We start from the raw sequence: 99,165 nt of genomic DNA on the forward strand, positions 1-99,165 counted from the left end.
AACCGGGGAGCCCCGACCACGAAGGTCGGGGCTCCCCGCATTTAACAACCCTTCACACTCACTTGACTGCCAGTAGTGGCTAAGCCCACACCCGAACGCAGCTATTGCTATGTGGTACTTCAGGTGTTGGGCACTTGTGAGACTTGCCACGGGACGCCCCAGAGATGGCCTCGGCGTTCGGTCGCTGTGGCGGTGTCGAATAGAATTGAACAAGATATACGAGTCGGCAGACGAGTGCTGCCGGCGGCGTGACAACGAAATAAGGGTTATGAGCGACTACGCACGCGCCAGTGGTCGGCTCGCAACAGGAGGAATCCACCATGGCTGAGCACAACGGCGGCAATCGCGGCGGCAATCGCGGAAACTTCGGAGGGAACCGGGATGACCGCGGTTCGTACCGCGCCAACAACAATTCCGGCGGAGACCCCCGTGGCTTCCGTTCCAGAGAGAACAGGGATGGCAACGACCGTCCGGCTCGCGATGGTGAGCGTCGCCCCTTCAACAATGACCGTAGCGATCGTCCGGCTCGCGATGGTGAGCGTCGCCCCTTCAACAATGACCGTAGCGATCGTCCGGCTCGCGATGGTGAGCGTCGCTCCTTCAACAATGACCGTAGCGATCGTCCGGCTCGCGATGGTGAGCGTCGCTCCTTCAACAATGACCGTAGCGATCGTCCGGCTCGCGATGGTGAGCGTCGCTCCTTCGGTGGCGACCGTGACCGCAAGCCGTTCGGTGACCGTAACGATCGTCCGGCTCGCGACGGTGAGCGTCGCTCCTTCGGCGGCGACCGTGACCGCAAGCCGTTCGGTGACCGTAACGATCGTCCGGCACGAGACGGTGAGCGTCGCTCCTTCGGCGGCGACCGTGACCGCAAGCCGTTCGGTGATCGTCCCGAGCGCGGACCGCGTAATTTCGATGGCCCCCGCCGCGATAACGATGAGCGTCGCTCCTTCGGCGGCGACCGTGACCGCAAGCCGTTCGGTGACCGTAACGATCGTCCGGCACGAGACGGTGAGCGTCGTTCGTTCGGTGACCGTGGTGATCGTCCGGCACGCGATGGTGAGCGTCGCCCCTTCAACAACGATCGTGGTGACCGTAAGCCGTTCGGTGATCGTCCCGAGCGCGGACCGCGTAATTTCGATGGCCCCCGTCGCGATAACGATGACCGTCGCCCCTTCAACAACGACCGCGGTGACCGTAAGCCGTTCGGTGATCGTCCCGAGCGCGGACCGCGGAACTTCGGCGGTGACCGCAACGACCGTGGCGGTTCGTGGGAAGAGCGTCCGGCCCGGGTCCCCAATGCCAAGGACATCCGCAGCGCCAACCGTCCTGACCGCGAACGCTCTCCGGAGATTGACGAGGACGTCACGGGCAAGGAACTCGACCGCGCCACGGGTCACCAGATCAAGACCCTCGAGGAGCAAAGCGCGGGCTGGGTCGCGAAGCACTTGGTCATGGCTGGCCGCCTGATCGACATTGAGCCGGAGCTCGCATTCCAGCACGCCCTCGCCGCAAGCCGACGCGGCGGGCGCCTCTCGGCCGTGCGTGAAGCGGTTGGGCTGACTGCTTACGCTGCCGGCCACTACGGTGAGGCACTGCGCGAATTCCGTACGTACCGCCGCATCAGTGGCTCCAACGTGCATTTGCCGGTGATGGCTGACTGCGAGCGTGGCCTGGGACGTCCGGATCGCGCCCTTGACATGGTCCGTTCTCCCGAAGCCCAGGATCTTGACGCTCCGGGCAAGGTTGAGCTTGCCATCGTGGCCTCAGGTGCACGTGCGGACCTCAAGCAATTGGATGCTGCGGTTAGCGAGCTTGAGATCCCGCAGCTGGACATCAACCGGGCCTTTTCATATAGCCCCCGCCTCTTCCGCGCATACGCTGAAGCTCTGAGTGCTGTGGGTCGTACCGAAGAAGCGGACAAGTGGGCCCGGCAGGCGCTCGTGGCTGAGAACGCTTTGGGTGTGGGCGACTTCGCTGAACCCGAAATTCTGGACCTGGGCTGGGACGAGCAGGAAGAAGCAGCTGCGCGTAAGCCGCGCTTCGAGAAGCCGGCCCCGGACGCCGACGTCGTGAAGCCTGAAACGGAGACGGTCATCGTTGAGGCCGCAGCCGCTGATGTTGAGCATGATGACGTTGAGCTTGATGATGTCGAGTCTGATTACTTCGAATCCGATGACGCTGAATCTGACATCGATTCAGCGGACGAAGAAGCAGAAGCAAAAGACGAAGACACCGAGAACGAGGGCTCCGACTCCCAGCATGGCTGATTCACTGATCTCATCGTTTGATGCTGTCCTTTCGGATCTGGATGGAGTGGTTTATGCAGGACCGCACGCCATTCCGGGGGCTGTGGAGTCATTGCAGCGTCTCGAAACCGTAGGCGTCGGCCTGGGTTACGTGACAAACAATGCCTCCCGCACCCCTGCCCAGGTCGCGGCGCATCTGCGTGAGCTCGGTGCGCCGGCCGAGGACCATCAAGTGGTTAGTTCCTCCCAGGCGGCAGGGGAGCTTCTGGCTTCCATGCTGCCTGCGGGGGCGCATGTCCTCATCACTGGCAGCGCAGCATTGGCCCATGAGATCGAACTGGTGGGACTCAAACCGGTGCACAGCGCCGCCGAATCACCGGTTGCGGTCGTCCAGGGATTCAACCCGGAGATTGGGTGGAAGGATCTGGCGGAGGCATCATATGTCGTAGCCGGGGGTGCCATGTGGTTTGCCACCAACACGGACATGTCCATCCCGCAGGCCCGCGGCATGGCACCGGGTAATGGAACGCTGGTTGCCGCGGTGGCGGCTGCCACGGGCAAGACGCCGTTGGTGGCGGGCAAGCCCGAAGCACCCCTTTTCCACGCGGCAGCAAAACGGCTAAACGCCGATCGTCCGCTTGTTGTGGGCGACCGTTTGGACACAGACATCCTGGGTGGCAACCGCGCAGGATTTGCGACGGCGGCAGTCCTCACCGGTGTGGACACCACCCACACCATCATTGCGGCGCGGACTGACGAACGTCCGGATTACCTGCTGGCAGACCTGGAAGGCCTTTATGCGCCGTATCCGGAGGTTGTCAGCGACGCCGGCACGTTCCGCTGCGGTGCAGCCACCGCAGTTGCAGGGGACGGGACCGTCACTGTGACTGGCCTTGAGGGTGACCTCGATGCATGGCGCGCAGCGTGCGCGGCATGGTGGGCAGCGGTTCCCGACACGGACGTGGCGCAGGCGCCGCAGCTGGAATGGCGAAATCACTAGACTGGTGCGATGACCGAGCCCCAACACTCAGAGCCTCAACACCCAGAGGCGGAACATCCTGAACCGGAGCGACCCGCGGTCCAGTGGCCTGAGGCCGCAAACCCCACAGGTGATCCGCTGGTGGACAGGGCACTAGGCCCGCTGGAGGACGTGAATAAATTGCCCGTGCCGGACCATGGGGACCTGTACGCCGGCATCCATGACGGCTTGTTGGAAGCCTTGGATGCCGAACCCGGGCTTCCGGCAGTCCCGAAAAGCACCCCCAGCGATCCCCGCCCGGAAGGCGACAGCTAACGTATGCCAAGACTTGATCAGGAACTCGTCACCCGCGGGCTGGCGAGGTCCCGTACCCATGCCGCCAAGCTCATTAGTGACGGCAAGGTCAGCTCGGGCGGCAACGTCCTCGTCAAAGCCTCGCACCAAGTGGATGCTACGACCGGGTTGGATGTCGAGTCCCACCTGGAGGACATCTATGTCAGCCGCGCCGGGCATAAGCTGGCCGGCGCGCTGAAGGCGTTTCCCGCCGTCGTCGTTTCCGGGAAGAGGTGCCTCGACGCCGGTGCCTCCACGGGCGGTTTCACTGACGTCCTGCTGCGGCAAGGTGCCGCCGAAGTAGTGGCGGTGGACGTGGGGCACGGCCAGCTGGTCACGCACCTCCGGGAGGATCCCAAGGTGGAGGTCCACGAAGGCCTGAACGTCAGGTATATGACGGCGGAGCAGATCGGCGGTCCGGCACAGCTGACGGTGGCTGATTTGTCCTTTATCTCGTTGACGCTGGTCCTGTGGCCGCTTGCGCAGTGCACCGAGCCGGGCGGCGATCTAGTCCTTATGGTCAAACCGCAGTTTGAGGTTGGCAAGGAGCGCCTGAGCCGAACCGGCGTGGTGTCCTCAGAGAATGAACGACGGCGGGCGGTCGCCCAAGTGGCCCGCGCAGCAGTGGATGCCGGCCTTGAACTTCAGGACCTGGCAGCCAGTCCGCTTCCCGGGCAGGACGGAAATGTTGAATACTTCCTGTGGATGACGCGCAGGATGTCCTCGGTGTTGCCTAAGATCGAAGAGCGGGACGAGGACGTTGCTGCATTGATCAGGAAACTCTGGCCGAACCACTAGAAAGCAGATTCGATGAGCAGGCGTGTACTTGTCCTTGCCCACACCGGGCGGGAGGAATCGCTCCGCGCAGCGTGGGATGCCTGTACGCAACTGCATGCCTCTGGTCTGGTTCCCGTGCTGCAGAAGTCCGAACTTGCAGATATCGAACGGTTCTTCGGTGCCCTCGATACACCCATCGAGATCCTCAACGATCACGTCAATCTGGAGGACGTGGAACTCGTGATGGTCCTGGGCGGCGATGGCACCATACTCCGCGCGGCTGAGCTGGTCCGTGAAGTCGATGTCCCGCTGTTGGGCGTCAACCTGGGTCACGTGGGTTTCCTCGCGGAAAGTGAACGCGCCGATCTGGCCCAAACGGTGGAGTGGATAGCCAGCCGTCAATACACGGTGGAAGAACGCATGACCATCGATGTCCAAGTGTGGGTCAAGGGCCAGAAGATTTGGCACACGTGGGCTTTGAACGAGGCTGCCATTGAGAAGGCCAACCGTGAACGCATGTTGGAAGTTGTCACCGAAGTTGACGAGCGCCCTTTGACGTCATTCGGCTGTGATGGTGTTGTCCTCGCGACGCCCACGGGTTCCACGGCCTACGCTTTTTCTTCAGGTGGGCCCGTCGTGTGGCCTGAGGTTGAGGCTTTGGTCATCGTCCCGATCAGTGCACACGCACTTTTTGCCAAGCCGCTGGTGGTGTCGCCCCGTTCCAAGTTGGCGGTCGAAATCATGAACCGTACCGACGCCGTGGGGGTCCTCTGGTGCGACGGCCGTCGTTCGGTGGATCTCCCGCCTGGAGCACGCGTTGAAGTAACGCGTTCGGCGACCCCGGTGCGGCTGGCCCGGACGCACAAGACACCGTTCTCGGCCCGGCTTGTCCGGAAGTTCCAACTTCCCATCCATGGCTGGCGCGGCCCGGCGCCCCGGAGCGGCGAAGTGCACACCGGACCCATCCCTGTCATCCGCACACTGTCACCGGCACCGTTGCCCAGCCCCCGGGACTCCGGAACGTCCCCGGACCCTGGGCACGGTGAGCCATCAGACCCCACGAATGCGAAGTGAAACATGCTCGAAGAACTCCGAATCCGTGACCTCGGCGTCATAACCGACGCCGCCCTGCCGCTGGGCCCCGGCCTCAGCGTCGTCACCGGCGAAACCGGTGCAGGCAAGACCATGGTGGTGACCGCCGTCGGACTTCTTCTTGGTGCCCGTTCGGATGCCGGCGCCGTTCGAAGCGGCGCCAAATCCGCGTCGGCGGAAGCTGTGCTGAAGCTCGATCCAGCGCACAGTGCTGTGGAACGCGCCAAGGAGGCCGGCGGGGAGGCGGAAGAGTTCGACGGCGTTGCTGAGCTCCTGCTGGCCCGCACCGTGGGCGCCGACGGGCGTAGCCGGGCTTATGTTGGCGGACGTGCGGCACCGGTGGGTGTATTGGCTGAATTGGGCGTGAGCCTGGTGGTGGTCCACGGCCAGTCAGACCAGATCCGGCTCAAGAGCGCCACCGCACAGCGGCACGCCTTGGACAGGTTTGCCGGAGCACCCCTCGCCAAGACGCTGGGGGAGTACCAGGAACTGTTCAACCACTGGAGGGCCATCCAGTCCGAACTCGAAACACTGCGCAGCGAAGCCCGCGAGCGTTTGCGGGAGGCTGAATCCCTGGACGCGGCCCTCAAGGAAATCGACGAGGTGAATCCCCAGCCTGGCGAAGACGAAACCCTCAAGGCCGAGGCCGTAAAACTGGCCAATGTGGAAGAACTGCGTTTGGCGGCAGCTGCGGCCCATGAGTCCCTCATTGCCGAAGAATTCGGAGACGCCGGCGACGCAACAACCATGGTGGATGCCGCCAAACGGACACTGGAGCACGTGGCGGAGCACGACGAGGAACTTCGTTCCGCAGCAACGCGGCTGGCGGAGGTCGGCTTCCTCCTCAATGACATCGCCGCCGAGTTGTCCAGTTACCAGGCAGCGCTGGACACGGAAGGCCCCGAACGGCTCTCCGAAATCGAGGAACGCCGCGCTGCCCTCGCCAAGCTGATCCGAAAGTACGCCCCCAGCATTGACGAAGTGCTTGAGTGGGCTGCTGCGGCCAGGACACGCCTCGACGAGTTGCAGGATGACTCCAGCCGCATCGAGGCCTTGGACGCCGAAGTGGGTTCCGCGGAGGCAACCCTGCGCAAGCTGGCCGCGGGCATCACCAAAGCCCGCCTCAAAGCTGCCAAGGACCTCTCAGCGCGGGTCAGCGCCGAGCTGAAGGCCTTGGCCATGGCCGACGCCACGTTGGTCATCGAGGTTGATGGCAGCGGCGTGCTGGGGCCGTGGGGCACCGATGAGATCGCCTTCCTCCTCAGGCCTCACTCCGGTGCTCCGGCGAGGCCACTGGGCAAGGGTGCCTCCGGCGGTGAACTGTCCAGGGTCATGTTGGCAATCGAGGTAGTTCTTGCCGCAGTGGATCCCGTCCCCACGTTCGTCTTCGATGAAGTGGACGCCGGCGTGGGTGGGCGTGCCGCCGTCGAAATCGGCCGAAGGCTGGCCATGCTCGCCCGGCACGTCCAGGTCCTTGTGGTCACACACCTGCCACAGGTAGCGGCCTTCGCAGATCAACATATCCGCGTGACGAAAACTTCCGTGCGTGGCGCTGATGGGAAGACAACCACGGGGTTCACGTCCAGTGACGTTCAGCTTCTTAGCGACGACGAGCGGGTCAAGGAGCTTGCCCGCATGTTGGCCGGTCAAGAGGATTCCGAGAGCGCGCAGGCGCATGCCCAGGAATTGCTGGACGACGCGAAGCTCCTGCCGCAGCGCGCGTAGTGTTGCCGGGGTTAGCTGCCGCGGGCTAGTGCGAGCACAATCACATTGGTGCGCTTCTTCCCGCCCAGGTCTTGCTTGGAATGCGGTGGTGAGCAACTATTGACCATTTGGGGAATCCGAACAGACGCTTGGAAGGCGTAATTGATGATAAGCTCGAATTCCGTGGTGCAGCGATCAAATTCCCGTGTAAATTCCCGGTTCCCGGGCTCGTCCAAGACGACCAAACACATCTTCGTCACCGGTGGTGTGGCGTCCTCGCTCGGTAAGGGTCTGACGGCTTCAAGCCTCGGTCACCTGCTGCGGGCACGTGGTTTGTCTGTAACTATGCAGAAGCTCGATCCCTATCTGAACGTGGATCCGGGCACGATGAACCCCTTCCAGCACGGCGAAGTATTCGTGACGGACGACGGTGCCGAAACCGATCTCGACATCGGACACTACGAGCGCTTCCTCGATGAGAACCTTGAAGGTTCGGCCAACGTCACAACGGGCCAGATCTACTCCACCGTCATCGCCAAGGAACGTCGCGGCGAATACCTTGGAGACACCGTTCAGGTTATTCCCCACATCACGGATGAAATCAAGCGCCGTATGCGCCTGCCTGCCGAAGGCAAAAACGCTCCGGACGTCATCATCACCGAAATCGGTGGCACGGTGGGCGACATCGAGTCGCAGCCGTTCCTTGAGTCCGCACGCCAGGTCCGCCAGGATGTGGGCCGCAACAACGTCTTCTTCCTGCACGTATCATTGGTGCCGTACATTGGCCCTTCCCAGGAGCTGAAGACCAAGCCCACCCAGCACTCCGTGGCTGCCCTCCGCTCCATTGGCATCCAGCCTGAAGCTATCGTGATCCGCTCGGACCGCGAAGTGCCCGATGCCATGCGCGAAAAGATCGGCCGCATGTGCGACGTCGACATCGACGCCGTGGTTAACGCCGCTGACGCGCCCAGCATCTACGACATCCCCAAGACCCTTCACTCGCAGGGCTTGGACTCCTACATCGTCCGTGCATTGGATCTCCCGTTCAAGGATGTTGACTGGACCAAGTGGGACAAGCTGCTTGAAGCTGTCCACAACCCCAAGCACGAGGTCGAGGTTGCCCTTGTGGGCAAGTACATCGACCTCCCGGACGCCTACCTCTCGGTCACTGAGGCTCTCCGCGCCGGAGGTTTTGCCAACGAAGCCAAGGTCAAGATCCGCTGGGTCCCCTCGGACGAGTGCGAAACCCTGGCAGGTGCCACCAAGTCCTTGGCCGGTGTGGACGCCATTTGCGTTCCCGGCGGCTTCGGTATCCGTGGCCTCGAAGGCAAGCTTGGCGCTTTGAAGTTCGCCCGCGAGACCAAGCTCCCGGTCCTGGGCTTGTGCTTGGGCCTGCAGTGCATGGTGATCGAGTACGCCCGCAACGTGGTTGGCCTTGAAGGTGCTTCCTCCAGCGAGTTCGAGCCCGACTCGAAGTACCCGGTTATTGCCACCATGGAAGAGCAGTTGGACATCGTGGAAGGCAAGGGAGACCTCGGCGGCACCATGCGCCTGGGCCTGTACGAAGCCAAGCTGGACGAAGGCTCGGTCATTGCCGAGACCTACGGCACCACCACTGTCAGCGAACGGCACCGCCACCGCTACGAGGTCAACAACAAGTACCGCGATCAGATCGCTGCCGAGGGCCTGGTGTTCTCGGGTACTTCCCCTGACGGCAAGCTCGTGGAATATGTGGAGCTTCCCCGCGAAGTCCACCCGTACTACGTGGCAACGCAGGCGCACCCGGAACTCAGCTCCCGCCCCACGCGCCCCCACCCGCTGTTCGCAGGTTTGGTCAAGGCTGCCTTGGAGCGTCGTGAAGGTGCGCCCGTGGCCACCAAGACCGGCGCCCGCACGGTAGCTGCCAAGTAAACGCAAGTACTAACGAAGGACGGCGCGATGCCCGGTATTTCTGAAACCCCCCGCACATCAAGGCAGGTTTCGGACATGCCGAGCCCGCGCCGTCTTTTGTCTACCAGCAAGGTATATGAAGGCCGCATTTGGGACGTCGTCAGCGACTCGTTCCAACTCAGCGACGGCACGGACACCCTGGTTCGTGACTACATCGACCACCCCGGCGCAGTAGCGGTGCTGCCCATGAACGTGGACGGTGAGATTCTCTTGCTGAAGCAGTACCGGCATCCGGTCGCCATGGATCTGTGGGAGATCCCCGCCGGCCTGCTGGACGTTGAAGGCGAGGACTTCGTGGTGGGCGCGGCCCGGGAACTGGCGGAGGAAGCCGACCTGGTAGCGGCTACCTGGAACGTCCTTGTGGACTTCTTTAACTCGCCGGGTTCCTCCAGCGAGGCAGTCCGGATCTACCTGGCACGGGGCCTCAGCGACGTACCGTTGGCGGACCGGCATGTCCGCACCGATGAAGAAGCTGAAATTGAACTTCACTGGGTGCCGCTTGAGGACGCCGTGCAAGCAGTGCTGGAAGGCCGTCTGCATAATCCGTCGGCAGTGCTGGGGATCCTCGCTGCCGCTGCCGCGAAAGCTGATGGCTTCACCTGCCTTCGTCCAGCCAATGCGCCTTGGCCGGCTCACCCGAGCCAGCGCTGAGCATGGCCGAGGCCGCCACTCGAACCGTCAATGGCGTTGACCGTGCAGTAACCGACTATCTGCAGCACGTCGGGGTGGAGCGCGGCTTGGCGGCGAACACGCTGTCCGCGTACCGCAGGGACCTCGCCCGGTATTCGAACTTCCTTGCCGCGCAAGGCGTGGATCAGCCGGGAAACATCACTCGGCATCATGTGACCGCCTTCGTGCAGGCCTTGTCTGACGGTTCGGACGGCGCCGCCGCCCTGGGGGTGCGCTCTGCTGCACGCACAGTGGTAGCTGTGCGTGGCCTCCACAAGTTTTGGGCGCTGGAAGGAACCACGACGGCGGACCCAGCCAGCGATGTGCACCCACCAATGCCGGGTAAGCGGCTGCCAAAAGCCATCAGCGTTGGTGAAGTGACGCGCATCCTGGAAGCTGCCGGCTCAGACAGTGCTACCGGTCTGCGAGACCGCGCATTGCTTGAATTCCTTTACTCCACGGGAGCCCGCATAAGCGAGGCCGTGGGGTTGGACGTCGATGACGTCTCCCTCGAAGACACCGGCGATGACCCTGCCATCGTGCGGCTGTTCGGCAAAGGTTCCAAGGAACGCCTGGTGCCCCTGGGCTCTTACGGTGCCCGCGCCGTCGGGGCCTATGTTGTTCGCGGCAGGCCATTGCTGGCGTCCAAGGGCAAGGGCTGCCCGGCGCTGTTCCTCAACGCCCGGGGTGGCCGGATCAGCAGGCAGAGTGCGTGGACCATCCTTAAGGCCGCCGCCGAGAAGGCGAATATCACCAAAGATGTCTCTCCACACACGCTGCGCCATTCCTTCGCCACCCACCTCTTGGAGGGTGGGGCGGACGTCAGGGTGGTTCAAGAGCTGCTGGGACACGCGTCCGTGACCACCACCCAGGTCTATACGCTGGTCACCGCGGATACTTTGCGTGAGGTCTACGCAGCAGCGCATCCAAGGGCGCTCGGATAGCCAGGGCGCCGGGATAAATCCAGACACTAAGATAACGCCCGGGTTACTCGAGCACATTAAGCGTCAGCTCCACGGCGTCCACGAACAATGCCAGCAGCGAGGTCCCCAAGCCAGCTACCAGCAAGAGGCCGGGGTGTGCCAGCCCTACCACCACGCGCTTGAGTCGGGGGCGTCCGCGGAGGAACTTCTTCGGTACGCGTGTCTTCAGTGGTATCTGACGCCAGCCCCGCAGCCGCCGCAGAAACCACGCACAGCGGACGATGAACGCCATCCACAGGATGGAGAGCACCAGCGGAACTGCTGCCAGCATGAGATTGAAACCCAGAGCCGTGACTTCCTTCTCGGAATCGCCAATCACGGACTGGATGGTGGTGGAGATGGAAGCACTCATCACCACTGAGGCTGCCCACACCATGAAGGCTGCCACCAGTGCAAGGAATCGGACGAAGAAGTGGCCCAAGACGGTTGCGTCGACTGCCCTGAGGTGGCTTCGCGGCGTGGCATGCAGCACCACTAGCGTAGAGATCAATGTGGGTAGTGCGGCCACGAGGACCAGCAGGTACCAGGTCCATCCGGCCAGGTCCACCACTTCGTCCAAAACGATCAGTCCTGCCCAAACCACTGTCCAGGCCCACCCTGCATAGAGCGGGTGTGCCACGAGCCAGCCTGGCAACCAGGCGTCCCGTTCGGCTTTAGCCTTGGGGACTGTTTCTCCTGCACCCGAACCGTCGTTGGGCGGCGGTTCGCCAACGCTTTCGACGGCTGCCACCTGGGCTTGCCGGTTGCCCCCACCTTCAGTCATGGGCTCACTGTAGCAATGGCGGCAGCGGCAGGGGAGATCAGGTTAAGGTAGGCAGCATGACTGCAGCCCATGTGACTTTGTGCTTCCTCCTCCGCGACGGCGCGGACGGAGAACATGTCCTGCTCGGGACCAAGAAGACAGGTTTCGGTCGGGGCAAGGTGGTGGGCGTCGGCGGGCACGTTGAGTTGGGGGAGACCGCCTCACAGGCTGCGTGCCGTGAGGTCATGGAAGAGATCAACGTGGTGGTGCACGCGAAGGACCTGATTCCGGCGGGCACAGTTGATTTCGTTTTCCCTGCGAGGCCGGAGTGGAACATGGCCACCACCGTGTTCCTGACCCGCGCGTGGGAGGGGGAGCCATCGGAAAGCGACGAGATCGCCCCTGAATGGTTCCCCGTGGCGCAACTTCCAGTAGAGCGGATGTGGGCTGACGCGGAACACTGGCTGCCGGCCATGATTTCCGGCCAGCGCATCGCCGTGAGGGTGGCCTTGGCGGCAGACAACGAGAATGTGGCCGACGTCCACACCATTGATTGGGTGGATCCTCAGCGGTAGCAGTACCGAAGCAAGTACGACGACGGGCCGGTAACCTTTCGGTGACCGGCCCGTCGTCGTAGAGTTCGCCAAATTTCGGGACGCGTTAGGGGACGTGCCGCTCTTCCGGCCCGTTGTATTCACTCAGCGGACGGATCAGTGAGTTGGATGCTACCTGTTCCATGATGTGGGCGGTCCAGCCGGTGATGCGGCTGGCGACGAACAACGGGGTGAACGTCTGGGTGTCGAAGCCCATCAAGTGGTAGGTGGGCCCGGCCGGGTAGTCGAGGTTGGGCTTGATGGCTTTGGCCTCGTCCATGGCCTGCTCGAGTCCGTTATAGAGGCCCAGGAGCTCAGGCCTGCCGTAGTGGGCGATCATCTTGTCCAGGGCGGCTTTCATGGTGGGCACGCGGGAGTCGCCGTGTTTGTAGACGCGGTGTCCGAAGCCCATGACCTTCTTCTTCTGGGCCAGGGCGTCTTCCATCCAGGCCCGGGCCCGGGTGGCGGCTTCCTCGAGGGACTCTTCGCTGCGGATGCCGATTTCATCGAAGGTGTGCATCACGGCCTCGTTCGCTCCGCCGTGCAGTGGACCCTTGAGGGCGCCGATCGCGGCGGTAACCGCCGAGTGCAGGTCAGCGAGCGTGGAGGTGACGACGCGGGCGGTGAAGGTGGAGGCGTTGAAGGAGTGCTCGGCGTACAGGATCATGGAGACGTTGAACGCCTCCACCACCTCCGGAACCTGTTCTTCGCCGAACGTCATCCACAGGAAGTTGGCCGAGTAGTCCAGGTCCTCACGCGGTTCAACGGGTTCCTGTCCGCGACGGCGGCGCTGGTCATAGGCCACGACGGCGGGCATGGCGGCCCAGAGATCAATTGCCTTCTTCATGTTCGCTTCAGGTGAGGAATCCTCCGCCAGCTCGTGCCTGGCGCCCAGCACCGACGCTGCCGTGCGGCACACGTCCATAGGGTGCGCCGTGGTGGGCAGTGTATCCACCACTGACTTCACCACGGGGTCCAGAGCACGTCCTGCGCGCTCGCGGGCGGTGAATTCCGAGAGCTCTGTTTCGTTGGGCAGTTCGCCGTTCCACAGCAGGTAGGCGACTTCTTCGAAGCTGCATTTAGCGGCCAGTTCCTGGACCGGATACCCGCGGTACAGCAGCGAGTTGGTGTCCGGGTTGACCTTTGAGACCGCGGTGTAGTCCACCACGACGCCGGCAAGGCCTTTTTTGATGTCTTCAGCAGCCATGCTGAACTCCTTCGTTCATAGTGCAGGCGCTCCGAGTAGGCCAGAGTGCCTGCGTTCCCCTTGATGAATCCGGAACCTAGCGGACGCCAGGTACCTGGAAGTTGAAAACGCCGGTATCGAATTGGTTGTATGCCTCGTAGTCGACGAGTTCGTAGAGGCGCGCACGCGTGAGCATGTTTTCCACTTGCGCTTCTTGGGTCCCCGCAGCCCTAATCGATTCCAGAGTACGCTCTGCAGCGCCCATGGCAATGCGGAGGAGGGTGACGGGGTAGATGACCATGTTCACGCCGACACCTTGGAGCTGCTCGACGGTGAAGAGCTCGCTTTTGCCGAATTCGGTCATGTTGGCCAGGATGGGCACGTCCACGGCGTCGCGGATGGCTTGGAACTCGCTCAAGTCACGCATGGCTTCGGGGAAGATCGCGTCGGCGCCGGCGTCCACCAGGGCTTTGGCGCGGTCCTGCGCAGCTTGGATTCCATCTGTGGCGCGGATATCGGTGCGGGCCATGATGAGGAAGTTCGGGTCGCGGCGGGCGTCTGCCGCGGCACGGATGCGTTTGGTGGCGGTGTCGATGTCCACCACGTTTTTGCCGTCCAGGTGTCCGCAGCGTTTGGGGTTGAACTGGTCCTCGATGTGGCAGCCGGCCAGGCCCGCGTTTTCGAGTTCCTGGATGGTGCGGGCCACGTTCATGGGTTCACCGAAGCCGGTGTCTGCATCCACGAGGGAGGGCAGGTCCGTCATGCGGGCGATCTGCCCGGCCCGGGTGGCTACCTCAGTGAGGGTGGTCAGTCCGATGTCGGGCAGGCCGAGGTCGTTGGCCAGGACGGCACCGGAGATGTAGACCCCGGCGAAGCCCTTTTCCTCGATGAGGCGGGCTGAGAGCGGGTTGAACGCGCCGGGGAACTGGTGCACGGTCCCGGAGGCCAGCAGTTCCCGCAGCTTGACGCGTTTCTGTTCGGGGGTGACTTTGGAGTACAGCATTTAGAACAGTCCCTTGGGCGCGTTGCTGAGGTCGATCACGCCGGGTGCTGCGGTGATGTTCAGCTGGTCCAGTTCGCCGGCGCCGAGTTCGGTGACGCGTTCGACGGCGGTGAGGAACCTTTCGATTTCGGCTTCCTCCACGAGTCCTGCTGCGAGGGTGCGGAATTTGTTGATGTATTGCTCGCGGGCGAAGGGCCGGGCACCGAGCGGGTGGGCGTCGGCCACCGCGATCTCGTCCGTGACAACAGACCCATCCGTGAGGGTGATTTCAACAGTGCCGCCGAAGGCCTTCTCGGCGATGTCCAGTGAGTGGTAGCGGCGGGTCCATTCCGGGTCTTCGACGGTGGTGACCTTGTGCCAGAGTTCCACGGTGTCCGGACGGGCGGCGCGTTCGGGGGCGTAGGAGTCCACGTGGTGCCACGCACCGTCCTGCAAGGCGACGGTGAAGATGTACGGGATGGAGTGGTCCAGTGTTTCGCGGGACGCGGTGGGGGAGTACTTCTGGGGATCGTTCGCGCCGGAGCCGATCACGTAGTGGGTGTGGTGGCTGGTCTTGATCAGCACGGAGGCGACGTTGGCAGGATCGGTGGTTTCGGGGTGCTCTTTGTGGAGTTTGCGGGCGAGGTCGATCCACGCCTGGGCCTGGTACTCGGCGGAGTGTTCCTTGGTGTAGGTGTCCAGGATGGCGCGCTTGGCTTCACCGGGCAGCGGCAACGGGACCTCGTAGGAGGCGTCCGGGCCGTCCAGCATCCAGGCGATCACGCCGTCTTCGCCTTCGTAGATCGGCACGGGTGAGGTCTGGCCACGCATGGAGCGGTCCACGGCTTCGACGGCCATTTTGCCTGCGAAGGCCGGGGCGTGGGCCTTCCAGGTGGAGATTTCACCCTTGCGGGACTGCCGGGTGGCGGTGGTGGTGTGCAGGGCCTGACCCACGGACTGGAAGATCGTCTCAACATCCAGACCCAACAACGTGCCGATACCTGCCGCGGCGGACGGGCCGAGGTGGGCCACGTGGTCGATCTTGTGCTTGTGCAGGCAGATGGCCTTGACCAGGTTCACCTGGATCTCATAGCCGGTGGCGATGGCACGGACCAGATCCTTGCCATTGGAACCGACGTGCTGGGCGACGGCCAGGATCGGCGGGATGTTATCCCCGGGGTGGGAGTAGTCCGCGGCCAGGAACGTGTCGTGGTAGTCCAGTTCGCGGACGGCCACGCCGTTGGCCCATGCGGCCCACTCGGGGGAGACCTGCTCTTCGATGCCGAACACGCGGGCCCCCTTGCCGTTGGCTGACGGTGCGTGGGTCAGTGCCTGCGCACGGGCCGCGACAATCGGTGCCCGGTTCAACGAGGCGATGGCCACCGAGGCGTTATCGATGATCCGGTTGATCACCATGTCAGTGACCTCGGGGGTGACGTCGACGGGGTCGGCGGCGACCACGGCGATCTTGTGCGCCAACTGCTCCTCGCGGGGGAGGTTCTCTTCGGACTTGTAGACGCGGACGTGATGGTTCTTGACCATGGTGCTCCTTCTCGTGAGGCGTTTGGCTAGGCAGGGTGTTTCAAGGTAGGGGTGTGGGTGGCTTTGACGTGGGTGAGGCTGCGGTGCAGGTGGACGGTGGTGGCGGCCTCGGCCAGCCGGGGGTTGCCTGCGGCGATGGCCTCAGCAATCGCGGCGTGCTCGGCGGCCGCGGCATGGAGCCGGGCAGTGTCATCGGCGGCCAGGCGGCGGACCCGGACCAGGTGGACGCGCAGGCTCCGCATCGCCTGGGCCAGGTAGGAATTGGAGACCGCAGCGTCGATGGCGTCATCCAGCCGGCTCACCAGGGCGTAGTAATCGTGGCGTGCGGGGTCGTTTTCGCTGAGCAGTTCGGGGGCTTGCAGCAGCTGGGTATGCAACTCGGCGAAGATCCCGGGTTCCCCGCGCTGGGCAGCCAACGCCGCGGCCCTGACTTCAAGGGTTTCGCGCAACTCGAACAACTCGTCGATGCTCTCCAGCGAGATGTCGGTGACGACGACGCCGCGGCCACCTGCCGCCGTCGTCAATCCCTCCGCGGTGAGCCGGCCCAGCGCCTCCCGGACCGGCGTCCGGGACACCCCGAGCCGTTCGGACTGCTCCACTTCCGCGAGGACGGTACCCGGCCGAAGGCGCCATTCGATGATGTCTTCCCGTAGGGCCGAATAGGCCCGATCACTGGCGCGCATGCCTTCAGTGTATACATGAATCGGGAAAAATGGCACTAACTGGGGACAAGTCTCCCGCTATGTATACATTCAAACGCGAGCGATGAAGTACGCATTAAACGGATCCTGCTCCACTTCCTTCACCTCCACGGTCCGGAAACCTGCTTCACGAAGCATGTCCGTGGCCCGTTCCTTCCCCCATACCGTGCCCAGGCCATCGCCGCCTTGCCCCAAGGAAACAGCCATGCAGTGGAATGTGGAAATGGTGTACAGGAAGGCGGCCCACGGGAGGTCCAAGTTCTCCTCCAACCGGCTTGAAGCATTGATGTCCACCATCAGGAAGGTGCCGCCGGGCTTGAGCGCAGCATGGATGTTCTTGAGCACCTGAGCCGGGTGGGCTTGATCGTGGATGGCGTCAAACGCTGTCACCAAGTCGAACGCCTCGGAGATGTCCAGCCGGCTCACATCCTGAAGTTCGAATCGGACGTTGGAAAGTCCCAGGCCGGAGGCCTCGGCAGCGGCGGTTGCCAATGCTTCGGCGGAGAAGTCGTAGCCGGTAAAAGTGCTGGCAGGGAAGGTGGACCCCAACAGGTTCAAGGCATGGCCCTCGCCGCATCCGATGTCAGCGACGGAGATACCGCTGCGCAGCGCCTCCAGGCAATCTGTCAGGGGAAGGATGGTCTCCAGGAGTGATGCATCGTTCACTGCAGCGCTTTCAGAAGCCATGATGTGATGGAATCGCGGGTAATCCTCGTAGCTAGTTCCGCCGCCCGTCCGGAACGCGTGGACGATCTTCGGGGCCACCTCGCCCATGAGCGGCACGTACTGCAGTGTTCGCGCGAGATTTTCGGTACCTGCACCTGTTACGACAGGAACGAATTCCGGGCGCAGGAGATACGTTCCACTGTCCGGTTGGTAGTCCACGAAGCCAGCCGAGGTCATGCCGCCCAACCATTCCCTGACGTAGCGCTCATTGAGGCCCGACGCATCGGCAATAAGCCTGCAAGAGGCCGCAGGGAGGGCCGACAGTGTCTCGAAAAGGCCAGTTTGGTGGCCTACAACCACCAAGAGGGCGATGGAAGAATCGTTGAGGATTCCGATCAATCGTCCCGTGGCCTGCTGGACGGCTTCCGCCGCCGTGGAAGCTTCCCGTTGCCCGGCCTGGGTGCTGTTCATCGCGGGTCCTTAATAATGCGGGGGCCGGCCTGCCCGGCCCGTTATCCGTAGCTTCAAGGTAAGGCCGCGGAGCCTTGCAGCGCGTCCGCGAAAACCTGCATCTTTTGGCGCACCATGGGTCAAAACATGCAGGCTCAAGTCCGATGGTGCTCTGCTATTCCGTGACGACGCGCCCAAGCTGCCGCAGCGGTCCTGGAGTTAACGCCGATCTTGGTGAAGATGTTGGCCAGGTGACGGCTGGCTGTTTTCTCGGAGATGGTGAGGGTCTGAGCGATCTGCCTGTTGCTTGAGCCGGACAACACGCAGCCCAGTACTTCCATTTCCCTGGCCGTCAGCCCACCCAGGGCGTCATCAACATTTGGCAAGGAGAACGGTGCAGCTCCTAGCTGTGTACGGATGGCGGCAGCGGTGGCGCGTTCCGCGTCGGCCGCACCGGCCTCGCCCAGCGCCGCCCGGACTGACGATAGTCGCTCATGGATCCGTGCCAGCTCAAAACGTAAATGCTGGGAACGGTAGCCTAGTGCAGCCGCTTCAAACTCGGGCAGCGACTGGAGCCAGCGGCCTTGGGCCATCAACAAAGCGCCTCTGGCATGATGCGCCCACGCAATCAATCCTGTTGTCCCGTAAAAGGCAGCAGTTCCTTCCAGCTCGCTGCAAAACACCTCAGCACTGTCAGCGTCCCGGGGTGCAAGCAACTCCACGAGCGGCAGCAGCAACCAGGCCCGTCCAAGGCGCCCGCGGTCTGCCAACGCGGCGCGGAGATCCGTGAGCGCTTCCTCGTCCTTTCCGGCATCAGCAAGAAGCAAGGCCGAGCCGGGCTGGGCATCTACGCTGAGTCCACGCGCCATGGCATACGCGGCCGCGGCGCCGGATCTGTTTCCCTGCCGTCGGCGAATATCGCCCAGTTCGTTGAAACAGTCGGCCGCGATCCAAGCATGGGCATTCCGAAGACGCTCGCCGAGGTGCGCCAGTTCCGCCTCTGCCTGCTTCCAGCCCCCTTCGGCACTGATCAGCTGCAGTTCATGGACCCGGACGATCCCCGAGTACATGAAGGACGTGGAAAGGCTGGCGCACCATGCGGCCAAAGCGTCAGTCCACCACCTCATGCGCGAGTAGTCGGCCAGTTCGTAGCAGAGGTGGATGACGGAGCAGTAGATATCGCCACCCCACTCCGCCGGGACCTGGCCGGCCATGACGGGGAGCAGTGCTTGATCCAGGTCCTCGAAGCCGCGGGCTGCCTGGCCTCTCCGGACGGCGGCGAGACCCGACAACATGAGCGCGAAACTCTCCAGCTCGGGAGCTTTCTGCCTACGATTCATGGCGGTCAGCTGCAGGGAAGCAGCAAGGGCAGAGCCCGCGTCACCTTCGAGGTAGATTGCGTCGTTGCCCTCCAGATACAGCAAATATCCGTGTTCCGGAGACTCGGGAAGCCTGTCCAAGAGTCGTCGCGCCCGGTTCAGCCATGCCGATGACACAGCGATGTTCCCGCGGACACCCCACTGCAAGGACAAGGTCAGCGCAGCCTTAGCGGCGGCCTGGAACTGTGTACGGGCGACCAATCCGCGAAATACTTCCTCGGATAATGCCATGGAACCCTGAACGTCGCCGAGCCACCATTTGGAGCGCGCCAGGATTTCCAGGTCCTCCAGGCTCAGCGGAGATTCTTCACCGGCACTCTCCATGGTCCGAAGCGCAGCGTCCCACTCTCCACGGGCGTACGCCTCGCGGGCTTCCATCAGCTGCGGTAGCGCTGGCGATTCTGGTTGTCGGAGCGGCGGCTGTGCGGACATGGGCTCTCCATGGGTCGCCACCAGCTTACTGCGGAGGCACGGGTAACGGGAGGATCCCTAGGCCCGGTTCCAGCCGTACTCGTTCTCCGGCCGGCCAGGGGTGCCATACCTGGGCGCCCGGGTGACCGTTCCGGCGTCGGCAAGGTATTCCAGATAGCGGCGGGCGGTCACTCGGGACATCCCCAGTGCGTCCATGACCTCACTTGCGGACACCGGCCGCTGCCCCGCCCTCACCAGGTCCTTCACTGACTCCAGCGTTGACCCGGAGAGTCCCTTGGGCAGCGGCAGTTCCGTGGGTGCGCGAAGACTCGCGAAAGCCTGGTCAACGTCACTCTGCGAGGCCCCTGCTTTGGAAATGCCGGACATCGAGCCCGCCAACTGTTCGCGGAAGGTCCGGTAGCTGCTGAGTTTGTCGGCAAAGGTGGCGTACGTGAAGGGTTTGATGAGGTACTGCACGACGCCGATGGACACGGCGCTGCGGACGATGTTCAGTTCACGGACGGCAGTGATGGCGATGATGTCGGCAAAGACTCCCGCGGAACGCATCCGCCGGGCCACGTCCAGGCCGTGGAGGTCAGGGAGGTTCATGTCCAGCAGGACGAGGTCCACAGGGGAGCCGGACGCCGCAAATTCTCCGAGGATGCGCAAGGCCGACTGGCCATCGGGTGCCGTCCCCACCAAAGTGAAGCCGTCCAAGCGGCCAATGTAGACAGAGTGGGCGTCCGAGGCTATTGGCTCGTCCTCCACCACCAGGACACGGATCTCTGTCATGCCTTCTCTTCCTCGGGAACCGGCGCGGGGAGCATGACGTGGAACTGTGCTCCGCCGGGATTGCTGATGGTCATCGTACCGTTGAGCCGCTCCACTGCCTGACGGACCAAGGCCAGGCCAACGCCCCGACCGTGGGCACCTTGCGGGTTTCCTTCCGGAGACTTGGTGCTGAAGCCGTACTGCAGGACGTCATCGATGGAGCCCGGATTGATGCCGCTGCCGGAGTCACGCACCGTAAATTCGACGGCGGCAGGTCCGGCTTCCACGTCCAGCTCCACCTTCCGGGGAAAGTCGCCGGCAGCGGCAGCGTCAATCGCGTTGTCCAGCAGGTTCCCGAGAATGGTCACCAGGTCCTGGATCTCGAGGCCACGCACGCCGGAGCGCCCTGAGGTTCGGACCACCAATTCCACCCCGCGTTCGTGGGCTTCCGCCGCCTTGCCCATCACCAAGGCGCTCATGACGGGCTCGTCCACGGAGGCCACCATGTCATCGGTGAGTTGCTGGCTGAGTTCAAGATCCTTGGTGGCAAAGTCCAAAGCCTGGGGCGTGCGGCCCAACTCCAACAGGGAAACGATCATATGGAGCCGGTTTGCATGCTCATGTGTCTGGGCGCGCAGGGCATCGGAGAGGGTCTTCATCGTCTGGAGCTCCGTGCCCAGGGATTCGATTTCGGTACGGTCGCGGATAGTGGCCACCGTCCCGTAGACGGCGGGTTTCTGCCGGCTCCGCTCAGGCACCGGCCCTACCGCCGGGGCCTGGTTGACCACCAGGATCCGCGAACCAGTCAGATGGATTTCGTCATGTGCGGGCCTACCCGATTCGAAAAGAGCCCGCAGGCTGCCATCGAAGGGAAGATCGGCGAGTTTGGGGGCGTCGTCAGGGGACCGGTCGGCGTCGGACGGCTCAAGGCCCAGAAGCTCCGCGGCTTGGTCGTTGTACATCACCGCCTTGCCGTGGGTGTCAATCAGGATCACGCCTTCGCGGACGGAGTGGAGGACGGACTCGTAGTACGCGAACAGTTGTGCCAGCTGCTCTGGTCCCCATCCCCTTGTGACCGAGCGCAGATAGCCGCCCAAGAGCCAGGAGGCCACTGATCCGAAGAACAAGACCACCAACGCGATGACGCCAATCACTCCCAGCCTCTCGGCAACGTCGGTGTCCACTGTGCGGACCGTGATGCCGGCAGCGACCAAGGCTTTGACGCTTCCACCGGCGTCCTTGACGGGAGCGATGGTTCGGACCGAGGGGCCCAAGGTTCCTGCAGTAACTTCGGTGAAGGTTTCACCGCCGAGGGCCGGCTCAATCGTCCCGATATATGGCTTGCCCAGTTCCTCTGTGCGGGGGTGGGTCCAGCGTGTCCTGTCCGGAGCCATGATGGTGATGAAATCAGCATCGGCGTCGTCCATGACTTCCCGCGCGTAGGGCTGGAGGATGGCTGAAGGATCTGCCGTGGATGAGGCCTCCAGGACAAGGGGATTGTTGGCCAGGGACGTGGCGATCGCCTGCATCCTTCCGCCGGCTTCGTCGTAGGCCCTGTCCCTGGCCTCCACCACGGAGAACGCGCCGAAGACCGCCGTCAGGACCAGGACGAACAACAGGTTCGCCACGAACAAGCGGCGGGCGATGCTCCAGCTGTGAAACACGTGGGCCTCCCATGACCAATATGACCGCAACGGTGATGTGTGTCACCAACGGCTCAATGATGGATATCACACAAGGGCAGCGGATTGGACATCAGTGCAGGACCGCAGCGCCTTACACAGTATCCAGAAGGAGAATCCCATGACCTCTCAACGAGGAGAGTCGGCAGTAGCCGCCAAAGGTGGACGCAAGGGGCTCGACAAGTCGCACTACCTGTACATCGCGGTCATCCTGGCCGTAGTGCTCGGCGCCGTGGTCGGCCTGATGTTCCCCGAGGTTGGCAAGTCCCTCAAGCCGCTCGGTGACGGCTTCATCAAGCTCATCAAGATGATGATTGCCCCGGTCATCTTCTGCACCATCGTCCTGGGCATCGGCTCCATCGCCAAAGCGGCAACCGTTGGCAAGGTCGGGGGACTCGCCCTGGGCTACTTCGTGGCAATGTCCACGTTTGCCCTCGCCATCGGCTTGGTGGTGGGCAACCTGATCCACCCGGGCGAGGGGCTCAAGCTGACCCCGTACGATCCCACCAAGAAGGCCGATACCAACAGCACAGTGGACTTCCTCCTGGGAATCATCCCCGGCGACATCCCGGTCCTGCCCACCCTTCTGGCTGCCATCCTGGTCGGTTTCGCACTGCAGAAGATGGGAAAGCAGGGTGCACCCATCCTCACAGCCATCGGTCACGGACAGCGCCTCGTGTTCCGCATCCTCATCATGATCATGTGGCTGGCCCCGGTTGGAGCATTCGGTGCCATCGCCGCCGTCGTTGGTGCCACCGGCGCCCAGGCGATCCTCAGCATGTTCACCCTGATGCTTGCCTTCTACGTAACGTGCGCACTGTTCATCGTGGTCATCCTCGGTACGCTGCTCCGCGCAGTGGCCGGCGTGAACATCTTCAAGCTCATGAAGTACCTGGCCCGAGAGTACCTCCTGATCTTCTCCACCTCTTCCTCCGAGGCAGCCCTGCCCCGCCTGATCGCCAAGATGGAGCACTTGGGTGTCTCCAAGCCGGTTGTCGGCGTCACGGTTCCCACCGGCTACTCCTTCAACCTGGACGGCACGGCCATCTACCTGACCATGGCATCGCTGTTCGTAGCCAACGCCATGGGCACGCCGTTGGATCTCGGCGCGCAGATCTCCCTGCTGGTCTTCATGATCATCGCTTCCAAGGGTGCTGCAGGCGTCACGGGTGCCGGACTTGCCACCCTTGCGGCCGGCCTCCAGGCACACAAGCCTGAGCTCTTGGGCGGCGTGGGCATGATCGTTGGAATCGACCGCTTCATGTCCGAGGCACGTGCATTGACCAACTTCACCGGCAACGCAGTCGCCACAGTCCTCATCGGCACCTGGGTGAAGGAAATCGACAACGGCCAGGTAGAGCGTGTCCTCTCCGGCAGCGAGCCCTTCGATGAGCAGACCATGATCGCCCACGGCGGCGAAGAAGAGGCTGCACCCGAGGCTGAGAACCGCGAGAAGGCCACGGTCTAGCAGGATCAGCGTCAACGCAAGATAGTTCGGAGAAGGCCGGCACCCCACCAGGTGCCGGCCTTCGCTGTTCCCGCGGCAGCCCAGGCACGCGCCTCAACCTTCGACCTCAACCAGAGGGTCAAGGCTCAACAATCGGCCAAAGTCAAGTTCCCCAAATAACCGTGTCGGGCGCTGTAGCCTAAAGGGGTAGCAGCGCTGTCGTCCGGGGGCGCAGCGGCAGGGAAGATCGTCGTCGAAAGAGTGGTTAGATACGTGAGCATCGAACGGGGAACAGCTACGCTGGAAGGCACCGAGCTCGATCTGGAAGACGCCATCATGGGGCCCACGGGCCGCCCTTACCGCGAATTCCCGGAACCTGCTCCACTGGCCTCCCATGGTCCGGCGAGAGTCATCGCCATGGTCAATCAAAAGGGTGGCGTGGGTAAAACCACCTCCACCATCAACTTGGCGGCTGCGCTCGCTGAGTACGGCCGTCGCGTCCTGTTGGTGGATTTTGATCCGCAAGGCGCTCTGTCCGCCGGCCTTGGGGCCAACCCGCACGAGCTCGACCTCACCGTCTATAACGTCCTGATGGACCGCAAGGTGAACATCCGCGATGCCATCCAGCAGACCGGTGTTGAAGGCGTTGACCTCCTGCCCGCCAACATTGATCTCTCTGCTGCCGAAGTCCAGCTGGTCAACGAGGTTGCCCGTGAGCAAGTCCTGGACCGCGCACTCAAAAGCGTTGAGGATGACTACGACGTCGTATTGATCGACTGCCAGCCGTCGCTGGGCTTGCTGACAGTAAACGCGTTGACTGCAGCCCACGGCGTCATCATCCCTTTGATCTGTGAATTCTTCGCCTTGCGCGCCGTTGCGCTTCTGGTGGAGACCATCGAGAAGGTGCAGGACCGCCTCAACCCGCGCCTGCAGGTGGACGGTGTCCTGGCCACCATGTATGACGCCCGCACCCTGCACAGCCGCGAAGTCATCTCGCGCCTGGTGGAGGCATTCGGGGACAAGGTCTTTGAGACAGTCATCAAGCGTTCGATTAAGTTTGCAGATGCCACCGTGGCCGCCGAGCCCATCACCAGCTACGCCGGCAACCACATCGGAGCTGACGCTTATCGCCGCCTTGCCAAGGAACTGATCTCGCGCGGCGGCGCGCCCTAGCGGACGGTGGGACCGTCAATCGCCCCCACCGCCGTAGCGGAAACAGCCGCTGAAGCGGAAACGCCCGACGCCGGTGCCTCCGAAGCCCGTAAGGTCGGCTTTGAAGTACGCCTCGCTAACTTCACGGGCCCCTTTGACCTTTTGCTCGGCCTCATTTCCAAGCACAAGCTGGATATCACCGAGGTGGCGTTGGCCACGGTCACCGATGAATTCATCAAGTACATTAGGCGCCTCCAGGAGCTGGGGGAGGACTGGGCGCTGGATGAAGCCAGTGAGTTCCTGGTGATCGCTGCAACGCTGCTGGATTTGAAGGCGGCGCGCCTCTTGCCTGCCGGTGAGGTGGAGGACGCTGAGGACATCGCGCTCCTGGAGGCAAGGGACCTGCTGTTCGCCCGTCTGCTCCAGTACAAGGCCTTCAAGCAGATCGCCGGGATCCTGGGCGAGACACTGGAACAGGAAGGTCGGAGGTATCCGCGGCAGGTTGCCTTGGAAGGCCATTTCGCTGCGCTGCTTCCGGAACTGGTGTGGCGGCACACGCCGGAGCAGTTCGCGGAACTTGCCGCCAAAGCACTTAAACCCAAGGATTCCGCCCCTGCCGAGGTGGGCTTGGACCATCTTCATGCTCCGCCGGTAAGCGTCAAGGAACAGGCCGAAATCATGGGCTACCGCTTGAAGCTGGGCGCGCCGTTATCCTTCCAGTCGCTGATTGCCGACGCCGAGACTACTTTGGTGGTGGTGGCACGTTTCCTCGCGTTGCTGGAAATGTTCCGCGACCGCGTGGTTGCGTTTGAACAGCCCGGCCCGTTGGCTGAGCTGACGGTTCGGTGGACAGGTGATGATGCCGGCTGGGACGGTTCCAGCCTGAGCGAGGAGTACGAATCAGGAACAGAAGCGGATCGAAGCGGGGGTGGCATCAGTGAGTGAGCAGGAAGCAGTCGAGGATGGCTTGGCTGAACTGGAGGCCCTGCCCGGCGGTGCGCGGGCGGCATTGGAGGCGGTCCTTATGGTCATTGATGAGCCGGCCACCTCGGAGGAGCTGGCCGCCGGACTCAACGTGACGGTCGCCGTCGTCGAGGATTTGCTGCAGGACCTGCAGCGGGAGTATAGCGGCTATACTGTTAAAGCCCCGGACGTGGATGCTGTCGGCTTTGCTGCTGCCAGTACTGCACCCCGGGGTTTTGAATTGCGGAACGTCGCCGGTGGGTGGCGGATCTATTCACGGTCGGAATTTGCCGACATCGTGGGCAGGTTCGTCCTTGAGGGCCAGACCACCAGGCTTACTCAGGCAGCCCTTGAGACCCTGGCGGTGATTGCTTACCGGCAGCCGGTCTCCAGGGCCCGGGTGTCTGCCATTCGCGGCGTCAACGTCGATTCCGTAGTCCGGACGCTTACCCAAAGGGGTTTGATCGAGGACTCCGGAAACGATCCCGAATCGGGAGCTGTCCTTTACCGGACAACCTCGTACTTCCTGGAACGGATGGGCATCGGTTCAGTGGCTGAACTGCCACAGCTCTCGCCGCACCTTCCGGGTTTGGAAGGGATCGACGAGTACTACGACGCAAGCCGGATGTAGCCACGGCCCACACCGGCACTGCAGGACAACTTCATACTGATTCACGGCACCTGACCAAGGTGCACAGCGACAAGGGGCAGACGATGTCTGCCCGGCTGGCTAGTGTTGATTCCAACACCAATTGCCGGCCATTACTACACAAGGACGGGTCATGACACAGGCGGGACGCCAGAGTTCACCACGTAACAGTTCGGGACGCAACAGCTCCGGACGCAATGAGGCCAAGGGCGGCACCGGCCGCTCCAACGCCGGCGGCTTCTCGGGCCGCGGCGGTAGCGCCGGCGCTGGAAAGCGCAACTTCACCCAGGGCGAGGGACGCCCCTTCAAGGCATCGAAGCCGCGCGAAGCGGCCCCTTTCGATCCTGACAACCCCACAACTGCGGGCGATTACGATCGCGGCCAGGCAGCCAGGCCGGCAAAGCCCTTCCGCAAGCCAGGCTCCAACAAGCCCGGCTTCGGCAAAGCCCCGGGCACTCCGGGCGCCCTGAAGCCCAAGGCGAAACCTGCACGGCAGTACGGCTCCAAGGCCTTCGGCAGCGAACGCTTCGGCCAGAACCTGGGCCCCATCCGGAAGCCGGGTCGCAACCGCGGCCCGCGCCAGGAAGTCCCGCAGTCCGACCTTCACGACGTTGACGGCGTCCGCCTGCAGAAGGTCATGGCACAGGCTGGTGTGGCTTCACGCCGTGTGTGCGAGGAAATGATCCTCGAAGGACGCGTCGAAGTTGATGGAGTGGTTACCACCGAACTTGGTATGCGAGTGGACCCAACGTCTGCCGTGATCCACGTCGATGGCATCCGGATCCAGCTGGACGAAACCCTCGTCTACATGGTCTTCAACAAGCCCAAGGGCGTCGTTTCCACCATGGAAGACCCCGAGGGTCGTCCCTGCATCAGCGACTTCCTCAAGAACAACAAGAACAAGGGCGAACGCCTCTTCCACGTCGGCCGCCTCGATGTCGCCACTGAGGGACTGCTGCTGCTGACCAACGACGGCGAACTTGCCAACCGCTTGACGCACCCTTCGTATGAGGTTCCCAAGACGTACCTGGTCCAGGTGCGTGGCCCGTTCCCGCAAGGTGTGGGCGCGAAGCTGAAGAACGGCGTCGAGCTTGAAGACGGCGTTGCTGCAGTGGATTCCTTCCGCTTGGTGGACTCCACTCCAGGCCACGTCCTGATTGAGGTTGTCCTGCACTCGGGCAAGAACCGTATTGTGCGTCGCATGTTCGACGCCGTCGGGTTCCCTGTGGAGCGTCTTGTCCGCGTCAAGGTGGGCCCCATTGGCTTGGGCGACCAGCGCCAGGGCAGCATCCGCAACCTCGGCAGGCAGGAAGTCGGACACCTCCTGGCATCGGTGGGACTCTAGGGCATGTCGGCATTCGGTACGCACGGCAGGGGTCATCTTGATGGCCCGGTCGTCGTCCTCGGTACAGGCTTGCTTGGAGCCAGCATCGGCCTGGGCCTGCGCGGACGCGGGGTCCCGGTTTTCCTTTTCGATCCTTCGCCCACCAACCAGGCGGTCGCGGTGGATATCGGTGCAGGACGTCCGTTGGGGGAGCTGGATGAAGAACCCCAACTGGTAGTTGTCGCGGCTCCGCCGGATGTTACAGCAGACGTCGTGCAGAAGGCCCTGGCGGACTACCCGTCCGCCGTCGTGGCTGATATTGCCAGCGTCAAAGCCACCATCCAGGCGCAGCTGCGCGAACGCGGGGTGGACCTTGCCCGCTATGTGGGTACCCACCCCATGGCAGGCAGGGAGAAGTCCGGCCCGGTTGCGGCCAGGGGAGAGCTTTTCACCTCCATGCCCTGGGTGCTTTGCCCCTCCGAAGAAACGTCGGATGCTGCACTTCAGGCTGCACGTTCACTTGCAGGGGATCTGGGAGCGATCGTTTCCCAGTTCACCGCGGACGAGCATGATGAAGCCGTGGCGTTGGTGTCGCATCTGCCGCAGATCATGTCGTCGCTTCTGGCGAGCCGTTTGCAAGGCACGCCGCTGCATGCCCTCTCCTTGGCGGGCAACGGACTCAGGGACACTACCCGCATTGCAGCAAGCGATCCCACCCTCTGGGTACAGATCCTGGGCGGCAACGCGGAAAAGGTGGTGTCCATCCTGCACGGTGTGCGCGAGGACCTGAACCGTTTGATCGGTACCTTGGAAGAACCGCTTGCACCCGGTGCACGGCTTGACCTTGCCCAGCTCATCAGCGAAGGGAATGCAGGCCAGGCCCGGATCCCGGGCAAGCACGGCGGACCTCCCCAGGCGTACTCGTGGCTCACCATCCTGGTGGATGACAAGCCCGGCCAGATCGCGCACCTCCTCACGGAGATCGGCGAGATCGGGGTGAACCTCGAAGACCTTCGGCTCGACCATTCGTCGGGACAGAACGTGGGCATGGTGGAACTTTCCGTGCTTCCCAGCAAGCATGACCTCCTTGTTGAAGCTTTGACTGACCGTGGATGGCGGGTACTTCAGTAATGACGCGTGAATTTTTTGGCCCGGAAACAGTTGCCCGTCCCGGCAAGCCGCTCGTGATCGCAATTGACGGCCCTTCGGGGTCCGGCAAGTCCAGCGTCAGCAAGGAAGTTGCCCGGCGCTTGAAACTGGCATACCTGGATACCGGCGCAATGTACCGGGCACTGACGTGGTACTGCCTGAAGACCGGCGTTGACCTCCAGGATGGCGCGGCGGTGGAACAGGCTTCCAAAATCATGCCGCTGGAGATCAGCACCACGACTGCCACGGAGTATGTGGCGGTTGATGGCACGGACATCACGGACGAAATCCGGGATCCTTTGATCTCTTCGTCGGTCAGTGCTGTCGCCACGACGCTCGGTGCCCGCACCGAGCTTATCCGTCGCCAGCGCGAGCTGATCGATCAGCACCACCGCCGCATGGTGGTGGAGGGGCGCGACATCACCACCGTCGTCGTCCCCAATGCCGAGGTCCGCATGCTCTTGACCGCCAGCGAGGAAGCCAGGATGCGGCGTCGTGGGATCCAGCTGGGCGGCACGCAGACCAAAGCACAGCTCAATGCCCAGGTAATCCAGCGTGACGCCAAGGACTCAACGGTAGTGAACTTCACCCAGGCGGCCGACGGTGTGGTGACACTCGATTCTTCGGAACTGAACTTTGAGGAAACCGTCCAGACCGCCTTGGCGATCGTGAGCAAGGTTATCTATGGTGACTGAGAATCAGCTCCCCTCTGTGGGGAGCAAGATGTGGAGCCGACCGGTTGGTTGGTTCCTGGATCACGTCATCTACCGGACCATCGTGGCGGGCAAAAGCAACGTTCCTGCTGCCGGACCCGTGATATTTGCCGCGAACCACATCAGCTTCCTGGATGGGCCCGTGATGTACGGTGCGTCGCCGCGCCCTATGCATATCCTCGTTAAGAAAGAGATGTTCAAAGGCTTCCTGGGCTCTGTCCTGAGGGGATCCGGACAGATTCCAGTGGACCGTGCCGGTGACCGCACCGCCCTGCATGTCGGCAGGAAACTGCTCGACGCCGGTCGTTGCGTAGGGATTCTCCCCGAAGGAACCCGGGGGAGCGGCTCTGCCGAAAGCATCAGCAGTGGAGTTGCATGGCTCGCCCTCAACTCGGGAGCTACCGTCATCCCTGTGGCCATACTCGGAACCCGACAGGGTGATGAGCATCGAGACCATATCCCCAAACCCCGCCGCAAGCTGCATGTCAGCTTCGGTGAACCCATCACGGTGAAGCGCCGGAAGGGCGAACCCGGGCGTGTTTCAATGGACAGGGCGGCTGCGGAGATCCGTGAAGCCCTGGCCGAACACGTCCAGGACGCCATCCGGGCCACAGGCCAGGGCCTTCCCCTGGAACCTGCGCCCGGCGAACCCACTTCGCAGCACCGCCATACAGCAGTAGCCGGGACGCCGGCAGAACACCACTAAGGAAAGTGCAATGAGCGATACGACTCAAAAATCCGGCCTCCACGGAGCCGGCGACGACGAATACACGCCCACCGGCACCGACCAGGTGGCGGAAAACCTGGCGGCCCTCGACGACGACGAAGCCGAGCTCCGCGCGGCCACCCTCCGGGCAGGCCTGGAGGACTACGAACTCGACGAAGAAGATGCCGCGCTGCTCAGCGGTGAATACGGCGATGAAGGCGACGAAGGTCCCCTCAAGCTGGATCCGGTTCTGGCTATCATCGGACGCCCCAACGTGGGCAAGTCCACCTTGGTCAACCGCATCCTCGGCCGCCGCGAAGCTGTTGTGGAGGACACCCCGGGCGTTACCCGCGACCGCGTCATGTACTCGGCGCGCTGGAACGGCCGCAACTTCACCCTGGTGGATACCGGTGGTTGGGAGCACGACGCCAAGGGCATCCACGCCCGCGTAGCCGAGCAGGCCGAAATGGCCGTTGAGCTTGCAGACGCCGTGCTTTTCGTCGTTGACTCCGCCGTTGGCGCGACCGCGACTGACGAGGGCGTCATGAAGATGCTCCGCAAGAGCAAGAAGCCGGTCATCATGGTGGCCAACAAGGTGGACGACTTCGCACAGGAGGCCGATTCCGCTGCCCTGTGGGGCTTGGGCTTCGGCCAGCCGTACCCGGTTTCGGCTCTGCACGGCCGTGGCGTTGCCGACCTCCTGGACCACGTCATGGACACCCTGCCCGAGTACTCGCTGGTGGACGGCGTTGAGCGTTCCGGCGGTCCCCGCCGTATCGCCCTGATCGGTCGCCCGAACGTGGGTAAGTCCTCCCTGCTGAACAAGCTCGCAGGCTCCGAGCGCGTCGTGGTGGATCCCCTGGCCGGCACCACCCGCGACCCGGTTGACGAATTCATCGAACTTGGCGACCGCACGTGGCGCTTCGTGGACACCGCAGGTATCCGCCGCCGCCAGCACATGGCACAGGGCGCCGACTTCTACGCTTCCCTGCGTACACAGGCCGCCCTCGAAAAGGCGGAGGTCGCCGTCGTGCTTCTTGCCGTCGACGAGGTCCTCAGCGAGCAGGACGTCCGTATCCTGCAGCTGGCCATTGAGTCCGGCCGTGCGCTGGTGCTCGCGTTCAACAAGTGGGACCTCCTGGACGACGAACGCCGCCGTTACCTTGAGCGTGAAATCGAGCAGGACCTGGCCCACGTGGAGTGGGCACCCCGCGTGAACATCTCGGCCAAGACCGGCTGGCATAAGGACCGCCTGGTCCCCGCGCTGGACATCGCGCTGGAGAGCTGGGACCGCCGTATCCCCACCGGACGCCTCAACGCGTTCCTTGGCGAACTCGTGGCAGCCCACCCGCACCCGGTTCGTGGCGGAAAGCAGCCCCGTATCCTCTTTGGCACCCAGGCATCCAGCCGTCCGCCGAAGTTCGTGCTGTTCACCACCGGCTTCCTGGACCCCGGATACCGTCGCTTCATCACGCGTCGCCTCCGCGAAACGTTCGGCTTCGAGGGCACACCCATCGAGGTCAACATGCGCGTACGCGAGAAGCGTGGCAAGAAGCGCTAAGTGAGACGGGCATCACAGCCCACTTTGGCTGTGATGGCGTCTCCGACCTCCAACTTCGTGTAAGCTTTTGGAGGTGGTTCGGCCGGACTGCTTAGGTGGGACTCTTCGGAGGAAAACTTAGGCGGAGAACGGTGGAACCAGCGGGCTGTAGCGCAGCTTGGTAGCGCACTTGACTGGGGGTCAAGGGGTCGCAGGTTCAAATCCTGTCAGCCCGACCATAAAGGCCGGAATCACGTGGAAACACGGTGATTCCGGCCTTTGGTCGTTAACGCTTCGTTTAGTCCCGGTCTTGTTTGTTTCCCCCTGCGTTGAACGCCGGGGGAAACAAACAAGACCGGGATCGGGCTAGACCTTTTGCAACGCGCCGAGCGCCCTCACCAGCGGTTCCAGCTCCGGCATGGACTCGGCGGCCTCCAGGGCGGAGGCCAGGGTCTCGTCATGTACGGGCTTGGCCTCCTCCAGAAGCTTCTGGCCGTCCACTGTGAGTTCGGTGTAGATGCCTCGACGGTCATCGGCGCACAGGATGCGCGTAAGCAGGCCACGGTCCTCGAGGCGGTTGACCAGGCGGGTGGTAGCGCTGCTGGATAGGGCAGTGGCGCGGGCCAGCTGTTGCATCCGCATGTGCCAGCCGTCCTGGCGACTCAGCGCATCCAGCACCGTGTACTCCACTACCGACAGGTCACTCGAGGCCTGGAGTGCCTTCTCCAGTTCGGCTTCGATGCTTCCGTGAAGGGCGGCCAGGGTTCGCCAGCCCTGCGCCCGTACTTCTACGGCGTCGTCCTTGATGCCCATGCCTGCTGTGCTCCTGCCTCGATGTAGTGATCGCGACGCATCCAAAAGTAGTTGTTTGCGCAACTATCTAGCGTGTGCAACTATATATAGAGCGTCTGCAACTATTATTCTACGGTTCCCGACGACGCAGTTCCACTTCTGATCGGAACCGAACTTTAAGGAGCTCCACATGCCCGCAGGGTTGATTGCCCTTGCCCTCGGCGGATTCGGCATCGGACTGACCGAATTCGTGATCATGGGCCTCTTGCCCGAAGTTGCCGCCGACTTCCAGGTCAGTGAGGCTTCGGCCGGTTGGTTCATCTCCGGCTATGCCCTCAGCGTTGCCGTCGGCGCACTCCTGGTGACGGCCGCAGTCACCAGGCTCCCGCGAAAACCGGTCCTTATTGGGTTGCTCGTCCTGTTCATCGCCGGCAACTTCCTTTCCGCGATAGCCGACAGCTACGCGGCCATGATGATCGGCCGCATCATCGCAGCGCTTTGCCATGGCGCATTCTTCGGCATCGGTTCCGTAGTTGCCGCGAGCCTGGTGCCGGCACATAAGAAAGCCGGTGCCATCGCCATCATGTTCACCGGCCTCACTGCGGCCAACGTCCTGGGTGTTCCCTTTGGAACGCTGCTGGGCCAGAACTTCGGTTGGCGTTCTACTTTCTGGGCGATCACCGCCATCGGCGTCGTGGCGCTGATCGGCATTGCCCTGATGGTCCCTAAAGCCAGCACGGAACCAACCAAGGGCCTCCGCAGCGAGCTGGGCGCGTTCAAATCCGGTCAGGTATGGCTTTCCATCATGGTGACCATCCTCGGGTTCGGCGGCATGTTCGGCGCCTTTACCTATATCGCCTTCACTCTCACCGAGGTGTCCGGATTCGAGTCCGGCGCCGTGCCGTGGCTCCTGGTGCTCTTCGGTGGTGGCCTGTTTGTTGGGAACTTCCTGGGAGGCAAGGCTGCCGACAAAGCCCTGGACAAGTCCCTCATTTTCATCCTTGCCGGACTGGTGGCGGTGCTGGTCTTCTTCGCCCTCACCGCGTCCAACAGCATCGCCACCCTGGTGTCACTGGCGCTCATGGGCGGCTTCGGATTCGCCACCGTACCGGGCCTCCAGATGCGCGTGATGCACTTTGCCTCCACAGCACCAACGCTCGCATCCGGCGCGAACATCGGCGCGTTCAACCTCGGCAACGCACTCGGGGCCTGGCTCGGTGGCGTTACCATCACCGCCGGCCTCGGCTACACCTCGCCCATCTGGGCTGGAGCCGGAATTACCGTTGCCGCGCTGCTGGTGATGCTGGCGGCAGCGGCAGCGGCAGCAGCAAAGCGCAGGGGAGTGGCGGCGCCTGCTGTAACTCCCGACGTCGAACGCGAACCACGTGAGGCCCCCGTCGCCTGACGCGGGACTACAAAGCAAGGCCGCAACACGAAGAAGCCCGCCATGGATATCCCATGGCGGGCTTCCTGCGCCCTAAGCGCTGGGTGTGGTGTCCTGCGCTTGTGCTTCGGCATTTTTCGCAGCCCTGATGCGTTGGTTCTCTGCTTGCTTGAGCACTTTCATTTGCTTGCCCCTACGGCGCCACAGCGCCCAGAGAATTGTGACTGCAGCGAAGACCACCACGGCGGCAACAGCGGAAATGGCTGTCCAGGTTGTGAAGAATCCTGCATCCACGCTCAAGGTCCGCTGGCCGGCGTGGGCTGACTCCGTGCTGCCGAAGACGATGCCGGCCGTAAGCAGGTTAGGCGTGGCGATGGCGACGGCCACCAGGACAATAGCAATTTTCCAGGGCCAGGACACCGCTTTACGGGTGGCCTGCCACGCTACGAGGAGCGGAATGAAAGTGAAAACGAAACCGTAGAACATTCCCACCAGCACGCTGGCTCCAAGGTCGCGCCGGATCTGTCCGGCGATGACGTCGGACCACCAGCGGGGAAGAATGGCCCCGAGGATGAAGTAGGCGGCCACAGCGACAAGTACTGCCACCAGGATCAGGATTATTTTTACGCCCCAATTGCGCTTTTTCTGAGCTGGTACTTGTGCTTGTTCGGTCATGGGTCAATCATGGCAGAGACCCCATGAGGTGCAGGGGAAATGTGCCTATACTTTCAGCGGTGGCCATCAGCAAGGCCGCCGTCGAGGTTCGTAAATGTCCCGATGAAAGGCCACCAGTGAGCAATATTCCGGAAGAACTTTCCTACACCGCAGAACACGAATGGGTTACTGCTCCAGATGCCGATGGCGTAGTGCGCATTGGCATCACCGACTTCGCGCAGGACGCCTTGGGTGACGTTGTCTACGCCCAGATGCCTGAGCCGGGGACGAAAGTCACCGGCAATGAAGTTGTTGGCGAAGTGGAGTCCACAAAAAGTGTCAGTGATATCTACGCCCCGGTGACTGGTGAAGTCACCAATCGAAATGACGCCCTGGACACTGATCCGGCCCTCATTAACTCGGACCCGTACGGCGAGGGATGGTTAATTGAAGTAAAGCTTGCAGAAGCTGATGCAGTGGATTCCCTGCTCAGTGCATCGGAGTACGAACAACAGGTAGGCTAAAGTTATCTGGCCCGTCAGGCCGCATTCCCATAGCCGGGAAAGCGGGACGGCGGGCCAGCAACCGATTTGCCCGGCGGTACCGGGAGGCGGAAGTGGCCGGCAGGGTTTGGAACTGCCGGCGGATGAGGAGGAAATTCCATGGTTGGCGGCGAACAGAATCAAGCCAATGTCGGGAACGGCGCGGAGGAACAGCCGACGTCGGAGACCACCTCGATCAGCATCACGCCAACGTGGGACGAGCCGAGCATTGCGCCCAAGTTGGCTCCTGAAGAGCGTGCATCCGTAGACGCACTTCCGCCGAACTCGGCATTGCTCATTGCGCACAGTGGTCCCAACGCAGGCGCTCGTTTCCTGCTGGACGCGGACACCACCACGGCGGGCCGGCACCCGGATGCCGACATCTTCCTGGATGACGTCACGGTTTCCCGCAAGCATGTTCAGTTCATCCGGACGGCGTCCGGCTTCGAGCTGGTGGACATGGGAAGCCTCAACGGTACGTACGTCAACCACGACCGCGTGGACCGCGTGCAGCTGAAGAGCGGCAACGAGGTACAGATCGGCAAGTTCCGGTTGACCTACTACCTGAGCCCTGTTCGCGCAGCAGGCCAAGTCTGACGGGGTATCTGCCTGTGGCTATGGCCCAGCAGGACCGTCGCGGACCGCAGGTCCTGAATATCGGGGAAGTCCTTGCCCAGCTGAGCGATGACTTTCCCGGTATGACAGCGTCCAAGATCCGTTTCCTGGAGGAAAAAGGCCTCATTAACCCGAAGAGGACTCCTGCGGGTTACCGGCAGTATTCGGACAGTGATGTTGAGCGGCTCCGTTTCGTCCTCGCCCTTCAGCGTGATCAGTACCTGCCACTGAAGGTCATCAAGGATTATCTCGATGCCATCGACCGCGGTGAGAGGCCGGAGAACCTCCCGCCGGGTGTCACCGTGTCGCCCAGGGTGGTCTCGGCGGAAATGGCAGCCGAAGTGCAAGGGCGGGCCCGCGCGCTCACCGAAGAGCAATTACGCGCCGAGTCGGGCGCCAGTGTCCCCCTGCTTGAATCCCTCCTGAGCTTTGGACTAATCACCCACGTGGGCGGCAAGTTCGACGAACACGCACTCCAGGTGGCCCGGGCTTGTGTCCAATTGGAAGGACACGGCCTCGAGCCCCGCCACCTTCGTCCCTTCCAAGCTGCAGCTGAGCGGGAGTTCGGCCTGGTGGAACGCGCCGTTGCCCCGTTGACGTCGCGGAGGGACGCTGCTTCGCAGGCTCGTGCCGCCGAGGCTGCCCGTGAGATCAGCGATCTCTGCCTCACCCTGCACAGGGCCCTGGTGCATGACCGTATCTCCCGGATGGATAGCTGATGATCGAAGTCGAAATCGTCGGCGTCCGGATCGAACTGCCGTCTAATCAGCCGCTGGTACTCCTTCGGGAGATCAACGGTGAGAGGCATGTTCCGATCTGGATCGGCACTCCTGAAGCCAGCGCGATCGCGTTGGCACAGCAGGGCGTTGTCCCGCCCCGGCCTATGACGCACGATCTCCTGGTTGATGTTGTCGAATCCTTGGGCCATTCCATCATCAGCGTGAACATTGTGGCTGTTGAGGACAACATCTTCTACGGGCAGCTGCAGTTCGACGACGGCACTGTAGTAAGCTCGAGGGCTTCGGATGCATTGGCCCTGGCGCTGCGAGCCAAATGCCGCATCTGGTGCGCCGATGCGGTCATGGAAGAAGCCGGTGTCCGCATCACCGAGCATGATGAAGGCGAAGACTCGGAGCCGGATCCTGCAGTGGACGAAGAGCGCGAGATGCGTCGATTCCGCGAGTTCCTGGACGACGTGGAACCGGAAGATTTCGAAGGCTGACTCAGCCTAAGCCTAAAGTTGAGGGTGAAACTTTCGACACGACGGGATTTTGGAGCCAAGGTCTTTGACCTCGACGCCTCACGGGCCTAACGTCGAAGTTATCAAGTTCCCGTTGCATACACTGCCGGCGCAAGTCACACTGGAAGGTGCGGACTTGCGGGAATTACACTGCTGCATTTCGCCGTTGTATCAGAGTATGCACCGTCCCCAAGGGAACTGAGAACAAGGAGGTCACGTGAGTCCGAAAGGCGAAGCAGGCGAGCTGAAGCAGTCCTCTGCCGGTATTGCTGCGCCCGCATCCGGCGCCCAAGGTTTGCTCTTCACGGAGGACCTTCCCGTGCTGGACGAGGACGCGGGTTACCGCGGTCCTACCGCATGCAAAGCTGCAGGCATCACGTACCGCCAGCTCGACTACTGGGCACGTACAGGCTTGGTTGAGCCTGCTGTCCGTGGCGCTGCGGGCTCCGGTTCCCAGCGTCTCTACGGCTTCCGGGACATTCTTGTCCTGAAGGTTGTCAAGCGTCTCCTCGATACTGGCGTATCCCTCCAGCAGATCCGTAGTGCCGTGGAACACCTTCGCGAACGGGGCGTCGAGGACCTGGCGCAGATCACGCTGATGAGCGACGGTGCGAGTGTCTACGAATGTACTTCCGCTGATGAGGTCATCGACCTCGTGCAGGGCGGGCAGGGCGTCTTCGGCATCGCCGTTGGGCGCGTATGGCGGGAAGTTGAGGGAAGCTTGGCCGCGCTTCCGAGCGAGCATGCCGCGGAGCAGTCCTTTCCCGACGACGAATTGAGCAAGAGGCGCGTAGCGCGCCGCATCGGCTAAACACCGGACCACTGAACTCGAGCCAAAAGAAGGCCTCGTCCCTAGGGGGACGAGGCCTTCTTCGTGTTTAACGTGCTGAGGCGGAGGCGCTCAGCGCTGCCGGCGGTCCCGCGTCGTGGACTGTCCAGCGAGGAGGCTCCCAAGGAGTTCATCAAAGAGTTTGGCAGCGTTCTTGGCAGAGTCTCCGGGCCAGTGGTGGACCGAGTGTGCTGCACCTTGGATCTGCTGCCAATTGGCTTGCTCCGGAATATGGGGCGTCAGGAGCAGCTCGCCGAACATGGATTCCATTTCAGCCAAGCGGAAGGTGTGCTCTGCGGATCCGGTGCGCACCCGGTTGGCCACGATCCCTGCCGGGGCCAGGTTGGGCGCGAACTCCTGCCGGAACAACTGGATAGCACGCATGGTGCGTTCCGTGCCGGCCACCGAGAAGAGCCCGGGCTCTGCGACGAGGACTACGCGATCGCTTGCACTCCAAGCCATGCGCGTCAGGCCGTTGAGGGACGGGGGGCAGTCCACCAGGACAAGTTCGTAGTTGGTGGTGCCTGCCAGTACGGCTGAAAGCCTGCGAAGGTCGCGTCGGCCCAGATCCGGCCGATCATAGATTCCGGTGAAGGCCGATCCCACTGCGACGTCCAAGGTGCCGTTGCTGGACCCATTGGACACCCAGGAGCTGCCGGCCACGTTGCCGGCGAGGTTGGCTTTTCGGGGGCTTTTCAGCATTCGGCCGATGTCGAGTTGCCCGCCCGGCTGGACGCCAAGTGCCGTGGTGGCGTCGGCGTGTGGATCGAGGTCCACCACCAATGTGGGAATACCGGCTGCGAGGGCCGCGGACGCCAGACCGGTGGTCACGGACGTCTTTCCCACTCCACCCTTGAGGCTGCTGATGCTGACTACTTGCACTTGAAAACCCAAAACCTAACGCCGGTTGCCGTATCGCGCTGATTCGCTCCGGAAGCACCGGAGCCGGGGGTTGCCGAAGCCCCCTGAACATCATATGGTGCATCGCGGTCGATTCCCGCTTTCTACGCGCCAGACCGCTGGGGATAAGCGGCGGCAATAGCATGCTGCCGGATCGCGCGCACGCATATACAGCCCAGATGACGATTCCTTTGTGATGGTTGCCACAAAGATTTGTGTTTGATGCTGGCGGCACTACACACTGTGACCACCGACCGATCCACCCGCAATGATGCAGGAGAAGTATGTTTTCGAAAATTCTGGTGGCCAATCGCGGCGAAATCGCGATCAGGGCGTTTCGCGCTGGTTATGAACTGGGCGCCAAGACCGTAGCCGTCTTTCCGCATGAGGACCGTAACTCGATCCACCGGCAGAAGGCCGACGAAGCTTACCTGATCGGCGAGGTGGGCCATCCCGTCCGCGCCTACCTGGACGTAGAGGAGGTTGTCCGCGTCGCCAAAGAAGCCGGCGCTGACGCAATTTACCCCGGCTATGGCTTCCTCTCCGAGAACCCGGACCTCGCCCGCGCTGCCAAGGCAGCAGGCATTACCTTCGTGGGGCCGCCCGCGGAGGTCCTGGAGCTCGCTGGCAACAAGGTTGCTGCCCTGGAAGCCGCCCGCAAGGCCGGTGTCCCGGTCCTGAAGTCGAGCAAGCCTTCCAAGGACCTTGATGAGCTCATCGCTGCCGCCGACGAGATCGGCTTCCCGATTTTCGCCAAGGCCGTTGCCGGCGGTGGCGGCCGTGGCATGCGGCGTGTGGAGACGCGCGAAGCCCTTCCCGAAGCTTTGCAGTCCGCCATGCGCGAAGCCGATGCAGCTTTCGGCGACCCCACCATGTTCCTTGAGCAGGCAGTTCTGCGTCCCCGCCACATCGAAGTGCAGATCCTGGCCGACGCCGAAGGCAACGTCATGCACCTCTTCGAGCGTGACTGTTCGCTTCAGCGGCGACACCAGAAAGTGGTGGAGATTGCGCCCGCGCCGAACCTGGACGAGAACATTCGCCAGGCCCTTTACCGCGACGCCGTGGCGTTCGCGAAGGCCTTGAACTATGTCAATGCCGGAACTGTGGAGTTCCTGGTGGACACAGAAGGGGAGCGGGCCGGCCAGCACGTCTTTATTGAGATGAACCCCCGCATCCAGGTGGAGCACACCGTCACCGAGGAAATCACCGACGTGGACCTCGTGCAGGCTCAGATGCGGATCGCCTCGGGGGAAACCCTTGCGGACCTTGGGCTGAGCCAGGATTCGGTGTCCATCAAGGGTGCTGCGCTGCAGTGCCGCATCACCACCGAAGACCCGTCCAACGGTTTCCGTCCTGACGTTGGAAAGATCACCGGCTACCGTTCTGCCGGTGGCGCCGGTGTCAGGCTCGACGGCGGCACTGTTTACTCCGGTGCCGAGATCAGCCCGCACTTCGACTCAATGCTGGTGAAGCTGACGTGCCGTGGCCGCGACTACCCTGCGGCTGTAGCCCGCGCGCGTCGTGGTTTGGCTGAGTTCCGTATCCGTGGCGTGTCCACCAACATTCCATTCCTTCAGGCTGTTCTCGCGGATCCGGACTTCAACGCCGGAAACGTGGCCACGGACTTCATCGACAAGCGCCCTGAGCTGCTGAAGTCGCACATCTCCGCAGACCGTGGAACCAAGTTGCTCACCTGGTTGGCTGAGGTCACCGTGAACAAGCCCAACGGCGAGCTCGCTGTCCATTCGGACCCTGCCAGCAAGCTGCCGACGATAGATGGACCGGTTCCCACGTCGGGTTCGCGCCAGAAGTTGATCGAACTTGGGCCGGAGGGCTTTGCCAAGGCCCTCCGTGAGCAGCAGGCGCTGGCTGTTACGGACACCACGTTCCGCGACGCCCACCAGTCCCTGCTGGCAACACGGGTGCGCACCCGCGACCTCGTGGCCGCTGGTCCGGCAGTGACGGCACTCATGCCCGAGCTGCTTTCCGTGGAGGCCTGGGGCGGTGCAACTTACGACGTCGCACTCCGCTTCCTGGGTGAGGACCCGTGGGACCGTCTGGCTGCATTGCGCAAGGCATTGCCGAACACCTGTATCCAGATGCTGCTCCGCGGACGCAACACCGTGGGCTACACCCCGTACCCGGAAGAAGTGACGGAGGCCTTCGTTAACGAGGCTGCCGCTACGGGCATTGACATCTTCCGTATCTTTGACGCCCTCAACGACGTCAACCAGATGGCCCCTGCCATTCGGGCCGTGCGTGCAACGGGGACAGCCGTCGCGGAGGTGGCTCTTTGCTACACAGGCAACCTCCTGGACCCGAACGAGGACCTCTATACCCTCGACTACTACTTGGACCTCGCCCAGAAGATCGTCGACGCCGGTGCACACATCCTCGCCATCAAGGACATGGCAGGCCTCCTGCGTCCGGCCGCTGCTGCGAAACTGGTATCAGCCCTGCGTGAGCGCTTCGACCTGCCCGTCCACCTGCACACGCACGACACTGCGGGTGGCCAGCTTGCCACTTTGCTGGCTGCTGTTGACGCTGGCGTGGATGCCGTTGACGTGGCATCTGCATCCCTGGCCGGCACCACAAGTCAGCCCGCCGCGTCGGCACTGGTCGCTGCATTGGCCAACACGCCCCGCGATACCGGGCTCAGCCTGGCCAACGTCGGTTCCCTTGAGCCCTACTGGGAAGCCGTTCGTCGCGTCTATGCCCCCTTCGAATCCGGTCTTCCGGGCCCCACCGGCCGCGTCTACCAGCACGAAATCCCCGGCGGCCAGCTGTCAAACCTTCGCCAGCAGGCCATCGCTTTGGGCTTGGGGGAGCAGTTCGAGGCCATCGAGGACATGTACACGGCGGCTGACCGGATCCTGGGCCGCTTGGTGAAGGTCACCCCATCCTCCAAGGTGGTAGGCGACCTTGCGTTGCACCTTGTAGGACTCAACGCCGATCCCGCGGACTTCAACGAGAACCCGCAGAACTACGACATCCCGGACTCCGTCATCGGCTTCCTCTCCGGGGAGCTCGGTGATCCTCCCGGAGGCTGGCCGGAGCCGTTCCGCACCAAGGCCCTTCAAGGCCGCAGCGTCAAGGTGCGCGACGTCGACATCAGCGCCGAGGACAGCGCCGCGCTGAAGGGTGATTCCAAGACACGGCAACATACGCTGAACCGTTTGCTCTTCGCGGGACCCACCAAGGACTACCTGAAGAGCGTTGACACTTACGGCAACATCTCCGTGCTGGACACCCGTGACTACCTGTACGGTCTCCAGCAGGGCGCAGAGCACGTTATCGAGCTCGAAAAGGGCGTGCGCCTCATTGCCCAGCTTGAGGCCGTCTCAGAAGCCGACGAGAAGGGCATGCGCACTGTGATGTGCACGCTCAACGGCCAGTCCAGGCCCGTTGTTGTTCGTGACCGATCCGTGGTCAGCAATGTCAAGGCCGCGGAAAAGGCAGATCCGGCACAGCCAGGCCAGGTTGCCGCACCGTTTGCCGGCGCAGTCACCGTAACGGTCAAGGTGGGCGATGTCGTCAACGCCGGCGACACCGTTGCCACCATTGAGGCGATGAAGATGGAAGCATCCATCACGACGCCGGTGGCCGGCACGGTCTCCCGCCTCGCCATTTCCTCGGTTGAGCAGGTCCAGGGCGGCGACTTGCTGCTGTTGATCGGCTAGCCATCCACGCAAAAAGTACCCCGTCCGGAAGAATCCGGACGGGGTACTTTTTTGCTGCTCCTGGTTGAAACGCCCTGGCTAGGACGCGCGGGGTGCTGTGTACATTTCCTCAATAACGGTGTCGAAGTCCTTCATGACCTGGGCCCGCTTGACCTTGAGGGACGGCGTCAGGTGACCCGAGGCCTCGGTGAAGTCCGCCGGAACGATCCTGAAGGACTTGATGGCCTCAGCCTGGGACACCGACTGGTTGGCCTTGCTGATGAGTTCCTGGACTGCTGCCTTTACCACTGGGTGGTCAGTGGCCTCGGCGACTGTGGTGCCGGTGGGGAGCCCGTGGCGGTCCAGCCAGCCCGGAAGCGCTTCTTCGTCCAGGGTGACCAGGGCGCCGATGAACGGACGGTTGTCGCCCACCACAAGAACCTGGGAAACCAACGCATCCGCGCGGATCTGGTCCTCGAGCAGAGCAGGAACCACGTTCTTTCCGCTGGCAGTAACGATGATTTCCTTCTTGCGGCCAGTGATCTTGAGGAAGCCGTTGTTGTCCAGTTCGCCGATGTCGCCGGTGCGGAACCAGCCGTCAGCAAACGTTTCGTCAGTGAGGTCTTCACGCTTGTAGTAGCCGCGCATGACGCAGACACCCTTGGCGAGGATTTCGCCGTCGTCGGCGATCTTGACCGAGTTGCCCGGCAAGGGGGCACCTACCGTGCCGATCTTGATCATGGACGGTGTGTTCACGGAGATCGGCGCCGTGGTCTCGGTCAGGCCGTAGCCCTCCAGGATCTGCAGGCCGATGCCCTGGAAGAAGTGCCCCAGCCTTTCACCCAACGGACCGCCTCCCGAGACTGCGTGGGCAACATGGCCGCCCATCGCCGCACGGAGTTTGCCGTAGACGAGTTTGTCGAACAAGGCATGCTTGAGCTTCAAGCCAAGTCCCAGCGAACCGGACTCGCGTGCTTTGGAATAGGCGATTGCAGTATCCACTGCACGGTGGAAGATGGCTCCCTTGCCGCCGTCCTCTGCCTTGGTCAGCGCCGAGTTGTAGACCTTCTCGAAGACCCGGGGAACAGCCAGGATGAACGTCGGCTGGAAGCTCTGGAGGTCAGCCAAGAGGTTCTTGATGTCCGGGGTGTGCGCCACCTTCACCCCGCCGGCCACGGCAAGCACGGAGATGAAACGCGCGAAGACGTGGGCCAAGGGGAGAAACATGATGGTCTTGGCAGACTCGTTGATGATTTCCGGCAATGAAGCGCGGGCATTCTCGGAGAGCTCCACGAAGTTGCCGTGGGTCAGTTCGCAGCCCTTGGGCCTGCCGGTGGTGCCGGAGGTGTAGATAATCGTAGCGAGATCCTTGAGCCCGGCTGAGGAACGGCGGGACTCGAGTTCGTCGTCGGGGACGCCTGCGCCTGCAGTGCGCAGCGCATCGAGTCCGGCGCCCTCAAGCTGCCAGACGTTTGCCACCGACGTGATGTCTTCTGCGGCAACAGCCTGGCGGATGACGTCCTCATGGTGCGCGGCTTCGCCAAAGGCTGCAACAGCGCCTGAGTCGCCCAGGTTCCATGCCACTTGTGAAGGCGACGACGTTTCGTAGATCGGGACAGAGACGGCTCCGGCAAACCAGATGGCGAAGTCCACGAGGGACCATTCGTACCGCGTGCGGGACATGATGCCCACACGATCGCCTACGCCGACTCCACTGGCGATGAGGCCCTTTGCCAAGGCCCTCACGTCTTGCAGGAAGTCCTTGGCACGGATGTCCTGCCACTGCCCATTGCCGTCCAACTTGGAAAACAGTGCAGGGTTGGATGCTTTTTCCGCCTCCCGGATCACGAGGTCCGTGATGTTGGTTTCCGGGGCGATGTTCACGAGGGGAGGAACACTGATTTCACGCACGGTAGCTCCTTTGATATCCACGGGCCACGAGGGGCTGCTTCCACTCTAGTATGCCCGCTCGCGGAGGTGTGTTCTATTTCACCTACTGGCGAGTAACTTTACGGATGAGCTGTCATTTCAAGCAACTCGATGCCGTGCGTGCCCCTACGATGCCGGTGCTGCGCCGCCCTGCGGAATAAGATGAGGGGATGCCCGCACTACGGTCCAGTTCCCTGGTCAGACCCAAGCCACCGGCCTCGGCATGGAGGGACGTGCCCTGGGCTGCCCGACGAAGCCATTTGGGCCGCCGCGGACTGGCGATCGGGATCGACATCGGAGGCACCAAGGTAGCCGCCGGCGTTGTGGACGCCGAGGGCAGGATCCTCGCCGAGGCGCGCAGGTCCACGCCAGGCGCGGACCCCCGAGCCGTCGAGCAGACCATTGTGGAGTTGGTGGACGAACTCAGCGCAGGACACCGGATCGCTTCGGTGGGCATCGGTGCCGCAGGATGGATGGACCTCGACGGCAGCACGGTGCTGTTCAGCCCCCATCTGGCGTGGCGTAACGAGCCCCTGAGGGAGAGCCTCCAGAAGTTGCTGAGGCGTCCCGTACTGCTCACAAATGACGCAGATGCTGCGGCGTGGGCGGAGTGGCGCTTTGGCTCGGGCCAGGGCGAAAGCCGCCTGGTTTGCATCACGCTGGGCACAGGCATTGGTGGTGCCATGGTCATGGATGGCCGGGTGGAACGGGGACGCTACGGCGTGGCCGGGGAATTCGGACACCAGATCATTTTCCCAGGGGGCCACCGCTGCGAATGCGGTAACCGCGGCTGCTGGGAACAGTATGCCTCCGGTAACGCGCTGGGCCGGGAAGCCCGGCAGCTGGTGCGGACCAATTCCCCCGCAGGCCGGGCTCTCTTGGAGAAGGCGGGCGGGACCGCAGAGAACCTGTCGGGCGCAGCCGTGACCTCGCTGGCACTTGCGGGCGATGCCACGTCCCGCGAACTCCTCGCGGACCAAGGCGAATGGTTGGGTCTGGGGTTGGCCAACCTTGCAGCGGCACTTGACCCCGGGATGTTCGTTATTGGCGGAGGATTGTGTGATGCGGGGGAGTTGCTCGCCGCACCCGCCCGGGAGTCATTCGCGAAGAACCTCACAGGGCGGGGTTTCCGTCCCATGGCAAGGATCGAGCTCGCGGCCCTCGGGCCGCGTGCCGGCATGATCGGCGCAGCAGACTTGTCGCGTGTCAGCGGACGGGCGCGCAGCTAGGCTTGCCATGCTGGGAACTGCTGTGTGCCCCTAGAGGCGGGCGCCGTCGTCGTCCTCGTTTTTTTCCTGCGGAAGCCGCATGATGAGGTAGACCACTGACGCCACGAAAATGGCGACAATGCCCAGAACTGCCGTCAACGGCGCGGACCGCCAAAACATGGCTGTGAAAAGCAGGGCGATGGGTCCGCCCACGGCACCCACCCATGCCAGCATGACCAGCGGCTCAGTTCCCGCCAGGCTGGGCGGATCCTCAGGAACGAAGGTGTGGTCCTCGTCCTCGACTTCGAAGTCACGAGGCCCGGACGGCCGGATTCCGGCATCGGCATCGGCACGTACTGCCGCCGGATCAGGTAACGGTTCCGGGGCAGGTGCGGACAACCCGAGCGGATCGAAGTCCCGGAAAGTCCTGCCGGACTCTTGCTGAAGCCCGGCTTCAGGGCCCGGGGCCTGGTTGATGTCCTGCGGCTTTTCGTGCTTTGGCGATTCCCCTTCCGGGCCTGACTGCGTGGCCTCCAGCCGGGCCACCAGATCCTGCCATACGGCGTCGTCGCCCTTGTTGGCGCTTTGATCAGCAGAATTGGGATCAGGCCTGTTCATGGGCTGTGTCCTTTTCGGGGGAAAGCCCGTGCCCGGCCAGGGCCGCTACGGTCTTCTGGATAAAGTCGACAGTTCCGGAAAAAATCTCCGGAGCGTCATTATCAAGGGTGGCAACATGGCGGCTGTTGTGGAGGTAAGTGACATCCACCGGTGCCTGAACCCGGGAACGGAGGAACTCCAGGCTCGCGTTCGAGATGACGTTGTCCACCGTTGACTTGTAGACCCTGACGGGTGAGCTGATCCGCGGCAGGATGGTGGCCGTGTCCTTGTACATCTTCTTGAGTTGGTGAGCGGCCGCAACTGGCGTCCGGGCGTAGGCACCTTCGTCCTGGTCCGGCTTGAGAATGTCATTGGCGATGGCCGGAGTTGTCTTCACCACGTACTTGAGGGCAGCGACGATGACAGCCCGCGGATCGTCCAGGACCAGTCCAGGGTTCACCACCACTGTCCCTGCAATGGGACGCGTGGCTGCTATCCGCAAGGCCAGGGTGCCGCCCATGGACAAACCGGCAGAGAAAACGTAATCGCACTCCGAAGCCAGCTCAAGGTACGCGTCATCCACGGCACGGTGCCACTCCCGCCACGAGCGGGTGGCCATGTCCTGCCACGTCGTGCCGTGGCCGGGCAGCAACGGCAGCCTTACGGCGTAGCCGGACGCAGCGAGGTGTTCGGCCCACGGCCTGACGCTGTGCGGGCTTCCAGTGAACCCGTGGGACATGACCACGCCAACGCGGGGGCCGGCACCCTTCCAGCTACTGTGGAACGGCGAAAAGTCGGGGAGCATTTTCATGATGACTCCGAGGCTACTCTGTCCCCGGCACGCTGGCGGAAAAAGCCGGCTGATTCTTCAAAAATGGTGGGTGCATCAACATCCAGGGTGGCCACATGCCCGCTGTGTGGAAGCGTGACCACTTTGAGGCGCGAGGAGTCGATGTACTTGCTGATGGTGGCCACTGAGCTCGGCGGGACGACGTCGTCAACCGAGGATTTGAACACCAGCGCGGGAGCCTCCACATGCGGTAGGCCACGGGTAGCTGCGCGGAAGAGCTTCTTGAGTTCGTGGACGGCCTTCAGCGGCGTCTTGGAGTAGTCGCCTTCCTCGACCGTTATGGGCGCCGGCCTGTCCTCCACTATGGGGGTGGTAGTGGGCATGACGTACTTCAACGCTCCGACGTACCGCACCCGTCGGTCGTAGAAGCTCAGCCCCGGGTTCACCAGGACCAGCCCGGGAACTTCATGGCGGGAGGCCACCCGCAGAGCCAAGGCTCCGCCCATGGAGAGCCCTGCCACGAAACACGTCTCCGTCGTCGCTGCAAGGTCCAGGTAACTCTGCTCGAAGGTCCGGTACCAGTCCTGCCACCTCGTGGTGGCCAGGTCACGCCAACTGGTGCCATGACCGGGAAGGAGGGGCACGGACACTGCGAAGCCCTGCTTGGCTAAGTATTCAGCCCAGGGGAGGACGCTGAGGGGACTTCCGGTGAAGCCGTGGCAGATGGCCACGCCGATGGAGGCGTTGGCTCCATGTCCGGAATGGTGAAAAGCGAGCGGCGCGGCGGGTTTGTTGCGTTCCGTCATGCGTCCATCGTGTCACTGTTCCTGACATTTCTCACTGGAGTAGGGTTGCTGTTGAGTGCCGGCCGGGTTGCCCGGGTGCATGCCAACCAATCGGCCGTGAGAGGACAAACGTGTTCTATTGGGTCATGAAGAGGATCTTTCTCGGTCCCATCCTCAAACTCCTGTTCCGTCCCTGGGTGAAGGGACTGGACAACGTTCCTGAAAGCGGAGCTGCCATCCTCGCCTCCAACCACTTGTCCTTCTCGGACTCCATCTTCCTGCCCCTGATGGTTCGTCGTCCGGTGATCTTCCTGGCCAAGTCCGAGTACTTCACAGGAAAAGGGCTCAAAGGCCGGCTGACTGCGCTGTTCTTCAGGCTGAGCAACCAACTGCCGATGGACCGTTCCGGCGGCGCGGCGTCGGAAATGTCTCTGCAGGCGGGCAAAGACGTCCTGAATTCCGGAGGCCTGCTGGGGATCTATCCGGAGGGCACCCGCAGCCCTGATGCCCGGCTCTACCGTGGCAAAGTGGGCGTGGCCAAGCTCGCACTGCAAACACGTGTTCCCGTGGTGCCTGTGGCAATGATCGGGACGGAGAAGGTCCAGCCCATCGGCAAACGCCTGCCCAACATCCGCCGGATCGGCCTCATTTTCGGCCAGCCCCTGGACTTCAGCCGCTACTACGGCATGGAAGACGACCGACTGATCCAGAGGGCTGTGACCGACGAAATCATGTACGAATTGATGCGGCTTTCCGGTCAGGAGTATGTGGACGAGTACGCAGCAGTGGTCAAGGCCCAGTTGGCCGGCAAAGGCCCCGAACCCGTCCATAAGATCGAGGTTGCTGAAGACGCCACGTCAGACATCGCAGAGGACAGGGATGAACCCCGTGGTGACGGAAGCGGATCAGCGGAGAAACTGTGACGTAGGCGGTGGCATCGGTTACGGCCGCAGTCCCGCAACCTTGCCGTGGGCTACTACTCTTGAAGGGTGACTGAGCTAACCGCGAACACCGCACCCTCCGCAGCAGATCCTCTCGCAAGCACCGCCCAGAGCGGAGCAGCGAACTATCCCGGGCTCGACGCTTGGCGGGACCTGCCGATTTCCCAGCAGCCCACCTGGTCCAACACTGAAGTCTTCAAGGCTTCCGTCAAGGAACTCTCGGTGGTGCCGCCCTTGGTGTTCGCCGGTGAAGTGGACGTCCTGAGGGAGCGCCTGGCCGCTGCTGCCCAGGGCAAAGCCTTCCTCCTGCAGGGTGGTGACTGCGCTGAAACCTTTGAGGCAGCTACCGCCGACAAGATCAGCGCCCGGGTCAAAACGATCCTCCAGATGGCTGTGGTCCTTACATACGGCGCTGCCATGCCCGTCATCAAGATGGGGCGCATGGCCGGCCAGTTCGCGAAGCCGCGCTCATCCAATGACGAGACGCGCGACGGCGTGACGCTTCCCGCGTACCGCGGTGACATTGTCAACGGCTACGATTTCACACCGGAATCACGCGCACACGACGCTGGCCGGATGCTTCAGGCGTACCACACGTCCGCATCCACGCTGAACCTCATCCGCGCCTTCACCCAAGGCGGTTTCGCGGATCTCCGCCTGGTTCACCAGTGGAACAAGGGGTTCACCGAGAACCCGGCACACGCGCGCTACGAATCGCTGGCGCGCGACATCGACCGTGCCATCAGCTTCATGGACTCCTGCGGCGCCGACTTTGAGGCACTCAAGCGCGTGGAGTTCTTTGCCAGCCACGAAGCACTGCTGCTCGACTACGAGCGCGCACTCACACGCATCGATTCGCGCACCGGCCTGCCCTACGACACGTCCGCGCACTTCCTGTGGATCGGTGAGCGGACCCGCGAGCTGGACCACGCCCACGTTGACTTCCTGTCCCGCGTGCGGAACCCCATCGGCGTCAAGCTTGGCCCAACCACCAGCGGCGACGATGCCTTGCGTCTCATCGACAAACTGGACCCCAACCGCGAACCCGGCCGCCTCACATTCATCACCCGCATGGGCGCCGGCAACATTCGGGAGAAGCTGCCGGCCGTCGTCGAACGCGTCACTGCTTCCGGCGCGCAGGTGCTGTGGGTGACCGACCCGATGCACGGCAACACGGTCACGTCGCCCAACGGCTACAAGACGCGCAACTTCGATGATGTTATTGACGAAGTGCGTGGATTCTTCGAGGTGCATCACGCCCTGGGCACGGTCCCGGGTGGACTCCACGTTGAAATGACCGGCGATGACGTCGCCGAATGCTTGGGTGGCGCCGACCCGATCGACCAGGACGCATTCCTGGACCGTTATGAGTCGGTGTGCGATCCCCGCCTGAACCACATGCAGTCCCTTGAGATGGCCTTCCTTGTGGCAGGAGCCCTCTCCAAGAGGTAGAGATACAAAATGGCGCGGTCCGGATTCCCGGACCGCGCCTTTTTTGCGCTTGGAATTGCAGGGCTCGAACCCTAGACGACAGTCAGGGTGACCACAGAGTCTTCCGGTATCTCGGCATTGACGGGGTTCTGGTCCCGGACGGTGCCGAAGAAGCCACCCAGGATCTTGTTGATCTCTACCTTGAAACCGAGCTTTTTCAGTTCCTTTTCGGCTTCATCGGCCTGCTTGCCGATGAAGCTGGGCACCTTCACCAACTTTGGTCCCTTGGATACTGTGAGCGTCACCGCTTCGCCCCGGACAAGGGTTCCAGTCGCCGGTATCTGGGAAACAACGGCGCCCTTGGGGACCGTCTTGTCATTCACCGTCTCCGGAGCGATAACTGCTTTGAGCCCGGCATCCTGCAGGGCTTTGACGGCTGCGTCCTGAGTTAGTCCGCGCACATCGGGAACGGGAATGGGTTGGGGCCCCTTGGAGACCACCATCGACACGGGGGTGCCATGCCTCACCTCGGTGCCTTCGGCCGGGTCCTGCGAAATCACGACGCCGGCGGGAATCTTCTCGTCAAAGGCCTGCGTGACGTTGCCAAGGGCCATTTCGGCGGAATTCAAGGAAACCTTGGCCTCGTCCAACGTGCCACCGGTCAGACCGGGCAGGGCGAACAGCTGGGCCCCCTTGGAGACGAAGAGCGTGATGGGTTGGAACTTCCGGACCTCGGTGCCGGACTCCGGTTCCGTCCCAACGGCCAGCCCTGCAAGGATGTCGTCGTCGAAAACATCCTTCGGTTCTGATTGAAAGCCGGCAGTTCGGAGGAGCTGTTGTGCCTCGGCCACGGTTTTATTCTTAACGTCCGGGACGGTTCCCGGGGATCCCGGTCCCATCCCGAAGAACCAACCGGCCGACGCGGCAAGCGTTGCAAGGATGACGATCACGATGGTCCAGATAACGCCGCGGCGGCGGGGGTTGCCCTCGCGTAGCGGGCGAACAGGAGTGGCAGCGGCTCGTGCGCGATCTTTGTTCTCTTGCCGTTCGAGTCTCTTCAGCTCTCGTTTGCCGGGCCGGCGCACGTCCGGATCGTTGCCCGGATCAACAGCTGAGGCCTGCGGCCTGCCTGAAACGCCCGCAGCCATGATGGTGGTGGGGTTGCTCTGGTGCGGGATCAACTCCGTGGGTGAGGCAGTGGAGGCAATGGCTTCTGTGGGGTTCCCATTGGTAACACCTGCTGCACCGGACCCGCCGAAGGCAGCGGCGGCCGCCGAGGGCGTGGGGGAGCCGGGCAATCGGGACGACGCTTGCCTGTGGTCCAGTTCTTCGTCTGTGAGCGTAGTGCGGATGTGGCGGAGCTCGGTCAGCAACGCAGCGCCGTCCACCGGCCTGTTCTCCGCATCTGCCGCCGTGCACCACTGCACCAGTTCATCGAGGTCCTCGGCGAGGCCGGGAGCGGACTCCGAAGGACGTCCCACCACAGCATTGACGTGCTGGTAGGCAACCTGGATAGGGGAGTCTCCCGAGTAAGGTTGATTGCCCGTCAACATCTCATAGAGCATGATGCCTGCCGAGTAGATGTCGCTGCGGGCATCGGCTGGCTGGCCGAGCACCAGCTCGGGAGCCAAGTAAGCCACAGTGCCTATCAGGGCACCGGTACTGGTGTTGGCCGAGATCGCCCTGGCCAGTCCAAAATCTCCAACCTTAATGCGTCCGTCGTCTGCAATGAGGACGTTTTCAGGCTTGACGTCCCGGTGGATCAGGCCTGAGCGGTGGGCGGCAGCCAGGCCCTCAATGACAGGATCGATCAGCGCCAGGGCAAGGCGCGGCGGCAAAGCACCCTGTTCGTTAAGGGTGTCACGAAGGGTGTGCCCCTTGACGTACTCCATGACCAGGTAGGCGATATGGCCGTCCTCGCCTTGGTCGAGCACCCCTACGATGTGCGGGTGCGAGAGGCTGGCGGCCGCCTTTGCTTCGCGGCTTAGCCGCTCAAGGAATGTGGGATCGTTGGCCAGGTGCGGGTGCAGGACTTTGAGGGCCACGTCCCGCTCCAAGCGCTGGTCCGTGGCCAGGTAAACAGTGGACATACCGCCCCTCGCCAGGCGGGAACGGACCGTGTATCGGCCGTCTACGGTTGTCCCGATGAGGTGGTCCTGCGATGGTTCTTGCACCATATGATCCTAAACGAGGTAGGGAAGGGGCCCGAATCCACGTGGGTTTCGGGCCCCTTCAAAGGTGCAGTTGATGGCCTAGCCAAAAGTGCGCTGTCGGGCCTTGATCGATTCGACGTAACGCTTGGTGTCGTCATACATGCCGTACTTACTGACCGAGTACTGACCTTGGTAGTAGCCGGCAATCGCCGTGTCCAGGTCCTTGCTGGTAGCAATCAGGGTCCGGATGATGGCGACACCTGCCGTGGCATTATCGTACGGGTCCAGGAGATTGAGCTTGCGGCCCACGAGGTCGGACGCCCATTGGCCGGAAGAAGGAATAACCTGCATCGTGCCGATCGCATTGGCGGGCGAGACAGCCCGCTGGTCAAAGCCTGATTCCTGTTCGGCGAAGGCCAAAGCCAGTGAAGGGCTGACGCCCATGCGCCGGGCCGTGTCAGCTACGATGCTCTTCATTTCAGCCCGGCTGGGCACAGGTGAGGCGTTGAGCAAGGCCTTGTTCTCGTTAGCCGAGCTGACAACTGCCGGCGGGTAGGTGAAGCCCAGGAACGTGCTGGGGACCAAGGGCTTGGTGTCACCGGCAGGCTGCAAGCCTGCGCCGGGGATGGTGAGCTTCTGGCCCGGATAGATGACGGTGGTGGCTGTCACATTGTTGTTGGCAGCCATCAAAGCGGCCAGGGAAACCCCGTGGCGGGAAGCGATGGAACTGAGGGTGTCGCCCGCCTTGATGGTGTAGGAACCTGTGCCGGCCAGTGGGGCGGGCGCAGGTGCCGGGGCTGCGGGCGCTGATGGGGCGGATCCGCCACTGACCTTGATTTTCTGACCGGGATAAATGATGGAGCTTCCGTTGAGCCCGTTCCAGCTGAAGATGCTGGAGAGCGGAACGCCATGTTTGGCTGCGATGGCGCCCAAGGTGTCTCCGGCGACCACGGTATAGACGGTTGCGCTGCCTTGGGTGCTGGGCGCACTGGGGGCGGGCGGGGCGGGCTTCGCGGGCGCTGCTGTGGCTGTGCCCTTGAGCTTAATGGTCTGTCCCGGGTAGATCAGCGTGGTGGCAGAGAGATTGTTCAGCTGAAGAACGGCCGTCGTGTCCACATTGAAGCGGCGTGCGATGGCGCTAATCGTATCGCCGCGCACGATCGTGTAGGAGTCCGGTACTGATGGAGCCATCGGGCGCAGCGCTGCAGGGATGGTGCTGGCCACGGCCTGCGCGGGAATAACAGAGCCCACGTTGACTGCTTGCGCCTTCATGGCCGCAGCGAGCGTAGCCGGAATCTTTCGAGGCTGAGGCGCCGGTGTTGCCATGGACGGTTGTGCCAAGGCTAGCGAGGACAAAACCACGGCGGGAAGCGCAGCCGTGGTTGCCGCGATGACCGGCATGCTCATGGTTCGTTTCGGCGAGCGGGGCGTCGTCATGAAATGTGTCCTCATCTCAAACAGCGGTGGGGGGATTGTTGGCGCTGTTGTCAGTGTTACCAATGTTGCTGATGTTATCAATGATGCAAATGTGATCAGTGTGAATCTCTCACACTTAGTCGATGAGCACAACAATTCCTGTCAAACCGGACAAATAACCACAATTCCGACGGGCGAAATTGCGACTGCAAAGCGGTCCGGAGGTATCGGCGTCGGACTCCGGCTATGCGCCGGGAGGGGCGGCGTGGCAACCTTGATCCGTGAGTAATGTAGAAAGCCTTGTTTCCGACTGGCTGCCGCTGCCGGATGTTGCCGAACTGTTGGAAGTTTCCATCACCAAAGTCCACGGACTTCTGGATGAGCGTGCGCTTGTCGCCATCCGGCGGGGAGAACGGAATATCCGCTCAATCCCTGCCCTCTTTATCCAGGACGGGCATGTTGTAGACAGCCTTAAGGGAACCATTGCGGTTCTCAGCGACGCCGGGTACAACGACGAAGAACTGATCATCTGGCTGTTCACTCCGGACGAATCTTTGCGGGGGCGCCCCATTGACGCCCTGCGCGAGGGGCGTAAGACAGAGATCAGGCGCCGCGCCCAGTCACTGGCCTGGTAACAGCGCCTCCTGAGCGGGCCGGACATAACGCGGACGACGGCGGTGATTCACCGCCGTCGTCGCTGCATGTCGTGTTTGTGCTGGCGCTGCCTGCGGGTCAGGCTGCCCGACTGACAGCGGCTTCGGCCAGTTGGCGTAGCGCCACCAGTGGCACGTCCTCGAGGGGCAGGCGTTCCAGGGCTTCGAAGGCCCTATCGCTTAGCTCTGCGATCAGCGACTCCGTGGCCTCCAAGGCGCCGCACTCAATCATGACCCGCCGTATTTCAGCTACCTCGTCCTCGCCAAGGTCAGGCTTGCCGAGCATGCGGTCAAGGAGGTCCGCTTCGCTCGGCGGTGCCTGGTTGATGGCAAATCCAACCAGCACGGTGCGTTTGCCTTCCCGGAGGTCATCCCCGGCGGGCTTGCCGGTCGTTTCGGGATCGCCAAAGACGCCCAGGACGTCGTCCCGCATTTGGAAAGCCTCACCCAGTGGTAACGAAAACTCCGAGTAGCCGTTGAGCAAGCCGGAGGGAGCGCCAGCCAGCGCGCCGCCCAACGCCAGCGGATGTTCGGTGGAGTATTTGGCGGACTTATACCGAATGATGGATTTTGCCCGCCCTACGGATCCGGCTCTGTCGCGGACGGGGCCGGCTACTTCTTCCAGGATGTCGAGGTACTGACCTGCCATCACTTCTGCCCGCATCATGTTGAAGATTCGGCGTGCAGGAGTTCCCGCTGCTGCCCGGGGGCCGATCTCCGTGAAGGACTCCTCGCTGAAGGAAAGGCAAAGGTCGCCGGTCAGGATCGCCGCCGCGTCGCCGAAACGCCCGCTGTCCAGCGCCCAGCCATTCATTTCATGGAGCTGGCTGAACCGCTTGTGCACGCTTGGTCCGCCGCGGCGGGTGTCGGATCGGTCAATGATGTCGTCGTGGATCAGGGCTGCCGCTTGGAAAAGCTCCAGGGCGCACCCGGCCGTGACGATGCCCGGATCGTCGGCGGCGCCGCCTGCGCCCCTCCAGCCCCAGTAACACATCAGGGCACGGAGACGTTTTCCGCCGGTGACCAGATTCGAAATCGATCCAATAAGCGGTTCCACATCGGGAGAAACCGAGGCCATAAGGTCCCCCTGCTCAGACATGAACCCGTTCAGTTTGCCGGAGACACCGCCAATGAACTTTGCCTGCTCCGAGGTGACGTGGGAAGTTACCGTCACTTGACGGACCCGGCCGCCACGTTGGCGCCGATAGTGAACGTTGAGACGCCTTCTTTTTGCCTGACCGAAACGTTCACCGTCTCGCCGTCACCACGGATGAAGTCCAGGGAGGTGACATTGCCGACAGCGGACGGGCCGGGGACAAGTTTAAAGCCCTGTGCCTCCATGGAGGTCTTGTAGTAGTCCACAACGCCCTCCGGCGGAGCCTTGATTGTTCCAACGAGGGCCACTGTGGCTACTGCAGCGCTCTTGTCCACGCTGCTTGAACGAACAGAAGTCTTGGGCATGACCGGGATGAGTTGCTCAGGGAAACCAGGAACAAGCGCGTTCACCGTTGCCGTGGCGTCGGGAGCAGCCGTGGGGGTTTCCGTAAAGGTGGTGGTTTCAGGCGACGCCGTTGATCCGGAAGCAGATGATGACGGAGTCGGCGGCGCCGACGATGGCGAGGAAGCGCTTGTCGCGGACGGCGCTGCCGAACCGCCGGGTGATGGGGTGCATGCTGAGGCCGCCAAAGCGACACTGACTGCGAGCAGGGCAAACCCTCGCGATTGAGGAGTTCCAAAGAGCTTCACAGGGTATCCTTCCTGGGGCTGAGCCGGACTGTGCCTCCAGTTTAGTCAGTGGCCGGGCATAGTATTGCCGTTGTGAGGCAGGAAGCATTCGGTGGCGCGCAAAGTGCCGGCAGCAAGCCCGCCCGCAGCGCAGGAGATGCACTGCGGGAAATGCGGCGAACCAGCATACTTCACGTGGATATGGACGCTTTCTTCGTCTCCGTGGAATTGCGCAGCCGCCCCGATCTTCGGGGAAAGCCGGTCATAGTTGGATTTCCTGCAGAACGGTCCGTGGTGCTTTCTGCTTCTTACGAGGCCCGGGCCACAGGTGTGAAGTCTGCCATGCCAATGTCCATTGCCATGAGGCGGTGTCCATCCGCGGTGATCATCAACCCCCGGCACACGGAGTACTACGAGGTTTCCGCCCAACTCATGGAGATTTTCGCCTCCATTACTGACCTGGTGGAGCCGCTTAGCGTCGACGAAGCCTTCCTGGACGTGGGAGGCGCGATTCGTCGTCTTGGGTCCCCGATGGACATCGGCCATCTCATCCGCCGCAGGGTTCATGCAGAACTTGGCATCACGGCATCCGTAGGGATTGCCAGCACCAAGTTTGTGGCCAAGATCGCCTCCACGCGGTGCAAGCCCGACGGTATCCTCCAGATTGACGCGGAGGACTCCATCCCTTACCTCCATAGTCTTCCTGTCGGCGCCTTGTGGGGTGTCGGTGGAAAGACTGCCGAAGTGCTCTCCCGTATGGGCATTCGCACGGTAGCGGATGTCGCGGCAACGCCCCTGCCATCGCTGAAAAAGGTGTTGGGAGCCAGCGGCGAACATGTTCATCGCCTGTCCATGGGTATCGACCCGCGACCCGTAACTCCGGCCAGGCTTGAAAAAAGCATCGGCGCGGAGGAGACGTTCTCCGTGGACACGGCCGACGATGCTCTACTGCACAGGGAATTGCTGCGTCTTTCGCACCGCACCGCCATCCGACTCAGGAGCTCAGGCATGCTGGCAAGGACTGTGGCACTGAAGCTGCGGTACTCGGACTTCTCCACGGTCACACGCAGCCGCACCGTGCACACCCCCGTGGACAGCGCGCAACTGATCTACCAAGTGGCCGTGCAGCTCCTTGAATCCCTGGGGACGCGGTCCATGAGCGTTCGACTCGTAGGAGTGCGGGCTGAGCAATTGGAACAGGCAGGCCAGACATCCCTGCAGTTAAGCCTTGATCGGCGGGACGATAACTGGCGGGCGGCCGAACAGGCGCTTGACCGCGTCTCCGAGCGTTTTGGGTCCAAAACGCTTCTTCCGGCACGGCTCCTGGAACCTGGAAAGCCGCCTGTGGACTCCTGAGGCCAGCACGGGTACCCGGCAGGACTCCTCGCGTCTTTCAGAACGGCGTCGGACAAACTATCCTATTTATTACAGAGATTTAGATCGTCTGGACAAACTGTTTCCTGAACAGTCGGCCCCGGGATGCCCGCTGAACCAAGAGGGAATTTTGGGAACGATTTTCTTGGTCCGATCGTTATGGAAACAGACGCACAGGACGCGTTATGTCCAGACGCTGGCTCACTAAAGGAGGTCGCGATGCCCCTCTCGGAGCATGAACAGAAGCTGCTTGAGCAACTTGAGAAGCAACTTCATGAGGACGATCCGAAGTTCGCCAACACCATGGGTTCGGATCCCATCCGCAGCTGGTCTACCCGGCATGTCATCATCGGTGTGCTTGGTGCCATTGCCGGTATCCTTCTCCTGCTTGTTGGTGTATCAATGCAGGCGATACCTGTGGGTGTCCTTGGTTTCATCGTCATGGGTGCTGGCGTCTACTTTGCCACGTTACGTGGCGCGGCCTTCGGCAAAGCCAACAAAGGAAAACCTGGCAAGACCAAGCCCAAGAGTTCGTTCATGAGCAGCTTGGAAGAACGTTGGGACGAACGGCGTCGCGACGACAACTGACTGACCCTTCCGGGCTCTCAGCCGTCACCCGCGGCCACTCCTGAATCAAACACGCCCCTAATTTTCCACAGGGGATAACGAAAGACCCGCACTGCGGGTCTTTTCGCGTTTAAGGACTCGTCCTCTGGTGGGGGAGCGGCCGCTCCACTTCCCACCCTTTTCTCCACTTTTCACCCCTCTGCCCTGAACATGGCCTGGCATCGCCCGATCCGGGGCACGAATTTCGGGATCCTAAAGCGGCCTGCCCTGCCTTCTGCATTGGGCCCTCCACTTTCTTCCACTGCCCTAAAATCCGCGTGACTTCGGGCCCGACGATTCTCAAAGTGGTGGAGAAACGCCATCGATTGCGTTGACTGTGGTGCGTTGTGGAGTAAAGTGGAGTGCATAAGAGGGTAGTGGCAGTGTTGGGTATGTGCGGGCACCTTGATTGAGGGGCGGTGGGCCAGTGTTTCTGGGTACTCACTCGCCGCGTCTTGATGAAAAGGGCCGGATCATCCTCCCCGCTAAGTTTCGTGAGGAACTTGCCGATGGATTGGTTCTCACCAGGGGCCAGGAACGTTGCATCTACGTCTTCAGCCAAAAAGAATTCGAGCGCATTCACGAGTCAATGCGGGAGGCGCCACTGTCTTCCAAGCAGGCGCGTGACTACATTCGGGTTTTCCTGTCTGGAGCCTCTGATGAGGTACCTGACAAGCAGGGGCGCGTGACGATTCCGCCGGCGCTCCGGACATACGCAGGGCTTGGTCGGGAACTGGCCGTCATCGGCGCCGGTACCCGGGCGGAGATCTGGGATGCCGACGCTTGGAACGAGTACCTCAACGAGAAGGAAGCAGCCTTCTCGGAAACGGATGACGACAATCTGCCCGGGTTCATCTGACCCCGGTTGGAGGAAGCCGTAGTCCAGCTTCTTGAATGGGATCTCCAGCCGCCCATCGAACTGTCTTCCTGGCTCACCTTCCCCTGAGCCAGGCCGGCCGAACGATAGGCGCGGATGGGGATCCGATTCAAGAATCAGCATGCAAGCGATTGAGGAAAGAGGAGGCAGCGTGGAAGAGCAGGACGCGGCAAAGCCCACATCGGAGCGCCACGTGCCCGTCCTGAAAGACCGCTGCATCAACTTGCTTGCTCCGGGGTTTGAGGCCGCCAGGAAACGCGGGGAACGACCTGTCGCCATCGATGCAACCCTTGGCATGGGGGGCCACTCAGAGGCCATGCTGCAGCGCTTCCCTGACCTCCACTTGGTTGGCATCGACCGCGACGAGGAAGCCCTGGCCTTGGCCGGAGCCCGCTTGGAGCCCTTTTCTGACCGTACCGATCTTGTCCACGCGGTGTACGACGAGATTGAGGACGTCCTGCTGGACCTGGGCATACCGGAAGTTCATGGCATCCTCATGGACCTTGGGGTCTCGTCCCTGCAGTTGGATGAGCGTGAGCGTGGATTCGCATACTCCTACGACGCTCCCCTGGACATGCGGATGGATACCAGCCGTGGCCAAACGGCAGCTGATGTGGTCAACAACTACAGCGAAGACGAACTGGTGCGCATCATCAGGAAATGGGGCGAGGAGAAGTTCGCCGGGCGGATAGCCAACCGGATCGTCAACGCTCGCGCGGAGAAGCCTTTCGCCACCACTGGGGAACTTGTGGAGCAGATCCGCAGCGTTGTCCCCGCCGCTGCAGCGAAGAGTGGCGGTCATCCGGCCAAACGCACGTTCCAGGCTCTGAGGATCGAGGTCAACGAAGAACTCGATGTGTTGGAACGGGCAGTTCCGGCAGCGGTGGCCGCGACGGCCATGGGTGGTCGGATAGTGGTCATGTCCTATCACTCCCTTGAGGACAAGATCGTGAAGTCCGTCTTCCAGTCAGGTTCCAAATCGTCGGCACCACTCGGTTTCCCGGTTGAGCTTGAAGAACACAAACCCGAATTGAAGACCATCACCAAGGGCACGGAAGTGCCTACAGCAGCAGAAATCGCTGAGAACCCCCGCGCGGCGTCTGCCCGGTTGAGGGCAGTGGAGCGTATCAAACAGAGGAGAGACGCATGAGCAACGCCGCAGCGAAGACCTTGCCCTCCACGGTGGGCAGCACTGCACGTGCGCTTCCGGTCCCGGCGGGGAAGCCCGACACTGCCCGCAAGGCACGCACTCCTCTATCAGTGGTACGCAGTGCACCGGGAAAGCGAAGGACGCCGTTTGTGGTCCTGTGCTTCGTGGCGATGGCAGCCGCGCTCCTGACTGTCCTGGTGCTGAACATCTCCGTGTCCACAGCGCAGTACCAGTTGGTGCAGTTGAAAGCCGAAGCTGCCACGCTGAACAAAGAGAACCAGGACCTGACGCAGAAGAAGCAGAACTTCGAAGCTCCGCAGAACCTCGCTGCCAAGGCTGCAGAATTGGGAATGGTTGCTTCCACAGTTAAAGGCCAAATCGATCTGAACACCATGTCTGTGACCGGTAAGGCATCACCGGCGGTTAAGGGAGATAATCCCGGAGCCCTGCTTGCTGCTCCGGCTGTTGAGGGTTTGATTGACGTGGTTCCATCGGTAACTACCAAAGACCCGCTGGAAAGCCGCAAGACGGATGCAACTCCGACGACCCCGGCCGCAACGCCCCCATCGCCGGCGGCTACCCCGGCGTCTCCGGCAGCGACACCGCCGGTAGAGCTCCACGGGGGATCGGTACCGGCCCCCCAGCAGAAGGCACCAGGGCAGTAGACCGTCAGTCCACCGAAGCTAGGCCAGCAGCAAGGAATCAACGTGGCAAAGAACCCCGGCACATCGAAAAGAACGAAAACGCCGGCGGCAAGAAAGCGGTTGCGCGTTGGCCTCGGCATCATGCTGACCTTGCTCCTGGTGGTGGGTGGCAAGCTGTTCATGGTTCAAGGCCTGGATATGGGCGGGATGGCTGAAGCTGCCTTGGCGAGCCGCCTCACTCCGCAAGTGCTCCCTGCCGAGCGGGGGCAGATTGTGGATGCAAACGGGACGGTGCTGGCCAGCAGCGTGATCCGGTACAACATCGTGGTGGACCAGACGGTGAATACGAGCACGGAAACTTTCCACCGCTTCAATGAGAAGACCGAGAAACTGGACGAGATCACCCGTGATCAGGGGATCTCTGACCTGGCCGGGCTTCTGGGAGCGGATGAAAGTACTATCCGTGAGTCTTTGACCGGGGATAAGCAGTACTTCATGGTGGCAAAGGACGTCAAACCGGAACTGGAAGACCGGATTTCCAAACTCTATATCCCGGGCCTTAGTGCGGAGGGTGTCAGCAAGCGCGTTTATCCGAACGGCAGCGTTGCCGGCGGCGTGGTTGGTTTCCTCAAGGATGGAACCAACGGGCAGGCGGGCATCGAACAAACCCAGGACGAGATTCTTCGTGGTGTTGAGGGTAAACGCGTCTTTGAGATCGGCGCTGATGGACTCAGGATTCCGGTGGCAACAGATGAACTCACCCCGGCTGTTGATGGAAGCGACGTCAAGCTGACCATCAACACCGACATCCAGTATTTTGCGCAGCAGGCAATCCAAAGCCAAGTCAACAAGATGAACGCCGAGTGGGGTTCCATCATTGTGATCGATACCAAGACGGGCAATCTCATTGCCTTGGCTGATACCAATTCGCCGGACCCCAATGACCCCGGGAAGGTTGATGCCAAGGATCGCGGCGTCAGGTCGGTGACGGCCGCCTACGAGCCCGGTTCCGTGCAGAAGATGATCACCGCCGCAGCCGTAATTGAGGAGGGGAAGTCATTTCCCCTGGACCACTTCACTACCCCCGCGGCCTACACCATCGATGGGCAGACGTTCACCGACGCCTTCGAGCACGGCACTGAAGAGCGCACCCTGGCCGGTATCCTCGGCTGGTCCATGAACACCGGAACGGTGATGGCGGGCAGCCGGCTCACCAAGGAACAACGATACGACTGGTTGAAGAAATTCGGCATCGGCGAACAGACGGACATCGGCCTTCCCGCGGAAGCAACAGGCATCCTGGCCAAGCCCGAGCAGTGGGACGACCGTCAGCAATACACCGTGCTGTTCGGGCAGGGCGTGTCCCAATCGACACTCCAGACCGTTCGCGCCTTCCAAAGCATTGCCAACGATGGCGTGATGCTGCAGCCCAGGCTCATTGACAGCTACATCACCCCGGAGGGCGAGGAGCAAAAGGTTCCCGCCAAGGACTCCCGCCAAGTGGTGTCCAAGGAAACAGCCCAGCAGGTACGGGACATCCTGGAAAGCGCCGTAACCGAGGGGCAGATCAAGGATGCAGCCATTGACGGCTACCGCGTCGGCGCCAAGACAGGAACGTCCCAAGCTCCCCGCGAGGACGGACTGCCGGGATTCGACGGCTTCACAGCCTCGATGGTGGGCATGGCACCCATGGATGACCCCAGGTTCATCGTTGAAGTGGTCCTTCAGCGCCCCAAGGGAAACATCTATGGAGTCACGAACGGACCCGTTTTCCGTTCCGTGATGGCGCAGGTCCTCCGGACCTACAACGTGGCCCCGTCTACCGGAACGCCCGCGCGGTTGCCCCAGTTCGTCAAGTAAGCTTTTTGGGCGTCTGTTTCGGCCAAAAATCGATCCACCACTAACGGCCCGGGCGCCGCTGGCCCCAAGCCGGTCGTTCCACGAGCACCAACGGAGAACCACGTGTCAGAGCACAATGAGGCAGCTATCAGCGCCACTACGCCGGATGCCGGCCAGACCGGCTTTCGTCCCGCATCCGTGGCGGCAGTGCCGTTGGCAGTCATCGCGGACGCACTGGGCGTCGCCGCTCCGGATGCCAGCCGGGACAGGGGAGTGACAGGCATAACCCTCAACTCCAGGGCGGTCGAAGCAGGCGACCTCTACATGGCCCTGCCCGGAGCTTCCCGCCACGGTGCCGACTTCGTACCGCAGGCAGTCGAGGCCGGGGCGGTTGCGGTGGTCACGGACGACGCCGGGGCGCGCCAGCTTGCGCTTGCGGGCGAGCAGCCCGTGCCGGTACTTATCGTCCAGGAGCCGCGGACCGCCGTCGGGCGCTTAGCAGCACTGATATACCGCAGCCAGCCTGCGGATAGCGGCTTCCCGACGCTGTTCGGTGTCACAGGCACCAATGGGAAGACCACCACCACCTACTTCATCAACTCTTTGTTGCGCGCCTTGGGTAAGAAGCCCGGCCTCATTGGAACCATTGAAATCGTTGCAGGCGGGGAGCCGATCCCCAGCCTCCTGACGACACCCGAATCCACCGATGTCCACGCACTGCTGGCCCTGATGCGGGAACGGGGCCTGGACGCGGCATCCATGGAGGTTTCGTCCCACGCAATCTCCTACCACCGCGTGGACGGGGTGATGTTCGACGTCGCAGGTTTCACCAATCTCACCCAGGACCACCTGGACCTGCACGGCAGCATGGACGAGTACTTCCGAACCAAGGCTGAACTTTTCACTGCAGGCAGGGCCAGGCACGCTGTGGTCACGGTGGACGACGCCTGGGGGCGCAAGCTGGCGGAGATGGCCGACATTCCGGTCACCACCCTCGCGACCAAGCCCCTCGCCGGCGGAAGCGTCAAGGCCGACTGGAACGTTGTGTCCATCACGGCGCGCGGCCTGGGCTCGGAATTCGAACTCAGGCACGCCGACGGACGAACCCTGCGCGTCCACACCGGCTTGCCGGGAGATTTCAATGTGGCAAATGCAGCCCTGGCCACGGTCATGATCCTGACATCCGGTGTGGATGAAAACGCCCTCCAGGCTGCCTTGGATTCGCACGATCCTTTCACTGTGGCAGTGCCCGGACGTATGCAGCTGGTCTCTGCAGAGCCGGCCTCCGTTGTTGATTTTGCCCACAATCCGGACGCTTTGTCCCGTGCCCTGGAAGCCGTCCGTTCACCCCTCGAGGGATCCCGTGTGATCGTGGTCTTCGGGGCAACGGGTCAGCGCGACCAGGGTAAGCGGCCCACAATGGGGGCCATCGCTGCCCGCCTTGCCGACATCGTGATCATCAGCGATGACGATCCCCACGACGAGGACGCAGCAGCGATCCGGGCCGAGGTCCTGCAGGGTGCCCACGCCGCCCGGGACTCGGAAAACCTGAACAGCGAAATCATCGAGTCCTACCCGAGGGATGCAGCCATCAAACTGGCCGTGGACATGGCAACCAGCAAGGACACTATTCTCATCGCCGGGCGCGGCCACGAGGTGTGGCAAGAGGTCAAGGGAGTGAATCTTGCCCTGGACGACAGGGTGGAGTTGCGGGCCGCCTTGACATCCAAGGGATTCAGCGTTTCAGCGGACCAGCGGATAGAGTCCTAAACCGAGATGATTGCACTTACTGCGGCGGAGATCGCCGACCTCACCCATGGCCGATTGACCGGAGCTCCGGACATCGTGCCCACTTCCGTCGTCACTGATTCACGGGAAGCGACGCCCGGATCGCTGTACGTGGCCAAGCCCGGCGAACACGCCGATGGCCACGACTTCGTTAACGCCGCTTTCGAACGAGGCGCCGTTCTGGTTCTCGGCGAACGCGAAGTGACCGATGCCGACGGCCGCCCCTATCCCGCCGTCGTAGTTGAGGATGCTGTCCTGGCCATGGGCGTGTTGGCCGCGGAAGCCGTCCGCCGCATCCGTGCTGAGCGGCAGAGCCGCGGCGAGGACTTTACGGTCATTGGCATCACAGGATCAGCTGGCAAAACCACCACCAAGGATCTCCTTGCCGGTGTGCTGTCCACCGCCGGAGCCACTGTGGCTCCCCAGGGTTCCTACAACGGCGAGGTGGGCGTCCCGCTGACGGTATTTGCCGCTGACGCCAATACCCGCTTCCTGGTGATCGAGATGGGTGCTACCGGTCTGGGCCACATCAAATACCTGGCAGAGATGGTCAAACCGGACATCGGCGTGGTCCTGGTGGTCGGTACGGCTCACGCCGGCGAGTTCGGTGGTGTGGAGAACATCGCCAAGACCAAAGGCGAACTCGTGGAAGCCCTTGGCGAGAACGGTACAGCCGTGATCAACCTCGATGATGGCCGGGTTGCTGCCATGCGCACCCGGACCCAAGCAAAGGTTCTGGGCTTCACGGCTTCGCCGGCTACCACCGAAGAGGTGGAAGCCCGCAATGTTGTGGTCAACGAGCAAGGCTTTCCTGAGTTTAATCTGGTGCTGCCCGACGGCGGCCCGTCCGTTGAGGTGCGAAGCCGCCTGATCGGTGGCCACCACGTCACCAATCTGTTGGCAGCAGCCGCAGCCGCGTTCGCCGCTGGCATCCCGGCCGCTGACATTGCCTCCTCGCTCAGCTCTCAATCGGCGGCCAGCCGCTGGCGGATGGAGCGAACTGAACGTGAAGACGGCGTCACCATCATCAACGACGCTTACAACGCCAACCCGGAATCGATGCGGGCTGCCCTGCGAACGCTGGCTGACCTTGGACAAGGCAGAAGGACGTGGGCCGTTCTTGGCGCGATGCTCGAGCTGGGGGAAGACTCCATCCGCGAGCACACCGCCGTAGGTACCCAGGTGGTGCGGCTGAACATTTCCAGGCTGGTGGTAGTGGGACACGAAGCCCGTGCCCTCTACATCTCCGCCATCCAGGAAGGTTCCTGGGGTGACGAGTGTTCGTTCACGGAGACTGTGGAAGAAGCCTATGAGCTGCTTCAAAATGAGCTGAAACCCGGAGACCTGGTGCTCTTCAAGTCCTCCAACGGCGTGGGACTACGGCATTTGGGTGATCAGATAGCATTACCTCCACGGGCCGAGCCCACCGGAGACAACGCGGCCGAAGCTGCCGCAAGCGAAGGGAACGAGCTGCTGTGATTGCACTTTTGATCGGCGCCGGCGTCGCCCTTCTGGTGGCCCTGATAGGGACGCCCCTTTTCATCAGGTTCCTGGTGGCCAAGAGCTACGGACAATTCATCCGTGACGACGGACCCACTTCCCACCACACGAAGCGCGGCACCCCCACTATGGGCGGAACCGTGGTGGTGGCCGCGGTGCTCATCAGTTACTTCGTGACACACCTGATCATGTGGATGATGAATCCGAACTCTGCGGGGCCGTCCGCATCCGGGCTGCTTCTGCTGTTCCTCATGGTCGGCATGGGCTTTGTGGGCTTCCTCGATGACTTCATCAAGATCTCCAACAAGCGCAGCCTCGGCCTCAATGCACGCGCCAAGCTGATCCTCCAAGCTGCCGTTGGCATCATCTTCGCGGTCCTGGTTCTCCAGTTCCCCAATGAGGACGGCCTGCGTCCCGCATCGACCCAGATTTCCCTGGTGCGGGATATCCCCTGGTTGGACCTTGCCTTCGGCGGCACGGTGGTCGGTGCCATCCTGTTCGTGCTCTGGTCCAACTTGATCATCACAGCGGCTACCAACGGCGTGAACTTGACTGATGGCCTGGATGGATTGGCTGCTGGAGCATCCATCATGGTCTTTGGCGCCTACACCATCATGGGGATCTGGCAGAACAACCAGGCCTGCGGCTCACCACGGGAAGCCGGCAGCGGTTGCTACCAGGTACGCGACCCCATGGACCTTGCCCTGCTGGCGGCTATCCTCAGTGCTGCCCTGGTGGGATTCCTGTGGTGGAATACTTCACCCGCCAAGATCTTCATGGGTGACACAGGTTCCCTGGCCATTGGTGGTGCCGTTGCGGCGTTCGCCATCCTGTCACGCACCGAACTCCTGCTCGCCTTCATCGGTGGCCTTTTTGTGCTGATCACGCTCTCCGTCATCATCCAAGTGGGCTTCTTCAAGCTCAGCGGCGGAAAGCGCGTTTTCAAGATGGCACCGCTACAGCATCACTTTGAATTGAAGGGCTGGGATGAAGTTACCGTCGTGGTCCGGTTCTGGATCCTCGCAGGGCTCTTCGTGGCTGCCGGCCTTGGAATTTTCTATGCTGAATGGGTGGTGCTGCTGTGAACGAAAACCCGGATACGACGCCGTCGAACGCAGACAGGCTCAACGAACTCACTAGCTGGGATGCTGACTGGGCCGGTCTGCGCGTCGTGGTGACAGGCATTGGCGTCTCCGGCTTCTCAGCTGCCGACACCCTGATCGAACTTGGCGCAAAGGTAGTGGTGGTTGACGCCGCCACCAGTGCAAAGGCCGAAGCCCAAGCCGACACCCTGAAAATTGTGGGGGCCGTTGATGTGCTGTTGGGGGAGGAAGCCGTTACGGCACTCCCATTGATCGACGGACGATTGCCCGAGCTTGTGGTGACCTCGCCGGGGTGGCGCCCCGACCAAGCCCTGCTTGCCGCGGCGAAGCGGAAGCACATCGCTGTCTGGGGCGACGTGGAGCTCGCTTGGCGTCTTAGGGAGCGGGCAGGACGCAAGACGGCGGACTGGCTGACGATCACCGGCACCAACGGCAAGACCACCACGGTGGGCATGGCTGAATCCATGCTGCAGGCAGCCGGACTTAAGTCGATTGCAGTGGGAAACGTCGGCACTCCTATCCTTGACGCGCTCCGGGATCCCGTGGACTACGACGCTTTCGCCGTTGAGCTCTCCAGCTTCCAGCTGCACTGGAGCCACTCGTTGTCTCCAGTGGCCAGTGTTTGCCTGAACGTTGCCGAGGACCACGTCGATTGGCACGGCTCGTACGCCTCGTACCTCGCGGACAAAGCAAAGGTGTACGAGAACACGCAGAAGGCCGCCGTCTATAACGCGGATCAAATCGAAACCGAACGAATGGTAGAGAACGCCGACGTCGTGGAAGGATGCCGCGCCATCGGTTTCACCACCAATACACCGGCTGTGAGCATGCTGGGTGTGGTGGACGGCCTGCTTGTTGACCGGGCCTTCATAGCTGAGCGCAAGGACTCCGCGGCGGAACTTGCTGCGATGTCCGATCTTGGTCCGGTGGCGCCCCGCCACATGGTGGCCAACGCCCTCGCAGCGGCTGCCCTCGTCCGGGCCTACGGAATTGATCCGGCAGCGGTGAAACAGGGCCTGGTCAACTATCTTCCGGGTGCCCACCGCATCCAGCTGGTGGCCAACCACAACGACGTCCTGTGGATCAACGACTCCAAGGCAACCAATCCGCACGCAGCATCCGCAGCCCTCTCGGCTTTCCAGCAGGTTGTCTGGATTGCCGGCGGCCTCTCCAAGGGCGTCAACTATGACGACCTCGTCAAAGAGCACGCACCCCGGTTGAAAGCCGTTGTACTCATCGGAACCGACACGGAGGCGTTGGAGGGGGCCCTCCAACGACACGCGCCGGATGTCCCCGTGATAGCGCCTCCCAAGGGCGACACTGAAGGAGTGCAGACCGCAGCCTCAGACGCCGCTTCGCCAATCTACGGTGAGGCCATCATGGCCCAGGCCGTGGCATCGGCGGCCGGAGTGGCAACGCCCGGCGATACCGTCCTGATGGCACCGGCGGCTGCATCCATGGATCAGTTCTCTTCCTACGCTCACCGTGGCGACGCTTTCGTCCTGGCAGTTCGCGAGCTTGTGGAAGGGCAGGCACCGACCACCGAGGAGTAACAATGGTCAGCACGCCCACCCGCACCCGCGGCAACGAACCCCGGGACGGGAAGTCCAAGGCCGCGTCTGTTGACGACAGCCGGCCCAAGGGGCTCCGCGGACACGCGCGCAGCTTCTGGGAGAGCCTTGAAGGCAAGGGCAAAGCCCCCAACAGCTCCACGTATTACCTGATCCTCGGCTGTGCCCTCGCGTTGACGGCGATAGGCATCATGATGGTGCTGTCCGCGTCCAGCGTCGAAGCCATCTCCGAGGGCAAGTCGCCTTACGCCGATGCCCTTAAGCAGGCCGTCTTCGGCGTCGTTGGACTCATTGCGATGTATGTCATCTCACGGACCAACGTGAACTGGATGAAGAAATTGTCGTGGTGGGCGCTGGGGGCAGTCATTGTCCTGCTGGCCTTGGTGCAGGTCATGGGCAACACCGTTAACGGCAACAAGAACTGGATCGACATCGGCGGCGTCACCCTGCAGCCTTCCGAGATGGCCAAGCTGATCCTCTGCGTCTGGATCGCAGCTGTTCTCGCACGCAAGCAGAAGCTCCTCCACCGCTGGATGCACGTCATCATTCCAGTTGTTCCAGGCGCAGGCTTGGTGATTGCGTTGGTGATGTTGGGGAACGACCTCGGAACTGTCATCGTCATTGCGGCGATCACCGCTGCCGGGCTCTACTTCGCCGGGGTACCGGGCCGCATGCTGGCCATCGCCGGCGCAGTGGGTGCAGTCGGTGCCGTCCTGGGCACCATCAGCAGCTCCAACAGGATCTGCCGCATCACGTCGTGGTTGGGAACGGCGTCCCAGCAGTGCACCGAGCAGTTCGACTTCGATTTCCAATCCACCAACGGCATGTACGGCCTTGCGCAGGGGAGCTGGACCGGGTTGGGCCTTGGACAAAGCCGGCAGAAATACAACTGGTTGCCGGAAGCCCACAACGACTTCATTTTCGCCATTATTGGCGAGGAACTCGGCCTCGTGGGGACCATTGTGGTCCTGGTCCTGTTTGCGATTCTGGGTATTGCCATCTTCCGTGTTGTGGTCAGGCAGACCGATCCGTTCCAGCGCACCCTTGCGGGTGGAATCATGGTGTGGCTGCTCGGCCAGGCAAGCATGAACATGGCCGTAGTGACCCAACTCCTTCCCGTGGTGGGTGTGCCGCTTCCTTTCATCTCATACGGCGGCTCCGCGCTGATCATGTCCCTTTGTGGCGTGGGCGTAGTGTTGTCTTTGGCCCGCGGCCAACTGCCAGCGCAGCAGCGTTCAGGTTTCCTGCCGCGACTCATGTCCAAGACCGCACGAAAGCGTACCTAGCACTTCATGACTTTTGATTCCGCCAACGCATCCAAGCCCTTGTCCGTCGTCCTGGCCGGCGGCGGAACTGCCGGTCACGTCAGCCCGTTGCTGGCCATTGCCGATGCCATCAGGGACAAGCGTCCGGAGGCCGCCATCCTTGCTGTTGGCACGCCGTCGGGCATGGAAACCCGCCTCGTCCCCGCCGCCGGGTACGAACTTGCCACGATCGACCGGGTCCCGTTTCCGCGCAGGCCCTCAGCGGACCTCGTGAAGCTGCCCGCCCGTTTGAGCGGGGCGGTTCGGCAGGCCCGGCGCATCCTGGAGGAATCCCGCGCGGACGTTCTGGTGGGTGTGGGCGGGTACGTCTGCACACCGATGTACCTTGCTGCCAGGAAGCTCAGGATTCCCATCGTCATCCATGAGGCCAATATGAAGGCCGGCCTGGCCAACCGGGTCGGCGCCCGGTTCAGCAACCATGTTGCCGTGGCATTTGCCGGTACCCGGTTGAGGGGTGCACGCCACGTAGGCATGCCGATGCGCCGGGCCATCTCGCAACTTCACAGGACTGTTGCTGCTCCTGCCGCAAAGGCGGCGCTTGGATTGGATGGCCGCCGCCCTGCGCTGATCGTCACCGGCGGCTCGTCAGGGGCGTTAAGCATCAACCGTGCCATCACGGCCGCCCTTCCGGCGCTTGCGGCTGCCGGTGTGCAGACGCTCCACATCACAGGCGTCGGCAAAGCCGTCAAGAATGACGACGGCGGACTTCTCGCCGCCGACGGCTATCGGCAGGTTGAGTACGTAGACGGGATGGAGAACGTCTATGCCGCTGCGGATGTCCTTCTGGCCCGTGCCGGCGCCGGAACAGTCAGCGAAGTAGCGGCAGTGGGAGTTCCCGCAGTATTCGTGCCCTTGCCCATCGGCAACGGAGAGCAGGCACTCAATGCTGCTCCCTTGGTTGCCGCCGGCGGCGCCATGATGGTGGATGACAAGGACCTCAGTCCGGAATGGCTGCGAAGCGAATTGATTCCGCTTCTGACAGATAGCAGCAGGCTCAACGACATGGCCCGTAAATCCGAGGCCCTCGGTATCAGAAACGCCGATCAGCGCATGGCTGATCTTGTCTTGGAAGCGGTATCCGAATGACCACCACTATCGCCCGCCTAGAGTCCCTCGGACGCGTTCACTTCATCGGCATCGGGGGAGTGGGGATGTCCGCCGTCGCACGCATCATGGTGTCACGGGGTGTTCCGGTCAGTGGTACGGATGTCAAGGATTTGCCGGTCATGCGGGACCTTTCCCTGGCAGGTGCGCGCATCGCCGTGGGCTATGACGCCGGAAACCTGGGAGACGCCCAGACAATCGTGGCCGGCTCAGCCATCCGTGCGGATAATCCGGAGCTGGTGGCGGCGCGTGATGCCGGTCTGCCCGTGTTGCACCGGTCCGAAGCGCTGGCCGCCACCATGGCCGGCCACCGGGTGGTAACCGTGGCGGGTACCCACGGCAAATCCACTACCACCTCCATGGTTGCCGTCCTGCTCAAGGAAGCCGGTTTGGATCCCTCCTTCGCCATCGGCGCGAACGTGCCGGCACTTGGCGTTAACGCGGCACATGGGGCATCCGACATTTTTGTGGCAGAGGCCGACGAATCGGATGGTTCATTCCTCAACTACCGGCCCTTGATTGCCGTGGTCACCAACGTCGAGGCCGACCATTTGGACCACTATGGGACGCCGGAAGCCGTCTTCGCTTCCTTCGATGCCTTTGCGGCCCTGCTGCCTGCCGATGGCGTCCTACTGGCATGTGCCGACGACCCCGGTGCCCGTGCCTTGGCGGAGCGCACAGCGGCCCAGGGGACCACACGGGTGCTGACGTACGGCACATCCGACGACGCTAACGTCCGGCTTCACGATGACGGCCCGGGCAACGTGTCGGTGGCCTATAACGGTGACGTCAACAAACTCGAACTTCAGGTACCGGGGCGGCACAATGCCCTGAACGCGGCAGCTGCGTTCGCCGTCGCCGTCGAACTCGGTGTGGAACCGGGTGCTGCAGCGGCGGCACTGGGCCACTTCACGGGCGCGTCCCGGCGCTTTGAGCTCAAGGGCATTGGCAGGGGAGTGCGCGTGTATGACGACTACGCCCACCACCCCACTGAGGTCCGCGCAGCTTTGTCTGCAGCCCGTTCCGTGGCCGCCGGAAACAAAGTGCACGTCCTCTTCCAGCCGCATCTGTTTTCCCGCACCCGTGAGTTCTCCCAGGAGTTCGCGGCCGCCCTGGACCTGGCAGACACCGCCATGGTCCTGGACATCTATCCAGCCCGCGAGGACCCCATCCCTGGTGTGACAAGCACGCTGATCACCGAGCATCTGGTGAACGGACGGCTGGTTTCCGCGGATGAAGCCGTTGACGCCGTGGCAGCCGTTGCAAGCGAAGGCGATGTGGTCCTGACGGTGGGCGCGGGAGATGTCACTGCCTACGGGCCGTTGATTGTGGAGGCGTTGGGTGGCTAGCACCCGCAAGCCGACCTTCAAACCGGCTACGGCGCCTCGCCAAAGCAAGGCTGGCCGTCCCCGGGGTGAGTCCGCGGAGGTCATCAGTGCACAGCGTTCCGTTGAACCGGAAGCGAAGGCCCCGGAGAAGCAGGCAACCGCTGCCAAATCCGCAGGCGGTGGTTCCAAGGCCGCTGGCGGGCCCGCCAAAGACGGCAAGACCTTGCCGGCGGACAATGTCATTGCCTTTCCTGAGCCGAAGAAGCGCCGCCAGCGGCGACTCGTGCTCTGGACGCTTTCCATTGTGGCCGTTGTGGTCGGTGCTTTGATTGCAGGGGCAATATTTTCGCCCGTGCTCGCAGTCCGGACCATCACTGTGGATGGCACGACGTTGCTGACGCCGGACGCGGTGCAGAAAGCACTGTCCGGCCTCGAAGGAAAGCCCCTCCCGCAGCTCAGCGAGCAGGAAATCAACGAGCTCCTGAAACCGTTGGTCCAGGTCCGTTCGGCCACCATGGAAGCGCGGCCGCCGTCGGAGTTGCTGGTGCACGTGAACGAACGCGTCCCGGTGGCACTGCTGAAGCAGGGGGACTCCTACGTCATGGTGGACGTGGACGGTGTGCAGCTCGGTGCAACGAAGGACTTGTCGGCGGTTGCACTTCCGTTGATCGACGCTGGAGTTGGCACAACCAACACGGAGTTGTTCAAGGCTATTGCTGCCGTGCTGGACACCTTGCCCGCCGATATCCTGGCCAGGATGTCCACGGCCTCTGCAGCATCAGCCGATGCTGTTGAGCTGAAGCTGGTGGACGGAAAGACGGTAGTGTGGGGCAATGCCGAGGACAGGGAACTGAAGTCGAAGGCACTTGAAGCGCTCCTGCGGATGCCGGCGGACCCCAAGGTTCCCGTCAGTATCTACGACGTCAGTGTTCCCCGGCATCCATTCACAAAATAAGCAGCAAATGAGAACGTAACCTGCGGCCGGCGGTGGCCTTATTTCGCGACAATCACACGACACGCGCAAGCGGAGATTGCATGTGGCAACCAGAGGAAATACCGTCGCAGTAGAGTTACTTGACATAACTATAACCTTCAACTAGAGGGTTAAGGTCCAAGGATTCAAGTTGGACTCGATCAGTTTCGCTATAGGACACAAGCAAGGGGCACGAAACGTGGCAGCACCGCAGAATTACTTGGCCGTCATCAAGGTCGTCGGCATCGGCGGCGGTGGCGTGAACGCAGTCAACCGCATGATCGAGGTCGGCCTTCGGGGCGTGGAGTTCATCGCCATCAACACCGACGCGCAGGCGCTGCTCATGAGCGACGCCGACGTCAAGCTCGACGTCGGACGTGAACTCACCCGCGGCCTCGGTGCCGGGGCAAACCCGGAGGTCGGCAAGCAGGCAGCAGAAGACCACGCCGACGAGATCGAAGAAGTTCTCCGTGGTGCTGACATGGTCTTCGTTACTGCAGGCGAGGGGGGTGGCACCGGAACCGGTGGCGCACCCGTGGTCGCGCGCATCGCCCGCTCCCTCGGTGCGCTGACCATTGGCGTCGTAACCCGTCCGTTCACCTTCGAAGGCCGACGCCGCGCAGGCTCTGCCGAGGCCGGCATTGACGCCCTCCGCGACGAAGTCGACACCCTGATCGTCATCCCCAACGATCGCCTCCTGTCCATCAGTGATCGCAACGTCTCCGTCCTGGACGCCTTCCGCTCCGCGGACCAGGTGCTCCTTTCCGGTGTCCAGGGCATCACGGACCTCATTACCACCCCGGGCTTGATCAACCTTGACTTCGCTGACGTCAAATCCGTCATGCAGGGCGCAGGATCGGCCCTCATGGGCATCGGTTCCGCCCGTGGCGAAGACCGCGCTGTCAAGGCTGCCGAGCTGGCCATCGCCTCCCCGCTCCTGGAAGCATCCATCGACGGTGCCCACGGTGTCCTTCTTTCCATCCAGGGCGGCTCCGATCTTGGGCTGTTCGAGATCAACGAGGCTGCCCGCCTTGTGCAGGAAGTGGCCCACCCCGAGGCAAACATCATCTTCGGTGCCGTCATTGACGACGCCCTGGGTGACGAAGCACGCGTGACTGTCATTGCTGCAGGCTTCGACGACGTCAAGGCAACTTCGCCGTCCATGGACCAGTCACGTCCGGCCCAGAACCCTGTGCCCTCGGACCGCCCGGCTGCTCCGAGCAGCGCGCCTTCCAGCGCTGCCGCACCGCAGCACGCTACGGCTGGCATCGGCGCAGCAGGGTTGAGCAACTGGGGCCAGCAGCGTCCCTCCGCCCTGCCCGCGGACTCCGGCTTCGACGTCGACCTTCCGGCTGTGGTTGAACCCGATCTTTCGGGCAGCCGCTCCGACGACCTCGACGTTCCCGACTTCCTGAAGTAAGCCACGTTCGGAGAGTCAGTACCAGGTGTTTTGGTGGCGAGATGAAGTACGGCCCGGCGTTTCTGTAGCCTTCACGGATGCAGGCGCCGGGAACCTGGCTCTCCATGTGGGGGACGATCCCTCGGACGTGATGGCCCGTCGTCTCCGGTTGGAACAGGCTATTGGCCTGAGCGCCAATGGTCCCGTTGCAGGGCAGTTCCAATATATGGATCAGGTCCACGGCAACCACGTTGAGTTCATTGCAGGACACGGTCCGGGACCCACTGCTGACGCTATGGTCTCCGCCGCCGGGGGATCGTCCAGCAAGCAAGCGTCCACAACATTCCCGCGTCCACCACAGCCTCTGGCTGTCATGGTGGCTGATTGCGTCCCGGTTGTGCTCGTTGGGAGTGACGCCGACGACAACCCCGTCTTAGCTGCTGCCCACGCCGGGCGTCCCGGTGTCGCTTCTGCCGTTGTACCTGCCACCGTCGAAGAAATGCGCCTCCGGGGAGCCGCCAGCATCAGCGCATGGCTCGGTCCGTCCATCTGCGGATCCTGTTATGAGGTCCCGGAACAGCTGCGGGCCGACGTCGCAGCAAAAGTTCCCGAAACATGGTCTTCCACCTCGTGGGGAACGCCGGCCTTGGACCTGCCGGCGGGTGTCCGGGCCCAGTTGACTGCACTCCACATCACCGTGGAGTATTCCGGAGGATGCACCCTCGAAAACGACTCCCTATTTTCCTACCGGCGGGACTCCCGAACCGGTCGATTCGCAGGTTTGGTGTGGACTCATGACTAGCGTTGGATATGACAATGAACAAGGGCAGGATTCGGGCGGCGACGCCCGGACCGCTGAGCTTGCTCATCGGCTCGGCCTCGTCCGCCAACGAATGGAATCTGCCGTCCACGTTGCCGGGCGGACTGATTCACCGCGGCTGATTGTGGTCACCAAGTTCCATCCCGCGGCCGACGTCCGTCGCTTGGTCGCCCTCGGCGTTACGGACGTCGGCGAAAACCGCGACCAAGAAGCTGCCGCCAAGAGTGCTGAGCTCACACATGTTGACGTCAAGTGGCACTTCATTGGCCAGCTTCAGAGCAATAAGGCGAAGTCCGTGGCCAAGTATGCCTCGTCGGTCCAGTCCATCGACCGCGTGGCGGTTGTTGACGCTTTGGCCAAGGCCATCGCCCGTGAAAAGGATGCCACGGGGCGGAGCGACCTCGATTGCTTCATCCAGGTCAGCTTGGACGACGATGCCGGCGCTCACCGCGGCGGTGCCAACCCTTCCGGCGTCGAGGTCCTCGCAGGAAAAATAGAATCAGCTGAAGGGCTGCGGCTGGCCGGGCTGATGGCAGTGGCGCCGCTGGGGGCTGATCCGAACGCCGCGTTTGAGAAGCTCGCCGGGATTTCCCAGGCGCTCTGCGCTGTTCATCCCGCCGCAACAGGTATTTCTGCGGGGATGAGCCAGGACCTGGAAGCAGCGGTGAAGTTCGGGGCGACACACCTGAGAATTGGCTCCGATATTCTCGGTTCCCGTCCGGCCGTGGGGTAGCGTCAAAGTATTGGAATGACGGGCCGGGGTTCCAATATGTCAAGTCATGGCGGCCCGCCTACTGCAGAAATGATAGGAGTGCACCATGGCTGGCGCTCTGCGCAAGACAATGATCTATCTTGGGCTCGCCGACGGCGATGAACACTACGAATCTGAGCAGTCCGTCGCCACGCACCACGATGAAGAACGCCCCCAGGCACAGGAACGGGAAGAGCGCCGTGCGCCTGCTCCCGTCCGGGAAGTTGTCCGTGAAATGCCCACTGTTGATGCCGAAGAGGAATACCGCGCACCCGTGACACCCATCAAGCGTGCGGCGTCCAGCCGCGAAGATGCCTCGGGCCTGAGGCAGATCACCACCGTTCACCCGCGTTCATACAACGATGCCAAGGTCATCGGTGAGAGTTTCAGGGATGGCATTCCTGTGATCATGAATGTCACTGACATGGGCGAAGCCGACGCCAAGCGACTCGTGGACTTCTCTGCCGGCCTTGTTTTTGGCCTGCACGGCAGCATCGAGAGGGTGACCAACAAAGTCTTCCTGTTGTCGCCGTCGTACGTTGAGGTCATCGGAGATGACAAGAAGGCAAGCGAAACGCAGGCCAGTTTCTTCAACCAGAGCTGATAACAGTTTTTTGCAGATGCCAGGCGGGTCACCCCGCCTGGCATCTGTGTTGCAATAGTAGGGACCGATCCGCATTCCGGAACAAGTGGGAGATCTGAGCTAACTCGTGGGCATTGTTTTCGGCCTTATCTATATTGTGTTGTTGCTGTTCTTCATTGCCCTGATCATCCGACTCATCTTCGAATGGGTCCAGATGTTCGCCCGTCAGTGGCGGCCAAGGGGTGTGGCGTTGGTTACAGCCCATGTGGTGTACTCCGTAACGGATCCTCCGCTTGGCAGGCTCCGAAAACTCATACCACCCCTTCAACTGGGCGGAATATCGCTGGATTTGGGCTTCCTGATCCTGATTATTGCCGTCAGCATTGCCATGGCAGTGACCAGCAGCCTGGCGTAGCTGCTTCGCGGAACCCGGGCCACCGATGGTCCATAGGCCGCAAATTCTCCAAATCAACACGATGGTGTTGAATTAGAGGAACAAGATGATATTTAGGTACCGTAGTTTTGAACGGCCGGAAGGCCTACTGACTAACTAGACCAACGAGGTGACCAGATGGCTTTGACGCCAGAAGACGTTGTCAACAAGCGCTTTCAGCCGACCAAGTTCCGCGAAGGCTACGACCAGGATGAGGTCGATGACTTCCTCGACGAGATCGTGGTGGAACTTCGCCGCTTGAACCAGGAGAACGACGAACTTCGCAAGAAGCTCGGCGAGGCCGGATCGGCTGTTCCCGCTGCAACTGCTGCAGCCCCGGTCGTCGAGAAGGTTCCGGCCCCGGTCAAGGTCGACAAGGAAGCAGAGGCGAAGGCGGAAGCCGAAGCCAAGGCTGCCGAAGCTGCCAAGAAGAAGGAAGCCGAGCAAGCTGCTGCCGCTGCCGCAGCTCCGAAGGCACCCGCTGCCGGCAACGGCGTCACCTCTTCCGCTGAGTCTGCTGCAGGCCTGCTTGCCATGGCACAGCAGATGCACGACAAGCACGTTTCAGACGGTGCGCAGCAGAAGGAAAAGATCATTGCCGAGGCTCAGATCGAGGCTTCCAGCCTCGTCAACGACGCCCAGGAGAAGTCCCGCAAGATCCTTGGTGCCCTCGAGCAGCAGCGCTCCGTTCTTGAGCGCAAGGTTGAGCAGCTCCGCGGCTTCGAGCGCGACTACCGTTCACGCCTGAAGGCTTACATCGAGGGTCAGCTCCGCGACCTCGACGCCCGTGGTTCCGTTGCTGCCCCTGAGGTTGGCGAAGCAACCGCAGACGTTTAGCAAGTATTCTGAAAGCCGGTGGCTGAGGACTCCTCGGCCACCGGCTTTCGCTGTTAAAGACTGACAGCGGCCAAAAGCTGACAGCAGCCCGCCACGCTTCCCGAATGAAAGCACTATGACCGACGACTTCACCGCTGACGCCGCACAACCGGCGCCTGCTGAGCGCCGTAAGTGGCGTCCTGCCATGCTCTGGCTCTTTGCCGGCTTCGCCGTGTTCGCCTACGTTTTTGATCAGCTCACCAAGCTCTGGGTGACCAGCACCATGACAGAGGGTGAGCGCATTCCTGTGCTGCCTCCGTTGCTGCACTGGTACTACATCCGTAATTCCGGGGCGGCGTTTTCCATCGGCGAGAACGTGACATGGATCTTCACGATCGTCATGGCAGCTGTTTCCGTGGCGATCCTCTTCCAATTGCGAAAGTTGGGTTCTGCTTGGTGGGCGCTTTCCTTGGGGCTGTTGCTGGGAGGGGCTCTCGGCAACTTAACCGACCGTTTGTTCCGTGAGCCATCCTTCGCCATGGGGCATGTGGTGGACTTTATCCAATTGCCGAACTTCGCCATCTTCAACATCGCCGACTCGGCGGTGGTGTCGGGCGTCGTTATTATTTGCCTCCTGACGCTGCGGGGCGTCGGCATGGATGGAACGCGGCATGTAGCAGTACCCAAGCCCGCCAAAGATGCGAAGCCTGCGGGCGGCACTACCGGGGAGCCTGCTGGTGAGTGAATCTGTGGTGGTCCCCGAAGAGCTGGCCGGCGTTCGCGTTGACGCAGGCCTGGCGCAGCTTCTGGACATTTCGCGCTCCGCGGCTGCGCTGCTGATTTCCGAGGGAAACGTCACAAGCGGCGGAGTGGCAATGGGTAAGTCGGCAAAGCTCGTTGCCGGCGCGTTGATTGATGTCACGGTTCCCGAGCGTCCGGATCCCTTGGAAGTCGTGGAGGAAGTTGTGGAAGGCCTGAAGATCCTGCTGGACGACGAGGAATTCGTTGTCATCGACAAGCCTGTGGGGGTTGCTGCCCATCCCTCGCCCGGCTGGGTGGGCCCTACTGTAGTGGGGGGTCTCGCCGGTGCCGGATACCGGATTTCAACCTCAGGGGCGCCTGAGCGGGCGGGAATCGTTCACAGGCTCGACGTCGGTACGTCCGGCGTGATGGTCGTGGCCAAGACCGAGCACGCCTACACGGTCCTGAAGCGGGCGTTCAAGGAACGTACCGTGGAGAAGGTTTATCACGCAGTCGTTCAGGGACTGCCTGATCCGCTGGAGGGCACTATTGACGCGCCGATCGGTCGTCACCCCGGCCATGACTGGCGGTTCGCCGTCATTGAGGACGGCCGGCCGTCAGTGACCCATTACGAGGTCCTGGAAGCTTTTGGCAAAGCGACCTTGGTGGAAGTCCATTTGGAGACCGGCCGGACGCATCAGATCCGAGTCCACTTCTCGGCGCTTCGGCATCCGTGTGCCGGAGATCTCACCTATGGGGCAGACCCTCGTCTCGCTGCGAACCTCGGCCTCACCCGGCAATGGTTGCACGCCCGCCAGCTGGGCTTCACCCACCCCCGCACAGGCGATTGGGTTGAAGTCAGCAGCGACTACCCGGCGGACCTTCAGTACGCCCTGGATTTGCTCGCGACAGGCTCCGCATAGACAGAATTCACTGCCCGGGTCCGACTTCTGTCGGACCCGGGACGGTAGACTGTCGTGGTGACTTCCAGCAATGATTCGTTCGTCCATCTGCACACCCACACCGAATACTCCATGCTGGATGGAGCTGCCCGGCTCGGTGAGTTGTTCGATGAAACCGAACGCCTGGGGATGCCCGCCCTGGCCACCACGGACCATGGATATTTGTTCGGAGCTTTCGACTTTTGGCGCAAGGCCACGGACAAGGGCATCAAACCGATCATCGGTGTCGAAGCCTACGTAACCCCTGGTACCGCCCGCGGGGACAAGGAGCGCGTGCGCTGGGGCGATGAAAGCCAGCGCAAGGACGACGTCTCGGGTGGTGGCTCGTATACCCATATGACCCTCCTGAGTTACAACAACGTGGGCATGAGGAACCTGTTCAGGGCTTCATCCATCGCCTCCTTGGACTCCGTCTTTGGTAAATGGCCGCGGTTGGACCGGGAACTACTCAACACCTACTCCGAAGGCTTGATCGCCACCACAGGTTGCCCTTCCGGGGAAGTCCAGACCAAGTTGCGGCTCGGTCTTTACCGTGAGGCTGTGGAAGCCGCAGCTGAATTCCGCGATATTTTTGGCGCGGAGAACTACTTCTGCGAACTGATGGATCACGGGCTGGACATTGAACGGCGCGTCACGGGCGATCTTCTGCGCCTTGCCAAGGAGCTCAACCTCCCGCTGGTGGCCACCAATGACCTCCATTACACGCATGAACATGATGCCAAGGCCCACGAGGCCTTGTTGGCCATCCAATCCGGTTCCACGCTCCTGGAGCCGACGTATGACAACGGCGGTTCGCGCTTCGCGTTCTCCGGCAGCGGCTACTACCTGAAGTCGCCGCAGGAGATGCGGGAGCTGTTCCGGGATCACCCTGAAGCTTGCGACAACACGCTGCTCATCGCCGAGCGCTGCGAAGTTTCTTTCAACACCGGCGCCAACTACATGCCGCGCTTCCCTTGCCCTCCCGGGGAAGACGAGACCTCCTGGCTGGTCAAGGAAGTGGATACCGGCCTGAAGTACCGCTACCCCCAAGGCATTCCTGACAAGGTCCGGAAGCAGGCGGACTACGAGCTGGGCGTCATCACGTCCATGGGATTCCCGGGGTACTTCCTGGTGGTTGCCGACTTCATCAACTGGGCCAAGAACAACGGCATCCGTGTAGGTCCCGGCCGCGGATCCGGTGCAGGCTCCATGGTGGCGTACGCCATGCGCATCACCGACCTCGACCCCCTGCAGCACGGCCTGATCTTTGAACGCTTCCTTAACCCGGACCGCGTTTCCATGCCCGACTTCGACGTCGATTTCGATGATCGCCGCCGCTCCGAGGTGATTGACTACGTCACCAAGAAGTACGGCGACGAGCGTGTGGCCATGATCGTCACGTACGGCACCATCAAGACCAAGCAGGCGCTCAAGGACTCCTCGCGCGTGCTGGGCTACCCGTTCAGCATGGGTGAGACGCTGACCAAGGCACTTCCTCCTGCCGTTATGGCCAAGGACATTCCCTTGGCGGACATTCAGAACCCGGAATCCAAGCGTTACAGCGAAGCCGGGGATTTCCGCCAGCTGATCGCCACGGATCCGGAGGCCGCCAAGGTCTTCGAGACTGCCCTGGGCATCGAGGGACTGAAACGCCAGTGGGGTGTTCACGCGGCCGGCGTCATCATGTCCTCGGACCCCATCATCGATGTCATTCCCATCATGCGCCGTTTCCAGGACGGCCAGGTCATCACCCAGTTCGATTACCCGACGTCCGAAGGCCTCGGCCTGATCAAGATGGACTTCCTGGGTCTCCGAAACCTGACGATCATTTCGGATGCCCTGGAAAACATCAAGATGAACCGCGGCGTCGACCTGGATCTGGAGAACCTGGAACTCGACGACGCCGCGTCCTACGAGCTCCTGGCGCGCGGTGACACCTTGGGCGTGTTCCAGCTCGACGGCGGTCCCATGCGGTCCCTGCTCAAGCTCATGAAGCCTGACAACTTCGAAGACATCTCCGCTGTTCTTGCCCTGTACCGGCCTGGACCCATGGGCGCCAACGCCCACACCGACTACGCCCTGCGCAAAAACGGGATCCAGGAAGTCATTCCCATCCACCCGGAGCTGGAAGAACCGCTGAAGGAAATCCTGGGCGGCACCTTTGGCCTGATCGTGTATCAGGAGCAGGTCATGGCCGTGGCCCAGAAGCTGGCCGGCTACTCGCTTGGACAGGCCGACATCCTTCGCCGCGCCATGGGTAAGAAGAAGAAGTCCGAGCTGGACAAGCAGTTCGCCGGCTTCTCCCAAGGCATGCAGGACAACGGCTACTCCATGGCCGCCGTCAAGACGCTGTGGGACATTCTGCTCCCGTTCTCCGACTACGCCTTCAACAAGGCCCACTCGGCAGCATATGGCGTTATCTCGTACTGGACGGCCTACTTGAAGGCGCACTACGCGCCGGAGTACATGGCTGCCTTGCTGACGTCCGTGGGTGATGACAAGGACAAATCCGCCATCTACCTCAACGAGTGCCGTCGAATGGGCATTACTGTCCTCCCGCCGGACGTCAACGAATCCTCGTTGAACTTCACCCCGGTGGGAACGGACATCCGCTTCGGCATGGGCGCCATCCGCAATGTCGGCGTCAATGTGGTGGATGCAATGGTGGCTGCGCGCACTTCCGAGGGCAAGTACACGTCCTTCAAGGATTTCCTCCTCAAGGTGCCCGCCGTAGTGTGCAACAAGCGCACCATCGAATCGCTGATCAAAGCCGGAGCGTTCGATTCACTCGGTCACCATCGGCGTGCTTTGGCGATGATCCACGAAGAAGCCATCGACTCTGTGATCACGCTCAAGCGCAACGAGGCAATTGGCCAGTTCGATCTCTTCGCGGGCTTTGAAGACCAAGAGCCCGAGGCGTCGCTGACCACCGAAATCCCGGATCTGCCCGAGTGGGAGAAGAAGGACAAGCTGTCCTTCGAACGGGACATGTTGGGCCTTTACGTTTCAGACCATCCCTTGCAGGGGCTGGAGGGCGTCCTCAGCCAGCACGCTGAACAGTCCATTACGTCGATCATCGCCGAGGACGGACCGCACGACGGCGCGATAGTCACCATTGCGGGCATGATCACCTCGCTGAGCCGCAGGATTGCCAAGGCCAGCGGAAACGCCTATGCCCGAGCAGAAATCGAAGACCTGGGCGCTTCCATGGAGGTCATGTTCTTCGGCCAGGTTTACGGTCCCATCGCCTCGGTCCTGGCTGAGGACTTGATCGTTGTGGTCAAGGGCCGTCTGCAGCGCCGCGATGACGGAGCGGTCACTTTGAACTGCATGGAGCTATCCGTCCCGGACCTCAGTGAAAGCGTGAACGGTCCCGTGGTGATCACCATTCCAACGTTCAAGGCCACCGAGGCAGTAGTGACTGACCTGCGTGACGTGCTGCGAACCCACCGCGGAAATTCGGAAGTCCGGCTCAAGCTGATGGGAGACACGAAGGTGGAGGTCATGGGCTTGCCCGTCCATATGCGGGTCAACCCCAGTCCTTCGCTTTTTGGTGACTTGAAGGTCCTGCTGGGTCCTGCCTGCCTGGATAACTAGCAGGCTCGCGGCCGCTCGGTCAGATTTCGTAGTCGAGCGGCGCGGGCTTGCTGTAACCGCCGCTGTGGTACAGCAGGGGAGTGCCGTCCTCGCCCACCTGGCCGTCTATGACCTCGACTACCACCACAGCGTTGTTCTCGAAAGACAGGCGCATCTGGATTCTGCCCACGAGCCAACCGCTGACATCCTTGAGAATAGGCACGTCATGGGGGCCCGGCTCCCAATGGTCGCCGTCGAACCGGTCGCGTGTCCGTGCGAAGCGATTGGCGAGGGCTTGGTTTTCCAGCCCCAGCATGTGGACTCCGATGTACTCCGCGTTGGCCACGGCAGGCCAGGAACTGGAACTCCTGGCCATGTTGAAGGTGAAGCGGGGCGGCTCGGCGGATAGCGAGGCCACAGACGTGGCGGTGAAGCCGAAGGGGCTTCCGTTGAGGTTCGCCGTGATGATGGCTACTCCAGCGGCATGCCGACGGAACATCTCCCTGAAAGTCTCCTCGAAGCCGGATGGTTCGCTGGGCACGTCGGTTTTCTCCTGAATTGGGGCCTTGCATGTCTTCTTCTTCAGGGTATTCCTCCGGGACTGCGAGCCCCACATTTTGTCGGGTCGGCGTGAACCTTTGTTAATGTGAGGTGCATGACCGATTCCACCGTGCACGTCCCTGCCGTCGCAGAACAGATCTCTGCCTCCAAACCCCGGCGCTCGAAGGACGTCCTGTGGTTGGTCCTTCCGGCGGCTTTGGGTGTGGTTGCCGGATTCATCTGGTGGCTTCTTGCTCCGGGTGGACTGAACCTGGTCTCGGGTAATCCGGATCTGGCGAATGCGGCCAACCCTGATTCCTGGCTTCCGCGGGACTTGGTCCTCGCAGCCCTGATGCTGCTGGCAGGGTGCCTCACCGGCGTGATGCTGGACGGAAAGTTAAACGGAGATGGTGCCGCGCGGCGCTTGGCCTTTGCTCTCCTTGGGGGTGCTTTGGGTGCGGTCTTCGCGTGGCTGATTGGGCTGCTTGCCGCCCAGTTGCTGGGGCCCGCCCCGGATCCTGCCCTTGGCCCCGGGTTTGGCTTCACGCTGCGCTCCTACGCTGTACTGGTTCTGTGGCCTGCTGCCATCGCTTTTATCACGTTTGTCCTGGCGCTGTTCGGGGTTCTGTCGAAGAAACCCGTAAAATAGCCGGGTGACCACTTCCTCGGATACTTCCGCCCTCTCCACTGACGCCCTAAATTTTCGGAGCATCGATTTCCGGGGCCGCCGCCTTTCCTTGGCGGAGCTGCGCGCAGCTGTGCCAAGGGCGCAGCATCAGACGATGGCGGAGGCCGAACAGAAGGTCCTGGACATCATTTCCGACGTCCGTAGCCGCGGCTTTGCCGCCTTGGCCGAACTGGCCAGGAAATTCGACGGCGTGGAGCAGTCACACCCCAGAGTCCCGGCAGAGGCACTCACCCAGGCGCTGACCGAACTCGACCCAAAGGTCCGCTCGGCCTTGGAGGAGTCCATCAACCGCGCCAGGCAATTTGCTGACCAGCAGCGCCCTGCCAATGTGGATGTACAACTTGGCGACGGTGCCGTTGTCAGCCAAAACTGGATTCCTGTGGGACGCGTTGGGCTCTACGTTCCCGGTGGACTCGCTCCGCTGGCATCTTCAGTCATCATGAACGTGGTCCCCGCGGTTGCCGCCGGCGTGGAGTCCATTGCGCTTGCCTCCCCGCCGCAGAAAGACTTTGGCGGCCTCCCGCACCCCACCATCCTGGCCGCGGCGAAGCTCCTGGGCATTGACGAGGTGTACGCCATCGGCGGCGCACAGGCCATTGTTTCGTTTGCTTACGGCATCCCTGGTACAGATGATGAACTGTCTATTGAGCCTGTTGACGTTGTCACGGGCCCGGGCAACATTTTCGTGGCCACAGCCAAGCGCCTCGTCAAGGGTGTGGTGGGCATCGATTCCGAGGCCGGAACCACGGAGATCGCCATCCTTGCCGACGCCACCGCGCAGGCCCCGTTGGTGGCCGCCGACCTCATAAGCCAGGCGGAGCATGATCCCAAAGCAGCCTCCGTCCTGGTGACTGACTCCGCTGAACTGGCTGACGCCGTCGTGCTTGAACTGGCGCGGCAGGCCGCTGGAACAAAGCACCGTGCGCGCGTTCTTGAGGCGCTGTCCGGACCACAGTCCGGTGTGGTGCTGGTGGATGATCTTGAGCAGGGGATCGCGGTCTGCAACGCATACGCCGCTGAACACCTGGAAATCATGACGGCCAACGCGGCCACGGTTGCAGCGCGGATTCGTAACGCGGGAGCGATCTTCGTGGGCGACTTCAGCCCGGTCAGCCTGGGGGACTACTGCGCAGGTTCCAACCACGTGCTGCCTACCAGCGGAACGGCCGCTTTCTCGTCCGGTCTCAACGTCACCACGTTCCTCCGCGCGGTCCAGGTCATCAACTATGACCGCGCCGCCTTGGAGCAAGTCAGTGGACACATTGTGAGCCTGTCGGGTGCAGAGGACCTTCCGGGCCACGGAGATGCTGTTCGAATTCGCTTCGCGTAGGGCCTCAACCACTACATATAAGGGTGCCTACCACTACATGTAGTAATTACACGCTTGTCATTAGGGTGTAAACGAACGTAAACTGGTGCCGGAAGTGAATCTTCCGGCACCTTTGCGTATCCGGCGTCCTGCCGCATGCGATTCCGTGCCGGAGCCGTCAGGGGAGGCCCAGCGTGTATTGTCCGTTCTGCCGGAATCCCGACTCCCGCGTCGTCGACAGCCGAATGGCTGACGACGGTTCGTCCATCCGCCGCCGACGCCAGTGCCCGGAATGCGGACGTCGCTTCACCACCGTGGAAACCACCAGCTTGTCCGTGATCAAGAGGTCCGGCGTCGGCGAACCATTCAGCCGCATCAAGGTCATCAGTGGAGTCCGCAAGGCATGCCAGGGACGTCCGGTCACGGAGGACGATCTTGCAATGCTCGCCCAGGAAGTCGAGGAGAATATTCGTTCCTCGGGCGCAGCAGAGATCGATGCCCATGAGGTGGGCCTGGCCATTCTGGGCCCGCTCCGGAAGCTTGATGAAGTGGCATACCTTCGTTTTGCCAGCGTGTATCAGGCGTTTGAGTCCCTGGAGGACTTCGAATCAGCCATCTCGCTGCTACGCCATGAGGCAGAAGCGGCCAAGGCAGGCGCCAAGCAAGTCAAGGGTTCGGAAAAGAGCCAACTATAGCTCCGGTGGCGGCGGCGGAGGGGAAGCCGCAGCCGCCACCGGCATCAATCCTGACCGGGATCAGCGCCCGCCGGACACAGGGAGCACGGCTCCAGTAATGTACCCGGCCTCGTCCGACATCAGCCACATCACCGCCGCAGCCACCTCCTCCGGCTCCGCGCTGCGGCCCATCGGGATGGTTGGGTTCAGCCGCTCCACGCGGTCCGGCATTCCAGCCGCTGCGTGGAGGCCGGTATTGGTGCTGCCCGGGGCAACGGCGTTGACACGGATGCCCTGCTTGGCCACTTCGGCGGCAAGGCCCACCGTCAAAACATCCGCTGCCCCCTTGGTGGCCGCGTAGTGGACCCAGGTTCCGGGCGAGCCCGCCTTGGTGGCTGTGGAGGAGACGTTGATGATGGAGCCGCCGCTGCCGCCGTTGTCCGTCGAAAGTCGCCGAACTGCTTCCTGGCACATGAAAATCATTCCGGCCACGTTGACATCAACAACCCGTTGGACCGTTTCCGCCGGTACTTCCGTGAGGGCGCCGATCAGGTTTCCCGTGATGGCGGCGTTGTTGATTACGGCGGTCACAGGACCCCAACCGGTGGCTTCGTCGAACAGACGTCCGACGTCGGCCGGTTGGCTGACATCCGCCTGCACGGCGCGCGCCTTGCCGCCTTGGGCCAGGATGTCGTTGACCACAGTCCGTGCACCTTCAGCGTCTGCGGAGTAATTGACCACCACGTGATACCGGGCAGCCGCCGCGGCGAGTGCTACGGCGGCTCCGATCCCCCGACTGGCGCCAGTGACGATCGCGACTCCGCGTTCACCATGCTGGTCGGCGGTTTCGGCCTCTGTCATGCCGCGGCTACTTCGCGAGCTTGTGGTGCAAAGCGACCTCGAGTGCCGCGCCCACAATGCCGGCGTCGTTCTTCAACTTTGCCGTGACGATTTTGGTCCGCAGCTCAAGGTGCGGGAAGTACTCGTCGGAGCGTTTGGAAATGCCGCCACCCACAATGAACAGCTCGGGGGAGAACAGGAACTCCACGTGCTGGAGGTAGCGGTTGAGCAGGACGCCGTACTCGTCCCAGCTCAGGCCATCGCGTTCGCGAGCCACCGCGGAGGCTTTGGTCTCGGCGTCGTGCCCGTCCACCTCAAGATGCCCGAGCTCGGCGTTGGGGACCAGCTGTCCATTGAAGATGAATGCCGATCCGATGCCGGTTCCCAGGGTGATCACCAGGACGGTGCCGTCCACGCCCTCGCCAGCACCGTAACGGGCTTCGGCGAGGCCGGCGGCGTCGGCATCATTGATGACCTCTACGGGGCGGCCGAGGCGTTTGGTGAAGGCGGCGTCGATGTTGGTGCCAAGCCAGGTTTTGTCCACGTTGGCCGCCGAGTTGACCACGCCGTGCTGGATGATGCCGGGGAATGTCACACCCACGGGGGAATCCGCTGCCGGCGCGTCGGGACGGCTGGAGAGTTCCTCAACGATTTGGGCGACAACCTCAGCTACAGCTTCCGGAGTGGCGGGCTGCGGAGTGGGAACGCGGAAGCGGTCGCCAATCAACTTGCCCTTCTTCAGGTCGACGATGCCGCCCTTGATGCCGGTGCCACCGATGTCGATACCGATCAACGGGGCGTTCTTGTGGGTCTTCTCATCCTTCTTGGACAATGCATTTCCGATCATGGCAGGAGGGGATGGGCATGGCGCAGCCGCCCGGGCTGCGGGGACCTTCCGGAGAGCTCAGGGAAGGGTAAGGATTTCCGCGCCGGTCTCGGTGACCAGCAGGGTGTGTTCGAATTGGGCCGTGCGTTTGTGGTCCTTGGTGACGACCGTCCAGTCGTCGGCCCACATATCCCATTCGATGGTGCCAAGGGTCAGCATGGGTTCGATGGTGAAGACCATGCCTGCCTCGATCACGGTGTTGTACGCCGGGGCTGCGTCGTAATGCGGAATGATGAGGCCGGTGTGAAAGGCCTCGCCCACGCCGTGGCCGGTGAAATCCCGAACTACGCCATAGCCGAAGCGTTTTGCGTAGGACTGGATGGCACGGCCGATTACGTTGATTTCGCGGCCAGGGGCCACGGCCTTGATGGCCCGGTTGAGCGACTCCTGCGTACGCTCAACCAGCAGACGGGATTCTTCGTCCACGTCGCCAACCAGGAAAGTGTAGTTGGTATCCCCATGCACGCCGTTGATGAAGGCAGTGATGTCAATGTTCAGGATGTCGCCATCCTGCACCACGGTTGAGTCCGGGATCCCGTGGCAAATGACCTCATTGAGCGAGGAACACAGGGACTTGGGAAAGCCCCGGTAGCCGAGGGTGGACGGGTACGCGTTGTGGTCCAGGAGGAACTCGTGCCCCACCTTGTCCAGATGGTCGGTGGTGACGCCCGGCTGGATATGCTTGCCGACCTCGACGATCGCTTGCGCAGCGATCTTTCCGGCAATCCGGATCTTCTCGATGGTCTCCGCTGACTTCACCTCGGAGCCCGTGAACTTGGCGGGTGCCTTCTTGCCGACATACTCCGGCCTGGGAATCGACGCCGGGACGGGTCGTTCAGGGCTGATGGTTCCCGGGGTGAGGGCGCCAATGGGTGCGGTCGAAGCAAGAGAAGGCATAGATTGATCATATAAGGCACACAAGAGACGTAAGTAACAAAGTGTGGCCGGGTTCCTGTGACCCCGCCAACGTTACGCGTCGAAGGGCCCGAAGACTGAGGAGGAGACGTGACGGAGTACTGGTACAACGTCAAGACGCACGAGATCGAAGAGGACGCCTTGTCCGATTGGACCCAGCTCATTGGCCCCTATAAGACCAGGGAAGAAGCCGAGCACGCCTTGGAAAAGGTCAAAGCACGGAATGACGCCTGGGATGCCCAGGACGACGATTAGCCGGGACGTTGCTTAGAAGGAGTGCTCCGGTCCGGGGAACTGACCGGACCGGACATCCTCCCCGTAAGCGGCGGCGGCATCACTCAGCGTGGTGCGAAGATCTGCGTATTGCTTGACGAATTTGGCCATCTTGCCGCCACGCAATCCAGCCATGTCCTGCCACACAAGGACCTGCCCCGTGGTGCTCTTGCCAGCACCGATGCCGACGGTCGGGACCCGCAATGCGGCGTCGACGGCCGCTGCGGTGTCCGCAGGAACCATCTCCATGAGGACACTGAAAGCGCCGGCGTCCTGCAGGGCAACGGCGTCCTCGATTAGGCGCTGGGCGTCGTCTCCCCGGCCTTGCACGCGGTAGCCGCCGAGGGAATGTTCGCTTTGCGGGGTGAATCCGATGTGGGCCATGACGGGGATGCCTGCCTGGACCATGGCTTTGACGGTGTCCGCGTAATATGCCGTTCCTTCGATCTTGACGGCGTGCGCCAGTCCCTCCTTGAGGAACCGGACGCCGGTGGCCACTGCCTGACCGGGAGAAACTTCATAGCTCCCGAAAGGCAGGTCCGCTACGATCAGCGCCCGCTTGGCCGCCCTGCTGACTGCCCGTGTGAGGGGAAGGAGCTCATCCACTGTGACAGGGAGGCTCGTCTCGTTGCCGAACACGTTGTTGGAAGCGGAGTCACCCACCAGGAGGACTTCGATTCCCGCCTGGTCAAAGATTTCGGCGGTGTACTGCTCGTATGCCGTCAGCATGGCGAAGTGCTCGCCGTTGTCCTTGGCCTGCTGCAGGTGGTGTATGCGGACCCGGCTGATGGGCTTCCTGCCAGCCGTCGCTTGCGCTTGCTCCGCTGGTGCGGGGCCGCTGCCGTAAGGTGCGGGAACTTCGGCGGGCGTGGTGGACTCAGGAAGGTTGCTCGGGGCCATGGATAGAGCCTAAGCGGTGCCGACGGCGGCTGCCACCAGTGTGCCCGGCGTCACCTTATGTAAACGCTGTGTTACACGCAGCTACTGCTGCGGCATTAGCACGGAACTCTTAGTAGAGTGAAGGCTGAGCTGTCGTGGCTTCAATCCATTGAAACCAGCGGCATGGACACTGAATCGGAAAAGAGGCCCTATGGACCGCCAGCAAGAGTTCGTTCTGCGGACGATCGAAGAGCGTGACGTGCGCTTCGTACGCTTGTGGTTCACCGACGTCGTGGGTTCCCTGAAATCGGTGGCGCTGGCGCCGGCCGAAGTTGAGGGCGCCTTTGAAGAGGGCCTTGGCTTTGACGGTTCGGCCATCGAGGGCCTTGCCCGTGTATTCGAGTCGGACATGCTCGCGCAACCGGACCCCTCCACGTTCCAGATCCTGCCGTGGCGTGGCGAGACCGAGCAGACGTCCCGCATGTTCTGTGACGTCCTCACTCCGGATGGTGAACCGTCTGCCGCGGACCCCCGCAACGTCCTCAAGAGGACCCTCGCGAAGGCCGCGGACATGGGCTTCACCTGCTACACCCATCCCGAGATCGAGTTCTACCTGTTGAAGTCGAAGGAACTGGGCCCGGACGGGGCTCCGGTTCCTGTGGACGAAGGTGGCTACTTTGACCACGTACCGGGCGGAGTAGCGCAGGACTTCCGCCGCACCGCCGTGACCATGCTCGAATCGGTCGGTATCTCGGTGGAGTTCAGCCATCACGAGGGCGGTCCGGGCCAAAACGAGATTGACCTCCGTTACGCCGATGCCCTCCAGACCGCGGATAACATCATGACGTTCCGCACGGTCATCAAGGAAGTCGCCCTCCAGCAGGGCACCTACGCCACATTCATGCCCAAGCCGTTCACGGACCACCCCGGTTCGGGCATGCATACCCACTTCTCGCTCTTCGAAGGCGACACCAACGCGTTCTTCGAAGCCGGAGCGGAGTTCCAGCTGTCCAAGACGGCGCGGCAGTTCATTGCCGGAATCCTCAAGCACGCTCCTGAGTTCACGGCCGTCACCAACCAGTTTGTCAACTCCTACAAGCGCCTCTGGGGCGGCGGGGAGGCCCCGAGCTACTTGAGCTGGGGCCACAACAACCGCTCAGCATTGGTGCGGGTCCCGCTGTACAAGCCCGGTAAGGGCCAGTCGGCACGCATCGAGTACCGCGGCATCGACAGCGCAACCAATCCCTACCTGGCCTACGCCGTGCTGCTCGGTGCCGGCTTGAAAGGCATCGAGGAAGGCTACGAACTTCCGGCCGCCGCCGAAGACGACGTGTGGTCATTGACCACTGCGGAGCGCAGGGCAATGGGACATGCGCCGTTGCCGGCAAGCCTCCACGATGCCATCCGGGCCATGGAGGAATCCGAGCTGGTGGCCCAGATCCTGGGGGAGCAGGTGTTCGAGCACTTCCTGCGCAACAAGCGTGCAGAGTGGCAGGACTACCGCCTCCAGGTCACCCCGTATGAGTTGCAGCGCAATCTCGGCATTCTCTAGGCCGGGCCAATGAGCCTTGCGCGTCGGCTCATCTCAGCCGGATTCAGTGACCTCGAAAAGGGCGAACGGTTTCTTGCTGCTCCGGAACTTGAGGGGATCGACGAGGACGCCCTGTTCGCCGGGCTGTCCTTGTCGGCGAGCCCTGACACGGCTCTCCAGTCGCTGGTCCGGCTCATTGAGAAGAACCCGGGGCTGAAGAAGCTGGCCGCGGCTGACCCGGACACCAGCGAGCCCATGTACCGGCTTCTGGGTGCCTCGGAGGCCTTGGGGGAGTTTCTCATGCGACGACCGGAGCATCTGGATGTCTTCAATGTCCGGGTCAGCCCGGAGCCGGTCCAAGCTTCCAACGAAGAGCTGCGGGCATTGCTGCTTCGCTCCGTGAAAGCCGAGCCGGGCGCTCAACGCCCGGTGGCCGGAATCACCGGCCTGCCGGCCTACGCGGCCTTGCGGAGCGCCTACCGCCGAGGTTTAACCGAGCTCGCCATCAAGGACATCTGCGCGGCATCACCAACAGACTTCATGCCCGCGGTCGGTGCCGAGCTGGCCGATCTCGCCGGTGCTGCCATTGAGGCCGCCCTGGCGGTCTCCCGGGCCGAAGCGGCAGCCCAGTTCGACGCCGCGGAAATTGCCGATGTTGGGCTTGCCGTCATTGGCATGGGTAAGTGTGGCGCCCGGGAGTTGAACTACATTTCCGATGTCGACGTCATCTATGTCATCGAAGCAGGGGAGTTGGACGACGCCCGTGCCTCCACCATCGGCACGGCCCTCGCCTCCGGCATTTCCAGGGCGATCTCTTCCTCGGCGCCCGAACCCGGGTTGTGGGAAGTTGATGCCAATCTCCGTCCGGAGGGTAAATCCGGACCCCTGGTTCGTACCCTTCCCTCACATTTGAGCTACTACGCCCGATGGGCCGAGAGCTGGGAATTCCAGGCGCTGCTGAAGGCAAGAACCATTGCCGGCGACCGGGAACTGGGCCAACGCTACGAGAAGGCCGTGGAACCACTTGTCTGGGCATCCGCGGGACGCGAGGGTTTCGTGGAGTCGGTCCAAGCCATGCGCCGCAGGGTGACCGACTACATCCCGGCCGCCGAGGAACAGCGCCAAATCAAGCTGGGTCGCGGCGGGCTCCGCGACGTTGAATTCACGGTCCAATTGCTGCAACTGGTGCATGGAAAGTCTGACGAGTCACTCAGGTGCCGGGACACAACTTCCGCCATTGCGGCATTGTCTGCCGGCGGCTATATCGGTCGCACGGACGCAGCGGCCTTCGACAACGCCTACCGCTACCTGCGCCTGTTGGAACACAGAATTCAGCTTTTCCAGTTGCGTAGGACCCACCTTATGCCTGTCACTGAGGATGCCCAGCGCTTCCTCGCCAAGGCCGTCCTCGGTCCGTTCGCACTGGAGCGGCCACACCCTGACCAACTGATGGCCACCTGGCAAAAGACCAAGAAATCCGTCCGTGAGTTGCACGAGCGGATCTTCTACCGGCCGCTGCTCAATACCGCAGCGAAGCTGAGCAGCGAAGACGCGAAGCTCAGCCCGGAGGCCGCCCAGGGTCGCCTCGCCGCACTTGGTTATCTGGATCCCCAAGGCGCCATGCGGCATATCGAAGCGCTCACCGCGGGTGTCAGCCGGCGAGCCGCACTGCAGAGGCAGCTCCTGCCGATCCTCTTGGGGTGGCTCGCCGAGGGCGTGGATCCCGACGCCGGACTGCTGGCCTTCCGTAGGGTCAGCGAAGCCCTCGGAACTACCCACTGGTATTTGGGGCTGCTCCGGGACTCCCAAGCGGCAGCGGAGCGACTCTGCCAGGTCCTGGCTAATTCGCGGCTGATTTCGGACTTGTTGGAAGTGTCTCCGGAGTCCGTTGCCTGGTTGGGCAGCGACAAGGAACTGGCGCCGGTTCCCTTCGAAGCCCAGTGGCAGGAAATCCGGTCCAAGCTGTCCCGTCATGCGGATCCCGAGAGTGCCATGAGGCTGATCCGGCTGATCCGGCGTCGTGAGATCCTGCGCACCGCGATCGCGGATAGCGCTGGATTGCTGGACCAGGATGCCGTCGGACTGGCTCTGGCCGAGACGGACCGGGCCGCGGTTCTCGGGGCGCTGCACGTAGCGGAGTCCGTGGTGGCCTCCGCGAGCCCATTGAAAACTGATGTGCTGGTGGTGGCAATGGGACGGCAGGGTGGTCGCGAGATCGGCTACGGCTCGGACGCGGACGTCATCTACGTGCACCGTGCCCGCCCCGGGTTCACCGATGCTGAGGCGCAAGAGCAGGCGACGGCGATAGTCGCCAAGGTGTCCAGCTTCCTTACCCAGCCGCTCAAGCCTGCGATCATGGCCGAACGAGTGCTTATGGTGGACGCCGACCTCCGGCCGGAGGGCAAAAACGGTGCCATGGTGCGGTCCCTGGAATCGTATGCGGAGTACTACCGACGATGGTCGCTGATTTGGGAGGCGCAGGCGCTTCTGCGAGCCCGCCCGATGGCCGGCTCAGACGAGCTTGCCGCAGATTTTGTACGCCTCATTGATCCCATCCGCTACCCGGAGCAACTTGCGGAGCAGGATGTCCGGGAGATTCGCCGTGTTAAGGCCCGGGTGGAGTCGGAGCGCCTGCCTCGTGGTGCGGACCCGGCCCGGCACGTCAAGCTTGGCCGGGGCGGCTTGAGTGACGTTGAATGGTTGGTTCAGCTCATTCAACTGCAGCATGCCGGAGAACATCCCGAGTTGCGGACCACGTCAACTCTGGATGCCCTGGCCGCTGCGGAGAAGTTGGAATTAATCGCCGAAGACGACGCTGCCCTCCTGAGGGAGGCCTGGCGACTTGCCAGCCGCATCCGCTCCGCAAACGTCATCGTCACCGGACGTGCCTCGGATCTCCTTCCGTCATCGAGGAAAGACCTTGAGGCTGTGGCCCGCTGGTGTGGATATGAACCCGGGAACGCGGGGCACTTCGAAGAGGACTACCTGCGGCTTAGTCGTCGTGCCAGGGGCGTTTTTGAGAAAGAGTTCTACGGCAACTGAGGCGTGGGAGATTCCGAAAATGCCCGAATATGAATCAGAAGAAGAACTATTGGTCGACGGTGATCGTCATGAGCGAGGTGATATCTGGCTCATCCCCCTCAAAATGCTCGACGACGACGCCCGCGCCATTCAGCTTGGCGCGGTAGCGGAGTTGGCCGTTGAAGCCAAACAGCGGGAGTTCGTTGGGGATCCCTTACGCATGATGCTGATTTCCTTGGAAGAAGAATCACGCCTCCCTTATGTCATTGAGTCAGGGGGAGTTGCTGTTGGCGTGTTGACCCTTCAGTCCGGCGCTGCCAAGCTCGCGGGCTGGCCGGATGACGAGTCGGTGTGGTTGTTGAGAGGGTTCCTTATCGACTCGGGAAGCCAGGGGCGCGGCCTCGGTACCTTGGCGGCGCGGGCCGCAGTGGAGGAAGCGCGCAAGCTGACGGCCAGGCTGGGTGGAGGGCAGGCCGGCGTCGTGCTTTCCGTTAACGAACGCAATCCGGCAGGGCTGGCGGCCTACTTGAAAGCGGGATTCGTAGACTCGGGGCGCTATCTGGGCGGGAATGCGGGTCCGCAGCGGACCATGTACAAGGCATTCGGTCGACCGCCGCACCAGCGCCCATCAGCACCCTGACGTCAATTAAGGTTGACGGCCCCCATTGCGTCAACTATTGTTGACCCCATGGAGGTGGATCGGATGAAAACACTGGTGGGATCCATGGACAGCATGGGCCCGGCCGAGGCGCTTTACGCCGTTGCGGAGTTGCAGAAGGAAGTAGGCCGAACGGAGGCATCTCTGGTTCGGGCTGCCCGGCAATCCGGCTTGTCGTGGGAAGCGATTGCGCTGTGCCTGGGCGTGAGTAAGCAGGCAGTGCACAAAAAATACGGAAAGCAGTAGCGGACCGCCCGTTCGGTGAGGCCTTGGCGGCATCTGCCAACCCAATACTCTAAGTATCCTTATAGACTTCTTATGTATCTGATCTCAACGCATAGGGGAAGTACATGGAATACAACGGAAATCCGTCCGAGAAGGCCATTCCTGCCGGAGAACTGGACCGGCGTCACGTGGGCCATTCTGTGAGCTTTCAGCCCAATGACTTCACGGTCGTCTTCGGTACAATCGCCGGCATAGCAAGGACCGAGGCACTTGTATACCTGTCCCTCGACGGGGTTGCCGGTGGCACTCATCTGAAGGACGAATACGACCTGCCCATCGATAAGGACGTGTACCTTCAGCTGGACCCGTTGGGCAGCGCGGAAAAGGGTATTTCGGAGGCCGCCAGCTTCGTCAAGGACAAGCTGGATGAGATTACCAAGAATCTCCGGGAGCGCGACCAAAGCAAGTCTGAGTAGTTCGCACCCGCACGAAAGAGGCCAGCCTCAGTCTGAACGGACTGAGGCTGGCCTCTTTGTTACGTGTCGGTATTAGACGCCGTAGTAGAGCTCGAACTCGTACGGGTTCGGGCGCAGCGACAGCGGACGGATCTCATTCTCGTACTTGTAGTCGATCCAAGTGTCGATGAGGTCCTGGGTGAAGACGCCGCCGGCCTGCAGGAACTCGTTGTCCTCGCGCAGGGCCTCAAGAGCTTCTTCCAGGGAGCCCGGAGCCTTGGGGATGTCCTTGGCTTCCTCGGCCGGGAGCTCGTAGAGGTCCTTGTCGATGGGAGCCGGGGGTTCAATGCGGTTACGGATGCCGTCGATGCCGGCCATCAGCTGGGCGGCGAACGCCAGGTACGGGTTGGACGAGGGGTCCGGAGCGCGGAACTCGATGCGCTTGGCCTTCGGGTTGGTGCCCGTGATCGGGATACGGATACCGGCGGAGCGGTTGCCCTGCGAGTAGACCATGTTCACGGGAGCTTCGAAGCCCTTGACCAGGCGGCGGTAGGAGTTGACCGTCGGGTTGGTGAAGGCCAGGACTGCCGAAGAGTGCTTCAGCAGGCCGCCGATGTACCAGCGAGCGGTGTCGGAGAGGCCTGCGTAGCCCTTCTCGTCATAGAACAGGGGGTCGCCGTTGCTCCACAGCGACTGGTGGCAGTGCATGCCCGAGCCGTTGTCACCGAAGACAGGCTTCGGCATGAAGGTAACGGACTTGCCCCAGGCATCTGCGGTGTTCTTGATGATGTACTTGAACTTCTGCAGGTCATCAGCAGCCGCGGTCAGCGTGGTGAACTTGTAGTTGATCTCAGCCTGGCCGGCGGACCCAACTTCGTGGTGGGAGCGCTCGACCTCAAGACCGGCCTTGTCCAGTTCGATGCACATGGCATCGCGCAGGTCGGCCTGCTTGTCGGTGGGGGAGACCGGGAAGTAACCGCCCTTGACGGGGGTCTTGTAACCGAGGTTGCCGCCCTCTTCCTTGCGGCCGGTGTTCCAGTGTGCTTCCTCGGAGTCGATCTTGTAGAAGCTGCCCTGCGGGGAGGACTCGTACTGGACGTTGTCGAAGACGAAGAACTCGGCTTCGGGAGCGAAGAATGCGGTGTCTGCGATGCCGGTGGATGCCAGGTAGGCTTCAGCCTTCTCTGCCACGCCGCGGGGGTCGCGGTGGTAGGGGTCACCCGTGCGGGGGTTCACGATGGAGAAGTTCAGCGCAAGCGTCTTCTCGATGCGGAACGTGTCGATGAAGGCCGAGGTCACATCCGGGATGAGCTGCATGTCGGACTCGGCGATGCCCTGGAAGCCGCGGATGGAAGATCCGTCGAAGAGCTGGCCGTGGACGAAGAAATCGAGGTCGACACTCTTGGCCGGCACGTTGAAGTGCTGCTGGACACCAGGGAGGTCGGTGAAGCGGATATCGACGAATTTGACGTCTTCGTCTTTGATGAACTTGAGGACTTCGTCCGCAGTCTTGAACATCTATGCTCCTTATGCATATCAAGTAACAGGCCCGGCAGGCCGCGTGGTGCAGCCCATTCCAAGGGTCCGGAGACACAAAAAGTTCCCCGTGCCATGGTGGCTGGCAACTCATACCACCATAGGGAGATGGGATTTCCCGGGGGTGTCGGTATTGTTTCCGGCAGGTTACAGAATCATCTGTTGTGTAAACGGTAGTCGGCTTCCCGGTGTCCGGTCCATGTCGGTCCGGTGGGCGAACACCGGAGCGAAGATCCGGGCGCTAAGCGACCAAGATCGATCCGCCTGCGGTCGGCCGCCAGGCATGCCAGCCGTTAGGCTTGGAGGGTGGTAGATCGTAAAGACATTGGCTCTTGGCTGAGCGGGCCGGACACTTCCGGAATCTCCAAATATCCTGGTGAACGGCTCGGGTTGCCCGAATCCGGGCCAGGTTCCATGGCACGCGCCGGAAGGCGCATCCTGGGCATCATGGTGGACTGGACCATCGCCCTCGTGATCAGCAATTTTGCCTTCGGTGGCAACCCTTGGGCAACGTTGGCCATTTTTGCCGTGGAACAGATTCTGCTGATCGGCACGTTGGGTTACAGCATCGGTCACAGGATTGCCGGAATCCACGTGGTCCGGCTGGGTGGCGGCCCCGCTGGTCCGTTGGCCGCCGTGGTGCGGACCCTCCTACTGTGCCTTGTCATCCCTGCGGTCGTCTTCGATCCCGACCAGCGAGGCCTGCACGACAAGGCGATGAACACCATCCTCATCAGGATGTAGTTTTCTCTGCCTTCGCGCCATCAAACGAAAAACCGCCCCTGTCTCCAACAAGCGACAGGGGCGGTTTTCTCTTCGGGATCAGCGTCCGCGCGCGGCCTTGCGGTCCGGGCGGGCCTTGTAGGGATCGATGCCCTTGGGGATCGGCAGACGGTTTCCAAGGGAGTTGATGCGCTTGGAGACCGCATTGACCTCCACCTTGGTGAGTTCATTCTTCAGCTTGCCCATGGTCTTGGCCAATTTATTCAGGGGCACTTGACCCTCGCCGCGACCGGATTCCAGAACGTGGATGGTTACGTTGGGCAGGATGCGCGCCAGGCGCTTGCGCTCGGCGTCCACCAAAGGCTTGACGCGGTGTGTGGGACCTTCACTGACCAGAACGACGCCGGGGCGGCCAATGGCCATGAACACAGCGTCCTGGGTGCGGGGGTTGACGGCAACAGGCTGATCCTGGGTCACCCAACCGCGGCGGAGCGTACCAAGCGCTGCGCCGGAAGCGCCGGGCTGGTTTTCGATTTGCGCGAAGGCGGCTTTCTCAGCTCTGCGGGAAAGAATAAAGACGGCGGCTAGCAGGCCAAGCGGGATACCAATGATCAGGCCGGTAACCCAGTTCTCCAGCAAGAAGCCAATGAGGAAGGCCACAGCGACCACTGCAAGGAATGCCAGCACCATGATCCAGACAACCTGTGGATCATTTCGCCGGGTCATCTTGAAGACTTCAGCGATCTGCTTCAGCTGGCTCGGCTTCTTGGCCTTGGCTTCCTTGGGCTTGCGCTGGAACAGCCCACGCTTGGGTGCGTCGGCCGAGGGGGTCGAATTGCTGGAATCAGAGGAGTTCGCCATAGTGCCTTAATTCTACGTGATGTACGCAGAAGGACCGGACGCCGTTACGCAGGTGGCATCCGGTCCTTCAGTACTGACTGGTAGTGCTTCTTGGTGATGCTGTGCGTGGTGCTTAGCCGTGGGCGGCGAGGATGGTTGAGGCTTCCTGGCGGGTGGTGCCGGAGGACTCGATGTGGGCCAGG

General features: G+C 62.3%; 91 protein-coding genes and 1 tRNA gene. 64 read left to right on the top strand and 28 right to left on the bottom strand.

Annotated features, from left to right (window positions below):
- Positions 1-266: 266 nt before the first annotated feature.
- The gene (locus AC6CH8_RS18845; protein ID WP_498191877.1) at positions 267-1,448 is read right to left on the bottom strand and encodes a hypothetical protein; all 1,182 of its coding nucleotides are present in this window, start codon (positions 1,446-1,448) and stop codon (positions 267-269) included.
- Positions 1,449-1,454: 6 nt separating this feature from the next.
- Between AC6CH8_RS18845 and AC6CH8_RS18850 the strand changes: the two genes are divergently transcribed.
- The 9 genes from AC6CH8_RS18850 to xerD all read left to right on the top strand — a co-directional run bounded on the left by AC6CH8_RS18850 (position 1,455) and on the right by xerD (position 10,697).
- A complete protein-coding gene (locus AC6CH8_RS18850) occupies positions 1,455-2,270 on the top strand; it encodes a hypothetical protein (RefSeq protein ID WP_498191878.1) in 816 nt (271 codons plus the stop codon).
- On the top strand, positions 2,263-3,249 hold the full coding sequence (locus AC6CH8_RS18855) for an HAD-IIA family hydrolase (protein WP_091466556.1): 987 nt from the start codon (positions 2,263-2,265) through the stop codon (positions 3,247-3,249). The genes AC6CH8_RS18850 and AC6CH8_RS18855 overlap by 8 nt, the downstream gene beginning before the upstream one ends.
- 9 nt (positions 3,250-3,258) lie before the next feature.
- Positions 3,259-3,543: a hypothetical protein gene (locus AC6CH8_RS18860; RefSeq protein WP_498191880.1), complete on the top strand. Its 285-nt coding sequence runs from the start codon at positions 3,259-3,261 to the stop codon at positions 3,541-3,543.
- 3 nt (positions 3,544-3,546) lie between these two features.
- Complete coding sequence (locus tag AC6CH8_RS18865) at positions 3,547-4,359, top strand: TlyA family RNA methyltransferase (RefSeq protein ID WP_054809331.1); 813 nt, start codon at positions 3,547-3,549, stop codon at positions 4,357-4,359.
- Positions 4,360-4,371: 12 nt separating this feature from the next.
- Positions 4,372-5,412, top strand: coding sequence for an NAD kinase (locus AC6CH8_RS18870; RefSeq protein ID WP_091466559.1), 1,041 nt, complete (start codon positions 4,372-4,374; stop codon positions 5,410-5,412).
- Between the two features lie 3 nt (positions 5,413-5,415).
- Positions 5,416-7,155 carry a DNA repair protein RecN gene (recN, locus tag AC6CH8_RS18875; protein ID WP_498191882.1) on the top strand — a complete coding sequence of 580 codons (1,740 nt, stop codon included), beginning with the start codon at positions 5,416-5,418 and terminating at the stop codon, positions 7,153-7,155.
- Between the two features lie 144 nt (positions 7,156-7,299).
- Positions 7,300-9,045, top strand: coding sequence for a CTP synthase (gene pyrG / locus AC6CH8_RS18880; protein WP_091466563.1), 1,746 nt, complete (start codon positions 7,300-7,302; stop codon positions 9,043-9,045).
- A gap of 27 nt (positions 9,046-9,072) precedes the next feature.
- A complete protein-coding gene (locus tag AC6CH8_RS18885) occupies positions 9,073-9,735 on the top strand; it encodes an NUDIX domain-containing protein (RefSeq protein ID WP_498191884.1) in 663 nt (220 codons plus the stop codon).
- Between the two features lie 2 nt (positions 9,736-9,737).
- Complete coding sequence (gene xerD, locus AC6CH8_RS18890) at positions 9,738-10,697, top strand: site-specific tyrosine recombinase XerD (protein ID WP_498191923.1); 960 nt, start codon at positions 9,738-9,740, stop codon at positions 10,695-10,697.
- Positions 10,698-10,740: 43 nt separating this feature from the next.
- Here xerD and AC6CH8_RS18895 read toward each other — a convergent pair whose 3' ends face one another.
- On the bottom strand, positions 10,741-11,499 hold the full coding sequence (locus AC6CH8_RS18895) for a hypothetical protein (protein WP_498191886.1): 759 nt from the start codon (positions 11,497-11,499) through the stop codon (positions 10,741-10,743).
- Positions 11,500-11,555: 56 nt separating this feature from the next.
- Between AC6CH8_RS18895 and AC6CH8_RS18900 the strand changes: the two genes are divergently transcribed.
- Positions 11,556-12,053 (top strand): 8-oxo-dGTP diphosphatase, encoded by a 498-nt coding sequence (locus AC6CH8_RS18900; RefSeq protein WP_091466570.1) that lies wholly within the window; start codon positions 11,556-11,558, stop codon positions 12,051-12,053.
- An 85-nt stretch (positions 12,054-12,138) separates the two neighbouring features.
- Here AC6CH8_RS18900 and AC6CH8_RS18905 read toward each other — a convergent pair whose 3' ends face one another.
- The 8 genes from AC6CH8_RS18905 to AC6CH8_RS18940 all read right to left on the bottom strand — a co-directional run bounded on the left by AC6CH8_RS18905 (position 12,139) and on the right by AC6CH8_RS18940 (position 21,823).
- Entirely contained in the window at positions 12,139-13,278 is a 1,140-nt protein-coding gene (locus tag AC6CH8_RS18905) for a bifunctional 2-methylcitrate synthase/citrate synthase (protein WP_179017412.1), read from the bottom strand.
- A gap of 76 nt (positions 13,279-13,354) precedes the next feature.
- Positions 13,355-14,260: a methylisocitrate lyase gene (gene prpB / locus AC6CH8_RS18910; protein ID WP_498191889.1), complete on the bottom strand. Its 906-nt coding sequence runs from the start codon at positions 14,258-14,260 to the stop codon at positions 13,355-13,357.
- Positions 14,261-15,781, bottom strand: a complete 1,521-nt coding sequence (locus tag AC6CH8_RS18915; RefSeq protein ID WP_498191890.1) for an MmgE/PrpD family protein — start codon at positions 15,779-15,781, stop codon at positions 14,261-14,263.
- Between the two features lie 26 nt (positions 15,782-15,807).
- Positions 15,808-16,464: a GntR family transcriptional regulator gene (locus tag AC6CH8_RS18920; RefSeq protein WP_498191892.1), complete on the bottom strand. Its 657-nt coding sequence runs from the start codon at positions 16,462-16,464 to the stop codon at positions 15,808-15,810.
- 69 nt (positions 16,465-16,533) lie between these two features.
- The gene (locus AC6CH8_RS18925) at positions 16,534-17,619 is read right to left on the bottom strand and encodes a class I SAM-dependent methyltransferase (protein ID WP_498191893.1); all 1,086 of its coding nucleotides are present in this window, start codon (positions 17,617-17,619) and stop codon (positions 16,534-16,536) included.
- Positions 17,620-17,753: 134 nt separating this feature from the next.
- Positions 17,754-19,409, bottom strand: a complete 1,656-nt coding sequence (locus AC6CH8_RS18930) for a LuxR C-terminal-related transcriptional regulator (RefSeq protein ID WP_498191894.1) — start codon at positions 19,407-19,409, stop codon at positions 17,754-17,756.
- 57 nt (positions 19,410-19,466) lie between these two features.
- On the bottom strand, positions 19,467-20,180 hold the full coding sequence (locus tag AC6CH8_RS18935; protein ID WP_091466581.1) for a response regulator: 714 nt from the start codon (positions 20,178-20,180) through the stop codon (positions 19,467-19,469).
- Positions 20,177-21,823, bottom strand: coding sequence for a sensor histidine kinase (locus tag AC6CH8_RS18940; protein ID WP_498191895.1), 1,647 nt, complete (start codon positions 21,821-21,823; stop codon positions 20,177-20,179). The genes AC6CH8_RS18935 and AC6CH8_RS18940 overlap by 4 nt, the downstream gene beginning before the upstream one ends.
- A gap of 139 nt (positions 21,824-21,962) precedes the next feature.
- On the opposite strand from AC6CH8_RS18940, the gene AC6CH8_RS18945 reads away from it, so the two are divergent.
- The 10 genes from AC6CH8_RS18945 (at position 21,963) to AC6CH8_RS18990 (ending at position 31,723) form a co-directional block, all read left to right on the top strand.
- Positions 21,963-23,309, top strand: a complete 1,347-nt coding sequence (locus AC6CH8_RS18945) for a C4-dicarboxylate transporter DctA (RefSeq protein WP_017200804.1) — start codon at positions 21,963-21,965, stop codon at positions 23,307-23,309.
- A gap of 252 nt (positions 23,310-23,561) precedes the next feature.
- Positions 23,562-24,461 (top strand): ParA family protein, encoded by a 900-nt coding sequence (locus tag AC6CH8_RS18950; protein WP_024820433.1) that lies wholly within the window; start codon positions 23,562-23,564, stop codon positions 24,459-24,461.
- A 6-nt stretch (positions 24,462-24,467) separates the two neighbouring features.
- Positions 24,468-25,385, top strand: a complete 918-nt coding sequence (locus AC6CH8_RS18955) for a segregation and condensation protein A (RefSeq protein ID WP_498191896.1) — start codon at positions 24,468-24,470, stop codon at positions 25,383-25,385.
- Positions 25,378-26,034 carry an SMC-Scp complex subunit ScpB gene (gene scpB, locus AC6CH8_RS18960; protein ID WP_091466586.1) on the top strand — a complete coding sequence of 219 codons (657 nt, stop codon included), beginning with the start codon at positions 25,378-25,380 and terminating at the stop codon, positions 26,032-26,034. The genes AC6CH8_RS18955 and scpB overlap by 8 nt, the downstream gene beginning before the upstream one ends.
- A gap of 151 nt (positions 26,035-26,185) precedes the next feature.
- Positions 26,186-27,397, top strand: a complete 1,212-nt coding sequence (locus tag AC6CH8_RS18965) for a pseudouridine synthase (protein WP_091466587.1) — start codon at positions 26,186-26,188, stop codon at positions 27,395-27,397.
- A 3-nt stretch (positions 27,398-27,400) separates the two neighbouring features.
- Positions 27,401-28,507, top strand: coding sequence for a prephenate dehydrogenase (locus tag AC6CH8_RS18970; RefSeq protein WP_091466588.1), 1,107 nt, complete (start codon positions 27,401-27,403; stop codon positions 28,505-28,507).
- Positions 28,507-29,220: a (d)CMP kinase gene (gene cmk, locus AC6CH8_RS18975; RefSeq protein ID WP_498191897.1), complete on the top strand. Its 714-nt coding sequence runs from the start codon at positions 28,507-28,509 to the stop codon at positions 29,218-29,220. The genes AC6CH8_RS18970 and cmk overlap by 1 nt, the downstream gene beginning before the upstream one ends.
- 28 nt (positions 29,221-29,248) lie before the next feature.
- The gene (locus AC6CH8_RS18980) at positions 29,249-29,944 is read left to right on the top strand and encodes a lysophospholipid acyltransferase family protein (RefSeq protein WP_498191925.1); all 696 of its coding nucleotides are present in this window, start codon (positions 29,249-29,251) and stop codon (positions 29,942-29,944) included.
- 10 nt (positions 29,945-29,954) lie between these two features.
- A complete protein-coding gene (gene der, locus AC6CH8_RS18985; protein WP_091466594.1) occupies positions 29,955-31,505 on the top strand; it encodes a ribosome biogenesis GTPase Der in 1,551 nt (516 codons plus the stop codon).
- Positions 31,506-31,646: 141 nt separating this feature from the next.
- Positions 31,647-31,723 (top strand) — tRNA-Pro (locus AC6CH8_RS18990).
- A 127-nt stretch (positions 31,724-31,850) separates the two neighbouring features.
- Here the strand turns inward: AC6CH8_RS18990 and AC6CH8_RS18995 are convergent.
- Positions 31,851-32,297 (bottom strand): MarR family winged helix-turn-helix transcriptional regulator, encoded by a 447-nt coding sequence (locus tag AC6CH8_RS18995; protein WP_054809065.1) that lies wholly within the window; start codon positions 32,295-32,297, stop codon positions 31,851-31,853.
- A 169-nt stretch (positions 32,298-32,466) separates the two neighbouring features.
- On the opposite strand from AC6CH8_RS18995, the gene AC6CH8_RS19000 reads away from it, so the two are divergent.
- Positions 32,467-33,681, top strand: coding sequence for an MFS transporter (locus AC6CH8_RS19000; protein WP_498191898.1), 1,215 nt, complete (start codon positions 32,467-32,469; stop codon positions 33,679-33,681).
- A 72-nt stretch (positions 33,682-33,753) separates the two neighbouring features.
- Here AC6CH8_RS19000 and AC6CH8_RS19005 read toward each other — a convergent pair whose 3' ends face one another.
- The gene (locus tag AC6CH8_RS19005) at positions 33,754-34,335 is read right to left on the bottom strand and encodes a hypothetical protein (RefSeq protein WP_474660268.1); all 582 of its coding nucleotides are present in this window, start codon (positions 34,333-34,335) and stop codon (positions 33,754-33,756) included.
- Positions 34,336-34,451: 116 nt separating this feature from the next.
- On the opposite strand from AC6CH8_RS19005, the gene gcvH reads away from it, so the two are divergent.
- The 5 genes from gcvH (at position 34,452) to AC6CH8_RS19030 (ending at position 37,522) form a co-directional block, all read left to right on the top strand.
- Positions 34,452-34,838 carry a glycine cleavage system protein GcvH gene (gene gcvH / locus AC6CH8_RS19010; RefSeq protein ID WP_017200815.1) on the top strand — a complete coding sequence of 129 codons (387 nt, stop codon included), beginning with the start codon at positions 34,452-34,454 and terminating at the stop codon, positions 34,836-34,838.
- A gap of 138 nt (positions 34,839-34,976) precedes the next feature.
- Positions 34,977-35,453 (top strand): FHA domain-containing protein, encoded by a 477-nt coding sequence (locus AC6CH8_RS19015; RefSeq protein ID WP_011774388.1) that lies wholly within the window; start codon positions 34,977-34,979, stop codon positions 35,451-35,453.
- A 20-nt stretch (positions 35,454-35,473) separates the two neighbouring features.
- On the top strand, positions 35,474-36,190 hold the full coding sequence (gene ftsR / locus AC6CH8_RS19020; RefSeq protein WP_178995005.1) for a transcriptional regulator FtsR: 717 nt from the start codon (positions 35,474-35,476) through the stop codon (positions 36,188-36,190).
- Positions 36,190-36,693, top strand: a complete 504-nt coding sequence (locus AC6CH8_RS19025) for a bifunctional nuclease family protein (protein WP_017200817.1) — start codon at positions 36,190-36,192, stop codon at positions 36,691-36,693. The genes ftsR and AC6CH8_RS19025 overlap by 1 nt, the downstream gene beginning before the upstream one ends.
- Before the next feature lie 235 nt (positions 36,694-36,928).
- Positions 36,929-37,522 carry a MerR family transcriptional regulator gene (locus AC6CH8_RS19030; protein ID WP_017200818.1) on the top strand — a complete coding sequence of 198 codons (594 nt, stop codon included), beginning with the start codon at positions 36,929-36,931 and terminating at the stop codon, positions 37,520-37,522.
- Between the two features lie 90 nt (positions 37,523-37,612).
- Here AC6CH8_RS19030 and AC6CH8_RS19035 read toward each other — a convergent pair whose 3' ends face one another.
- A complete protein-coding gene (locus AC6CH8_RS19035) occupies positions 37,613-38,422 on the bottom strand; it encodes a ParA family protein (RefSeq protein WP_498191900.1) in 810 nt (269 codons plus the stop codon).
- A 302-nt stretch (positions 38,423-38,724) separates the two neighbouring features.
- Here AC6CH8_RS19035 and AC6CH8_RS19040 point away from each other — a divergent pair, with 302 nt between their 5' ends.
- Positions 38,725-42,120: a pyruvate carboxylase gene (locus AC6CH8_RS19040; RefSeq protein ID WP_498191901.1), complete on the top strand. Its 3,396-nt coding sequence runs from the start codon at positions 38,725-38,727 to the stop codon at positions 42,118-42,120.
- Positions 42,121-42,198: 78 nt separating this feature from the next.
- On the opposite strand, the gene AC6CH8_RS19045 is transcribed toward AC6CH8_RS19040, so the two are convergent.
- The gene (locus AC6CH8_RS19045) at positions 42,199-44,010 is read right to left on the bottom strand and encodes an AMP-dependent synthetase/ligase (RefSeq protein WP_498191902.1); all 1,812 of its coding nucleotides are present in this window, start codon (positions 44,008-44,010) and stop codon (positions 42,199-42,201) included.
- Between the two features lie 188 nt (positions 44,011-44,198).
- Between AC6CH8_RS19045 and AC6CH8_RS19050 the strand changes: the two genes are divergently transcribed.
- On the top strand, positions 44,199-45,257 hold the full coding sequence (locus tag AC6CH8_RS19050) for an ROK family protein (RefSeq protein WP_420180735.1): 1,059 nt from the start codon (positions 44,199-44,201) through the stop codon (positions 45,255-45,257).
- 30 nt (positions 45,258-45,287) lie between these two features.
- Here the strand turns inward: AC6CH8_RS19050 and AC6CH8_RS19055 are convergent, their stop codons facing one another.
- The 3 genes from AC6CH8_RS19055 to AC6CH8_RS19065 are packed head-to-tail and all read right to left on the bottom strand — an operon-like array spanning position 45,288 to position 47,429.
- On the bottom strand, positions 45,288-45,854 hold the full coding sequence (locus AC6CH8_RS19055) for a hypothetical protein (RefSeq protein WP_498191904.1): 567 nt from the start codon (positions 45,852-45,854) through the stop codon (positions 45,288-45,290).
- Positions 45,841-46,644 (bottom strand): alpha/beta hydrolase, encoded by an 804-nt coding sequence (locus tag AC6CH8_RS19060; protein ID WP_476117837.1) that lies wholly within the window; start codon positions 46,642-46,644, stop codon positions 45,841-45,843. The genes AC6CH8_RS19055 and AC6CH8_RS19060 overlap by 14 nt, the downstream gene beginning before the upstream one ends.
- Positions 46,641-47,429, bottom strand: coding sequence for an alpha/beta hydrolase (locus tag AC6CH8_RS19065; RefSeq protein ID WP_498191905.1), 789 nt, complete (start codon positions 47,427-47,429; stop codon positions 46,641-46,643). Before AC6CH8_RS19065 ends, AC6CH8_RS19060 begins: the two co-directional genes overlap by 4 nt.
- 110 nt (positions 47,430-47,539) lie before the next feature.
- On the opposite strand from AC6CH8_RS19065, the gene AC6CH8_RS19070 reads away from it, so the two are divergent.
- A complete protein-coding gene (locus AC6CH8_RS19070; RefSeq protein WP_091466614.1) occupies positions 47,540-48,331 on the top strand; it encodes a lysophospholipid acyltransferase family protein in 792 nt (263 codons plus the stop codon).
- A gap of 66 nt (positions 48,332-48,397) precedes the next feature.
- On the top strand, positions 48,398-49,801 hold the full coding sequence (locus AC6CH8_RS19075) for a class II 3-deoxy-7-phosphoheptulonate synthase (RefSeq protein WP_178994993.1): 1,404 nt from the start codon (positions 48,398-48,400) through the stop codon (positions 49,799-49,801).
- Positions 49,802-49,872: 71 nt separating this feature from the next.
- Here AC6CH8_RS19075 and pknB read toward each other — a convergent pair whose 3' ends face one another.
- Together pknB and AC6CH8_RS19085 are read right to left on the bottom strand one after the other, a co-directional pair.
- Positions 49,873-51,957 carry a Stk1 family PASTA domain-containing Ser/Thr kinase gene (gene pknB, locus AC6CH8_RS19080; protein WP_498191906.1) on the bottom strand — a complete coding sequence of 695 codons (2,085 nt, stop codon included), beginning with the start codon at positions 51,955-51,957 and terminating at the stop codon, positions 49,873-49,875.
- Between the two features lie 75 nt (positions 51,958-52,032).
- On the bottom strand, positions 52,033-53,370 hold the full coding sequence (locus AC6CH8_RS19085; protein ID WP_498191908.1) for a lytic transglycosylase: 1,338 nt from the start codon (positions 53,368-53,370) through the stop codon (positions 52,033-52,035).
- Between the two features lie 260 nt (positions 53,371-53,630).
- Here AC6CH8_RS19085 and AC6CH8_RS19090 point away from each other — a divergent pair, with 260 nt between their 5' ends.
- A complete protein-coding gene (locus tag AC6CH8_RS19090) occupies positions 53,631-53,984 on the top strand; it encodes an Rv2175c family DNA-binding protein (RefSeq protein ID WP_017200830.1) in 354 nt (117 codons plus the stop codon).
- Positions 53,985-54,081: 97 nt separating this feature from the next.
- On the opposite strand, the gene AC6CH8_RS19095 is transcribed toward AC6CH8_RS19090, so the two are convergent.
- The gene (locus AC6CH8_RS19095) at positions 54,082-55,176 is read right to left on the bottom strand and encodes a polyprenyl synthetase family protein (RefSeq protein WP_498191909.1); all 1,095 of its coding nucleotides are present in this window, start codon (positions 55,174-55,176) and stop codon (positions 54,082-54,084) included.
- Positions 55,173-55,748, bottom strand: a complete 576-nt coding sequence (locus tag AC6CH8_RS19100) for a hypothetical protein (protein ID WP_420180742.1) — start codon at positions 55,746-55,748, stop codon at positions 55,173-55,175. Before AC6CH8_RS19100 ends, AC6CH8_RS19095 begins: the two co-directional genes overlap by 4 nt.
- Positions 55,749-55,820: 72 nt before the next feature.
- On the opposite strand from AC6CH8_RS19100, the gene dinB reads away from it, so the two are divergent.
- The 23 genes from dinB to dnaE all read left to right on the top strand — a co-directional run bounded on the left by dinB (position 55,821) and on the right by dnaE (position 82,990).
- Entirely contained in the window at positions 55,821-57,083 is a 1,263-nt protein-coding gene (gene dinB, locus AC6CH8_RS19105; protein ID WP_498191910.1) for a DNA polymerase IV, read from the top strand.
- Between the two features lie 237 nt (positions 57,084-57,320).
- Entirely contained in the window at positions 57,321-57,689 is a 369-nt protein-coding gene (locus AC6CH8_RS19110; RefSeq protein ID WP_017200835.1) for an SCO2097 family morphological protein, read from the top strand.
- Positions 57,690-58,134: 445 nt separating this feature from the next.
- Positions 58,135-58,566 carry a division/cell wall cluster transcriptional repressor MraZ gene (gene mraZ, locus AC6CH8_RS19115; protein ID WP_091466623.1) on the top strand — a complete coding sequence of 144 codons (432 nt, stop codon included), beginning with the start codon at positions 58,135-58,137 and terminating at the stop codon, positions 58,564-58,566.
- Positions 58,567-58,705: 139 nt separating this feature from the next.
- Positions 58,706-59,734 carry a 16S rRNA (cytosine(1402)-N(4))-methyltransferase RsmH gene (gene rsmH, locus AC6CH8_RS19120; RefSeq protein ID WP_192812033.1) on the top strand — a complete coding sequence of 343 codons (1,029 nt, stop codon included), beginning with the start codon at positions 58,706-58,708 and terminating at the stop codon, positions 59,732-59,734.
- A complete protein-coding gene (gene ftsL / locus AC6CH8_RS19125) occupies positions 59,731-60,399 on the top strand; it encodes a cell division protein FtsL (protein WP_498191911.1) in 669 nt (222 codons plus the stop codon). The genes rsmH and ftsL overlap by 4 nt, the downstream gene beginning before the upstream one ends.
- Positions 60,400-60,441: 42 nt before the next feature.
- Positions 60,442-62,238 (top strand): peptidoglycan D,D-transpeptidase FtsI family protein, encoded by a 1,797-nt coding sequence (locus AC6CH8_RS19130; RefSeq protein ID WP_498191912.1) that lies wholly within the window; start codon positions 60,442-60,444, stop codon positions 62,236-62,238.
- A 102-nt stretch (positions 62,239-62,340) separates the two neighbouring features.
- On the top strand, positions 62,341-63,987 hold the full coding sequence (locus tag AC6CH8_RS19135; RefSeq protein ID WP_420180744.1) for a UDP-N-acetylmuramoyl-L-alanyl-D-glutamate--2,6-diaminopimelate ligase: 1,647 nt from the start codon (positions 62,341-62,343) through the stop codon (positions 63,985-63,987).
- A 6-nt stretch (positions 63,988-63,993) separates the two neighbouring features.
- Positions 63,994-65,484, top strand: coding sequence for a UDP-N-acetylmuramoyl-tripeptide--D-alanyl-D-alanine ligase (locus tag AC6CH8_RS19140; RefSeq protein ID WP_498191913.1), 1,491 nt, complete (start codon positions 63,994-63,996; stop codon positions 65,482-65,484).
- Entirely contained in the window at positions 65,481-66,590 is a 1,110-nt protein-coding gene (mraY, locus tag AC6CH8_RS19145; RefSeq protein WP_309074326.1) for a phospho-N-acetylmuramoyl-pentapeptide-transferase, read from the top strand. The genes AC6CH8_RS19140 and mraY overlap by 4 nt, the downstream gene beginning before the upstream one ends.
- Positions 66,572-68,161, top strand: coding sequence for a UDP-N-acetylmuramoyl-L-alanine--D-glutamate ligase (gene murD, locus AC6CH8_RS19150; protein ID WP_498191914.1), 1,590 nt, complete (start codon positions 66,572-66,574; stop codon positions 68,159-68,161). The genes mraY and murD overlap by 19 nt, the downstream gene beginning before the upstream one ends.
- 2 nt (positions 68,162-68,163) lie before the next feature.
- Complete coding sequence (ftsW, locus tag AC6CH8_RS19155) at positions 68,164-69,465, top strand: putative lipid II flippase FtsW (protein WP_498191915.1); 1,302 nt, start codon at positions 68,164-68,166, stop codon at positions 69,463-69,465.
- A gap of 6 nt (positions 69,466-69,471) precedes the next feature.
- Positions 69,472-70,590 carry an undecaprenyldiphospho-muramoylpentapeptide beta-N-acetylglucosaminyltransferase gene (gene murG / locus AC6CH8_RS19160; RefSeq protein ID WP_498191916.1) on the top strand — a complete coding sequence of 373 codons (1,119 nt, stop codon included), beginning with the start codon at positions 69,472-69,474 and terminating at the stop codon, positions 70,588-70,590.
- Positions 70,587-71,957, top strand: coding sequence for a UDP-N-acetylmuramate--L-alanine ligase (gene murC / locus AC6CH8_RS19165; protein WP_091466645.1), 1,371 nt, complete (start codon positions 70,587-70,589; stop codon positions 71,955-71,957). Before murG ends, murC begins: the two co-directional genes overlap by 4 nt.
- Positions 71,950-72,891 carry a cell division protein FtsQ/DivIB gene (locus AC6CH8_RS19170; protein ID WP_498191917.1) on the top strand — a complete coding sequence of 314 codons (942 nt, stop codon included), beginning with the start codon at positions 71,950-71,952 and terminating at the stop codon, positions 72,889-72,891. Before murC ends, AC6CH8_RS19170 begins: the two co-directional genes overlap by 8 nt.
- A gap of 217 nt (positions 72,892-73,108) precedes the next feature.
- The gene (ftsZ, locus tag AC6CH8_RS19175) at positions 73,109-74,329 is read left to right on the top strand and encodes a cell division protein FtsZ (RefSeq protein WP_011774419.1); all 1,221 of its coding nucleotides are present in this window, start codon (positions 73,109-73,111) and stop codon (positions 74,327-74,329) included.
- Between the two features lie 25 nt (positions 74,330-74,354).
- Complete coding sequence (locus AC6CH8_RS19180) at positions 74,355-75,110, top strand: purine nucleoside phosphorylase YfiH/LACC1 family protein (RefSeq protein WP_498191918.1); 756 nt, start codon at positions 74,355-74,357, stop codon at positions 75,108-75,110.
- Positions 75,103-75,861, top strand: coding sequence for a YggS family pyridoxal phosphate-dependent enzyme (locus tag AC6CH8_RS19185; RefSeq protein WP_498191919.1), 759 nt, complete (start codon positions 75,103-75,105; stop codon positions 75,859-75,861). The genes AC6CH8_RS19180 and AC6CH8_RS19185 overlap by 8 nt, the downstream gene beginning before the upstream one ends.
- An 85-nt stretch (positions 75,862-75,946) precedes the next feature.
- Positions 75,947-76,483, top strand: a complete 537-nt coding sequence (locus AC6CH8_RS19190) for a cell division protein SepF (protein WP_011774422.1) — start codon at positions 75,947-75,949, stop codon at positions 76,481-76,483.
- 106 nt (positions 76,484-76,589) lie between these two features.
- Positions 76,590-76,877 carry a YggT family protein gene (locus tag AC6CH8_RS19195; RefSeq protein WP_091466654.1) on the top strand — a complete coding sequence of 96 codons (288 nt, stop codon included), beginning with the start codon at positions 76,590-76,592 and terminating at the stop codon, positions 76,875-76,877.
- A gap of 156 nt (positions 76,878-77,033) precedes the next feature.
- Positions 77,034-77,732: a DivIVA domain-containing protein gene (locus tag AC6CH8_RS19200; protein ID WP_091466657.1), complete on the top strand. Its 699-nt coding sequence runs from the start codon at positions 77,034-77,036 to the stop codon at positions 77,730-77,732.
- 115 nt (positions 77,733-77,847) lie between these two features.
- Positions 77,848-78,456: a signal peptidase II gene (lspA, locus tag AC6CH8_RS19205; protein ID WP_420180752.1), complete on the top strand. Its 609-nt coding sequence runs from the start codon at positions 77,848-77,850 to the stop codon at positions 78,454-78,456.
- A complete protein-coding gene (locus AC6CH8_RS19210) occupies positions 78,449-79,375 on the top strand; it encodes an RluA family pseudouridine synthase (RefSeq protein WP_091466661.1) in 927 nt (308 codons plus the stop codon). Before lspA ends, AC6CH8_RS19210 begins: the two co-directional genes overlap by 8 nt.
- Before the next feature lie 57 nt (positions 79,376-79,432).
- Positions 79,433-82,990 (top strand): DNA polymerase III subunit alpha, encoded by a 3,558-nt coding sequence (gene dnaE, locus AC6CH8_RS19215; RefSeq protein WP_420180754.1) that lies wholly within the window; start codon positions 79,433-79,435, stop codon positions 82,988-82,990.
- 19 nt (positions 82,991-83,009) lie between these two features.
- Here the strand turns inward: dnaE and AC6CH8_RS19220 are convergent, their stop codons facing one another.
- Complete coding sequence (locus tag AC6CH8_RS19220) at positions 83,010-83,510, bottom strand: flavin reductase family protein (RefSeq protein WP_420180755.1); 501 nt, start codon at positions 83,508-83,510, stop codon at positions 83,010-83,012.
- 114 nt (positions 83,511-83,624) lie between these two features.
- Here AC6CH8_RS19220 and AC6CH8_RS19225 point away from each other — a divergent pair, with 114 nt between their 5' ends.
- The 3 genes from AC6CH8_RS19225 to nrdR all read left to right on the top strand — a co-directional run bounded on the left by AC6CH8_RS19225 (position 83,625) and on the right by nrdR (position 86,201).
- Positions 83,625-84,158: a hypothetical protein gene (locus AC6CH8_RS19225; protein WP_179017386.1), complete on the top strand. Its 534-nt coding sequence runs from the start codon at positions 83,625-83,627 to the stop codon at positions 84,156-84,158.
- Positions 84,159-84,162: 4 nt separating this feature from the next.
- On the top strand, positions 84,163-85,527 hold the full coding sequence (gene hisD, locus AC6CH8_RS19230) for a histidinol dehydrogenase (RefSeq protein WP_420180757.1): 1,365 nt from the start codon (positions 84,163-84,165) through the stop codon (positions 85,525-85,527).
- Between the two features lie 173 nt (positions 85,528-85,700).
- Complete coding sequence (gene nrdR / locus AC6CH8_RS19235; RefSeq protein WP_091466668.1) at positions 85,701-86,201, top strand: transcriptional regulator NrdR; 501 nt, start codon at positions 85,701-85,703, stop codon at positions 86,199-86,201.
- A 60-nt stretch (positions 86,202-86,261) separates the two neighbouring features.
- On the opposite strand, the gene AC6CH8_RS19240 is transcribed toward nrdR, so the two are convergent.
- From AC6CH8_RS19240 to map, 3 genes are all read right to left on the bottom strand, one after another.
- Entirely contained in the window at positions 86,262-87,041 is a 780-nt protein-coding gene (locus tag AC6CH8_RS19240) for an SDR family oxidoreductase (protein ID WP_498191920.1), read from the bottom strand.
- A gap of 7 nt (positions 87,042-87,048) precedes the next feature.
- Positions 87,049-87,852 carry a polyphosphate--glucose phosphotransferase gene (gene ppgK / locus AC6CH8_RS19245; protein ID WP_420181144.1) on the bottom strand — a complete coding sequence of 268 codons (804 nt, stop codon included), beginning with the start codon at positions 87,850-87,852 and terminating at the stop codon, positions 87,049-87,051.
- Between the two features lie 72 nt (positions 87,853-87,924).
- Positions 87,925-88,803 carry a type I methionyl aminopeptidase gene (gene map, locus AC6CH8_RS19250; RefSeq protein ID WP_091466673.1) on the bottom strand — a complete coding sequence of 293 codons (879 nt, stop codon included), beginning with the start codon at positions 88,801-88,803 and terminating at the stop codon, positions 87,925-87,927.
- Positions 88,804-88,911: 108 nt separating this feature from the next.
- On the opposite strand from map, the gene AC6CH8_RS19255 reads away from it, so the two are divergent.
- A complete protein-coding gene (locus AC6CH8_RS19255) occupies positions 88,912-89,076 on the top strand; it encodes an SPOR domain-containing protein (RefSeq protein ID WP_017200863.1) in 165 nt (54 codons plus the stop codon).
- Positions 89,077-89,088: 12 nt separating this feature from the next.
- Here AC6CH8_RS19255 and panB read toward each other — a convergent pair whose 3' ends face one another.
- Entirely contained in the window at positions 89,089-89,994 is a 906-nt protein-coding gene (gene panB, locus AC6CH8_RS19260) for a 3-methyl-2-oxobutanoate hydroxymethyltransferase (protein ID WP_420180760.1), read from the bottom strand.
- Positions 89,995-90,184: 190 nt separating this feature from the next.
- Between panB and glnA (AC6CH8_RS19265) the strand changes: the two genes are divergently transcribed.
- From glnA (AC6CH8_RS19265) to AC6CH8_RS19285, 5 genes are all read left to right on the top strand, one after another.
- Entirely contained in the window at positions 90,185-91,525 is a 1,341-nt protein-coding gene (gene glnA / locus AC6CH8_RS19265) for a type I glutamate--ammonia ligase (RefSeq protein WP_011774437.1), read from the top strand.
- A 9-nt stretch (positions 91,526-91,534) separates the two neighbouring features.
- Positions 91,535-94,546: a bifunctional [glutamine synthetase] adenylyltransferase/[glutamine synthetase]-adenylyl-L-tyrosine phosphorylase gene (locus AC6CH8_RS19270; RefSeq protein WP_498191921.1), complete on the top strand. Its 3,012-nt coding sequence runs from the start codon at positions 91,535-91,537 to the stop codon at positions 94,544-94,546.
- Positions 94,547-94,565: 19 nt separating this feature from the next.
- Positions 94,566-95,165: a GNAT family N-acetyltransferase gene (locus tag AC6CH8_RS19275; protein WP_498191922.1), complete on the top strand. Its 600-nt coding sequence runs from the start codon at positions 94,566-94,568 to the stop codon at positions 95,163-95,165.
- 48 nt (positions 95,166-95,213) lie between these two features.
- A complete protein-coding gene (locus AC6CH8_RS19280; RefSeq protein ID WP_091467641.1) occupies positions 95,214-95,429 on the top strand; it encodes a transcriptional regulator in 216 nt (71 codons plus the stop codon).
- A gap of 104 nt (positions 95,430-95,533) precedes the next feature.
- Positions 95,534-95,884, top strand: a complete 351-nt coding sequence (locus AC6CH8_RS19285; protein ID WP_091466681.1) for a hypothetical protein — start codon at positions 95,534-95,536, stop codon at positions 95,882-95,884.
- Between the two features lie 72 nt (positions 95,885-95,956).
- On the opposite strand, the gene glnA (AC6CH8_RS19290) is transcribed toward AC6CH8_RS19285, so the two are convergent.
- Positions 95,957-97,381 carry a type I glutamate--ammonia ligase gene (glnA, locus tag AC6CH8_RS19290; RefSeq protein ID WP_091466683.1) on the bottom strand — a complete coding sequence of 475 codons (1,425 nt, stop codon included), beginning with the start codon at positions 97,379-97,381 and terminating at the stop codon, positions 95,957-95,959.
- 324 nt (positions 97,382-97,705) lie between these two features.
- Here glnA (AC6CH8_RS19290) and AC6CH8_RS19295 point away from each other — a divergent pair, with 324 nt between their 5' ends.
- Positions 97,706-98,143: an RDD family protein gene (locus tag AC6CH8_RS19295; RefSeq protein WP_091466684.1), complete on the top strand. Its 438-nt coding sequence runs from the start codon at positions 97,706-97,708 to the stop codon at positions 98,141-98,143.
- A gap of 78 nt (positions 98,144-98,221) precedes the next feature.
- On the opposite strand, the gene AC6CH8_RS19300 is transcribed toward AC6CH8_RS19295, so the two are convergent.
- Positions 98,222-98,983, bottom strand: coding sequence for a DUF4191 domain-containing protein (locus AC6CH8_RS19300; RefSeq protein ID WP_017200871.1), 762 nt, complete (start codon positions 98,981-98,983; stop codon positions 98,222-98,224).
- Positions 98,984-99,165 lie beyond the last annotated feature (182 nt).

It is taken from the genome of Paenarthrobacter sp. GQ52 (assembly GCF_059759005.1).

What these genes read in the sequence shown, in the direction of transcription:
- AC6CH8_RS18895 (WP_498191886.1), bottom strand. Translation starts at nt 11,499, where the DNA reads ATGACTGAAGGTGGGGGCAACCGGCAAGCCCAGGTGGCAGCCGTCGAA.
- AC6CH8_RS18935 (WP_091466581.1), bottom strand. Translation starts at nt 20,180, where the DNA reads ATGACAGAGATCCGTGTCCTGGTGGTGGAGGACGAGCCAATAGCCTCG.
- AC6CH8_RS19200 (WP_091466657.1), top strand. Translation starts at nt 77,034, where the DNA reads ATGGCTTTGACGCCAGAAGACGTTGTCAACAAGCGCTTTCAGCCGACC.
- AC6CH8_RS18945 (WP_017200804.1), top strand. Translation starts at nt 21,963, where the DNA reads ATGACCTCTCAACGAGGAGAGTCGGCAGTAGCCGCCAAAGGTGGACGC.
- AC6CH8_RS18965 (WP_091466587.1), top strand. Translation starts at nt 26,186, where the DNA reads ATGACACAGGCGGGACGCCAGAGTTCACCACGTAACAGTTCGGGACGC.
- AC6CH8_RS19005 (WP_474660268.1), bottom strand. Translation starts at nt 34,335, where the DNA reads ATGACCGAACAAGCACAAGTACCAGCTCAGAAAAAGCGCAATTGGGGC.
- AC6CH8_RS19065 (WP_498191905.1), bottom strand. Translation starts at nt 47,429, where the DNA reads ATGACGGAACGCAACAAACCCGCCGCGCCGCTCGCTTTTCACCATTCC.
- AC6CH8_RS19140 (WP_498191913.1), top strand. Translation starts at nt 63,994, where the DNA reads ATGATTGCACTTACTGCGGCGGAGATCGCCGACCTCACCCATGGCCGA.
- AC6CH8_RS18865 (WP_054809331.1), top strand. Translation starts at nt 3,547, where the DNA reads ATGCCAAGACTTGATCAGGAACTCGTCACCCGCGGGCTGGCGAGGTCC.
- AC6CH8_RS18970 (WP_091466588.1), top strand. Translation starts at nt 27,401, where the DNA reads ATGTCGGCATTCGGTACGCACGGCAGGGGTCATCTTGATGGCCCGGTC.
- murG (WP_498191916.1), top strand. Translation starts at nt 69,472, where the DNA reads ATGACTTTTGATTCCGCCAACGCATCCAAGCCCTTGTCCGTCGTCCTG.
- AC6CH8_RS19300 (WP_017200871.1), bottom strand. Translation starts at nt 98,983, where the DNA reads ATGGCGAACTCCTCTGATTCCAGCAATTCGACCCCCTCGGCCGACGCA.
- AC6CH8_RS18925 (WP_498191893.1), bottom strand. Translation starts at nt 17,619, where the DNA reads ATGAACAGCACCCAGGCCGGGCAACGGGAAGCTTCCACGGCGGCGGAA.
- AC6CH8_RS18855 (WP_091466556.1), top strand. Translation starts at nt 2,263, where the DNA reads ATGGCTGATTCACTGATCTCATCGTTTGATGCTGTCCTTTCGGATCTG.
- AC6CH8_RS19240 (WP_498191920.1), bottom strand. Translation starts at nt 87,041, where the DNA reads ATGACAGAGGCCGAAACCGCCGACCAGCATGGTGAACGCGGAGTCGCG.
- pknB (WP_498191906.1), bottom strand. Translation starts at nt 51,957, where the DNA reads ATGGTGCAAGAACCATCGCAGGACCACCTCATCGGGACAACCGTAGAC.
- AC6CH8_RS19190 (WP_011774422.1), top strand. Translation starts at nt 75,947, where the DNA reads ATGGCTGGCGCTCTGCGCAAGACAATGATCTATCTTGGGCTCGCCGAC.
- ftsL (WP_498191911.1), top strand. Translation starts at nt 59,731, where the DNA reads ATGAGCAACGCCGCAGCGAAGACCTTGCCCTCCACGGTGGGCAGCACT.
- AC6CH8_RS18980 (WP_498191925.1), top strand. Translation starts at nt 29,249, where the DNA reads ATGTGGAGCCGACCGGTTGGTTGGTTCCTGGATCACGTCATCTACCGG.
- AC6CH8_RS19050 (WP_420180735.1), top strand. Translation starts at nt 44,199, where the DNA reads ATGCCCGCACTACGGTCCAGTTCCCTGGTCAGACCCAAGCCACCGGCC.
- AC6CH8_RS19110 (WP_017200835.1), top strand. Translation starts at nt 57,321, where the DNA reads ATGCCCCTCTCGGAGCATGAACAGAAGCTGCTTGAGCAACTTGAGAAG.
- AC6CH8_RS18915 (WP_498191890.1), bottom strand. Translation starts at nt 15,781, where the DNA reads ATGGTCAAGAACCATCACGTCCGCGTCTACAAGTCCGAAGAGAACCTC.
- lspA (WP_420180752.1), top strand. Translation starts at nt 77,848, where the DNA reads ATGACCGACGACTTCACCGCTGACGCCGCACAACCGGCGCCTGCTGAG.
- AC6CH8_RS19055 (WP_498191904.1), bottom strand. Translation starts at nt 45,854, where the DNA reads ATGAACAGGCCTGATCCCAATTCTGCTGATCAAAGCGCCAACAAGGGC.
- murD (WP_498191914.1), top strand. Translation starts at nt 66,572, where the DNA reads ATGGGTGGTGCTGCTGTGAACGAAAACCCGGATACGACGCCGTCGAAC.
- der (WP_091466594.1), top strand. Translation starts at nt 29,955, where the DNA reads ATGAGCGATACGACTCAAAAATCCGGCCTCCACGGAGCCGGCGACGAC.
- map (WP_091466673.1), bottom strand. Translation starts at nt 88,803, where the DNA reads ATGCCTTCTCTTGCTTCGACCGCACCCATTGGCGCCCTCACCCCGGGA.
- recN (WP_498191882.1), top strand. Translation starts at nt 5,416, where the DNA reads ATGCTCGAAGAACTCCGAATCCGTGACCTCGGCGTCATAACCGACGCC.
- AC6CH8_RS19270 (WP_498191921.1), top strand. Translation starts at nt 91,535, where the DNA reads ATGAGCCTTGCGCGTCGGCTCATCTCAGCCGGATTCAGTGACCTCGAA.
- AC6CH8_RS18870 (WP_091466559.1), top strand. Translation starts at nt 4,372, where the DNA reads ATGAGCAGGCGTGTACTTGTCCTTGCCCACACCGGGCGGGAGGAATCG.
- AC6CH8_RS18860 (WP_498191880.1), top strand. Translation starts at nt 3,259, where the DNA reads ATGACCGAGCCCCAACACTCAGAGCCTCAACACCCAGAGGCGGAACAT.
- glnA (WP_091466683.1), bottom strand. Translation starts at nt 97,381, where the DNA reads ATGTTCAAGACTGCGGACGAAGTCCTCAAGTTCATCAAAGACGAAGAC.
- AC6CH8_RS18885 (WP_498191884.1), top strand. Translation starts at nt 9,073, where the DNA reads ATGCCCGGTATTTCTGAAACCCCCCGCACATCAAGGCAGGTTTCGGAC.
- cmk (WP_498191897.1), top strand. Translation starts at nt 28,507, where the DNA reads ATGACGCGTGAATTTTTTGGCCCGGAAACAGTTGCCCGTCCCGGCAAG.
- murC (WP_091466645.1), top strand. Translation starts at nt 70,587, where the DNA reads ATGACCACCACTATCGCCCGCCTAGAGTCCCTCGGACGCGTTCACTTC.
- AC6CH8_RS19085 (WP_498191908.1), bottom strand. Translation starts at nt 53,370, where the DNA reads ATGACGACGCCCCGCTCGCCGAAACGAACCATGAGCATGCCGGTCATC.
- AC6CH8_RS19000 (WP_498191898.1), top strand. Translation starts at nt 32,467, where the DNA reads ATGCCCGCAGGGTTGATTGCCCTTGCCCTCGGCGGATTCGGCATCGGA.
- ftsR (WP_178995005.1), top strand. Translation starts at nt 35,474, where the DNA reads ATGGCCCAGCAGGACCGTCGCGGACCGCAGGTCCTGAATATCGGGGAA.
- pyrG (WP_091466563.1), top strand. Translation starts at nt 7,300, where the DNA reads ATGATAAGCTCGAATTCCGTGGTGCAGCGATCAAATTCCCGTGTAAAT.
- AC6CH8_RS19015 (WP_011774388.1), top strand. Translation starts at nt 34,977, where the DNA reads ATGGTTGGCGGCGAACAGAATCAAGCCAATGTCGGGAACGGCGCGGAG.
- AC6CH8_RS19040 (WP_498191901.1), top strand. Translation starts at nt 38,725, where the DNA reads ATGTTTTCGAAAATTCTGGTGGCCAATCGCGGCGAAATCGCGATCAGG.
- AC6CH8_RS18995 (WP_054809065.1), bottom strand. Translation starts at nt 32,297, where the DNA reads ATGGGCATCAAGGACGACGCCGTAGAAGTACGGGCGCAGGGCTGGCGA.
- AC6CH8_RS19275 (WP_498191922.1), top strand. Translation starts at nt 94,566, where the DNA reads ATGCCCGAATATGAATCAGAAGAAGAACTATTGGTCGACGGTGATCGT.
- AC6CH8_RS18850 (WP_498191878.1), top strand. Translation starts at nt 1,455, where the DNA reads ATGGCTGGCCGCCTGATCGACATTGAGCCGGAGCTCGCATTCCAGCAC.
- AC6CH8_RS18920 (WP_498191892.1), bottom strand. Translation starts at nt 16,464, where the DNA reads ATGCGCGCCAGTGATCGGGCCTATTCGGCCCTACGGGAAGACATCATC.
- AC6CH8_RS19225 (WP_179017386.1), top strand. Translation starts at nt 83,625, where the DNA reads ATGACCGATTCCACCGTGCACGTCCCTGCCGTCGCAGAACAGATCTCT.
- AC6CH8_RS19025 (WP_017200817.1), top strand. Translation starts at nt 36,190, where the DNA reads ATGATCGAAGTCGAAATCGTCGGCGTCCGGATCGAACTGCCGTCTAAT.
- prpB (WP_498191889.1), bottom strand. Translation starts at nt 14,260, where the DNA reads ATGCTGTACTCCAAAGTCACCCCCGAACAGAAACGCGTCAAGCTGCGG.
- ftsW (WP_498191915.1), top strand. Translation starts at nt 68,164, where the DNA reads ATGGTCAGCACGCCCACCCGCACCCGCGGCAACGAACCCCGGGACGGG.
- AC6CH8_RS18930 (WP_498191894.1), bottom strand. Translation starts at nt 19,409, where the DNA reads ATGTCCGCACAGCCGCCGCTCCGACAACCAGAATCGCCAGCGCTACCG.
- glnA (WP_011774437.1), top strand. Translation starts at nt 90,185, where the DNA reads ATGGACCGCCAGCAAGAGTTCGTTCTGCGGACGATCGAAGAGCGTGAC.
- AC6CH8_RS19185 (WP_498191919.1), top strand. Translation starts at nt 75,103, where the DNA reads ATGACTAGCGTTGGATATGACAATGAACAAGGGCAGGATTCGGGCGGC.
- AC6CH8_RS19060 (WP_476117837.1), bottom strand. Translation starts at nt 46,644, where the DNA reads ATGAAAATGCTCCCCGACTTTTCGCCGTTCCACAGTAGCTGGAAGGGT.
- xerD (WP_498191923.1), top strand. Translation starts at nt 9,738, where the DNA reads ATGGCCGAGGCCGCCACTCGAACCGTCAATGGCGTTGACCGTGCAGTA.
- AC6CH8_RS18905 (WP_179017412.1), bottom strand. Translation starts at nt 13,278, where the DNA reads ATGGCTGCTGAAGACATCAAAAAAGGCCTTGCCGGCGTCGTGGTGGAC.
- panB (WP_420180760.1), bottom strand. Translation starts at nt 89,994, where the DNA reads ATGGCCCCGAGCAACCTTCCTGAGTCCACCACGCCCGCCGAAGTTCCC.
- AC6CH8_RS18900 (WP_091466570.1), top strand. Translation starts at nt 11,556, where the DNA reads ATGACTGCAGCCCATGTGACTTTGTGCTTCCTCCTCCGCGACGGCGCG.
- AC6CH8_RS19280 (WP_091467641.1), top strand. Translation starts at nt 95,214, where the DNA reads ATGGAGGTGGATCGGATGAAAACACTGGTGGGATCCATGGACAGCATG.
- rsmH (WP_192812033.1), top strand. Translation starts at nt 58,706, where the DNA reads ATGCAAGCGATTGAGGAAAGAGGAGGCAGCGTGGAAGAGCAGGACGCG.
- AC6CH8_RS19285 (WP_091466681.1), top strand. Translation starts at nt 95,534, where the DNA reads ATGGAATACAACGGAAATCCGTCCGAGAAGGCCATTCCTGCCGGAGAA.